Annotated in this window: 107 protein-coding genes (2 of these 107 running past the window's edge); 39 read left to right on the top strand and 68 right to left on the bottom strand. The window is 60.8% G+C overall.

The window, feature by feature from the left end:
- On the top strand, positions 1–403 hold the final stretch of the coding sequence (locus BM408_RS17120; RefSeq protein ID WP_092131287.1) for a phosphodiesterase. 422 nt of this gene lie to the left of the window's left edge; the window shows 403 of its 825 coding nt (coding positions 423–825); the start codon falls outside the window, past its left edge; the stop codon is at positions 401–403.
- 30 nt (positions 404–433) lie between these two features.
- On the opposite strand, the gene BM408_RS17115 is transcribed toward BM408_RS17120, so the two are convergent.
- Complete coding sequence (locus BM408_RS17115; RefSeq protein WP_092131285.1) at positions 434–1,831, bottom strand: methyltransferase regulatory domain-containing protein; 1,398 nt, start codon at positions 1,829–1,831, stop codon at positions 434–436.
- A gap of 193 nt (positions 1,832–2,024) precedes the next feature.
- On the opposite strand from BM408_RS17115, the gene BM408_RS17110 reads away from it, so the two are divergent.
- Genes BM408_RS17110 through BM408_RS17100 form a run of 3 tightly spaced genes read left to right on the top strand, consistent with a single transcriptional unit; the run spans position 2,025 to position 5,120 of the window.
- Complete coding sequence (locus BM408_RS17110; RefSeq protein WP_092131283.1) at positions 2,025–2,678, top strand: GbsR/MarR family transcriptional regulator; 654 nt, start codon at positions 2,025–2,027, stop codon at positions 2,676–2,678.
- Positions 2,679–2,680: 2 nt separating this feature from the next.
- On the top strand, positions 2,681–4,096 hold the full coding sequence (locus BM408_RS17105) for a cytochrome ubiquinol oxidase subunit I (RefSeq protein ID WP_092131281.1): 1,416 nt from the start codon (positions 2,681–2,683) through the stop codon (positions 4,094–4,096).
- Positions 4,089–5,120, top strand: coding sequence for a cytochrome d ubiquinol oxidase subunit II (locus tag BM408_RS17100; RefSeq protein WP_092131279.1), 1,032 nt, complete (start codon positions 4,089–4,091; stop codon positions 5,118–5,120). The genes BM408_RS17105 and BM408_RS17100 overlap by 8 nt, the downstream gene beginning before the upstream one ends.
- A gap of 133 nt (positions 5,121–5,253) precedes the next feature.
- Here the strand turns inward: BM408_RS17100 and BM408_RS17095 are convergent, their stop codons facing one another.
- The 3 genes from BM408_RS17095 to BM408_RS17085 all read right to left on the bottom strand — a co-directional run bounded on the left by BM408_RS17095 (position 5,254) and on the right by BM408_RS17085 (position 10,536).
- Positions 5,254–7,329, bottom strand: coding sequence for a protein kinase domain-containing protein (locus tag BM408_RS17095; RefSeq protein ID WP_092131277.1), 2,076 nt, complete (start codon positions 7,327–7,329; stop codon positions 5,254–5,256).
- Positions 7,330–7,337: 8 nt separating this feature from the next.
- The gene (locus BM408_RS17090; RefSeq protein WP_092131275.1) at positions 7,338–9,347 is read right to left on the bottom strand and encodes a sensor histidine kinase; all 2,010 of its coding nucleotides are present in this window, start codon (positions 9,345–9,347) and stop codon (positions 7,338–7,340) included.
- Between the two features lie 184 nt (positions 9,348–9,531).
- Positions 9,532–10,536, bottom strand: coding sequence for a 23S rRNA (adenine(2030)-N(6))-methyltransferase RlmJ (locus tag BM408_RS17085; RefSeq protein ID WP_092131273.1), 1,005 nt, complete (start codon positions 10,534–10,536; stop codon positions 9,532–9,534).
- Between the two features lie 205 nt (positions 10,537–10,741).
- On the opposite strand from BM408_RS17085, the gene rplM reads away from it, so the two are divergent.
- The 6 genes from rplM to mdtD all read left to right on the top strand — a co-directional run bounded on the left by rplM (position 10,742) and on the right by mdtD (position 15,144).
- Positions 10,742–11,170 carry a 50S ribosomal protein L13 gene (rplM, locus tag BM408_RS17080; RefSeq protein ID WP_007867557.1) on the top strand — a complete coding sequence of 143 codons (429 nt, stop codon included), beginning with the start codon at positions 10,742–10,744 and terminating at the stop codon, positions 11,168–11,170.
- Between the two features lie 10 nt (positions 11,171–11,180).
- Positions 11,181–11,573 carry a 30S ribosomal protein S9 gene (gene rpsI, locus BM408_RS17075; protein ID WP_007867568.1) on the top strand — a complete coding sequence of 131 codons (393 nt, stop codon included), beginning with the start codon at positions 11,181–11,183 and terminating at the stop codon, positions 11,571–11,573.
- Positions 11,574–11,854: 281 nt separating this feature from the next.
- Entirely contained in the window at positions 11,855–12,562 is a 708-nt protein-coding gene (locus BM408_RS17070) for a DUF6776 family protein (protein WP_092131271.1), read from the top strand.
- Positions 12,563–12,629: 67 nt separating this feature from the next.
- Entirely contained in the window at positions 12,630–13,031 is a 402-nt protein-coding gene (locus BM408_RS17065) for a bactofilin family protein (RefSeq protein WP_092131269.1), read from the top strand.
- Between the two features lie 176 nt (positions 13,032–13,207).
- Positions 13,208–13,573: an iron-sulfur cluster insertion protein ErpA gene (gene erpA, locus BM408_RS17060; protein ID WP_092131267.1), complete on the top strand. Its 366-nt coding sequence runs from the start codon at positions 13,208–13,210 to the stop codon at positions 13,571–13,573.
- 149 nt (positions 13,574–13,722) lie between these two features.
- Complete coding sequence (gene mdtD, locus BM408_RS17055; protein WP_092131266.1) at positions 13,723–15,144, top strand: multidrug transporter subunit MdtD; 1,422 nt, start codon at positions 13,723–13,725, stop codon at positions 15,142–15,144.
- 18 nt (positions 15,145–15,162) lie between these two features.
- Here the strand turns inward: mdtD and BM408_RS17050 are convergent, their stop codons facing one another.
- Together BM408_RS17050 and BM408_RS17045 are read right to left on the bottom strand one after the other, a co-directional pair.
- Complete coding sequence (locus BM408_RS17050; RefSeq protein ID WP_092131264.1) at positions 15,163–16,293, bottom strand: anhydro-N-acetylmuramic acid kinase; 1,131 nt, start codon at positions 16,291–16,293, stop codon at positions 15,163–15,165.
- A 113-nt stretch (positions 16,294–16,406) separates the two neighbouring features.
- On the bottom strand, positions 16,407–17,771 hold the full coding sequence (locus BM408_RS17045; protein ID WP_092131262.1) for a M23 family metallopeptidase: 1,365 nt from the start codon (positions 17,769–17,771) through the stop codon (positions 16,407–16,409).
- A gap of 235 nt (positions 17,772–18,006) precedes the next feature.
- On the opposite strand from BM408_RS17045, the gene tyrS reads away from it, so the two are divergent.
- Positions 18,007–19,239 (top strand): tyrosine--tRNA ligase, encoded by a 1,233-nt coding sequence (tyrS, locus tag BM408_RS17040; RefSeq protein ID WP_092131260.1) that lies wholly within the window; start codon positions 18,007–18,009, stop codon positions 19,237–19,239.
- A 98-nt stretch (positions 19,240–19,337) separates the two neighbouring features.
- Here tyrS and BM408_RS17035 read toward each other — a convergent pair whose 3' ends face one another.
- From BM408_RS17035 to BM408_RS17010, 6 genes are all read right to left on the bottom strand, one after another.
- Positions 19,338–19,955, bottom strand: coding sequence for an OmpA family protein (locus BM408_RS17035; protein ID WP_092131259.1), 618 nt, complete (start codon positions 19,953–19,955; stop codon positions 19,338–19,340).
- Positions 19,952–20,482 carry a FecR family protein gene (locus tag BM408_RS17030; RefSeq protein ID WP_092131257.1) on the bottom strand — a complete coding sequence of 177 codons (531 nt, stop codon included), beginning with the start codon at positions 20,480–20,482 and terminating at the stop codon, positions 19,952–19,954. Before BM408_RS17030 ends, BM408_RS17035 begins: the two co-directional genes overlap by 4 nt.
- An 85-nt stretch (positions 20,483–20,567) precedes the next feature.
- Positions 20,568–21,281 carry an ankyrin repeat domain-containing protein gene (locus BM408_RS17025; protein ID WP_092131255.1) on the bottom strand — a complete coding sequence of 238 codons (714 nt, stop codon included), beginning with the start codon at positions 21,279–21,281 and terminating at the stop codon, positions 20,568–20,570.
- Between the two features lie 43 nt (positions 21,282–21,324).
- Positions 21,325–21,831 (bottom strand): GlcG/HbpS family heme-binding protein, encoded by a 507-nt coding sequence (locus tag BM408_RS17020; RefSeq protein WP_371327024.1) that lies wholly within the window; start codon positions 21,829–21,831, stop codon positions 21,325–21,327.
- A 97-nt stretch (positions 21,832–21,928) separates the two neighbouring features.
- Positions 21,929–22,570, bottom strand: a complete 642-nt coding sequence (locus BM408_RS17015) for a response regulator transcription factor (protein WP_092131252.1) — start codon at positions 22,568–22,570, stop codon at positions 21,929–21,931.
- Entirely contained in the window at positions 22,567–24,078 is a 1,512-nt protein-coding gene (locus tag BM408_RS17010) for a sensor histidine kinase (protein WP_254774855.1), read from the bottom strand. The genes BM408_RS17015 and BM408_RS17010 overlap by 4 nt, the downstream gene beginning before the upstream one ends.
- Positions 24,079–24,135: 57 nt before the next feature.
- Here BM408_RS17010 and BM408_RS17005 point away from each other — a divergent pair, with 57 nt between their 5' ends.
- Genes BM408_RS17005 through dtd form a run of 3 tightly spaced genes read left to right on the top strand, consistent with a single transcriptional unit; the run spans position 24,136 to position 26,326 of the window.
- Positions 24,136–25,050: a cation diffusion facilitator family transporter gene (locus tag BM408_RS17005; protein ID WP_092131250.1), complete on the top strand. Its 915-nt coding sequence runs from the start codon at positions 24,136–24,138 to the stop codon at positions 25,048–25,050.
- A gap of 59 nt (positions 25,051–25,109) precedes the next feature.
- On the top strand, positions 25,110–25,877 hold the full coding sequence (locus tag BM408_RS17000; protein WP_092131248.1) for a substrate-binding domain-containing protein: 768 nt from the start codon (positions 25,110–25,112) through the stop codon (positions 25,875–25,877).
- The gene (dtd, locus tag BM408_RS16995; protein ID WP_092131246.1) at positions 25,877–26,326 is read left to right on the top strand and encodes a D-aminoacyl-tRNA deacylase; all 450 of its coding nucleotides are present in this window, start codon (positions 25,877–25,879) and stop codon (positions 26,324–26,326) included. Before BM408_RS17000 ends, dtd begins: the two co-directional genes overlap by 1 nt.
- Positions 26,327–26,384: 58 nt before the next feature.
- Here dtd and ybeY read toward each other — a convergent pair whose 3' ends face one another.
- Both ybeY and BM408_RS16985 read right to left on the bottom strand, forming a co-directional pair.
- Positions 26,385–26,840, bottom strand: a complete 456-nt coding sequence (ybeY, locus tag BM408_RS16990) for an rRNA maturation RNase YbeY (RefSeq protein ID WP_092131244.1) — start codon at positions 26,838–26,840, stop codon at positions 26,385–26,387.
- Entirely contained in the window at positions 26,830–27,846 is a 1,017-nt protein-coding gene (locus tag BM408_RS16985) for a PhoH family protein (protein WP_092131242.1), read from the bottom strand. Before BM408_RS16985 ends, ybeY begins: the two co-directional genes overlap by 11 nt.
- Before the next feature lie 95 nt (positions 27,847–27,941).
- Between BM408_RS16985 and ruvA the strand changes: the two genes are divergently transcribed.
- The 4 genes from ruvA (at position 27,942) to BM408_RS16965 (ending at position 30,957) form a co-directional block, all read left to right on the top strand.
- Complete coding sequence (ruvA, locus tag BM408_RS16980) at positions 27,942–28,514, top strand: Holliday junction branch migration protein RuvA (protein ID WP_092131240.1); 573 nt, start codon at positions 27,942–27,944, stop codon at positions 28,512–28,514.
- A 15-nt stretch (positions 28,515–28,529) separates the two neighbouring features.
- Positions 28,530–29,597, top strand: a complete 1,068-nt coding sequence (ruvB, locus tag BM408_RS16975) for a Holliday junction branch migration DNA helicase RuvB (RefSeq protein ID WP_092131238.1) — start codon at positions 28,530–28,532, stop codon at positions 29,595–29,597.
- Between the two features lie 3 nt (positions 29,598–29,600).
- Positions 29,601–30,428 (top strand): hypothetical protein, encoded by an 828-nt coding sequence (locus BM408_RS16970; RefSeq protein ID WP_092131236.1) that lies wholly within the window; start codon positions 29,601–29,603, stop codon positions 30,426–30,428.
- 82 nt (positions 30,429–30,510) lie between these two features.
- Complete coding sequence (locus tag BM408_RS16965; RefSeq protein ID WP_175541828.1) at positions 30,511–30,957, top strand: energy transducer TonB family protein; 447 nt, start codon at positions 30,511–30,513, stop codon at positions 30,955–30,957.
- A 25-nt stretch (positions 30,958–30,982) separates the two neighbouring features.
- On the opposite strand, the gene BM408_RS16960 is transcribed toward BM408_RS16965, so the two are convergent.
- From BM408_RS16960 to BM408_RS16935, 6 genes are all read right to left on the bottom strand, one after another.
- Entirely contained in the window at positions 30,983–32,167 is a 1,185-nt protein-coding gene (locus BM408_RS16960) for a DSD1 family PLP-dependent enzyme (protein WP_092131232.1), read from the bottom strand.
- 70 nt (positions 32,168–32,237) lie between these two features.
- Positions 32,238–32,915, bottom strand: coding sequence for a histidine phosphatase family protein (locus BM408_RS16955; RefSeq protein ID WP_092131230.1), 678 nt, complete (start codon positions 32,913–32,915; stop codon positions 32,238–32,240).
- A gap of 2 nt (positions 32,916–32,917) precedes the next feature.
- Positions 32,918–33,532, bottom strand: a complete 615-nt coding sequence (locus tag BM408_RS16950; RefSeq protein WP_092131228.1) for a DUF4136 domain-containing protein — start codon at positions 33,530–33,532, stop codon at positions 32,918–32,920.
- Positions 33,533–33,554: 22 nt separating this feature from the next.
- Entirely contained in the window at positions 33,555–34,505 is a 951-nt protein-coding gene (ttcA, locus tag BM408_RS16945; RefSeq protein ID WP_092131226.1) for a tRNA 2-thiocytidine(32) synthetase TtcA, read from the bottom strand.
- Positions 34,506–34,525: 20 nt separating this feature from the next.
- Positions 34,526–34,897, bottom strand: a complete 372-nt coding sequence (locus tag BM408_RS16940) for a dihydroneopterin aldolase (protein WP_092131224.1) — start codon at positions 34,895–34,897, stop codon at positions 34,526–34,528.
- Between the two features lie 54 nt (positions 34,898–34,951).
- The gene (locus tag BM408_RS16935; protein WP_092131222.1) at positions 34,952–35,740 is read right to left on the bottom strand and encodes an SDR family oxidoreductase; all 789 of its coding nucleotides are present in this window, start codon (positions 35,738–35,740) and stop codon (positions 34,952–34,954) included.
- 87 nt (positions 35,741–35,827) lie between these two features.
- On the opposite strand from BM408_RS16935, the gene BM408_RS16930 reads away from it, so the two are divergent.
- Genes BM408_RS16930 through BM408_RS16920 form a run of 3 tightly spaced genes read left to right on the top strand, consistent with a single transcriptional unit; the run spans position 35,828 to position 38,117 of the window.
- Entirely contained in the window at positions 35,828–36,934 is a 1,107-nt protein-coding gene (locus BM408_RS16930; RefSeq protein WP_092131220.1) for a class I SAM-dependent methyltransferase, read from the top strand.
- 9 nt (positions 36,935–36,943) lie between these two features.
- Entirely contained in the window at positions 36,944–37,138 is a 195-nt protein-coding gene (locus BM408_RS16925; protein ID WP_092131218.1) for a DUF2905 domain-containing protein, read from the top strand.
- A gap of 19 nt (positions 37,139–37,157) precedes the next feature.
- Positions 37,158–38,117, top strand: coding sequence for an ROK family protein (locus BM408_RS16920; RefSeq protein ID WP_092131216.1), 960 nt, complete (start codon positions 37,158–37,160; stop codon positions 38,115–38,117).
- A gap of 675 nt (positions 38,118–38,792) precedes the next feature.
- On the opposite strand, the gene BM408_RS16915 is transcribed toward BM408_RS16920, so the two are convergent.
- Together BM408_RS16915 and BM408_RS16910 are read right to left on the bottom strand one after the other, a co-directional pair.
- Positions 38,793–40,679, bottom strand: a complete 1,887-nt coding sequence (locus BM408_RS16915) for a M48 family metallopeptidase (protein WP_092131214.1) — start codon at positions 40,677–40,679, stop codon at positions 38,793–38,795.
- 122 nt (positions 40,680–40,801) lie between these two features.
- Positions 40,802–41,437: a 5-formyltetrahydrofolate cyclo-ligase gene (locus tag BM408_RS16910; RefSeq protein ID WP_092131212.1), complete on the bottom strand. Its 636-nt coding sequence runs from the start codon at positions 41,435–41,437 to the stop codon at positions 40,802–40,804.
- 10 nt (positions 41,438–41,447) lie between these two features.
- On the opposite strand from BM408_RS16910, the gene BM408_RS16905 reads away from it, so the two are divergent.
- The gene (locus BM408_RS16905) at positions 41,448–43,577 is read left to right on the top strand and encodes a lytic transglycosylase domain-containing protein (protein WP_371327027.1); all 2,130 of its coding nucleotides are present in this window, start codon (positions 41,448–41,450) and stop codon (positions 43,575–43,577) included.
- A 114-nt stretch (positions 43,578–43,691) separates the two neighbouring features.
- On the opposite strand, the gene BM408_RS16900 is transcribed toward BM408_RS16905, so the two are convergent.
- The 4 genes from BM408_RS16900 to BM408_RS16885 form a co-directional block, all read right to left on the bottom strand.
- Positions 43,692–44,465 carry a tetratricopeptide repeat protein gene (locus BM408_RS16900; protein WP_092131208.1) on the bottom strand — a complete coding sequence of 258 codons (774 nt, stop codon included), beginning with the start codon at positions 44,463–44,465 and terminating at the stop codon, positions 43,692–43,694.
- A gap of 59 nt (positions 44,466–44,524) precedes the next feature.
- Positions 44,525–45,184, bottom strand: coding sequence for a TetR/AcrR family transcriptional regulator (locus BM408_RS16895; protein ID WP_092131206.1), 660 nt, complete (start codon positions 45,182–45,184; stop codon positions 44,525–44,527).
- 139 nt (positions 45,185–45,323) lie between these two features.
- Positions 45,324–46,616, bottom strand: a complete 1,293-nt coding sequence (locus BM408_RS16890) for a patatin-like phospholipase family protein (protein ID WP_092131204.1) — start codon at positions 46,614–46,616, stop codon at positions 45,324–45,326.
- Positions 46,617–46,743: 127 nt separating this feature from the next.
- Positions 46,744–47,235, bottom strand: a complete 492-nt coding sequence (locus BM408_RS16885) for a phasin family protein (RefSeq protein ID WP_092131202.1) — start codon at positions 47,233–47,235, stop codon at positions 46,744–46,746.
- A gap of 235 nt (positions 47,236–47,470) precedes the next feature.
- Here BM408_RS16885 and BM408_RS16880 point away from each other — a divergent pair, with 235 nt between their 5' ends.
- The 5 genes from BM408_RS16880 (at position 47,471) to rfbC (ending at position 53,012) form a co-directional block, all read left to right on the top strand.
- Positions 47,471–49,456, top strand: a complete 1,986-nt coding sequence (locus BM408_RS16880) for an SDR family oxidoreductase (RefSeq protein ID WP_092131200.1) — start codon at positions 47,471–47,473, stop codon at positions 49,454–49,456.
- 143 nt (positions 49,457–49,599) lie between these two features.
- Complete coding sequence (gene rfbB, locus BM408_RS16875) at positions 49,600–50,664, top strand: dTDP-glucose 4,6-dehydratase (protein WP_092131198.1); 1,065 nt, start codon at positions 49,600–49,602, stop codon at positions 50,662–50,664.
- Positions 50,665–50,672: 8 nt separating this feature from the next.
- Entirely contained in the window at positions 50,673–51,569 is an 897-nt protein-coding gene (gene rfbD, locus BM408_RS16870) for a dTDP-4-dehydrorhamnose reductase (protein WP_092131196.1), read from the top strand.
- A 10-nt stretch (positions 51,570–51,579) separates the two neighbouring features.
- Positions 51,580–52,467 carry a glucose-1-phosphate thymidylyltransferase RfbA gene (gene rfbA / locus BM408_RS16865; RefSeq protein ID WP_092131194.1) on the top strand — a complete coding sequence of 296 codons (888 nt, stop codon included), beginning with the start codon at positions 51,580–51,582 and terminating at the stop codon, positions 52,465–52,467.
- Positions 52,464–53,012 carry a dTDP-4-dehydrorhamnose 3,5-epimerase gene (rfbC, locus tag BM408_RS16860; protein WP_092131192.1) on the top strand — a complete coding sequence of 183 codons (549 nt, stop codon included), beginning with the start codon at positions 52,464–52,466 and terminating at the stop codon, positions 53,010–53,012. The genes rfbA and rfbC overlap by 4 nt, the downstream gene beginning before the upstream one ends.
- 25 nt (positions 53,013–53,037) lie before the next feature.
- Here the strand turns inward: rfbC and BM408_RS16855 are convergent, their stop codons facing one another.
- The 42 genes from BM408_RS16855 to tviB form a co-directional block, all read right to left on the bottom strand.
- A complete protein-coding gene (locus tag BM408_RS16855; protein WP_175541827.1) occupies positions 53,038–54,993 on the bottom strand; it encodes a polysaccharide biosynthesis protein in 1,956 nt (651 codons plus the stop codon).
- A 32-nt stretch (positions 54,994–55,025) separates the two neighbouring features.
- The gene (locus BM408_RS16850) at positions 55,026–55,586 is read right to left on the bottom strand and encodes a sugar transferase (protein WP_092131190.1); all 561 of its coding nucleotides are present in this window, start codon (positions 55,584–55,586) and stop codon (positions 55,026–55,028) included.
- 217 nt (positions 55,587–55,803) lie between these two features.
- Positions 55,804–57,081, bottom strand: a complete 1,278-nt coding sequence (locus BM408_RS16845) for an O-antigen ligase family protein (protein WP_092131189.1) — start codon at positions 57,079–57,081, stop codon at positions 55,804–55,806.
- Positions 57,082–57,218: 137 nt separating this feature from the next.
- Complete coding sequence (locus BM408_RS16840; RefSeq protein ID WP_092131187.1) at positions 57,219–58,685, bottom strand: aminotransferase class I/II-fold pyridoxal phosphate-dependent enzyme; 1,467 nt, start codon at positions 58,683–58,685, stop codon at positions 57,219–57,221.
- Position 58,686: 1 nt separating this feature from the next.
- Entirely contained in the window at positions 58,687–59,307 is a 621-nt protein-coding gene (locus BM408_RS16835; protein ID WP_175541826.1) for a NeuD/PglB/VioB family sugar acetyltransferase, read from the bottom strand.
- 1 nt (position 59,308) lies between these two features.
- Entirely contained in the window at positions 59,309–60,442 is a 1,134-nt protein-coding gene (gene neuC, locus BM408_RS16830; protein WP_092131183.1) for a UDP-N-acetylglucosamine 2-epimerase, read from the bottom strand.
- Positions 60,439–61,470 carry an N-acetylneuraminate synthase gene (gene neuB, locus BM408_RS16825; protein WP_139237371.1) on the bottom strand — a complete coding sequence of 344 codons (1,032 nt, stop codon included), beginning with the start codon at positions 61,468–61,470 and terminating at the stop codon, positions 60,439–60,441. The genes neuC (BM408_RS16830) and neuB overlap by 4 nt, the downstream gene beginning before the upstream one ends.
- A gap of 11 nt (positions 61,471–61,481) precedes the next feature.
- Complete coding sequence (locus BM408_RS16820; protein WP_092131179.1) at positions 61,482–62,300, bottom strand: SDR family oxidoreductase; 819 nt, start codon at positions 62,298–62,300, stop codon at positions 61,482–61,484.
- Positions 62,301–62,303: 3 nt separating this feature from the next.
- Positions 62,304–63,017, bottom strand: a complete 714-nt coding sequence (locus tag BM408_RS16815; protein ID WP_175541825.1) for an acylneuraminate cytidylyltransferase family protein — start codon at positions 63,015–63,017, stop codon at positions 62,304–62,306.
- 1 nt (position 63,018) lies between these two features.
- Positions 63,019–64,113 (bottom strand): Gfo/Idh/MocA family protein, encoded by a 1,095-nt coding sequence (locus BM408_RS16810; RefSeq protein ID WP_175541824.1) that lies wholly within the window; start codon positions 64,111–64,113, stop codon positions 63,019–63,021.
- Positions 64,070–64,717 (bottom strand): imidazole glycerol phosphate synthase subunit HisH, encoded by a 648-nt coding sequence (gene hisH / locus BM408_RS16805; RefSeq protein WP_092131174.1) that lies wholly within the window; start codon positions 64,715–64,717, stop codon positions 64,070–64,072. The genes BM408_RS16810 and hisH overlap by 44 nt, the downstream gene beginning before the upstream one ends.
- Complete coding sequence (hisF, locus tag BM408_RS16800; RefSeq protein ID WP_092131172.1) at positions 64,714–65,481, bottom strand: imidazole glycerol phosphate synthase subunit HisF; 768 nt, start codon at positions 65,479–65,481, stop codon at positions 64,714–64,716. Before hisF ends, hisH begins: the two co-directional genes overlap by 4 nt.
- Positions 65,474–66,793 (bottom strand): N-acetyl sugar amidotransferase, encoded by a 1,320-nt coding sequence (locus BM408_RS16795; RefSeq protein ID WP_092131170.1) that lies wholly within the window; start codon positions 66,791–66,793, stop codon positions 65,474–65,476. Before BM408_RS16795 ends, hisF begins: the two co-directional genes overlap by 8 nt.
- An 82-nt stretch (positions 66,794–66,875) precedes the next feature.
- Positions 66,876–68,000, bottom strand: a complete 1,125-nt coding sequence (gene wecB, locus BM408_RS16790) for a non-hydrolyzing UDP-N-acetylglucosamine 2-epimerase (RefSeq protein ID WP_092131168.1) — start codon at positions 67,998–68,000, stop codon at positions 66,876–66,878.
- Positions 67,993–69,003 (bottom strand): polysaccharide biosynthesis protein, encoded by a 1,011-nt coding sequence (locus tag BM408_RS16785; RefSeq protein WP_092131166.1) that lies wholly within the window; start codon positions 69,001–69,003, stop codon positions 67,993–67,995. The genes wecB and BM408_RS16785 overlap by 8 nt, the downstream gene beginning before the upstream one ends.
- Positions 68,996–69,868, bottom strand: coding sequence for a dTDP-4-dehydrorhamnose reductase family protein (locus BM408_RS16780; RefSeq protein WP_092131164.1), 873 nt, complete (start codon positions 69,866–69,868; stop codon positions 68,996–68,998). Before BM408_RS16780 ends, BM408_RS16785 begins: the two co-directional genes overlap by 8 nt.
- Positions 69,869–70,123: 255 nt before the next feature.
- A complete protein-coding gene (locus tag BM408_RS16775) occupies positions 70,124–71,344 on the bottom strand; it encodes a glycosyltransferase family 4 protein (protein ID WP_092131162.1) in 1,221 nt (406 codons plus the stop codon).
- A complete protein-coding gene (locus BM408_RS16770; protein ID WP_092131160.1) occupies positions 71,341–72,489 on the bottom strand; it encodes a glycosyltransferase in 1,149 nt (382 codons plus the stop codon). The genes BM408_RS16775 and BM408_RS16770 overlap by 4 nt, the downstream gene beginning before the upstream one ends.
- Positions 72,486–73,433, bottom strand: coding sequence for an NAD-dependent epimerase/dehydratase family protein (locus BM408_RS16765; protein ID WP_092131158.1), 948 nt, complete (start codon positions 73,431–73,433; stop codon positions 72,486–72,488). The genes BM408_RS16770 and BM408_RS16765 overlap by 4 nt, the downstream gene beginning before the upstream one ends.
- Positions 73,430–74,851, bottom strand: a complete 1,422-nt coding sequence (locus BM408_RS16760) for a glycosyltransferase family protein (RefSeq protein ID WP_092131156.1) — start codon at positions 74,849–74,851, stop codon at positions 73,430–73,432. The genes BM408_RS16765 and BM408_RS16760 overlap by 4 nt, the downstream gene beginning before the upstream one ends.
- 223 nt (positions 74,852–75,074) lie before the next feature.
- Positions 75,075–76,004, bottom strand: coding sequence for a glycosyltransferase (locus tag BM408_RS16755; protein ID WP_092131154.1), 930 nt, complete (start codon positions 76,002–76,004; stop codon positions 75,075–75,077).
- A gap of 6 nt (positions 76,005–76,010) precedes the next feature.
- Complete coding sequence (locus BM408_RS16750; protein WP_092131152.1) at positions 76,011–77,483, bottom strand: flippase; 1,473 nt, start codon at positions 77,481–77,483, stop codon at positions 76,011–76,013.
- A gap of 11 nt (positions 77,484–77,494) precedes the next feature.
- Positions 77,495–78,229 (bottom strand): acylneuraminate cytidylyltransferase family protein, encoded by a 735-nt coding sequence (locus BM408_RS16745; protein WP_092131150.1) that lies wholly within the window; start codon positions 78,227–78,229, stop codon positions 77,495–77,497.
- Between the two features lie 33 nt (positions 78,230–78,262).
- Positions 78,263–79,414 carry a UDP-N-acetylglucosamine 2-epimerase gene (gene neuC / locus BM408_RS16740; RefSeq protein WP_092131148.1) on the bottom strand — a complete coding sequence of 384 codons (1,152 nt, stop codon included), beginning with the start codon at positions 79,412–79,414 and terminating at the stop codon, positions 78,263–78,265.
- 7 nt (positions 79,415–79,421) lie between these two features.
- On the bottom strand, positions 79,422–80,108 hold the full coding sequence (locus BM408_RS16735) for a glycosyltransferase (protein WP_092131146.1): 687 nt from the start codon (positions 80,106–80,108) through the stop codon (positions 79,422–79,424).
- A gap of 23 nt (positions 80,109–80,131) precedes the next feature.
- On the bottom strand, positions 80,132–81,142 hold the full coding sequence (locus tag BM408_RS16730; protein ID WP_092131144.1) for an N-acetylneuraminate synthase family protein: 1,011 nt from the start codon (positions 81,140–81,142) through the stop codon (positions 80,132–80,134).
- Positions 81,143–81,280: 138 nt separating this feature from the next.
- The gene (locus BM408_RS16725) at positions 81,281–82,618 is read right to left on the bottom strand and encodes a glycosyltransferase family protein (RefSeq protein WP_139237369.1); all 1,338 of its coding nucleotides are present in this window, start codon (positions 82,616–82,618) and stop codon (positions 81,281–81,283) included.
- Positions 82,619–82,647: 29 nt separating this feature from the next.
- Positions 82,648–83,337: an acylneuraminate cytidylyltransferase family protein gene (locus BM408_RS16720; protein WP_092131140.1), complete on the bottom strand. Its 690-nt coding sequence runs from the start codon at positions 83,335–83,337 to the stop codon at positions 82,648–82,650.
- Positions 83,319–84,743, bottom strand: a complete 1,425-nt coding sequence (locus tag BM408_RS16715; RefSeq protein WP_139237368.1) for a hypothetical protein — start codon at positions 84,741–84,743, stop codon at positions 83,319–83,321. The genes BM408_RS16720 and BM408_RS16715 overlap by 19 nt, the downstream gene beginning before the upstream one ends.
- Positions 84,740–86,266, bottom strand: a complete 1,527-nt coding sequence (locus BM408_RS16710) for a capsular polysaccharide export protein, LipB/KpsS family (RefSeq protein ID WP_175541823.1) — start codon at positions 86,264–86,266, stop codon at positions 84,740–84,742. The genes BM408_RS16715 and BM408_RS16710 overlap by 4 nt, the downstream gene beginning before the upstream one ends.
- Complete coding sequence (locus BM408_RS16705; RefSeq protein ID WP_092131134.1) at positions 86,263–87,816, bottom strand: glycosyltransferase family protein; 1,554 nt, start codon at positions 87,814–87,816, stop codon at positions 86,263–86,265. Before BM408_RS16705 ends, BM408_RS16710 begins: the two co-directional genes overlap by 4 nt.
- 19 nt (positions 87,817–87,835) lie before the next feature.
- Positions 87,836–88,558: a methyltransferase domain-containing protein gene (locus tag BM408_RS16700; protein ID WP_092131132.1), complete on the bottom strand. Its 723-nt coding sequence runs from the start codon at positions 88,556–88,558 to the stop codon at positions 87,836–87,838.
- Between the two features lie 48 nt (positions 88,559–88,606).
- The gene (locus BM408_RS16695) at positions 88,607–89,497 is read right to left on the bottom strand and encodes a phytanoyl-CoA dioxygenase family protein (protein ID WP_092131130.1); all 891 of its coding nucleotides are present in this window, start codon (positions 89,495–89,497) and stop codon (positions 88,607–88,609) included.
- Between the two features lie 384 nt (positions 89,498–89,881).
- Positions 89,882–91,168: a hypothetical protein gene (locus tag BM408_RS16690; RefSeq protein WP_092131128.1), complete on the bottom strand. Its 1,287-nt coding sequence runs from the start codon at positions 91,166–91,168 to the stop codon at positions 89,882–89,884.
- Positions 91,165–92,817 (bottom strand): glycosyltransferase, encoded by a 1,653-nt coding sequence (locus tag BM408_RS22800; RefSeq protein WP_139237367.1) that lies wholly within the window; start codon positions 92,815–92,817, stop codon positions 91,165–91,167. The genes BM408_RS16690 and BM408_RS22800 overlap by 4 nt, the downstream gene beginning before the upstream one ends.
- Before the next feature lie 128 nt (positions 92,818–92,945).
- On the bottom strand, positions 92,946–93,857 hold the full coding sequence (locus tag BM408_RS16680) for a class I SAM-dependent methyltransferase (protein WP_092131124.1): 912 nt from the start codon (positions 93,855–93,857) through the stop codon (positions 92,946–92,948).
- Positions 93,858–93,997: 140 nt separating this feature from the next.
- The gene (locus tag BM408_RS23240) at positions 93,998–94,501 is read right to left on the bottom strand and encodes an acyltransferase (RefSeq protein ID WP_092131122.1); all 504 of its coding nucleotides are present in this window, start codon (positions 94,499–94,501) and stop codon (positions 93,998–94,000) included.
- A 104-nt stretch (positions 94,502–94,605) separates the two neighbouring features.
- Entirely contained in the window at positions 94,606–95,826 is a 1,221-nt protein-coding gene (locus tag BM408_RS16670) for an ABC transporter ATP-binding protein (protein ID WP_254774854.1), read from the bottom strand.
- Between the two features lie 9 nt (positions 95,827–95,835).
- The gene (locus BM408_RS16665) at positions 95,836–96,666 is read right to left on the bottom strand and encodes an ABC transporter permease (RefSeq protein WP_092131120.1); all 831 of its coding nucleotides are present in this window, start codon (positions 96,664–96,666) and stop codon (positions 95,836–95,838) included.
- A 189-nt stretch (positions 96,667–96,855) separates the two neighbouring features.
- A complete protein-coding gene (locus BM408_RS16660) occupies positions 96,856–97,980 on the bottom strand; it encodes a putative sugar O-methyltransferase (RefSeq protein ID WP_175541822.1) in 1,125 nt (374 codons plus the stop codon).
- A 32-nt stretch (positions 97,981–98,012) separates the two neighbouring features.
- Entirely contained in the window at positions 98,013–99,044 is a 1,032-nt protein-coding gene (locus tag BM408_RS16655; RefSeq protein WP_092131116.1) for an SDR family oxidoreductase, read from the bottom strand.
- 1 nt (position 99,045) lies between these two features.
- Entirely contained in the window at positions 99,046–100,323 is a 1,278-nt protein-coding gene (gene tviB, locus BM408_RS16650; RefSeq protein ID WP_092131114.1) for a Vi polysaccharide biosynthesis UDP-N-acetylglucosamine C-6 dehydrogenase TviB, read from the bottom strand.
- A 260-nt stretch (positions 100,324–100,583) separates the two neighbouring features.
- Between tviB and BM408_RS16645 the strand changes: the two genes are divergently transcribed.
- From BM408_RS16645 to BM408_RS16590, 12 genes are all read left to right on the top strand, one after another.
- Positions 100,584–101,312, top strand: a complete 729-nt coding sequence (locus BM408_RS16645) for a class I SAM-dependent methyltransferase (protein ID WP_092131112.1) — start codon at positions 100,584–100,586, stop codon at positions 101,310–101,312.
- A 7-nt stretch (positions 101,313–101,319) separates the two neighbouring features.
- Positions 101,320–103,044, top strand: coding sequence for a glycosyltransferase (locus BM408_RS16640; protein WP_092131110.1), 1,725 nt, complete (start codon positions 101,320–101,322; stop codon positions 103,042–103,044).
- Positions 103,041–103,448 carry a GtrA family protein gene (locus BM408_RS16635; RefSeq protein ID WP_092131108.1) on the top strand — a complete coding sequence of 136 codons (408 nt, stop codon included), beginning with the start codon at positions 103,041–103,043 and terminating at the stop codon, positions 103,446–103,448. Before BM408_RS16640 ends, BM408_RS16635 begins: the two co-directional genes overlap by 4 nt.
- A 52-nt stretch (positions 103,449–103,500) precedes the next feature.
- Positions 103,501–104,877: a hypothetical protein gene (locus BM408_RS16630; protein WP_092131106.1), complete on the top strand. Its 1,377-nt coding sequence runs from the start codon at positions 103,501–103,503 to the stop codon at positions 104,875–104,877.
- 340 nt (positions 104,878–105,217) lie between these two features.
- Positions 105,218–106,474, top strand: a complete 1,257-nt coding sequence (locus BM408_RS16625; protein WP_092131104.1) for a hypothetical protein — start codon at positions 105,218–105,220, stop codon at positions 106,472–106,474.
- A gap of 12 nt (positions 106,475–106,486) precedes the next feature.
- Positions 106,487–107,935 (top strand): MATE family efflux transporter, encoded by a 1,449-nt coding sequence (locus BM408_RS16620; protein WP_139237366.1) that lies wholly within the window; start codon positions 106,487–106,489, stop codon positions 107,933–107,935.
- Positions 107,932–108,483, top strand: coding sequence for a serine O-acetyltransferase (locus BM408_RS23235; RefSeq protein ID WP_305790678.1), 552 nt, complete (start codon positions 107,932–107,934; stop codon positions 108,481–108,483). The genes BM408_RS16620 and BM408_RS23235 overlap by 4 nt, the downstream gene beginning before the upstream one ends.
- A 1-nt stretch (position 108,484) precedes the next feature.
- Positions 108,485–110,335, top strand: a complete 1,851-nt coding sequence (locus tag BM408_RS23270; protein WP_371327023.1) for an NAD-dependent epimerase/dehydratase family protein — start codon at positions 108,485–108,487, stop codon at positions 110,333–110,335.
- A gap of 3 nt (positions 110,336–110,338) precedes the next feature.
- Complete coding sequence (locus tag BM408_RS16605; protein ID WP_217649440.1) at positions 110,339–111,220, top strand: NAD-dependent epimerase/dehydratase family protein; 882 nt, start codon at positions 110,339–110,341, stop codon at positions 111,218–111,220.
- Between the two features lie 91 nt (positions 111,221–111,311).
- Positions 111,312–112,208 carry an acetylglutamate kinase gene (gene argB, locus BM408_RS16600; protein ID WP_092131100.1) on the top strand — a complete coding sequence of 299 codons (897 nt, stop codon included), beginning with the start codon at positions 111,312–111,314 and terminating at the stop codon, positions 112,206–112,208.
- Between the two features lie 149 nt (positions 112,209–112,357).
- Positions 112,358–113,059 carry a response regulator gene (locus BM408_RS16595; protein ID WP_092131098.1) on the top strand — a complete coding sequence of 234 codons (702 nt, stop codon included), beginning with the start codon at positions 112,358–112,360 and terminating at the stop codon, positions 113,057–113,059.
- A gap of 107 nt (positions 113,060–113,166) precedes the next feature.
- Positions 113,167–113,911, top strand: partial view of a sensor histidine kinase gene (locus BM408_RS16590; protein ID WP_092131405.1) — the 5' portion only. It continues 695 nt past the right edge of the window; 745 of the gene's 1,440 nt are visible here — the first part of the coding sequence; it begins with the start codon at positions 113,167–113,169; the stop codon falls past the right edge of the window.

Here is a 113,911-nt window from a genome sequence, read left to right as displayed (position 1 = left end):
CGAACTTGAAACGCACCGCGGCCGGCCCATGGTGATCGCCATGCACCATCCGCCATTCAAAACACTCATAGGCCACATGGACGACATCGGCCTGCTCAGCGGGGCGGCCGAACTGGAAGCGCTGGTGAGCCGCTACCCGAACGTCGAGCGCATCATCTGCGGCCATTTGCACCGCGCCATCCAGGTGCGCTTTGGCGGCACCATCGCCGCGACAGTGCCCTCACCGGCCCACCAGGTCTGCCTGGACCTGGCGCCCGACGCCGCCTCAGCCTGGGTGCTGGAGCCGCCCGGATTCGGCTTGCACGTTCTGCCCGAGGGCGGCCGTCTGGTAAGCCACACCGTGGCCAGCGGACAGTACGAAGGGCCGTTTCCTTTTCATGAAGGTTCGGCGCTGATCGATTAGCGTGCCGGCCGGCACTGGCTAGCGCGTGCTTTAGACCAGCAGCCCGAAACGCCGCAGCCGTTCCAGCGAATAGCCGTCTTGCTCAATATCAGCCGCAGCACCGTCTTGCAGGCGCAGCAGCAGCGCGTATTCGGCGGCGCTGAGTTTTACCGGTTGGTGCCAGATGTTGCAGGCAAAGTCCGGCCGCAGCGCAGCGGCGGGGTAAGCGAGCGCCCGGCCGGTCGCCACTTTGGCCGCCGACGCGCAGGCGACCGGTCTGCATGCATAGCGCACACGGCCGGTGATGACCAACTCTTCCACGCAGGCCGTCACTACCGGCAACGGCGCGGCGGCGCACAGCTCAGCAAAAGACAGGGTCGCTGGAAACGCGGCATCCAGCGCGGCATGCACGGCGGCCGCGGCTGAGGGCGGCGCCGCACGGCCGGCGCCCTCCGGTGCTTGCGGGTCTTCACGCCAGGCGTAGTGCAGCTTCTGCAGGCACCCGGGGTCGATGCGGTACTTCACGTCCTTCTTTTGTGCGGCATGCACCAGCAGGCTCTGGCGAAAGCTGCGGTTGGTCAGGAAGTCCAGGTATTGCTCCATCAGCACCTGGTCGCTGCCGGCTTCTTTTAGCAGCGGCTCGGCCACCTGCGGGCCGTGGTTGGTGACGAACATGGTCTGGGGTTCGGCATCGGCCAGGTAATCCAGCCCCTGCATGCGTGCCGAAGCGACGAAGTCGCGGAAATACATGGGCTGGTTGCAGTGCTCCAGAAACTCATGCATCAGGTAGGTCGGCCCGGCCGCTTCGATCGTGGGCAACACCTCATCCAGCGCCTTGCGCAGCAGGCTGCCCTCGGGCGACATCTGCACCAGGAAGTCCGTCATGCCGCGCGCGTAAGCCATCTTGTCGGCGGGCGTGGTGCGCGTTTCGGCGCGAAACAGCATGGCGTCCCGCACGATCTCGCGCGCCTTCCAGCCCGGGTAGGTGTTGAAGCTGATGTATGCGATGCCGGCCGGCGTCAGGTGCGTGCGGCAAATGCGCATGATGGCCTTCTGCACCGAATCCGGCACCCAGCTGTAAACGCCGTGGCAGAGGATGTAGTCAAAGCTGCCCAGCGACGCGTCCACATCCTCCAGGTTCATCTGCCGCAGCTCGAGGTTGGTGATGCCCAGCTGCCGCACCCGCTCCAGCCCCTGCTCAATTTGCACCGCCGACAAATCCAGCCCGACCACATGCGCCTCTGGATGGCGCAGCGCAAACGGAATGATGTTGCCGCCCGAAGCGCAGCCCAGCTCCAGCACACGGGCGGCGGTGGGCGGCGTAGGCGCCAGGCCGAACAACGTCGCGATGCCTTCCAGGCGCTCAGGCGTGGTTTGCGCAAACGGGTGCGAGGCGTAGGGCGTCTCGTCGTAGCTTTGCTGGAGGAGGGCTGTCAGGTGTTGGGACATGGGGCGGTTGGCTCCGTCGCGGCGGGGTCAGATGTGCCTGCATTGTGCCCGGCGCACCCGAGAGCCTCGCAGGGTCAATCAAAACCGCTGGCGCAAAGTGTTTCAATTTATTAGAATTTCAGTAATTCCTGAAAATTCAATAAAGTAAAGACGTCACCAAAACGCCAAAAGACCGATAAAGGACGCCCAAACCATGAACCTGCCCCCCTTAACCCAGCGTTTTGTCCTGCATTTCGGTGAAATGGGCAGCCGCTGGGGCATCAACCGCACCGTGGGGCAGATTTATGCCCTCTTATATGTCTCTCCCCGGGCGCTCAATGCCGACGAAATCGGCGAGGCGCTGGCGTTTTCGCGGTCCAACGTCAGCATGGGTTTGAAGGAGTTGCAGTCCTGGAACCTGGTGCGTTTGCAGCACCTGCCGAACGACAGGCGCGAGTACTTTCAGGCGCCTGAAGATGTTTGGGCCATCTTCCGCACGCTGGCTGAAGAGCGCCGCAAGCGCGAGATCGACCCGACGCTGTCGATGCTGCGGGATGCGCTGATGGAGCAGCCCGCGCATGCGGACGACATCCACGCCCAGGCGCGCATGAAGCAGATGCACGACCTGATCGAGCTGATGACGGGCTGGCTGGCCGATGTGCAAAAAATGGATTCGGCCACGCTGATGAGCCTGATGAAGATGGGCGCGAAAGTGCAGAAGCTGCTGGAGATGAAGGGCAAGGTCGCCAGCACGGTAAAGGCCGGTTTGACAGGCCGCGCGGCATCCCCCACAGTGGCGGCAAAGCTTCCTGAAGCGCCCGAGCCCGCAGCACAGCCTGCCAGCCTTCCCGATGAAAACAGGAGTTGATGATGGACGGACTTGACGCATTCCTGTTGGCCCGCATCCAGTTTGCCGCCAACATCACCTTTCACATCCTGTTCCCGACCATCAGCATCTCGCTGGGCTGGGTGCTGCTGTACTTCAAGCTGAGGTTTGTCAAAAGCCAGGACCAGTTCTGGATGGACGCCTACCAGTTCTGGGTGAAGATTTTTGCGCTGACCTTTGCGCTGGGCGTGGTCAGCGGCATCACCATGAGCTTCCAGTTCGGCACCAACTGGCCGGGCTATATGGAAAAGGTCGGCAACATCGCCGGGCCGCTGCTGGCGTATGAGGTGCTCACCGCTTTCTTCTTGGAGGCCACCATGCTGGGCGTGATGCTGTTTGCGCGTGAACGCGTGAGCGAGACCATGCACACCATCGCCACGCTGCTGGTGGCGGGCGGCACCACGCTGTCGGCTTTCTGGATCCTGGCGCTCAACTCCTGGATGCAGACGCCTGCCGGTTTTGAAATGATCAACGGCCAGGCGCATGTGACGAGCTGGCTGGAGGTGATCTTCAACCCGTCCTTCCCTTATCGCCTCACGCACATGCTGCTGGCCTCGGGGCTGACGGTGGCTTTTCTGGTGGCGGGCATCTCGGCCTACCGCTGGCTGCGCGACGACCGCAGCGCTGAAGTCATCGCCAGCCTGAAGACCGGCATCTACATGGCTGCGATGCTGATTCCGTTGCAGATCATCGCGGGCGACCTGCACGGCCTGAACACGCTGGAACATCAACCGGCCAAGCTGGCGGCGATGGAAGGCATCTGGAAAACCGAGAAAGGCGTGCCGGCCGTGCTGTTTGCCTTGCCGGACGAGAAGGCCAAAGAGAACCGCTACGAGATTGCGATTCCCAAGCTCGCTTCGCTTTACCTCACGCATTCGCTGGACGGCGAAGTCAAAGGCCTGGACCAGTTTGAAGGCAAGCACCCGCCCGTCGCGCCAGTGTTCTGGGCCTTCCGCATCATGGTCGGTGTGGGTGTGTTGATGCTGCTGGTCAGCTGGGCGAGTGTCCTTCAGCTGGCTCCATGGAAGAAAGACTCGTCGCGCGAGCTCACGGTGTGGCACGCGCGCGTGCTGGTGGCCATGACCTTTGCCGGCTGGATCGCGCTGGTCGCCGGCTGGTACGTGACCGAGATAGGCCGGCAGCCCTGGCTGGTGACGGGCGTGCTGACGGCGGCCGACGCGGCCTCCAAGGTGCCGGCGCCGCGCATTGCGCTCACGCTGACGATGTACCTGGTGCTGTATGCGGTGCTGCTGGTGTCTTACATCTCGGTGGTGTTTTACCTGGCGCGCCACAAAAAGCATGCCGACAAACCATTCGGCGACGACAACACCGCGGGCGATACCGAAAAGAACCTCAACGTCGTGAATTACCCCGAGAAGGAAGGAGCCCCCAATGCTTGATCTTGCCCCCGACCTGACGCAAGCCGCCGGCTGGATGCCCATCGTCTTCCTGGTGGTGATGGGGCTGGCGATGCTGGCCTATGTGATCCTGGACGGCTACGACCTCGGTGTGGGCGTGCTGATGCGCCGCGCCGGCGACGACGACAAGGACACCATGATCGCCAGCATAGGCCCCTTCTGGGACGCCAACGAAACCTGGCTGGTGCTGGGCGTGGGCATCTTGCTGACGGTGTTCCCGATGGCGCACGGCGTCATCCTGGGCGCGCTGTATTTGCCAGTGGCCTTTATGCTGATCGGCCTCACGCTGCGCGGTGTGGCCTTTGACTTCCGGGTGAAGGCGCGCGCCAGCCACAAGCCGCTGTGGAACCGCATGTTCTATACCGGCTCGCTGCTGGCGAGCTGGTCGCAGGGCTATATGCTGGGCTCGCTGATCACCGGCTTTGCCTCGGACTGGTGGACCATCTTGTTCAACGCCGTGATCGGCGCCGCGCTGGTGGCGGCCTACTGCCTGCTGGGCGCGGGCTGGCTCATCATCAAATCCGAAGGTGAGCTGCAACTGCGCGCGGTGCACTGGGCGCGCGGCAGCCTGTGGTTCACCATGGCGGGTGTGGCGGCGATCTCGATCGCGACGCCGCTGGTCAGCCCGACGATTTTTGCCAAGTGGTTCTCTTTCCCGAACATCGTGTTGCTGCTGCCGATTCCTGCCGCTACGGCGGTGCTCTTCGGCGTGATCTACCGCAGCCTGCAGCGCCTGCCGGTGCGGCTGGCGCAGGGCAATGAATACGGCGCCTGGGTGCCTTTTGGCGCCACTGTTGGTGTGTTTTTGCTGGCCTTCTACGGCCTGGCGTACAGCCTCTTTCCGTGGCTGGTGATCGACAAGCTCACCATCTGGCAGGCTGCCACGGCGCCGGCTGCGATGGGCGTGATTCTGGTGGGGGCGCTGGTGGTGTTGCCGATGATTATTGGGTACACAGTGTTCGCGTACCGGGTCTTCTGGGGCAAGAGCACGGCGCTGAAATATTGACCCCACAGTCGTTCACTTCGTGTGACTCCTTGCCCCCCCGAGGGGGTCGCCCGCCCTGCGGCCCGGCAAAGCCGGTTCCGCGGCTCATGCTGGGGTTAAGAACATTGGGCACCACCACGGGTGGCTGCGCTGTTTACAGGCTGATCTCAGGTGCGGGTGGCGCCACCAGGTTCAGGTCGTCGAGAAAGGCCGCGGCGGACTCGTAGCGGTGATTCGGATTTTTGGCCATGAGCTTGTTGACGATGCCCTGCATGGCGACATGCTGGGGCGGCAGCGGCGGGGTTTCGGCGTTCAGGTGTTTGGCCAGCAGCAGCTCGAGTGACTCGGCGATGTAGGGCCGCCTGTGGGCGAGCATTTCGAAGAACATCACGCCCAGGCTGTAGAGGTCGGACTGCGCCGTGACTTTGCGGCCGGTGGCCTGTTCGGGGCTCATGTAATAGGGCGTGCCCACCACATCGCCGTGGTGGGTCTGCGTCAGGCCCATGCTGTGGGCCTGCAGCATCGACTTGGCAATGCCGAAGTCGGCCAGCGCCACACTGCCGTCGGCGCGCAGCATGACATTTTCCGGCTTGATGTCGCGGTGGACGATGCCGTGCTCGTGGATCGCGGACAGCGCCTCGGCGATCTGCCGCGCGACCGTGACGGCCTGCTCGCGCGCCAGGTTGGGGCCGAAGAGGCCGCGCAGGTCGCCGCATTCAAAATATTCCATCGCGATGTAGGCGTGCTCGTCGGTGAAGCCCTGGTCATAAATCTTGATGACGTGCGGGTGGTCGATCTTGCAGAGCAGGGCGTATTCCTGGATGAAGCGCACCAGGTGCTCGGAGGCCTCCTGGCCGCGTGAATCGAGCACCTTGAGCACGATGGGCAGGCCGTCGGATTCACGCTCGCTGAGGTAGACCTCGGTCATGCCGCCGGCGCCTATCTTGCGTGTGATGCGGTAGCCCTTCAGGCGCACAGGCTCGGTGTTGGCGTCAAAGCGCAGGCCCTTGAGCGCCGACAGCTTGGAGTCCAGCGCGCTCTTGACGGCCCGCGCGGTGATGTCGGAGTTGGCCCGCACGGCATCGCTGATTTCGCCGGCGCGTTCGGTCAGGCTGGCCATGCCGTGGATCTTGTCTTCCATGGTGGTGACCAGGCCCGTGACTTCCGCCACATCGATGGCGAGGTTCTTGCCGGGCACTACCAGCGAAGTGTGGGTGCCTGTTTCGATGCCGGGGCCGGCCTGGCCCAGCGTGTGCTCGCTGGCCATCACCGTCCAGCCCATTTCCTCAGACGCGCTTTCAAGGCGCGCGGCCAGCGTCACGGTCTCGCCGACGGGCGTGAGCTCGCGGGTTTGCTGCGCACCCAGCTGGCACAGTGTGACTGCCCCGCTGTGAATACCCACACCCATGGCAAAAGGTGGCAGGGCGCGCTCGCCAAAGCGCTGGTTGAGCCAGTCCCGGAACTCGTGCGTGGCCAGCGCCATGGCCAGGGCGGCGGAGATGGCGCGGCGTGACGCCGGCAGGGGCGAGCCGGTGAGGGTGTCGGAGAACACCGCCATCAGGCCGTCGCCGATGAACTTGATGTGCCGCCCGCTGTTTTTCAGCACCGACTCGGAGGTCCGCTCGAAGTACTCGGTCAGCAGCAGGGAGACTTCCGCGGCATTGAGCTTTTCAGCCAGCGACGTGAAGTTGCGGATGCTGGCGACCAGCACGGTGGCGCTGGAGAGTTCTTCGGTCTCCGCGCTGGGCGGGATGTCGATGGGCACCTCGGCGGGCCGCCCGCCGCTGATGCGGCTGGCAAAGGCGGCGCGCAGGCGTTCTTCACCGGCGGCCACACCGGAGTCGATGGCTTCGCGCACCCGCTGCTTTTTCTTGAGCTGCGCGTTGACGGCGTCGAGCAGCTCGGCGCGGTTAAAGGGCTTGGAGAGGTAGTCGTCGGCGCCGGCCGTCATGCCGCGCCGCATGCTTTCGCGGTCGTCCAGCGCGGTCAGCAGCATGAAGGGGGTGTTGACGAGCACCCGGTCGGCGCGCACTGCGTCCAGCAATTCAAAGCCGTTCATGCCGGGCATGCCGACGTCGGAGATGATGAGGTCGGGGCGGCTGCTGCGGGCGAGCTCCAGGCCCTGCCGGCCGTCGGGCGCCGCAGCCGTCTCAAAGCCTTCCAGCTTGAGCAGCCGCACGATGTTGTTGCGGATGGCGTCGTCGTCTTCAACGATCAGGATCAGGGTCATGGAGGTCCTCAGGAAAGCGGCAGGCTGACGGTGAACCGGGTGCCGGCTCCCGGCATGCTGGCCACCTCAATTTTGCCGTGGTGCAGGTCGACAGCGTGCTTCACGATGGCCAGGCCCAGCCCGGAGCCCTGCCGGTTGCCCACATTGGAGCCGCGGTGAAAACTCTCGAAGAGGCGCGGCAGGTCTGCCGTGGGTATGCCTATGCCTTCGTCGCTGACCTGCAGGATCAGGTGGTCGCCGGATTGGCCCGGCAGGCGGTCCAGCGTCAGCACCACCACGCTGCCGGCGGGCGAGTATTTGCAGGCGTTGGCCAGCAGGTTGCTGGCGATGTGCCGGATCAGCCGCTCATCGAGCATGACCAGCTGCGAAAACGCCTTGTGGCCGACGGGCGCTTCAAATTCGATGGCGTGCTGGCCGGCGTCGCTGGTGTGCATCTCGGTCACGAGCTTGCGGCACAGCGCGGCGATGTCCAGCGGCTTGACGTTGAGCCTGAGCTTGCCGGCATCGGCCTGGCCGACGGTGAGCATGTCTTCCAGCATGCCCTGCATGCGTTTAACAGCCACCACCAGGTCGGCCATGATGTCCTGGCGCTCGCTGTGGGTGATCTTCTCTCCGTAGTGCTCTATCAATTCGGCCGACGAAAGAATCGTCGCCAGTGGCGTGCGGAACTCGTGCGAGGCCATCGAGACGAAGCGGGTTTTGAGCTCGCCCAGCTCGCGCTCGCGCACCAGCGCGCGCCGGGTTTCCTCGTCGGCCTCTTTGCGGCGCGTGATATCGACATAGGTCCAGACCGAGCCTTCTTCGGGCTGGCTGCGGTCCAGCGCCGAGCCATCGAGCTGCACCCAGATCAGTTCGCCGTTTTTGCGGCGCATGCGCGCCTCGGCCGAGAAGAGGCCTGTTTGCATGATCTGCGCATAGGCGAGGGCGCCTATGCGCTCGAAGTCTTCGTCGCTGGGGTAATGCACGCGTGTTTCCTGGCCCAGCAACTCGGCCGGGCTGTAGCCCAGCATGGTGGCCAGCGTGCGATTAAGCCACTGGTGGCGCCGGCCCTTGAGGAAGGTGACGCCGACGGCGGTGGTCTCCAGGATGGCTTCGCGCTGCGTCAGCGCGCTCTTGAGTTCTTCGTCCAGGCGGCGGCGTTCGCTGATGTCGGACATCAGCACCAGCAGCGCGGGCTCGCCATCCCATTCGATGCGTGTGCCGTAGATGCTGGCCCAGCCGGTGCGCAAATCCGGCGCCATGGCTTCGGACGGCGGCGTGATGAAGCGTGCCTCATAAGCGCTGACCAGGGTGCCCGACTGCATCAGCTCGCGCTGGCGCTGCACCATGGGCCGGTCGTCGGGGTGGATCAAATGCAGCGAAGGCTGGCCGGTGAGCGTGTGATTGAACATGGCCTGCGCGCTGGCGTTGGAAAAGCGCACGATGCCTTTTTGCACCACCAGGATGACGTCGTTGACGTTTTCCACCACCGCCCGGTAACGCTCGGCGGCGGAGCGGGTCTGCGCCTCGAGCTTTTTGCGCTCGGTGACGTCTTTCAGGAAAAACAGGTCCGCCGGCGCGCCCTCCCAGTCCACCAGTACGCCGGCGATTTCCACCCAGGACACCGTGCCGTCGTCGCGCTGAAAGCGTGCCTCAAAGGCCGGGACGAAGTTGCCGGCGGCACGCAGCTTGTGCTTGCCGGAGACAAACTCGCGGTCTTCCGGGTGGATGAACTCGATCATGGGCCGGCTGGCCATGGTGGCGGCCTGCGTGCCCAGCAAGGCCAGGCAGGGCGGGTTGGCAAAGCGCAGCAGGCCGTCCTGGCCGACGCAGATGTTTTCGGTCGCCAGGTCGACCATGGTCTGGTAGCGCGCCAGCGAGGCGCTGAGCTCGCGGGTGCGCAGCGCGACCTGGCGGGCGATTTCGGCTTCCATTTCTTGCGCCGTCATCGTCTGGCCGGGTGATTTGTCGTTGGCACGCAGCCCCTGGCCCGCCGCGCCGGCGGTGGCTGGAGGGATGGTTTGGGCCTGAGCGGGCATGAGGTCGTGAAACGCCGGTGGAATTGGGAGGGGTGAAGGTGGTGCCGGGCACAAGAAAAGTTACAGGCAACCTTGCCACAACTCACTGCGGCGGTAAAGACATGAAAACACAAGAGCGTGCCGCTGCAAACGTGCTTGGACCCGACGCGCCGGCGTTGGGGCACTGACGGTGAAGCCGCGACGCTCAGCCGCCGTGTTCCAGCGTGAAGCCGGCGTTGCGGTCCTGCCCCAGCAGCGCGACCATTTGCGGCAGGGCTTCCTGCAGGTTGGCTTTGAGCGTGTGGGGCGGATTGATAACAAACATGCCGCTGGCGGGCAGGCCAGGCCGGATCACCTCTCCGCTGGTATCTGTTGTTAACTTGCTCGATTTGACGGTTAAAGCGGCGTTTAACCAACTCCGCCCGCTTTTGACGGCCAGGGTTTTGAGTTTGCGCGGCAAATCATGGGCCTCAGGCCGCGGAATGATGGGGTACCAGACCACATAAGTGCCGGTCGCAAAGCGCTTGAGGGCATCCGCCATGCAGGTGGCCACGCGGCCGTAGTCGCTTTTCATCTCATAGCTGGGGTCGCACAGCACCATGGCGCGGCGGGCCGGCGGGGGGAGAAAGGTTTTCAGGGCCTCAAAGCCGTCTTCACGGGCCACGGCGACCTGGCGGCCGACGCCCAGTTGCTCGATGTTGCCGGAAAGCGACTTGAAGTCGGTCGGGTGCAGCTCAAACAGCTTGAGTTTGTCGCGCCCGCTGAGGAATTGCTGCTCGATAAACGGCGAGCCGGGGTAGATTTTCAGGTGCGCCAGGTCGCCGGTTTCGGCGAACTGGGGGTTCAGGCCGCGCAGCAGGTCGATGTAGTCCTGCAGGGCGGGGGCCCAGGTTGCCGGGGTTTTGGCCGGTTTGGTGGTAGCGGGATTTGCTACGGTTTTAGGAGCTGCTTGCGCACGCTGTGATTGGGCTGGGGCCGGTTTCGAATCGGAAACCGGTGGGGAAAGCAGCCTGAAAATGCCTTCCTGGGCCTCGCCGCTGGTTTCGGTGTAATCGCCGTCAAGGCGGTAGAGGCCTGCACCCGCATGGGTGTCGATCACGGTCAGGGCCGTGTCTTTCTGGGTCAGGTACTTCATCAACGCGATCAGCGTGGTGTGCTTGAGCACATCGGCATGGTTGCCGGCGTGAAAGGCGTGGCGATAGGAAAACATGGGGCTATCCTACCTTCTTGACGGGGGAAAGTGCCCCAAAACAGCCTGAATATTGACGCAAGTCCTTGATTTTTCATATAATCGAGGGCTCTGCAGCGCCTAGTGGTTCCGCGGCAGGGCTAGAAAATACTGCCTAAGAGGTTCTCATCAGAAGAACACCGACCGCAGAAAAGAACCCGACAAACCATTTTTCGAAAGAAAACTCATGAAAACGTTCAGCGCAAAACCCGCTGACGTGACGCACGAGTGGTTTGTGATTGACGCGACCGACAAGGTCCTCGGACGAGTAGCCAGCGAAGTTGCTCTCCGTTTGCGCGGCAAACACAAGGCCATTTATACGCCTCACGTCGATACCGGTGACTTCATCGTCATCATCAATGCAGCCCAGCTGCGCGTCACCGGCGCCAAGTCGACTGACAAAATCTACTATCGCCATTCCGGATATCCAGGCGGCATCACTGCCACCAACTTCCGCGACATGCAAGCCAAGCACCCCGGCCGCGCTTTGGAAAAAGCCGTCAAGGGCATGCTGCCCAAGGGCCCGCTCGGCTACGCCATGATCAAGAAACTCAAGGTGTACGGTGGTGCAGAGCACCCGCATACCGCCCAACAGCCTAAAGTGCTGGACATCTAAGGAGCCATTGATGATTGGTGAATGGAACAATGGCACCGGCCGTCGCAAATCCAGCGTCGCCCGTGTGTTTATCAAAAAAGGCACCGGCAAGATCACGATCAATGACCGTGACATCCAGGTGTTCTTCGGTCGTGAAACCTCGATCATGATCTGCCGCCAACCCCTGTTTCTGACGAACCACGTCGAGACGTTTGACATCATGGTCAACGTCCACGGCGGCGGCGAGTCCGGCCAGGCCGGTGCAGTGCGCCACGGTATCACCCGTGCCCTGATCGATTACGACGCAACGCTCAAGCCGGCCCTGAGCCAGGCTGGCTTTGTGACCCGTGATGCACGTGAAGTCGAACGTAAAAAGGTCGGTTTCCGCTCAGCTCGCCGTCGCAAGCAGTTCAGCAAGCGCTAATTCGACATTTAGCCGCTTCGCTCCCCAAAAAAGCCGCCTGGTTTGTGCCTGGCGGCTTTTTTCATGGGGCTTCTGTTTTCATGCTTTTTCGGGTGTGTTCGGCTCCGTTTGAATCCTTTTCGGGCAGCGGCGCGGTTCAAAGCGGGCGAAAAGCTTTCTTATTGATTACCCGGATGCAAACGCTTACCCGGGCTTTACCGGGCAGGCCGGTTTTTGGGCTTGCATAGACCTTGTCTGCATGCACAATGCACGCTCTCGAACCGAAAACTGCAGGGCCTCTTTTGAAATTTCGCCTGTTTCGCCGCCGCCTGACGATCAGTTCTCCGCGCATGTCAGTGCGCAGCTCGCTCCCCTGGCCCTTGCGCTGGATCGCCGGCGCCCTGATGCTGGGGTTTTCCGGCGCGATTGCCCTCTGGGCTTTTGAATTCGGCAAAGGCATTACCGGCACGGACACCACCAGCAAGGAAGAGCTGGTCATGCTGCGGCAGGAACTGGCCACGCTGCGCGCCGACCGCGACAAGGCCCAGTCGATCGCCAATACCTCGGGCAGCCTGCTGACCGCCGAAAAGGCCGCGCAGGACAAGATGATGAGCCAGATCAGGCAGCTGGAAAGCGACAACCGCAGCCTGCGCGACGACCTGGGCTTTTTTGAGAAGCTGCTGCCGGCCGGCAGCGCCGAAGTGGCCACCATCCGCAGCCTGCAGGCTGAAAAACTGTCGGACACCCAGCTCAAATGGCAGGTTCTGGTGATCCAGGCCGTCAAAGACGCCCCGAATTTCAATGGAAAACTGGACCTGACGCTCCATGGCACGCAAGCCGGGAAGCCCTGGACGTTAACTTTGCCCGGAGGTCCGCAAACTTTACAGTTCAAACAGTACCGGCGCGTGGAAGGTGTCCTCGACTTGCCCCCCCAAGCCGTGGTACAAACTGTTACAGCTAAGGTCATTGAAGGGACGGCAGTCAGGTCAACCCAGACTGTCAAACTCTGATTCCAGCCACCCAATTCCCCGCCCGTCCACCCGCGTTTACCGACGCCCTGCCACAGGAAATCCGTTTATGTTTGGAAAAAAGAAGCAGCCGCCCATCAAAAGCCTGATTGCCCAGGGCAGCTGTATTGAAGGCAACCTGAAGTTCACCGACGGCCTGCGCATCGACGGCGAAGTGGTCGGCGACATCCGCGCCGCCGAAGGCAGCTCCAGCATCCTGGTGATCAGTGAATCCGCCACCGTGACCGGTTATATCCACGCCGACCATGTGATCATCAATGGCCGCGTTCTGGGCCCCGTCCATGCCTCCGAACTGCTCGAGCTGCAGCCCAAGGCCAAGATCGAGGGCGACGTGTCTTACAAGGCGCTTGAAATGCACCAGGGCGCCGTCATCTTTGGACAGTTGCGCCCCACCACCCACCCTGAGCTGGAAGAAAAGCCCACGCTCAAGCTGGCGGCCAACAATATCTGAGTGCACAGGCTCAGTTTGGTGAGTGAGTGCTTACAAAGAGGCGGCGGCGCCTAACACGCATGGGCGTTATGGTTGATCGAACTGCTGTAGTATTCGCCCATACCTGCCGCCAGAGCCTGAAAGCTTCGAATCGCGAAGCCCCAAGCTGCGTGATGCCTTGATTATTGGAGTTCCCCATGAGTGCTGTTGCCGAAGTTATCCCTACCGAAATGCCCGCGCCCTTTGTCTTTACCGACAGCGCCGCGTCCAAAGTGGCTGAGCTGATCGCCGAAGAAGGCAATCCCGACCTGAAGCTGCGCGTGTTTGTGCAGGGTGGCGGCTGCTCCGGCTTCCAGTACGGTTTCACCTTTGACGAAATCACCAACGAAGACGACACCACCATGACCAAAAATGGCGTGTCGCTGCTGATCGACGCCATGAGCTACCAGTACCTGGTGGGCGCCGAGATTGATTACAAGGACGACCTCGAAGGCGCCCAGTTCGTCATCAAGAACCCCAACGCCACCAGCACCTGCGGCTGCGGATCCAGCTTCTCTGCCTGAGGCGCATCCGGTGCCCGATTTAAAAGCCGCCCCTGAGGCGGCTTTTTGCTGTCTGGCCTTCTTCTTTGTCTTTTTTGTCTTCTTCGTCTTCTTTGCTTTTCTTCATTTCAACGCGATGAACCATCGTCGCCCTTTCGCATCATTCATTTATGCAAGCTGAAGAAAAATCATTGCGCATGTTGCTGTGGCTGGTGGCCATCGGCTTTTTCATGCAGACGCTGGACGCCACCATCGTCAACACCACCTTGCCGGCCATGGCGCACAGCTTTGGCGAAAGCCCGCTGCGCATGCAGTCCGTCGTGGTGGCGTACTCGCTCACCATGGCCATGCTGATTCCCGCCTCCGGCTGGATCGCCGACCGCTTCGGCACGCGGCGGGTGTATGTGGGGGCAATTTCGCTCTTTGTCCTCGGCTCAATTGCCTGCGCGATGTCCAGCAACCTGATGCAGCTGGTCGCGGCGCGGGTGGTGCAGGGCATGGGCGGGGCGCTGCTGCTGCCGGTGGGGCGGCTGGCCGTGTTGCGCGCCTTTCCGCGCGAGCGCTTTTTGCAGGCCATGAGTTTTATCGCCATCCCCGGCCTGGTCGGCCCGCTGATCGGCCCCACGCTGGGCGGCTGGCTGGTCCAGGTGGCGACCTGGCATTGGGTCTTCCTGATCAACATCCCGGTCGGCTTGCTGGGCGCTGTGGCCACGGTGTTCTATATGCAGGACAACCCCCGGATGAATGTGCCGCGCTTTGACCTGCCGGGTTACCTCTTCCTGGCCTTCGGCATGGTGGCGGTGTCGCTGGCGGTTGATGGGCTGTCGGGCCTGGGCTTGAAGCAGGCCAGCGTGCTGGTGCTGCTGGTGTTCGGCATGGCCAGCCTCACTGCCTACTGGCTGCACGCAGCCAAGCGGCCCGACCCGCTGTTTTCGCCCAAGCTGTTTTCCATTCCCACGCTCAGCATCGGTTTGCTGGGCAATTTGTTTTCGCGCCTGGGCAGCTCATGCATGCCTTTTCTGGTGCCGCTGGTGCTGCAGGTCAGCCTGGATTATTCGCCGCTTCAGGCCGGGATGATGATGGTGCCGGTCGCCGTGGCCAGCATGCTGACAAAACGCGTGACCACGCCACTCATCACGCGCTACGGCTACCGCAAGGTGCTGGTGACCAACACCGCGCTGGTGGGGCTGACGATGGCAAGCTTTGCCTTCATCACACCGGCCCAGCCGCTGTGGCTGCATATCCTGCAGCTGGCCTGTTTTGGCGCGGTCAATTCAATGCAGTTCACCGCGATGAACACCGTCACCCTGCGCGACCTGGACAGCGGCATGGCCAGCAGCGGCAACAGCCTGCTGTCCATGGTGCAGATGCTGGCGATGAGCATGGGCGTGGCCGCCGCCGGTGCGGTGCTGGCCGCTTTCACCGGCTTCTTCGGCACCGGTGAGGCGGTGCAGACGCTGCATTCCTTCCAGGCAACCTTTGCCGCGATGGGGCTGATCACGCTGGCATCGGCGGGGATTTTCTGGCAACTCTCGCCGGAGGTGAGGGCGGTGAAGAAGGCTGAGGTTACCGAGGCTTCCGGGCAGGGGTAGAGCCTGTCTGCTGCCCGCTCAAGCCGGGTAAACCGCCCCCAACACCCTCAAGCCTTTGGCCCCCGTCACACTCGGCAAATTACCGGGCTTTCGTAAAACCACTTGCTGCGCCAGCCAGGCAAAAGCCGCAGCTTCGACTTGCAGGGGCGGCAAACCATGCGCATCGGAGGTGCTGACACGCACCTGGGGCAAGCCAGCCTGCAGGCGCGCCAGCAGGTGCGTGTTGAACGCACCGCCGCCGCACACAATGAGTGACGTGCTTTCTTTTCCGTAGCGCTTCACGCTGTCCACACAGGCGCTGGCGGTGAATTCGGCCAAAGTGTTCTGCACATCTTCGGGCCGCGCCGCCGCGAAAGGCTTCAGCTTGTTGGCCAGCCAGCTCAGGCTGAAAAGGTCGCGCCCCGTGCTTTTGGGGATGGGCTGCGAAAAATAAGGCTCGTCCAGCAAGCTGGCCAGCAACTCAGGCAATAGCTTGCCGCTGGCCGCCCAGGCGCCACCGGCGTCATAGGGCTGGCCGGTGTGCTGTTCGCACCAGGCGTCCATCAGCGCATTGCCCGGTCCGCAGTCAAAGCCCAGCACCGGTGATGACGCTGCTTGTGGCAACACGCTGAGATTGGAAATGCCCCCGAGGTTGAGCACACACACAGTGGCGTTGGTACTGCCAAACACGCCCTGATGAAATGCCGGCACCAGCGGCGCGCCCTGGCCGCCCGCCGCCACATCGCGGCTGCGGAAGTCGGCCGCCACATCAATGCCTGTGAGCTCGGCCAGCAGGGCGGGGTTGTTGAGCTGGAGTGTGTAGCCCGCGCCTGCGGGCTCACCAGACGTTCTCTGGGGCTGGTGACGCACCGTCTGGCCGTGGGCGCCTATGGCCTGTATCTGCGAGGGCTGGATGCCCGCTTGGGCGAGCAGGGCGTGCACGACCTGGGCATACACCGCGGCGACCTGGTTGCCGGCGACGGCAGCGCGGTGCAGTTCGTTGTGGGTGGGGGAGTTCAGCGCCAGCAGCTCGGCGCGAAAAGGGTTGCTGAAGGGTTCGGCGGCGGCAGCAATCACGCGCAAGGCGCCGCCCGAAAAATCCACCAGCACGCCGTCGGCGCCGTCGAGCGAAGTGCCTGACATCAGGCCAATAAAAAGGTTAGCCCCCACGGTCGCTCACTTCGTGTAGCTCCCTGCCCCCCGAGGGGGCCGCCCGCCGTCCGGCCCGGCAAAGCCGGTTCCGCGGCTCATGCTGGTAGGGGAGGCTCATGGCTAGCGCTGTGTTATTCGGCGCGCGTTTGTGTGATTGTTGCGGCTGCAAGCAGTTGGGTCTTCACGCCTGCGGCAAGTTCACGGAAGAGCGGCATGGACGTGGCCGCAACCGGAATGGTCTCGCTCTGCTTGGCGATCATCATCGGGTCCTGGTGGACGCCGTTGACGCGGAACTCGAAATGCAGGTGGGGGCCGGTGGCCCAGCCGGTGCTGCCGACCAAACCGATGGTCTGGCCCTGGCTGACGCTCTGGCCTTTTTGCACCATGAGTTTGCTCAGGTGGGCGTAGACGGTTTCGTGGCCGTTGCGGTGCTTGACGAAAACCACATTGCCGTAGCCGTTCTGCACGCCGGAAAACTCGACGATGCCGTCGCCCACGGTGCGTGCGGGCGTGCCGGTGGTGGCGGCAAAGTCGGTGCCCAGGTGGGCGCGCCATTTTTGCAGGATGGGGTGAAAGCGCATCGAAAAGCCGCTGCTGATGCGCGAGAACTCGACCGGCGAGCTCAGGTAGGCGCGGCGCAGGCTCTGGCCGTCTAGTGTGTAGTAGCCGCCCTTGTTGGCGGCGCCGGTGGCGTCCACGCCCGGAGGCTGGAACCACATGGCCTGGTAGGCCTTGCCGGCGTTGACGAATTCGGCCGAGAGCACGCGGCCGGTGCGCAGTGGCTCACCGTCGGCTTCCAGGCTTTCATAAACCACGTTGAAGCGGTCGCCCTTGCGCAGTGCGCGGCGGAAGTCGATGTCGCTGGAGAAAATCTCGGCGATCTGCACGGCCACGCCGTCGGGGATGCGGGCGTCGTCGGTGGCGGCGAACAGCGATGTCTGGATGCTGCCGCTGGAGAGGCGTGCGTTGGCGACGTAAGGCGCGGTTTCAATGCGCGAGGTGAAGCCGGCCGCGCCACGTTCAACCACGAGGCGCTTGAACAGGGTTTCATCGTCGGTGGGCCAGCGCATGCTGAGCTTGAGGAGTTGCTGGCTATCGCTGGCTTCCACCGTGACGTTCTTGCCGGCGCGGCCTGCGAGCAGCGTGCGGGCGTTGGCGTCGGTGCGCAGGAAGGCCGCTGCCGCGCTGTCGTCGATGTTCAGGCGCTTGAGCAGGGTGTCGGCGGTGTCGCTGCTGCGGGTGCTTTCGGTGCGCGACAGCTTGAAGCGGAAATCGCTCAGCAGGTCGGCCTGGGCTTGCGTGGGCAGGGTCTCGACGGCTTCGAGCACCTGGCGCACCGGCAGGAGAGCGGCATCAGGGGCGAGCGGCGCGACGCCGAAGGCGGTGACACCTGTGCCCAGCAGCAGGACTGCGAGGGTGGCGGCGACCCGCTTGGGGTGGCGGCGAAGGCTGTCGGCGACGGGGGTGAGGATCTGGGAGGGTTCTGGCAGGCGCAAAGCAAAATTCCCAACAAAAGTGCATCGGGCGCTGCGGGAGCACCGGACTGCTGTATAAAACATGGAGAGCTTTGATGGCCAGCCTTGCCCTGCATAAGGGGTGGGGTGGGGCCGGAGCCATCCAGACGATGTGGTTCCAGATCAGCAATTTGCAGGCCAACTAAAATGGCTCGCCTGATGCAGGAGAGCCGCCAGTATATCTGTCGGACAACCGCCCGACATGTGAAAAACCCTTATGAATCAAGCGCTTGTTACAAAATACCCCGTCACCGACCGTGTAAAGATGGCCCTCGCAACCACCCTGCGGGGCTGCGAAGAGCTGATTCCCCATGACGAATGGTTACAGAAATTGGCCAAATCCGAGGCCACCGGCGTGCCGCTGCGCGTCAAGCTGGGGCTGGATCCGACCGCGCCTGACATTCATGTCGGCCACACCGTGGTGCTGAACAAAATGCGTCAGCTCCAGGATTTGGGCCATACAGTCATTTTTCTTATAGGCGACTTCACCAGCCTGATCGGCGACCCGTCCGGGCGCAACACCACCCGCCCGCCGCTCACACCCGAGCAGATCAAGGTCAATGCAGAGACCTACCGCGCCCAGGCCGACAAGATCCTGGACCCGGCCAAGACCGAGCTGCGCTACAACAGCGAATGGAGCGAGCCGCTGGGCGCTACCGGCATGATCAAGCTGGCTTCGCACTACACCGTGGCCCGCATGATGGAGCGCAACGATTTCAACGACCGCTTCAAGGCCGGCACGCCCATCAGCGTGCACGAGTTTTTGTACCCGCTGATGCAGGGCTACGACTCGGTCGCGCTCAAGAGCGACCTCGAGCTCGGCGGCACCGACCAGAAGTTCAACCTGCTGATGGGCCGTCACCTGCAGCAGGAATACGGCCAGGAGCCGCAGTGCATTTTGACCATGCCACTGCTCGAGGGCCTGGACGGCATCGAGAAGATGTCCAAGAGCAAGAACAACTACATCGGCATCAGTGAGGACGCCAACACCATGTTTGCCAAGGTGCTGTCGATCTCCGACGTGCTGATGTGGAAGTGGTACACCCTGCTGTCCTTCAAGAGCGAAGCCGACATCGCCGCGCTGAAGGCCGAAGTGGAAGGCGGGCGCAACCCCAAGGATGCGAAGGTCGCGCTGGCCAAGGAAATCACCGCGCGCTTTCACTCGGCTGCCGCAGCCGACGCCGCCGAGCAGGACTTCATCAACCGCAGCAAGGGCGGTGTGCCGGACGAGATTCCCGAGGTGTCGCTGACAGGCGCGCCCATGGGTATTGGCGCGCTGCTCAAGGCCGCGGGCCTGGCGCCTTCGGGCAGCGAAGCCACGCGCCTGATCGACGGCGGCGGCGTGCGGGTTGATTCGAGCGTGGTGAGCGACAAGGCGCTCAAGCTGGCGGCCGGCACCTATGTGCTGCAGGTCGGCAAGCGCAAGTTTGCGCGCGTGACGCTGGCCTAAGGCCGGTTTAAAGCTGGTCTGACGCCGGCCGGCCCACGGCCCGCTATCTTTTCAGGAGCTGCTTGCGCTCGCCCTGATTGGGCTAGAGGGCTTTTCGATCAGCGAACTTCAATGGTGACGCGCCGGTTGCGCGGTTCATCGACTTCATCGGCGGTCGGCACCGCCAGTTCACGTTCACCGCGCCCGGCGGCTTCGATGCGCGCCGCAGGAAACTGCCGGTCCGCAAACATCTGCCTAACCTGCTGCGCCCGCTGGGCCGACAAGGTGTCGTTGCTGGCGCCGGAACCCACGCTGTCGGTGTGGCCGGTGATCACCATGTCGCCGCCGCTGCGGGCCAGCGCCGCGGCCAGCACTTCTTCCAGCGTCTGCTGCGACTCGGCGGTCAGCACCGTGCCGCCTGCGTCGAAGTACAGCGTGTAGTGCTGCGCCTTGGGCGGCGCCATCTCAAATAAGGAGCCGTGCTCGGCCTTCACCTTGGCCGGGTCGGCCTGGTCCAGCGCCGGCGCGCGTTCCGCGCCCAGTGCGGCCGTGGCGCGGTGGTAGGGTTGCGACAAGGTGGTCTCTGCACCGGCACCCGCCTTGGCGCGCACCACCACGGCGGACGGCGCACCACCTTCTTGCGGCAGCAGCACTACACGCGTGCTGGGTGTGGAGCATGCCGCCAGCAACAAGGCCAGCGCGGCAACTGAAAGAGGGTAAAAACGGCCGGCGCTCATGGCTGCTCGTCCGCCTGCACGATGAAATCCGTTCCGCGCACGCCGACAAAGGCGAACTGCGTTTCGACACGCACCGCTTCAGGGTGCGACTTGCCCAGCAGCCCGGTGATCATGCGCAGCGAGCCTTTGAGCAGCGAAGCCAGCAGGTTGCCGTCATGCGTGGTGGCGTCAAAGCTGAAGGCCTTGAGGTCCAGCTGTGACGACGGTCCGACCACCAGCGTGGTGCCGTCGCGCAGCACCACGCTGGCGGCGGAGTCGGGTCCGGTCGTGATGCGGCCGCCCGGCAGCAGCAGGTCGCCGGCCTGGGCAGGCCGTGCTACGGCGTTGGCCTCGGGGCCCTGTACTTGCACATTGCCTTTGAGTGTTTTGACAAAGCCGGCCTGCCGGGGGGGCTGCACGGCAGGCGATGCCGGTGTTGGGGCGGTTGCTACAGGTTCCGGCTGAGAGGCTGTTGCGGGGGCTTGCGCCTGTGCGGTGACGGCGGTCAGTGCCAGCACCGAGGCTACGATCAAATGCGGGTAGGTCATGGGTTGTGCTCCGGCGGCCATTGTCGCATCGGGCCTTGAAGCCGCCCGCGTAGACAAGGGAAGCCCACGCGCCCTGACCCCGCCCCTAGCGGGCGCCTGCCTTGGTCAGCATCTGTTCCATCTCACGGTAGCCGCGCGCCTTCGCCAGCTGCAAAGGCGTGTTGCCCTGCCGGTCGCCCAGCTGCAGGTTGGCGCCCGCAGCGATCAGCGCGCGCAGGGTTTCCTGGTGGCGTGGCCCGCCGTCGCCCAGCACCACGGACTCGATCGCGGCTGTCCAGTGCAGGTTGTTCACATGGTCAAGCGGGGCCCCGGCAGCAATCAGCTGCTTCACCACGCCCTCATGGCCCAGGTGCGCCGCCGCAATCAGCGCCGTGCCGTCATAGCGGCTGGTCACCAGCCGGGCGCTGGCGCCCGAGGCGAGCAGCACGCGCAGGGTTTCTTCATCGTCGGCCACCGATGCCATCGTCACGCCGTCGTACCTGTGCTTGTCCAGCAGATTGATGTCGGCGCCGGCCCTGACCAGCGCACGAATCGCCTCGCGCTGTTTGGCAAATACGGCAACGTGCAGCGGCGTGCGGCCGTTGCCGTCGCGCGCGTTGAGGTCGGCTTTGGCTGCGGCAAGCCGCTCGATCTTGGCCACGTCGCCTTTTTGCGCGGCGGCATGCAGGCCGGTATAGGCCGCTGCCTCCGCTGCGCTGGGAGCCGTCTGCGCCATGGCTGGGTGGCTGGCTACAGCGGCAAAACCCAGGGCGGCCGCGGCCACAAGGTTCCGCCATGGATGAAGAGATGTCCTGTTCATGGTGCTCTCCTTGAGTGCGTTGCGTACTTGCTTGTTGACCTGCTTACTTGAGCTGGTCCTTGACCTTGTCGAGCGCAGCCATGGCGCATTGTTCGTCGAGGTGGCCGCCTGGCGCACCACCTATGCCCACAGCGCCAATCACTTCATTGCCCACTTTGACCGGCACACCGCCGCCCAGCAGCAGGTAGCCGGGGATGTTCACCAGGTTGGCTGCGGCCGGGTTCTTTTGCGCACCCTCCATCATGGCCAGCGTGGTGTTTTTGGCGGAGGCGGAGGTAAATGCCTTTTGCTGGCTGGCGGCCAGTGTGTGCGGGCCGGCGTTGTCGGCACGCTGCACGGCGCGCACGGTGCCCGCGCGGTCCACCACCGTGGCGGCGACGGCATAGCCGTTGGCGGCACAGGCGGCCACGCTGGCAGTGGCGATCTGGTTGGCCAGCTCGAGAGACATGTTTTTCTCGATACGCACAGACTGGGCATTGGCAGCCGCAGCCACGAGGGACAGGGCAAGGGCGGAAATCTTGATGGCGTTGCGCATGATGTTGTTCTCCATAAATTCTTTGGGAAACGGTTCAATCAACCGTAGGAGAACTTTAAAAATTCGCGGCCGTCTTGCCCATTCGTAGGGCTACGCCAATCACTCCGTATAACTACGGAGCGGCGTCCACCAGCGCGGCATACTGGCGAATCAGCTGCGCCAGCGACTCGGCTTCAAGCTTGGCAAACAGGTTGGCGCGGTGGGTTTCCACCGTGCGCGGAGAGACATCCAGCGCGCGGCCGATTTCCTTGTTGGTCAGCCCTGAAACGATGAGGCCCAGCACTTCGCGTTCACGCTCGGTCAGCTGTGCAAACCGCTGCTGCGCATCCCTGTCGGCCTTGTTCCGTTCGCGCGACTTGACGTGCTGGCGCACGGCGTTTTGCAAGGCTTCCAGCAGTTGCTCGTCGTTGACGGGCTTTTCCAGAAACTCTGCCGCCCCGGACTTGAAAGCGCGGCGGCACATTTCCACCGTGCCGTGGCCGGTCAGCATGATGATGGGCTGGTCCACACCCTGGCCGATCAGCGTGTCCAGCACCGTCAGGCCGCTCACGCCAGGCATGCGCACATCCAGCACGATCGCGCCTATGGTTTGCCGGTCGAAGCCGTCTACAAAGGCCTGCGGATCGGCCCAGGGCTGCACGCGCAGGCCGACTGTGCCTATGAGCAGGGCCAGGCCGCTGCGCACGGCTTCATCGTCGTCAATCAGGTGGATGAGGGGAGACAGCGTTGCCGCTGCGGGGCTTGCCTGGCTCATGATGCCGCTCCTGTGGACCCTGCGGCAGCGGAGGCCAGCGGCAGGCTCAGCTGAAATTCAGCGCCATGCGGCGGCGCATTGCGCGCCGTCAGCGTGCCGCCCATATTGCCGGCCAGGGTCTCGCACAGGCTGAGGCCCAGGCCGAGACCCTTGTCCCGTGTTGTGAAGAAGGGCTGAAAGATATTCGGCAGCAGTTCGGGCGGTATGCCGGGGCCGCTGTCGCGTACGCTCAACACGCCCTGGCCCTTGTCTTCGCGCAGCGCCAGGGTCAGCTTGCGCTGGGGCGCCGCCACCTGTTCCAGCGCCTGCAATGCGTTCATCAACAGGTTGTGGATGACTTGCTCCAATGCCACCGGGTCCGCCAAAACAGCATGCGGTTGCCCGGCCTGCTCAAGATCGGGTTGTGCAACACCGCGGCGTTTGAATTCCGGCTCCAGCAGGTACAGCGCGTTGCGCACCGCTTGCTGCAGCAGCACCGGCTCGATGGCTCCGGCCGGCCCAGGCCGCTCTATGGCGCGGCGCAGCCGCCCCACCACCTCAGACGCGCGCCGTGCCTGCTCAACCGCCTGCCGCATCGCGTCGCGCGCCGTGGCAAGTTCGGGCGGGTCGTCATCCAGCAGGCGGCCGGCCGCCTGGGTATTGGCCAGCACGGCGGTCAGCGGCTGGTTCAGCTCATGGGCCATACCGGCAGCGAGCTCGCCCAGCGAGTTCAGGCGCGCGACTTGGCCCAGGCGCAGCAATTCCTCCGCCCGCCGGCGCGCCGCGCGCTGACCCAGCACTGTCATCCAGGTTCCCAGCAAGGCGGCAACCAGCACGGCCCAGGCCAGCATTTCGCCCCACGGCAGTTCAGACCAGCCGACCTCGCGCGTAGCCACCACGTCAAAAGGCTGGCTCTCAGAGGCCAGGTGTTTTTGAAAGTCAAAGCGCCAGCCTGAGCCGTCGAGCTTCCCGGGCTGGAGCAGAAAGCTCTGGCCGGCGTAGTCCAGGCTGACGCGCACCGGGCTTTGCTCCGGCGCCATGGGCCAGTCGCTCCAGGGGACGGTGCTGCGCAGATCGATCAGCAAGGCATGGCTGGTGGGGTGGGCGCTCAGCACCAGCTGGTAGCGGCCTTGGCCGAAGTCGACATCGGCCAGCTCGGCATGCCGGCTTTGGCGGGACTTTTCTTCGGCAATGCGCAGGTTGTCCCGCGGCCAGGAGGCGCCGGGATCGCGCCGTTGCGCTTCAAGGATTTGGGGGTAGACCGAGACCAGGCGTTGCTCCGGCTGGGCGGACGGTGAGGCTTCGCGCTGGGGCTGCAGCAGGGCCAGCGTGGCCATCATCGCGTCATGCTGCACCACGCGCTGGCTGAGCAGCCGGTGGGCGATGCGCATGTCGGTGTCAAACGCATCGCGCAGCTGGGTCAGTGCCAGGCGCTCCATCACCACGCAGCCCAGGGCCGTGATGAGGCACCAGGCCAGGAGCCACCACCACCGGTGTTTCAGCGTGTTCAGCATGCCGCATTTTTGCATGGCGGCCTACCGTTCCGGTGTTGCCATCTGAAACCACGCCTCGTTCACAATAGCGCTATGAGCCCTCTTACCCTTCAGGCCCTGACGCCGCAGCGTTTGCTGATGGCCTCCGTGCTTGTCGCGGTGATCACCATTACGCTCAAGACCGCGGCCTGGTACATCACCGGTTCCGTGGGCCTGCTGTCTGACGCAATGGAGTCTTTTGTCAATCTGGCCAGCGCGCTCTTCGGGCTGGCCATGGTCACGATTGCGCAGCGCCCGGCGGATGACGACCACCCCTACGGCCATCACAAGGCCGAGTATTTCTCGTCCGGATTCGAGGGCGCGTTGATCGTTGGCGCGGCGGTGGCCATCATCTGGGCCGCGGGCCACCGCGTGCTGAATCCGCAACCGCTGGAGCAGCTCGGCTGGGGTCTGGTCCTGTCCATGGCCAGTTCGGGGCTCAACGGCCTGCTGGCCTGGGTCATGTTTCGTTCGGCCAAAGTTCACCGCTCGATTGCGCTCGAAGCCGACGCCAGGCACCTGATGACCGATATCTGGACCTCGGCCGGCGTGGTGCTCGGCATTGGCCTGGTCATGCTGACGGGCTGGCTGTGGCTGGACGCTGTTGTGGCGATTGGCGTAGCGCTCAACATCCTGTGGGAAGGCGGCCAGCTGGTGTGGCGTTCCTCGCAGGGTTTAATGGACGAAGCCGTCGAGCCCGAGGTGATGGCCGAGATTCAGAAGACGCTGGAAGGCTTTGCCCACCCCACCATCCGTTTTGACCACCTGAGCACGCGCCGCGCCGGCCAGCGGCGCTTTGTCGATCTGCACATGCACATGCCGGCCAACTGGTCGCTGGGGCGTGCCGCAGCGGTACGGGGCAGCGTTGAGCAGGCCCTGATGAGCGCCGTGCCGGGCCTGCGTGCCACCATCCAGCTGCTGCCCAGCGATGTGGAAGCCCACTTTGACGATGAGGCCGACCTGATCTGACGCCGGATAGATGCCGACGCCCCATAATTTGCCAGCCCCTTGATTACCCAGGAGTTTTCATGAAACGCACCTTGCTTCTCGCCCAGGCCTTTGCCGGCCTCCTGATCGCCGCCACGGCAACCGGCGCTGCCGCGCACGACGCCCACGTCGCCGTGCTCAGCGCCGGCGCCATTGAGCCCGGCCTCAAGGCCGCGGCTGCCGCTTTTGAAAAGCAGAACGGCCACGCCGTGAAGATCACCTTCAACACCGCGCCCGAGCTGAAAAAACGCATGGACAGCAACCCGGCGTTTGACGTGGTGATCGCGCCGCCTGCCGTCATCGGTGAATTCGCCGCCGCCGGCAAGCTGGCCGAAACCCGCGCCAATGTCGGCCGCGTCGGCATGGGCGTGGCGGTGCGTGATGGCGCGCCGGCGCCAGACATTTCCAGCGCGGATGGGTTGAAGCGCTCGGTGCTCGCGGCAGACTCGCTGGTGTTCAACCGCGCCTCTACCGGGCTCTACCTGGAAGGCCTGCTCAAAAAGATGGATGTCTACACGCAGGTGGAAGGCAAGACCACGCGCTACCCCGACGGCGCCGCAGTGATGGAGCATGTCATCAAAGGCAAGGGCAACGAGATCGGCTTCGGCGCCATCACCGAAATCCTGCTGTACCAGGGCAAGGGCCTGAAGTTTGTGGGCCCTGTGCCGGCCGAAGTGCAGAACTACACCTCCTACACCGCCGCCCCGCTGGCGTCAGGCAAACAGCAGGACCTGGCCCAGCAGTTTGTGAGTTTTCTCTCAGGCCCCGTGGGCAAGCCGCTGTTTGTCGCGGCCGGCGTGACTGACTGATGAAGGCGGTGCTGCAACGCGTGGCCGAGGCCCGCGTGGTGATTGCGGGCGAGACTGTGGGCCAGATTGGCGGCGGGCTGCTGGTGCTGGTGTGCGCCGAGCGCGGCGATGCTGAAGCGCAGGCTGACAAGCTGCTGGCCAAGATATTGAAGCTGCGGATCTTCTCGGACGACGCCGGAAAAATGAACCTCTCAGTGCAGGACGTCAAAGGCGGCCTGCTCATCGTGAGCCAGTTCACACTCGCCGCCGACGCGTCCGGCGGCAACCGGCCGAGCTTCACCGGTGCGGCCGCACCTGATGAAGGGCGCAGGCTCTACGACTACTTTGTGGCCCAGGCCCGGGCCTTGCACCCCGAAGTGCAAACCGGGCAGTTTGCCGCCGACATGAAGGTGCACCTGATCAACGACGGGCCGGTGACGATTCCGCTGCAGGTCGCTGCGGGCGCCTGATCAGGTTTTTCTCAAAACAGCCGCGCTGTTGATTCGGGCGCCGCTTGCGCCCGGCGACTCAGCGGTAAGGGTTCTTGAACCCCAGCCCCGCCAGGATGCGGATTTCCTCCGCCTCCATCGCCTCGGCGTCTTCTTCGCCGGTCTCATGGTCCCAGCCCTGCGCATGCAGCGTGCCGTGCACCAGCAAGTGGGCGTAATGGGCCTGTAGCGTCTTTTTGTTCTCTTTCGCCTCTTTGGCCACCACCGGCGCGCACAGCACCAGGTCGGCCGTCACCACAGGCTCAGCGCGATAGTCAAAGGTCAACACATTGGTGGCGTAGTCGCGCTGGCGGTAGTCGCGGTTCAGCGTCTGGCCTTCTTCGGCGTCCACGATGCGCACGGTGATCTCGCCGTCGACCTCAAGCGCATGGCGGATCCAGCGGGCCACGCTGTGGCGCGGCAAGGCGGCGCGGTGCCGCGCGGCGTCTTTCAGCTCACCAAACTGCAGCGACAGGCTGAGCTGCTTAAGAGCCATTGCGGCTCCGGGCGCTGGCGCGGCGCGCCGGGGCGGCCGGCTCGGCGAGGCTGTCATCCGCCGCGGCTGCGGCGGCACCCGGCGACTTGTCATAGGCATCCACAATGCGCGCCACCAGCGGGTGGCGCACCACGTCGGCGCTGGTCAGGCGGGTGATGGCGATGCCTTTGACGCGCTTGAGAACGCGCTCGGCATCCACCAGGCCGCTCAGCTGCGTGCGCGGCAAATCCACCTGGCTCACGTCGCCCGTCACCACCGCCTTGCTGCCAAAGCCGATGCGGGTCAAAAACATCTTCATCTGCTCGGGCGTGGTGTTTTGCGCTTCGTCGAGGATGACAAAAGCATGGTTCAGCGTGCGGCCGCGCATAAAGGCCAGCGGGGCGATCTCGATCTGCTGGCGCTCAAAGGCCTTCTGCACGCGCTCAAAACCCATCAGCTCATGCAGTGCGTCGTACAGCGGGCGCAGGTAAGGGTCTACCTTCTGGCTCAGATCGCCCGGCAAAAAGCCCAGGCGCTCGCCGGCTTCGACCGCCGGGCGCGTCAGCACGATGCGCTGCACCGTGCTTCGCTCCAGCGCGTCGACCGCGCAGGCCACCGCCAGGTAGGTCTTGCCGGTGCCGGCCGGGCCTATGCCGAAAGTGATGTCGTGCGTGGCGATGTTTTCCAGGTAAGTGCCCTGGTTGGTGGTGCGGGCGCGCAGGTCGGCGCGCCGGGTAGAAAGCGCCATGCCGCCGTCCGGCGCGGTGCTGAGCGCCGTGTCGCCGGCCAGCATCAGCTGTACGGTTTCAGGCTCGATGGGCCGCTGGGCGATTTCGTACAGGGCCTGCAGCACCTCCAGCGCCTGGGTGGCCCTCACCTTGGTGCCGTCGATCTTGAACTGCTCAAAGCGGTGCGCGATCGTGACGTCCAGCGCCGCCTCGATGGTGCGGATATGGCTGTCCATGGGGCCGCACAGGTGGCCCATGCGGGTGTTATTGGGCGGCGTGAAGGTATGGCGAAGGATCAAGGCGGTGGGTTTCCTGAAAAATAGGCGGGTGACGGCCGTAAAAACGCAATTGTCCGCCCAAATAGCTGCCTGCGTCTGACTGATAAGATTTGCCCATGATTGGAAGACTCTCTGGCCAGCTGGCCGAAAAAAATCCCCCGGAAATCCTGGTGGACTGCAACGGCGTCGGCTATGAAGTGCTGGTGCCCATGAGCACCTTCTACAACCTGCCCGCTCTGGGCGAAAAAGTCAGCCTGCTGACGCATTTTGTGGTGCGCGAAGACGCGCAAATCCTCTACGGCTTCGGCAGCGCCACCGAACGCGCGGCGTTTCGCCAGCTCATCAAGATTTCCGGCGTGGGCCCGCGCACCGCACTCAGCGTGCTCAGCGGCATGAGCGTTGAGGAACTCTCGCAAGCCGTCACCCAGCAGGAAGCCGGCCGCATCATCAAGGTGCCCGGCATCGGTAAAAAAACCGCCGAGCGCCTGCTGCTCGAACTCAAAGGCAAGCTGGGCGCCGACATCGGCATCCAGGTCAGCGTCGCCAACGACGCCCAGTCCGACATCCTGCAGGCCCTGGTGGCGCTGGGCTACAGCGACCGCGATGCGGCGCTGGCACTAAAGGCACTGCCGAAAGATATTGGTGTGAGCGACGGTATCAAGCTGGCGCTGAAGGCTTTGGCCAAATAATTGCGATAAGTCAGCATGAGCATACAAACGGACGACTTCTCTGCAGGCGACTTCCCGCCCGCCAAGCGCGTGATGTCGGCCGCGCCGGCCTCACCGGGCGAGGAAGCGATCGAGCGCGCCTTGCGCCCCAAACTGTTTGACGAATATGTCGGCCAGACCAAGGTGCGCGACCAGCTCGAAATCTTTATTGGCGCCGCCAAAAAGCGCAGCGAGGCGCTGGACCATGTACTGCTCTTCGGCCCGCCCGGCCTGGGCAAAACCACTTTGTCGCACATCATTGCGCACGAGCTGGGCGTGAACCTGCGGCAGACCTCCGGCCCGGTGCTGGAAAAGCCCAAGGACCTGGCGGCGCTGCTCACCAACCTTGAGAAGAACGACGTTCTTTTCATCGATGAAATCCACCGCCTGAGCCCGGTAGTCGAGGAAATCCTCTACCCCGCGCTCGAGGATTACCAGATCGACATCATGATCGGCGAAGGCCCGGCGGCACGCAGCATCAAGCTCGACTTGCAGCCCTTCACGCTGGTGGGCGCCACCACACGCGCCGGCATGCTGACCAACCCGCTGCGCGACCGTTTTGGCATCGTTGCCCGGCTGGAGTTTTACACGCCCGACGAGCTGGCCCGCATCGTCAGGCGTAGCGCCAAGCTGCTGAATGCGCCCATGGACGAAGAGGGCGGTTTTGAAATCGCCCGCCGTTCACGTGGCACGCCCCGCATCGCCAACCGTCTGCTGCGCCGCGTGCGTGACTATGCCGACGTCAAAGGCAGCGGCCATATCTCCCTCGATATCGCCAACAAGGCGCTGGCCATGCTCGACGTGGACCCGCAGGGCTTTGACGTGATGGACCGCAAACTGCTGGAAGCCGTCATTCACCGCTTTGACGGCGGCCCGGTCGGCCTGGACAACATCGCCGCCAGCATCGGCGAAGAGCGCGACACGATTGAAGACGTGATCGAGCCCTACCTGATCCAGCAGGGTTACCTGCAGCGCACACCGCGCGGGCGCATCGCCACGCTGGCCGCCTATCGCCACCTGGGCGTGGCGCCGCCGGCCAACGGCAACGACATGTTTACACCTTGAGCCATGGGGCAGTGGGTCGCCAAATCGGCCGCGGCTGATCCCGGAGCCGCCTGGACGAACACCAGCGCGGAACAACAGTTTTTCAACTCGGTGCTCCTCGGCGTCACGGTGGCCGTTTTGCTGGCCTATGCATTGAGTACGGTGGTGTTTGGCTACGTGCCCGTCTTGTTGCCGGACGGTTTTGTCACACTGCAGGGGATTCCTGCACGGATCATGGCAACCGGTTCGCTGGCGCTTGCAATGGGCTGGGGCTCCCATCTTGTGCAGCGCCATTGGTCGGGCGCTTCTGCCGTGAATTGCAGTTCGTTTCGCCGCTGGTGTTACATCGCCACGATCCTCTGCTGGGGCGCCGTTTTACCGGCGGGGGAACTTAATCTGGCCACTTCGCCGCGATGGGCGGGCCTGGCGCCGTCGTCTGAGGCGTTGTTCTGGCCCTTACCCCGAGTGTGGCGTGAGCTGCTGCCGTTGGGCTCGAGCCGCGTTACCGGAAGTCTTTTTCCGGCGGGCGCCGCCGCTTTCGCGCTGGCCCTGCTGTTTGTCAAGGTCATCAAATGGCCGCGGGGCTTTCTCTTTTGCGTGGGCGTGACCTTCTGCGTGGTCGGGTTTTATTTTCTGGGGGAAGCGGCGTTTGAGTATGGCGCGGCGCGCGGCCTGCAAGGTGTCATGCCGGATTTCCCCCGGGAATGGAAGGCAAACCCTGGCCATTACAACGCCTGGAATTTTCTGTCGTGGCTGACTGCCCTGACCAGCCTGGCGTACGGCGCCGTATTCATGTCCTGTTCATTCATCATTCAGGCGGATGCTCTTGACGCGATTGCCGCGCGATCATGATGCCCTCCATTCATTGACTTTCAAGGCGGATTCTCAAATGCCCTTTTCACGCCCATTTTCATTACGGTGCCTATTTCTTGTGGTGGTGACCTGTTTTCTGGCCGGCTGCGCCGGGCCGGCGCCGGGGCCGCGTACGCCCAATCCGGCCGTGCCTTTGGCCTCTACTTCCAGCCTGCCGGAATTTCCGGAGCTCTTCCGGCAAATGGGCAAGCTCTATGCCGACCACCCGCAGGCGCCGAAGATGCTGGACGGTGACGGCATGGGGCAAAAAATTTCCGTCGCGCGTGTGCGCAAGCCCGGGGCCCTCGAGGCGCTGCAGGCTTACCGCGCGCAGGGCGTACACGGCCGCGTGGTGGTGATTTCGCTGGTGGATGCCGAGGGCAAGCTGATCGATGCACGCGTGTTGTCATCCACGCATGCCGAGCTCAATGAGGCGGTGCTGCAGTCGGCCCGCGAGGCTGAATACCGCGGCGGGCGCGTTAACGGCACACCGGCGCCCATGTATGCCGTGTACGGCGTGAACTTTTAAGCGCGTTTAGAGCGTCAACAGGTTCTCAGGTCAGCGCGCCGCGCGCATCCACCCGGAAGATGCGCTGCACGGTGCCGGTGCGCAGGCCGCCGGTCACGCCGATCATGGTGTCGTGCAGATTGACGGTGGGGTCGCAGTGGCCGGGAATCAGCCACAGCATGCGGCCCAGGCCGGGCAGGCGGTGGCTGTCGCCGGCGGCGCGCAGGATGCCGTGCTCGTCGCCGCCGTTGAAATATTCGAGTTCGCTTTCGGTGTCAAAGGCATGCACCAGCGGCATGCCTGAATCGATCGCGTGGCTCTTGTGGCCGGCGTCGCACACCGCATGGCCGCTGTGCGTGCTGACGACCTGGGTCTTCACAAACAGCGAGTGCTCAAACTGCGGCTGGGCCGGGTCGCGTTCGTTTTGCGCATAGTCGGCGTCCATGAACATGAAGGAGCCCGCCTGGAGCTCGCCGTACACGCCGCTCGCGGCCTCCAGCATCAGACTGCCGGTGCCGGCGCCGGTGACCAGCTCTACCGTGACGCCCTGGGCTTCGATCAGTTTCTTGGTCAGCACCACGGCCTCGACGGCCTTGGCGATGGCGTCGCGCCTTTCCTGGGCGCTGCGCATGTGCTGGGCCTTGCCGTGATAAGCCTGCAGGCCCGCAAAACGCAGGGCCGGGTGTTTGCGGATTTCCAGCACCAGCGTGACGGCGGCGGCGCCGGGCTCGACCCCACAGCGCCCCTGGCCGACATCGATCTCCACAAACACATCAATCACGGTCGCGCCGGTCTTGTGGGTCAGGCGGGCTTCGGTCATGGCCTGCGCCAGGCGGATCACGCCTTCGGTGCTGTCCACCGCGATGGCCAGCTGGCCGCCCTGGGCCGCGACTTTTTGCGTCAGTTCCGCCACGCGGGCCAGCTTGGCAGGGGCGATCACTTCGTTGCTGATGTAGATGTTGTAGACGCCGCCGGCCACCATGGCTTCGGCTTCGGAGGTTTTTTGCACACACACGCCGACTGCCCCGGCCTTGATCTGCATTTTGGCCAGCGAAGAGCACTTGTGCAGCTTGGCATGCGGACGCCAGCGGATGTTGTGTTTTTTGGCAAATTCGGCCATGCGCGCCAGGTTGCGTTTCATCGCGTCCATGTCGATGACCAGGGCGGGCGTGTCAATGTCGTTGACCGGTTTGCCGATCAGGTTGGCGAGGTGGGGTGGCAGGGTGCTCATGGGTTGCGTGGTGTCTCTTCTGCTATTTATTGTGCGCTTGTTGTTCGTTACCCGGCTGCTTGTCGGCCATTTATCGGGCATTGAGCGGATTGGGGGTGCTACCACCTGCAAATCCGTTGTCGTCGTCCAGTGTGTCGTCTTCCAGGTGCTGGGTGTCGGCCCAGCCCACCAGCGTAAAGCCCTCGGGTGTCCAGAGCAGGCGGTTAATGGCCGCATTGCCCAGCGCCCAGGTGCGTGGCGCCTGGATGTCCAGCCGCGTCGCGGCGCGGTAGAGCACGTCCATCACGCCGCCATGGCCGACCATCGCGATCAGCTCGCCCGGGTGTTCGGCCGCCAGACGCTCGGCAGTGGCCACCACACGGCTGCGCAAGTCGATCAGCGACTCGCCGCCGGCCGGCGCGAACTCCGGGTCCCGCTTGCGCCAGCGCATTGACTGGTCGGGCAGCAGGGCCTCAATCTCGGCAAAGGTCTTGCCTTCAAAGTCACCAAAGCCGCGCTCACGCAGGCCTTCTTCGCGCGTCACTTCAATGCCCTGGATGCGGGCCAGGTACTGCGCTGTTTCCCACGCGCGGGTCAGGTCGCTGGCGTAGATGGCCGAGATGGGTTCGTCCGCCAGCGCCAGCGCCATGCGCTCGGCTTGCTTGCGGCCGGTTTCGTTCAGCGGGATATCGAGATGGCCTTGAATGCGGGTGTCGACATTCCAGGTGGTCTCACCATGGCGAATGGCAATGATGCGCGTCGGTTCCATGCTTACCTTGGTATTTCGACGTTCACGCGGCGCGTGCCGGCGGGCGGCTGCGGAAAGCCGCGCAGGGCCGAGTCCAGCATGGCGGGCAGCACGGCCAGGGTATCGCCCCAGACGCCGTCATGCAGGGCGCGTGTTTCAAATACCACCGTGTTGGTGCCGAGGTCACGCATCAGCAGGGTCAGGTCGCGCTTGTAATACGGCTCCGAGAAGCGCATCGGGAAGGACAGGCCCACCGATGCCCCCCGGCTGCCGCCGCCCAGGAACACGCCCGGCGCGCCAAAGCCGAAACCGTCATAGGGGCTGTCATAGGGGTAGCGCTCCACCACCTGGGTGTTGGCAACCACCTGCACGCTGTAGCGCGCAACCGGCGAGTTGAGCTCCATGCCCACCTTGGCCAGCGCGGTGCGCGTCAGGCCTTCCACCAGGTCCTGCTGGCTGCCCACGGCTTGCTGCGAGGGCAGGCGCTCAAAGCGGTAAGGCGTGCCAGGCGCGGGGGGCGCGGCTTTCCAGCTGTAAAAAGCGGTGACATCGCTGTCGACCATGCGCAGGGAAGAGCAGCCGCCCAAAAAAAGCGCCATGGCCGCCATCGCAAAAACAAGGGCAAATGATCGTTTCATCAGGCCTCCGTGTTGAGTGCAATCAGTGGGGTTTGATGCCGATGACCGACAGGCCCGGCAGCACCGGCTCCTTAAACTCTTCGGCATCAAAAGCCTTGTCGCCATCGGCATCGGCCACACCGGTCGCTTTGATGGCCTTGAAGTCGTGGCGCTTGTTGTCCATCAGGTGCGAAGGCACGATGTTTTGCAGCGAGGCAAACATGTTCTCAAGCCGGCCGGGAAATTTTTTCTCCCATTCGCGCAGCATGTTGCCGACCTGCTTGCGCTGCAGGTTTTCCTGGCTGCCGCACAGCGTGCACGGAATGATGGGAAATTCGCGCACCTGCGCCCAGCGCGTCAGGTCTTTTTCGGTGACGTAGGCCATGGGGCGGATGACGACGTTTTTGCCGTCGTCGCTCACCAGCTTGGGCGGCATGCCTTTGAGCTTGGCCGCAAAAAACATGTTGAGGAAAAAGGTCTGCAGCATGTCGTCGCGGTGATGGCCCAGCGCGACCTTGGTGCAGCCGAGCTCACCCGCCACGCGGTACAAAATGCCGCGGCGCAGGCGCGAGCATAGCGAGCACAGCGTCTTGCCCTCGGGGATCACGCGCTTGACGATGCTGTAGGTGTCCTGGTTCTCGATGTGAAAGGGCACACCCAGCTTGCCCAGGTAGTCGGGCAGGATGTGCTCCGGAAAACCGGGCTGCTTCTGGTCGAGGTTGACGGCCACCAGCTCGAAGTTGATGGGCGCGCGCTTTTGCAGCTTGAGCAAAATGTCGAGCATGGCGTAACTATCTTTGCCGCCCGAGACGCACACCATCACCTTGTCGCCTTCTTCAATCATGTTGAAGTCGACAATCGCGCGGCCGACTTCGCGGCAAAGGCGCTTTTCAAGTTTGTGGTCTTCGCGCTCTATCTTCATGCTGTTTTGCACGCGTGCGGAGCTTTCCTGTTGCTCAAACTCCGCAACGGCTTCTTCCCAGACTGCGCTCATATCGTTGGCTCCCATCATGTTCACCACTGCCCTGTCTCGACGCGAATGGCCACTTCGCAGTCGTCAAAAATTTCAAGTTTGGCGATTTTCACCCGCACGCCCAGCACGCCGGGCAGCTGCATCAGCCGGTGCGCCACCTTGCCGATCAGGCTCTCCAGCAGGTTCAGGTGCTCGGCCGTGCACTCGTTGATGATGATCTGGCGCACCTTGCGGTAGTCCAGCACATGGTTGATGTCGTCGTCGTGGGGCAGCAATGGCTGCGTGCCCAGGTTCAGCTCGGCATCCACCTGGATGGGCTGCGGCTCGGTTTTTTCGTGGTCCAGAATGCCCAGGTTCGCGTCGAAACGCAAGCCGGTGAGATTCAGGATTTGGGTGCCCCGGGTATTGAACATGGCGCCAGTCTGTAATGGGTGAGGTGCAGGGTGGTGTCAGCCGTTGCCGCCGGCTTACATCAGCGAAAAATCGCGTTCGAATTTCATCAGGTGCTGGCCGCCGTCTACCAGCAGCGTGGTGCCGGTGATGGAGCGGTTTTCCAGCGCGAATTTCACGGTGGCCGCCACATCGGCGGGCGTGGACGAGCGGCCCAGCGGCGAGAGCTTGTGCCGCGCTTCGAACTGTGCGTCCGTCAGCAGGTGGCTGGTCAGCGTCAGCCCCGGCGCCACGCCGACCACGCGCACCCGGGGCGCGAGCGCCAGTGCCAGCATGGTACCGGCGGCCTCCAGGGCTGCTTTGGAGAGGGTGTAACTGAAAAAATCGGGGTTCTGGTTCCAGAGCTTCTGGTCCAGCAGGTTGACGACTGCCCCCTGGGCACCGCTTTCGCCGCCTTCAGCGCGCGTGAGGACATGGGCATGCAGCGCCTGGGCCAGCAGCACGGCCGCGCCGGTGTTGGTGTGCAGGTGCTTGTCCAGGGCGGCGAAGCCGAAGCTGGCTGCGCTGTCGTGCTCGAAGGTGGAGGCGTTGTTGACCACCGCATCCACCCGGCCCATACGCGCCACGACGGCCGGCAGCAGGCCGCGCACCGCCGCCTCGTCGCCCAGATCAGCGTGAAAAGCGGCTGAGACCCCCGTCAGTCGGGCGCAAGCAGCTACTGTTTCCATAGCGTCCGCCTCGGAGCCGCGGTAGTGCACCGCCACCTGCCAGCCGCCCGCCGCCAGCGCCAGCGCGATGTCACGCCCCAGCCGCCGCGAGGCGCCGGTCACGAGGACCACGGGAGAGGAAGACGGGACTGCAGGCATGGCTGGGATCAAATGGGCTGAGGTGAAGGGGGGAGGGGGCCGGGGGTATCGCCGACAATTGCAGGCGCTGACACACATGACCCCCAAATGACCACGACGGCCAATCCCCCCATTTTACCGACCGCCCTTGCCGCGCACATTGCCGGGGCCATTGAAGCCGCCGGCGGCTGGCTGGGCTTTGACGCCTTTATGGCGCTGGCCCTCTACACCCCGGGCCTGGGTTACTACGCCAACGACTCGCGCAAATTCGGCCTGATGCCCGGCACGGGCAGCGATTTTGTCACCGCACCCGAGCTCTCGCCCCGCTTCGGCCAGACTCTGGCCCGCCAGGCGGCCCAGGCCCTGGAGGCCACCGGCACAGCCGAGGTCTGGGAGTTCGGCGCCGGCTCCGGCGCGCTGGCGCTGCAGGTGCTGGACACCTTGGGCGACCGGCTGCAGCGTTACACCATCGTCGATTTATCAGGCAGCCTGCAGGCGCGCCAGCGTGAACGCCTGGCCGCTTACGGCGACAAGGTGCAGTGGGCGACTGAGCTGCCGCCCAAAATGCGCGGCGTGGTGCTGGGCAACGAGGTGCTGGACGCGATGCCGGTGAAGCTGCTGTCGCGCCTGGGCGGCATTTGGCATGAACGCGGCGTGGTGGTGCATGAGGGCGGTTTTCTCTACGCTGACCAGCGCACCGATCTGCGGCCGCCCTTCGAGGTGGAAGGCGCGCGCGACTACCTCACCGAAATCCACCCTCAAGCCGAAGGTTTTGTCGCCACGCTGGCTGACCGGCTGGAGGCCGGGGCGGTCTTTCTGCTCGACTACGGCTTCCCCGAGCACGAGTACTACCACCCCCAGCGCAGCATGGGCACGGTCATGTGCCACCGAGGCCACCTGGCCGACGCCGACCCGCTGGCCGATGTGGGCAGCAAGGACATCACGGCACACGTCAACTTCACCGGCATTGCCCTGGCCGGCCAGGAGGCCGGGCTGCAAGTGCTGGGCTACACCAGCCAGGGGCGGTTTTTGCTCAATTGCGGGTTGGTAGATGGCATGGAAGGCGCCAGCCTGGAGCAGCGTGTGATGGTGCAAAAGCTCATTGCCGAGCATGAGATGGGCGAATTGTTCAAGGTAATCGCTTTTGGTGCCAAAGGCACTGCGATATGGGAGCCTATGGGCTTTGCCGCTGGCGACCGCATGCATACGCTCTAAACTGCTTCAATGATCCGCTGGTTCATCGTCATCTTCCTGGCCCTGATGCTCATCAGCTGGTTCACCCCGCTGCTGCACAAGCTGGGTTTTGGCAAATTGCCCGGTGACCTGCGTTTCCGCTTGTTCGGGCGCGACTGGTTCATACCCCTCACCACCACGATCCTGCTGAGCTTTATCGCCAGCCTGATCTCCCACCTGATCTGAGAAAAAAGGTGCCTTCACGATGAAAGCTTGCGTCGACCTGGGAGGCACCAAAATCGCCGTCAGCCTGGTGGACGCCAGCCCGCAGATGAGCCTGGACGAGGCCTTGTCGGCCCTGCAATCGCGCCGCATGGAGCCCACTGAAAAAGCCGGCCCACCCGACACCGTGGCACGCCAGGTGCTGCGCATGCTGGGCCAGGCTTGCGAGGCCGCCGGCATCCGCGAGCAAGACATAGCGGCGGTGGGCGTGTCGTCCTGCGGCCCCTTTGTGGTGGCCGGCGGCATGATTGAAGTGTCCAACCCCAATATTTGCGGCGGCATGGCTGGCCCGGCGCGCGGCCTGCCCAACGACTGGGTCAGCGTGCCGCTGGAGGCCCCGTTGCGCCAGCGCTTTGCCGGTGTCCGCATCGAAAACGACGGCGTGGGCGCCCTGCAGGCTGAGCGCCGCTGGGGTGCTTTGCAGGGCGTGGACAGCTGCGCCTACGTGACCTGGAGCACCGGCATCGGCTTTGGCCTGTGCGTGGACGGCAATATCCTGCGCGGCAAACACGGCAACGCCGGCCATGCGGGCCATACCTTTGTCAGCGACAGCGACGACACGCTTTGCGGCTGCGGCAATGTGGGCGACCTGGAGGCGCTGGTCGCCGGCAACGCGATCGAGCGGCGCTTTGCCGGCCAGGGCTATGCCGGCGCCACAGCGCTCTTTACCGCCGCACGCGCCGGCGAGACCGCTGCGCTGGCCATCGTCGACGAGCTCTGCCGGGTCATGGGGCGCGGCCTCTACAACCTGGTCGCCACGCTGGACCTGCAGCGCATCAGCCTGGGCGGTGGTGTGTTCTGGAACAACCGTGACTTCTTGCTGCCTCGCTTGCAGGCGCAGTTGCGTGGGAAGTTGCCGGCGCTTACCGGCGGGGTTGAGGTGGTGGCGGCGGGGCTTGGGGAGAGGGTTGGGGATTTTGGGGCTTTGGCGTTGGTTAGTTAAGGGTTCTTGGTGTTTTTTTGGCTTCCGCCGGGGGCGCTGATTTGGTTTTGCCGTTGTGCTCTCTGCTGAGGGCGGCTGGCCGGGGTCGCCCGGCATGCGACTCACTTTTCTTTGCTTCGCCAAAGAAAAGTAAGCAAAAGAAAGGCGACCCTACTGTCTGCGTCCCTTCGCTGCGCTACGGGCAACCTGCGGTGCTCGGTCCAGACGGGGTCAAAAACAACTCGCCTTCGGCTCAAACAAGTTTTTGCCCTTATCCGTCTGGACCTCCGCTCCTCGGCGCATACAGAAGGGGTGGGGGACGGGATACCAAATACCGAACAGCCGAATACCAATACCTGAAGAAACAAGGACTCGCCATGGCGAGTCCTTGTTGGTATTTGTCTTTGGTATTTGGTCCCCGCTCCCGTTCCCGATTGCCCCGTCCTGGCTGGGCCGAGGAGCGCAGAGACAAGCGGATCAGGGCAAAAACTTGTCTGAGCGCAGCGAGTTGTTTTTGACCCCGCTTGGCTCGAGCACCGCAGGTTGCCCGAAGCGAAGCGTAGGGACCCAGACTGCGGGTCGCCTTTTCTTTGGTGACTTTCTTTTGGCGAAGCAAAAGAAAGTTACTGGCCGCCGGGCCACTCCCGGCCAGCAGGAGTCAGAGGAGGGCACACCGCCGGAGCAAGACCGGCGCAGTTACCCAGCCAACTGCGCCCTCATAACCTCATGCCGATGCCGATAAACCCCAAGCGCCGCCTTGAACGGCTCCCGCTGCGCCCCAATGCCAGGCAGCTTCACCTTGGTGCTCTTGGCGCCCAGCAAGCCTTTTTCATGCAGGGTGATGGTCAGCACATCGCCGCCAAAACCGTTCTCATACGCGAGGTTTTTGACCTCATCCCAGGAGAGTTCATCGGGCTTGCCGGGCAGTTGCAGGCCACTGTAGGTCACGCCGATTGCCAGCGTGCCCTTGAGTGGGAATTGCACAGGGGGAAAGTAACGCAGTACCAGCGCGCGCTCCATGTCGTTGTCGGGCAGGTAGCGGTAGGCCAGGGTGCGTTCATGGTCGGCGGCAAAGCCCTGCTCGTAAGTGGCCCACAGGCGCTGCTCGATTTGCGGCGCGGTCTGTATGTCGTCGGCCCAGGTGCGGGTTACCGGCTCGGTCACGACGGCGGCAAAGGCTTCGGGCTTGACGAAGTGGCGCACGTTTTTCATGCGGTCCAGCATGGCCGGGTGTGAGTCGAAGGGGTGCGGCACGCTGGCCGAGCCCATGGCTTTGACGAATTTTGCCGATGCGGCATACGGCGCCAGGCCCGAGGCCACAAACTGCGCGATGCCCAACTGCTCGCTGTGCTGGCGGTCATGCTCGAACAGCTCGCGCTCTATCTCCGAGCGGTAGCTGTCGTAGGCCGCGATCTTGATCAGCGACTGCACGATGGCCTGCGGCGAGACCAGCTTGGCGGCGGTGCGGTCGGCCTTGAACTCGCGTTCGCGGCTGTCGCGCATCAGCGCGAACTCGAAGATCACCCGGTACAGGTACATCAGGTGATAGACCACCACCGTCAGGCCGCCGCCGCGCATCATCGCCAGGTAGTGGTCGTACTGCACCAGCTTGGGCCCCAGGCGCGCGCTGCTGGCGGCGTCGCCGCCGCGAAAGTGGGCCAGCTCGTGCCCCAGCACGGCGTCGGCCTGTGCGCGGTCCAGCAGGCGCAGCAGCGGCAGGCTGACAAACAGCGTGCGGCCGCTGAGGGTTTTTCCGGCCACGGTGAGCGGCGCCTCGGTGACAAAAAAGTTGGTGTCTATGCCCGCCACGATCTGTTTGGGCGGCGCGGTTTTCAGGCGCGCGGCCAGCGCGCGGGTGTTGGCCCACAGCCCCGGCGCATCGCCGTCGCTGACCAGCTCGCCCGCGATGCTGTTGCCCGGCGCCGGGCGGCGCAGCAGCCCCGTGATGGCGAAGAACACCGCAACCACCACCACCAGGCCGATCACCGCGATCAGCTTGATGGAGTAGGAATGAAAGAAAAAGGCCGTGATCCAGAACGACAGCCAGACCAGCATGGCGCCCTGCACCAGAATCTCCAGCGCGCTGGCCAGGCTTAGCATGCGCCAGCCCAGCACAAAGCTCAGGTACTGCGCCTTGCGGTTCCAGAACGCCACCGCGCCCAGCAGCAGCTCGGCCAGTAATACCGCCACACCGGCCAGGATGGTCCACCAGGCGATCTCGTGCGCGGCGTAAAACTGCCAGACGTCGGTATAGCGTTCGCAGAGCGAGTCTTTGTCCCGCTGCAGTTCCGGGTCGGTGGTTGCGCACAGGCTGGAGGCAGGGTGGTCACGGTAGAACGATTTGATCTGCGCCTTGTCTTCAGGCGCAAGGCGCTTGTCCTGGTCCACCTGCCGCGTTATCGACTGGGTAATCGAGCTGTCCAGCCGGGGCTGGGCGTGGTTGACGAACAGCAGCGTGGCCACAGGCACCAGAAAAAGCGAAACCAGCGCCAGCGCCAGAACCTTGAACAGGTCTTTTCGGACCCTGCTGCCGACGCTGTCCCTGCTGCTTTCAGCCGCGCCGGCTGTATTGCTTGCCGCCATACCTGCTCCCTGCACTGTTTTGCTTGTTTTGGTAATTTTTACCGAAATGCCTTGACCGATATGCCTGTTTCAGCCTTTGCCGCCTTTGCCGCCTCTGCGCGTGGCTGCCGCGCGTCCGGCGTTCAAACCGGCCAGACCACGCCCTTGTCGTTGAGGATGGCGTCCAGCGGAATGTCGTGCGGCTCGGGCTCCATGTCCGGCAGCCAGCCATGGGTGTATCCAAGGCCCACGGTAAAGGGCCGCGGCTGCAGGGTGGCAAGCGTGCGGTCATAAAAGCCGCCGCCGTAGCCCAGCCGGTAACCGCCTGGCCCGTAACCCACACAGGGCACAAACAGGAGCGTCGGGACAATCACTTCCGTGTCCTTGGGCTTGGGGATGCCGTAGGCGTCTTCCTCCATGGGGCAGCCGGGGTACCAGGCGTGAAAGGTGAGAGTCTTGTGCAGCTTGTTGACCACCGGCAAGCCGATCTTGCGCGGTGACCGGGCGGCGATGCTTTCCGTCGCCAGCTGCGCGGATTCGACCTGGGCCAGCGCTGGGTTGGAGGAGCCCTGGCTGAGGATGGCATCTTCCTGCCAGCGGTACAGCGCCGGCAGCGGGTCGAACTCGCCCTTGATGGGCCAGTAGGCGCCAATCACCTCGTGGGTGGAACCTACCAGCCAGATGCGCATCACACGTTGCAACAAATCGGCCCGCTCCAGGCGGTCGGGCATGTTCAAACGGGCTTCAACCAGTGCCTTGCGGGTGCTTAATTTGTCCATAATGTCCCAGATGCTATACAAATTTCTTAACAACCCGTTGCGCACGGCAGCCCTGCCCGCTTTTTTGGCCGCAGTGATTTCGCTGGCCTTGCCTGCCTCTGCGGCTGCGCAGACCGCCATTCCCTCCGGAACCAGCGCCGGCGACAGCGTGATTGTCGAGATGAACAAGGCCTTCAAGCGCGGCGACAGGGGCCGCATGGCGCAACTGCTGCCGCAAGCCAGGGGCCATGCGCTGGAGCCATGGGCCGCCTACTGGGAACTCAAAACCCGCCTGGGCGAAGCCGGCCCGCAAGAGGTGCAGGATTTTTTCAGCCGCTACGCCGGCACCTACCAGGAAGACCGCCTGCGCAATGACTGGCTGCTGCTGCTGGGCCAGCGCCGCGACTGGGCCGGCTTTGCCGCCGAGTACCCCAACTACCGCATGAACGACGACAAGGAAGTGCGCTGCTACGCCATCCTGGTCGAGCACCTCAAGAACCCGGCCATTGATGCGCGCCTGGCCGATGAGGTGAAGAAGAACTGGTATGCGCAGCGCGAGGCCGACGACGGCTGCACCTCGGCTGCCGAGCGGCTGGTCGGCGCCAAAAACCTCACGCCGCAGGACGTCTGGGTCAAAGCCCGCCTGGCCACCGAAGCCAACCGTCCGCGCGCCGCGCGCGACGCGGTGCAGATCGTCGCGCCCGACGCCGTGGGCATGGTGAACGACCTGAACGCCAGCCCGATCAAGTTCCTGGCCGGCAAGCAATTGGCGATCAGCAAGGCGCGGCGCGAAATCATCACGCTGGCGCTGATCAAGATGGCGATCTCCGACACCGAAGGCGCGGCCTTCCAGGTGGAAAACAAATGGGGCATGCAGCTGAACACCGAAGAGCGTAACTGGGTCTGGGGCGCGATAGGCCGGCAGGCCGCCACCAAGCTGGGCACGGTGCCCGCGAGCGACGCGCTGCAGTACTTTGCCAAGGTCACCAAAGACACCGACCTCAGCGACGACATGCTGGGCTGGAAGGCCCGCGCCGCACTGCGCGCGGGCGCCCAGCCCAACTGGGCGCTGGTGCTGGCCGCCGTCAACGCGATGAGCGAAGACGCACGCAAAGATCCGACCTGGAGCTACTGGAAAGGCCGCGCTCTGCTGGCCACCGCGCCGCCCGACGCCGCGCCCAAGGCCCCGGTCGCCGTGGCCACCACGCCTGGCGTGACGCAGACCATCAGCACCGGCATCACCATCGCGCCGCAGCGCGCCGAGGCCCTGGCGCTGATGCAGTCGATTGCCTCGCCGCGCGGCTTTTACGAGCAGCTGGCGCTGGAGGAAACCGGCCAGAAGATCACCGTGCCGGCCAAGCCCGCGCCGCTCACGCCGGAAGAAAAAGAAGTGGCCCGGCTTAACCCGGGCCTGAACCGCGCTGCCTACGCCATCGCCATTGGCCTGCGCCCCGAAGGCACGCGCGAGTGGAACTACACCACCAACCTGCACAAGCGCGGCGGCATGGCCGACCGCGAGCTGCTGGCCGCCGCCCAGTTCGCCTGCGACCGCCAGATCTGGGACCGCTGCATCAACACCAGCGAACGCACCAAGGCCGAGGTGGATTTCGACCAGCGCTTTCCGATGCCGTTTCGCGATGCCGTCACCCAGCGCAGCAAAACGATTAACCTGGACGCGGCCTATGTGTACGGCCTGATCCGCCAGGAAAGCCGCTTCATCATGGACGCCCGCTCCGGCGTGGGCGCGTCGGGCCTGATGCAGGTCATGCCCGCCACGGCCCGCTGGACGGCCAAAAAAATCGGCCTCGAAGGTTTCACGCAAGACCAGCTCAACGACCGCGATACCAACATCGCCATCGGCACGGCCTACCTCAAGCTCGCGCTGGACGACCTCAACGGCTCCATGCCCATGGCCGCAGCCGCCTACAACGCCGGCCCTGGCCGCCCGCGCACCTGGCGCAACGGCCCGGTGCTGGACGCCGCTATCTGGGCCGAGAACGTGCCTTTCAGCGAAACGCGCGACTATGTGAAGAAGGTGTTGTCCAACACGACCAACTATGCGGCGATCCTGACGGGGCAACCGCAGTCGCTGAAGGCCCGGCTGGGCACGGTCGGGCCGCGGGATGCTTCGCAGCCTGAGCCGTATAAGGATCTGCCTTAATTTGCCTTGAGCGCCGTAGGGCGGCGCCTCGAATAAAACAAGGCCCGCGTACCTTGCAGTGCGCGGGCTCTTGATCCTGCAACAGCAGGCGTCAAAAAAGCTTAGGTAAAAAGCTCAGTCTTCCAGTTCAGCCTTGGCCATCTCCACATCCAGCCGCTCGGTCGCGTCCAGCGGCTTGCTGGCCGCGGCCTGCTCATACAGCTTGGTGGCTTCTTTCATCTTTTTGTCACCTTCGAGCATCACCATGCCGTTGGCGTACTCGATCATGCCGATGGCGGAGCCGGGGTGCAGTTTGAGCGCGTCTTTGTAGAGTCCCAGTCCGACGTCCTTCTTGGCGCCGTAGGTCATGCCGCCTATGAGGGAGCCCACCTTGTCGATCACCTCGGCGTGGAAGGCCGCCAGCGCGATGTGCGCATCGGCGTGTTTGGGTGACAGCTTGATGGCTTGCTCCAGCGAGTTCTTCACCTTGGTGCCCAGGCCCTGTGCGAGCGCCTTGGCCACGCTGATGCCCTGGCTGTAGCGGCCCAGGGCATAAGCCTGCCAGTACCAGGCGTTGGCGTTCTTGGGGTCGTCCTTTTGCTGGGCCTCGGCGCGGGCCGCGACTTCCATAAAGAGGTCGAGCTTGGTCTTTTCCTTGGTTTCCAGGTAGGTGGCGTACATGCTGGCGGCTTTGTTGGCCGCCGTGATGCCGTCGCCGCCGGCCTTGATGCCGGCGTCAAAGGCCTTCTGGAAGTCGCCGTTGTGAAACAGAACCCAGGCCTGCAGCACGTCCGCGTCTTTGGGCAGGGGCTCGCAGTCGCCCTGGTGCAGGCGGGCCCAGCTTTTTTTCAGGCTGGCGGCATCAAATGTGTAGTCGCCGGCGTGGGGGAAGGCAGTCCATTTGGCCATGTGTGTTGTCTCCTAGGTAAAAATTGTTGGTGTTATGAATGAGGGCGGTTTGGCGTAACTCAAGCCGGGTTGCTGTAAGCGCCCACCAGCGCCTGCAAATGGGCGCGCTGGCCTTGCTCCAGGTAGGGAATCAGCAGGTTCAGCACGTGGTGTGCGCCGCGCAGCAGCGCGGCCTGCGCATTGGCCGGTTCCAGCGCGTTGCGCGGGTCGCGCACGTACTCAAAGCTGAGCCAGTAAGTGAGCACCACCACCATGCTGGTGGCCGTGGCTTCGACTTCGCGTGAATCAATCGTCATGGCGCCGGCGCGGCTCATGCCGTCGAGCAGGCCCTTCACGGCGCGCGTCTTGTTTTTCAGCACCCACTGGAAATGGGTTTCCAGCCGGCGGTTTTTGCTCAACAGGTCGTTGAGGTCGCGGTAAAGGAAGCGGTATTGCCAGATCAGCTCGAACAGCGTGTGCATGAAAAACCAGGCGTCTTCCACATCGCGCACGCCGTCGCTGGCGTTGAGCAGCTCACTCAGGGATTTTTCGTAACGATCGAACAACGAGTTGATGAGCTCGTCTTTGGCGGGGTAGTGGTAATAGAGGTTGCCGGGGCTGATGCTGAGCTCGGCCGAGATCAGCGTGGTCGACACATTGGGCTCGCCAAAGCGGTTGAAGAGGTCCAGGGTGACCTCCAGGATCCGCTCTGCTGTACGGCGCGGCGCTTTTTTCGCCATAAGTTGTCTACCTTGTATTGCTCTTTACTCTAACCCAGCCCCTGCGGGCATGGAACTAGGGAAGTCCATCAAGTCCATCTATCGGCAGGTGCCGGGCAGCTTCGCGCATGGCCTCGAAGCCATCAGGAGAACCTTTGGTTTAAGTCGCTGCGGTGGCCGGCTTCGCGCGGGCCGCCAGCTTCACGGCGTGGCTCAAATCCTCCATCACGTCTTCCAGCGATGCAATCGCGCGCCCTACGCGGGTGGCGGCCGGCCTCTTGGCCACCAGGTGGCGTTTGGGGTCTTCCAGCATGTCCAGATTCAGCGACACGCCGTGCCGCGCCAGCTTGGCCGACAGCGTGGTCTTGCGCGAGCGCAGCATCTGCCGGGTTTTTTGATAAGCGTGCTCGGCCAGTTCGCGGCGCTGGCTGTAGCTGAAGGTGTTAGCCAGAAACATCTCGGCGTCCCGGTGGTCGGGCTCCAGCAGCACGATGTCGGTGTCGGGATAGGCGTGCTCATAGTGCTTCATACCCAGCTCCAGCCGCGAATGGATCATGGAGCGGAAGGTCTGGCTCAGCACGGCGGGTAGGCCGCCGCTCACGATGCGCGGGATGGATTGCCTTTCCGCCGGCAGGCCGCGGCGCATGACGCGCTGATCCATGGCCAGCTCGGGCGAGCGTGTGGAATTGAAAGGCACCAGCGGGTTCAGGCAGAACATCAGATCTATGCCGTCGTCCATGGCCACGCCGGCGTGCATGGTTTTCTTGAGGGCGCCGTCGACGTAGTAGTGCCTGTCGATCTCGACCGGCGGAAAGAGGCCGGGCAGGGCGGAGCTGGCCTGCACGGCCCTGGAGATGGGAACGTGGTCCCAGCCCGGGCGGCCGAAAGGGGCGGCGTCGCCGCTGTCGAGGTTGGTCGCGACCAGCGTGAGCCGCGTGCGGAGCTTGCGGAAGTCGTTGGTGCGGCCGGGTTTGGAAAAGAGCTTTTCCAGCTGCGTGTGGACTTCGTCGTTGGAAAAGATGCCCGTGGGCAAGGCCGGCCCCAGTGCTTCCAGTGCGTTGACGACGGATTTGCGCCCGAGGGTGGCGCGCCATAGCGCCGATGCCGCCAGGCCCGGGAACATGATGCCGCGCCGCAGGAATTCGCCATAGGCCGGCACCATCAGCCAGGCTGGGTCAAACACCTCGGAAGCGGTGTCGCCGTTTTCAATAAAGGCTGCGCACAACTCGCGCGGCGTCATGCCGTTGGCCAGGCCCGCGGCGATAAAGCCGCCGGCCGATACGCCGACATAGTGGTGCAGGTCGGTGAACGAGAGGCCTTGCAGGCTTTCATCGAGTGCGCACAGGGCGCCGATTTCGTAAATCGCTCCCAGGGGACCACCGCCGGCGAGCGCCAGGGCAATGCGCGGCTTGTGAGCGGCGGACTTGTTTTTCGAACGCTTGGCTGGAGTCATGGCAAGAAAGTGTAGACGGCGGCCAGAGGGGGAATTGCTGCTTTGCAGCAATTGCGAGAAGGGAAACTGCGACGTTCAGGCGTAAAAAAAGGGACGGCGTGTCCCTTTTTCTTGACCCTGGCGGCGATCAGGCCGACTTGCGCGCCGCAGGCCGTTTGGCGGGGGCTTTCTTGACAGCGGGCTTGGCTGCGGTTTTGGCCGGTGCCTTGCCGCTCAGTTGCTGCACGTTGCGATTGAGCTCGTCGATGCGGGCGATCAGGGCGTCCACGTCTTTGGCCGAAGGCACGCCGAGCTTGTTCAGGGCTTTGGCAACGCGTTCTTCAAAGATGTTTTCGAGCTTGTCCCACTGATGGCCGGCCTTGGACTGGATGTCGGTGGCCATGTTGGCCATCTTGCTGGTGGCTTCGGAGATTTTTTCTTCGGCGACAGCCTGGGTCTTGCGCTGGATGGACAGGCCTTCTTTGACCAGGGTCTCAAACACTTTGCCGCCTTCTTCCTGTGCCTTGGAGAAAGCGCCCAGGCCGGCCAGCCAGATTTGCTGGGCCGATTCCTTGACGGCGCCCGACAGCTGGGGCCCCGTCTTTTTGGCGGCGCTCATTTTTTGCAGTTTCTTGACCATGGTGTGCTCCAGACTGTGTGTGGTTGTGGATCGTTGCGCAATATACCGCGCAGAACGGAAAATAATAAGCCCTCTATGCGGCGGCGTTTAGGTGCCGCGTTCTAGAACGTTAGAGACACGGCTCTATGGAAAAACGCCCCGCAGGCCGTTGAGCGCGGGTTTCTGCTGAATAGAGAGTCATGCGGTTTAAGCAAGAATCAGTTTTTGATTGGCAGTTCAGCGGAGAAAACACAACATGCATTATTTCGTCACCGGGGCCACAGGCTTCATCGGTAAACGCCTGGTCAAAAAACTTCTGGAACGAAAAGGCACGACCGTTCATTTCCTGATTCGCAAAGAGAGCGCCGGTAAAGTCGCTGCGCTGAGGGAGTTCTGGGGTGTCAGCGCCGCGCGCGCCGTGGCCGTGCATGGCGACCTCACCAGCAAGAAGCTGGGCGTCAGCAGCGAAGACATCAAGAAGCTCAAGGGCCAGGTCGGGCATTTTTACCATCTGGCCGCCGTCTACGACCTGGGCGCCGACGAAGAAAACCAGATCGCCGTCAACATCGAAGGCACGCGCAACACGGTTGAGTTCGCCAAGGCCATCGATGCGGGGCACTTTCACCATGTGAGCTCCATCGCCGCGGCCGGCCTCTATGAAGGCGTGTTCCGCGAAGACATGTTCGATGAGGCCGAGAACTACGAGCACCCTTACTTCATGACCAAGCACGAGAGCGAAAAAATCGTGCGCAAGGAATGCAAGGTGCCGTGGACGGTGTTCCGCCCCGCCATGGTGGTGGGCGACAGCAAGACCGGCGAGATGGACAAGATCGACGGCCCCTACTATTTCTTCAAGCTGATCCAGCGCATGCGCCAGCTGCTGCCGCCCTGGATGCCGGCGGTGGGCCTTGAAGGCGGGCGCATCAACATCGTCCCGGTTGACTTTGTCGTCGACGCGCTGGACCACATCAGCCACAAGACGGCGATTGCCAAGAAATGCTTCCACCTGGTGGACCCGGTGGGTTACCGCGTGGGCGATGTGCTGGACATCTTCAGCCGTGCGGCGCATGCACCCAAGATGAACCTCTTTGTGAATGCGGCCTTGCTCGGCTTCATTCCGAAAGGCGTCAAAAAGAGCCTGATGGCGCTGGCGCCCGTACGGCGTGTGCGCAACGCGGTGCTGGCCGACCTGGGCCTGCCCGAAGACATGCTGACTTTTGTCAACTACCCGACGCGCTTTGATTGCCGCGACACCATGGCCGCGCTCAAGGGCGCCGACATCGAGTGCCCCAACCTCAAGGATTACGCCTGGCGCCTGTGGGACTACTGGGAGCGCCACCTGGACCCGGACCTGCACATCGACCGATCGCTCAGGGGTACGGTCAATGGCAAGGTGGTGCTGGTCACCGGCGGCTCGTCCGGCATCGGCCTGGCGGCCGCGCACAAGTTTGCGGAAGCCGGCGCGATCACCGTCATCTGCGGCCGCGACCAGGACAAGCTCGATGAAGCCTGCAAGGAGGCCAAGGCCAAGGGTTACCACTTCGTGGCCTACCCGGCCGACATCGCCGACATGGCCGATTGCGACCGTTTCATCCAGTTGCTGATCGCCAACCACGGCGGCGTCGACTTCCTCATCAACAACGCGGGCCGGTCCATCCGCCGCGCGATCGAAGCCAGTTACGACCGCTTCCACGACTACGAGCGCACCATGCAGCTCAACTACTTCGGCTGCCTGCGCGTGACCATGGGGCTTTTGCCAGGCATGGCCGCCAAACGCAAGGGCCATGTGGTCAACATCAGCTCCATCGGCGTGCTGACCAATGCGCCGCGCTTTTCAGCCTATGTGGCGTCCAAGGCCGCGCTGGATGCATGGACGCGTTGCGCTTCTAGCGAGTTTGCCGACGTGGGCATCAGCTTCACCACCATCAACATGCCGCTGGTGCGCACGCCCATGATTGCGCCGACCAACCTGTACAACAACGTGCCGACGCTGTCTCCTGAAGAAGCCGCCGACATGATTGCGCAGGCCTGCATCTTCAAGCCGGTGCGTGTGGCCACCCGCCTGGGTATCACCGGCCAGCTGTTGCATGCCCTGGTGCCGCGCGTCGCGCAGATTGCCATGAACACCAGCTTCCGCATGTTCCCGGATTCGTCGGCCGCCAAGGGCGAAAAAGCCGCGAAACCGCATCTCTCGGCTGAGGCCGTGGCCATGCAGCAGATGATGCGCGGGATTCACTTCTGACCAGGGCTGCGGCGGCCTGCGGCCGCCGCGCTCCCTCGAAAACGGCTCCTTTTTCTGCCTGCTTCCCAGCCGTTCCCGGTGTGGGGCCAAGGGCATAATGTGAGCCGGTGCCGCACTGCATCGGCACATAGAAGGGTGAGCTCATGATTTTGGTTACAGGTGGCGCCGGGTTTATCGGCGCCAATTTTGTCCTTGACTGGCTGGCAAGCAGTGACGAGCCGGTTATCAACCTGGACAAACTCACCTATGCCGGCAATATGGAAACCCTGGCGCCCCTGAAGGGCGACCCTCGGCATATTTTTGTGCAGGGCGACATCGGCGACAGCGCACTGGTCGTTGACCTGCTGGCCAGGCACAAACCGCGGGCGGTTCTTCATTTCGCGGCCGAGTCGCATGTGGACCGCTCCATCGCCGACCCCGAAGCCTTCATACAGACCAACATCGTCGGCACCTTTCGCCTGCTGGAAGCCGCACGCAAGTTCTGGTCTGAGCTACCCGCCGGCGAGAAAGCCGCATTCCGCTTTCTCCAGGTTTCCACGGACGAGGTGTATGGGTCGCTCAAGCCGGCCGACCCGGCCTTCAGCGAAACCAACCGCTATGAGCCGAACAGCCCCTATTCAGCCAGCAAGGCGGCGAGCGACCACCTGACCCGGGCCTATCACCACACCTACGGCCTGCCGGTGCTCACCACCAATTGCTCCAACAATTACGGCCCCTACCATTTCCCCGAAAAGCTGATCCCGCTCATGATTGTCAACGCCCTGGCCGGTAAGCCCTTGCCGGTGTACGGCGACGGCCAGCAGGTGCGCGACTGGCTGTATGTCAAGGACCACTGCAGCGGCATACGCCGCGTGCTGGAGGCCGGCAAACCCGGCGAGACCTACAACATAGGCGGCAACAACGAGAAGCCGAATATCGACATCGTCCACTCGGTGTGCGCCTTGCTCGACGAGCTGCGTCCGCGCGCCGGCGGCAGCTATCGCGAGCAGATCAGCTTCGTCAAAGACAGGCCCGGCCATGACCGCCGCTATGCGATCGATGCGAGCAAGATGATGCAGGAGCTGGGATGGAAGCCCGCTGAAACTTTTGAGACGGGTATCCGCAAGACCGTGCAGTGGTACCTGGACAATCCCGACTGGGTCACCCACGTGCAAAGCGGCGCCTACCGCGACTGGGTCAAGGCCCAGTACGCGACGGCCGCAGCCTGAGCGCGCGCATGAAGATACTGCTTTTCGGCAAGAACGGGCAGGTGGGCTGGGAGCTGCAGCGCAGCCTGGCGCCGCTCGGCGAACTGGTCGCGCTGGATCGACACAGCACGGACTTTTGCGGCGACCTCGCCAATTTGGACGGAATCCGCGAGACGGTGCAAAAAGTCCGCCCTGACGCCATCGTCAATGCCGCCGCCTACACCGCGGTGGACAAAGCCGAAAGCGATGCCGGGACTGCGCACACCATCAATGCCGAAGTGCCCGGCGTGCTTGCGGAGGCGGCCAGTGCCGTTGGGGCGTGGCTGGTTCACTATTCCACAGACTATGTGTTTAACGGCAGCGGCAGCAAACCCTGGCAAGAAACTGATCCGACCGGCCCGCTCAGCGTGTACGGCCGGACCAAGCTGGAGGGCGAGCAGCGCATCGTGGCCCAGTGCGCCAGGCACCTGATCTTGCGCACCAGCTGGGTTTATGCGGCCCGGGGCGGCAATTTCGCCAAGACGATGCTCCGCCTGGCTGCGGAGCGTGACCGCCTGACGGTGATCAACGACCAATTCGGTGCGCCGACGGGAGCCGACCTTCTCGCCGACATCACCGGCCACGTGTTGCGCAGCGCGCTTGCGGGGCCAGCGGCAGATTTTGCAGGGATCTACCACGTGGCGGCTGCGGGCGAGACTTCATGGCATGGTTATGCGCAGTTTGTTCTCGATTGCGCGGTGAAGAACGGCAGGGCGCTCAAGGCCTCACCAGGCACGGTGGACCCTGTTGCCACGTCGGCCTTTCCGACGCCGGCGGTGCGCCCGCATAATTCGCGTTTGAACACCGGCAAACTCCGTGGCGCCTTTGGCTTGCAGCTTCCGGCATGGCAGCAAGGCGTGGCCCGCATGCTGGCAGAAATTAACTGATTAACCACACATGACCCAACGCAAAGGCATTATCCTGGCCGGGGGCTCCGGCACCCGCCTGCACCCGGCCACATTGGCGATCAGCAAACAGCTGCTGCCGGTGTACGACAAGCCCATGGTGTATTACCCGCTGAGCACGCTCATGATCGCCGGCATCCGCGAAGTGCTGATCATCAGCACACCGCAGGACACGCCGCGCTTTGAGCAGCTTCTGGGAGACGGCTCGCAGTGGGGCATGAGTCTTCAATACGCTGTGCAGCCCAGTCCCGACGGCCTGGCTCAAGCTTTCATCATCGGCGAGAAATTTCTCAATGGTGCGCCCAGCGCCCTGGTGCTGGGCGACAACATCTTTTACGGCCACGACTTGCACAGGCTGCTCAGCGAAGCGGATGCCGAAGCGTCGGGTGCAACAGTGTTTGCCTATCACGTGAAGGACCCTGAGCGCTACGGCGTAGTGGCGTTTGATGCCGCCGGCCGGGCTCGCAGCATTGAAGAAAAACCAGCTGTGCCCAAAAGCAATTACGCCGTCACGGGCCTGTATTTTTATGACGCGCAGGTCGTTGAGATCGCCAAGTCGATCAAGCCAAGCGCCCGCGGCGAGCTTGAAATCACCACCGTCAACCAGCGCTACCTTGAGCAGGACCAATTGAAGGTGCAAATCATGCAGCGTGGCTATGCCTGGCTCGATACCGGCACCCATGACAGCTTGCTGGATGCCAGCCAGTTCATTGCAACGCTGGAGCATCGCCAGGGCCTCAAGATCGCCTGCCCCGAGGAGATTTCCTGGCGCAACGGATTCATTGACGACGCCCAGCTTCAGAAGCTGGCTGCGCCGCTCGCCAAAAGCGGCTACGGCCAGTACCTGCAAAACCTGTTGAAAGAGAATCGCCGGCCATGAAAGTCACCCCCACGCCTATCGCCGATGTGCTGATCATCGAGCCCCGGGTTTTCGGTGATCAACGGGGCTTTTTTCTGGAGAGTTTCAACCAGCATCATTTTAATGACGCGACCGGCACCGATTTCATTTTTGTGCAGGACAACCATAGCCGGTCGGCAAAAAACGTGCTTCGTGGCCTGCACTATCAGGTAGGGCGGCCGCAAGGCAAGCTGGTGCGTGTTGTGCGGGGCGCCGTCTTCGATGTGGTTGTTGACATTCGCCCGGCCTCATCGACTTTTGGCAAATGGTTTGGCCTGGAGCTGACAGAGGAAAATCATCGCCAGCTCTGGATGCCGCCGAGTCTTGCGCATGGTTTCCTGGTGTTGAGCGACAGTGCGGACTTTTTATACAAGACGACTGACTACTACGCACCGGCGCAGGAGCGCTGCATCGCGTGGAACGATCCATCGCTGGATATTGCCTGGCCGCTGGATGGCGGTCAGCCCCAGCTCTCAGGCAAGGATGCTGCAGGCCTGAGCTTTAAGGCCGCCATATCAATGCCTTAGAAGGGCTCGAACCCCTAACTGCTTCTTAGGTGTTGGTCAGGCCGACAAGGTCGCTGTCCTGGGTGTCGGGCGTAAACCCGCTGACATGTTTGAGCAACAGTGTTCGCAAGGTGGCGGTATCGTTGGCCATCACGGCGCGCTGCAGCAACGCCAGGTCCGCCTGGAAATCCGCCCATGGTACGAATTCTTCGTGGGCCTTCAGGATGCGGGGGTGCAGTGTTTCGACGGGGTTGTCGCCGATCAGCAATTCTTCGTACAACTTTTCACCGGGGCGCAAACCGGTGACCTCGATGGCGATGTCACCATCTGGCCGGTGTTCGTCGCGCACCGTGAAGCCAGAGAGCTTCACCATGCGGCGGGCCAGGTCAATGATGCGCACCGGTTGGCCCATGTCCAGCACATAGACTTCGCCGCCTTCTGCCATGGCACCTGCCTGCAACACAAGCTGGGCGGCTTCGGGGATAGTCATGAAGTAGCGCGTCACGTCGGCGTGCGTCAGGGTAATAGGGCCGCCGGTTTCAATTTGGCGCCGAAAGAGCGGCACGACGCTGCCGCTGCTGCCCAGGACGTTGCCGAAGCGGACCATGGCAAACCGCGTGAGATTTTTGGCGGCAGGGGCTCCAGGGTCGAAACCCGGCGCCGGCGTTGCCGAGAGGGCCTGCAGCACCATCTCGGCAAGGCGTTTGCTGGCGCCCATGACGTTGGTGGGCCGCACGGCCTTGTCGGTAGACACCAGCACGAAATGGCTCACACCGGTTTCGATGGCGGCGCGTGCCGTGTTGAGCGTACCGAGCACGTTGTTGGCGATCCCCTCGGCGGGGTTGTGTTCGACAAGCGGCACATGCTTGTAGGCCGCCGCATGGTAGAGCGTGTCTGGCTGGTAGGCCCGGCAGATTTCCAGCATGCGGCCGTAGTCGCGCACATTGGCCAGTAGCGGTATCAGTTCTACGGAGGCTCCCTCGCGGTCCGCGATGCGCTGGCACAGGTGCTGGAGCTCCTGGTGGATGCTGTAGAGCCCGAACTCGCTGTGCTCGACCAGAACCAGCCGGGCGGGCTTTTCCTGCAGGATCTGGCGGCACAACTCACTGCCGATGCTGCCGGCGGCGCCGGTAACCAGTACTACTTTGCCTAGAAGATTGCGAGCCAGCAAGGCGCGATCGGGCGGCACCGCATCCCGCCCCAGCAAATCCTCAACGTCGAGATCCTTGATGTCGGCCAACGCTACGCGGCCGTGGGCCAGATCGGTCAGGCCTGGGAGGGAGCGAACGTGCACCGGCAGTGGCTGCAGTTCATTGAGTATCTCGTTGCGCCGTGTGCGGGTAATGGACGGCAGGGCGAGCAGTATGTCGGTAATGCCGTGTTCATTCACGATGGCGTTCAGATTGGCCGGCGCATAGACCGGAACGCGATTGATGGTCAGCCCCTGCAACGAGGGGCTGTCATCAACAAACCCTCGCAGTTTGAATTCATGCGATGTGGCGATGGCATTGGCAATTTGAACACCGGCGGATCCTGCGCCGTAGATAAGCAGGTGGCTGACCGGCGTGCTGCGGCGCTGGCCGGGGGAAAGGCTGCTCAGCCATTGCCGCGCTGCGGCGCGGCTTCCGCCCACCATGAGCATCAGGATCAGCGGCTGCAGGAGGCCAATGGAGCGCGGTACATCCGGCCATCCTGCAATGATCAACACGCCGAAGAACAGGACGGCGTACAGCGACACGGCGACGGCAAGCGCGCGCATGGCAGCCATATCGCTATGGCGGAACACGGCCCGGTAAAGGCCATTGCGCCAGAAAATCGGCGCAGCCAGGACCGGTGCCAGCACATAAGGCCACCATTGGTGCACGCTGTAAGGCCAGTGCCAGGAGTCGAGTCGCAGGGAGTAAGCGCACCATACGGCCACAACACCCATCGCTGCGTCGGCCAGTAGCACAACGAGTTGCTTGACGCGCCGCGGCTGGCTCAGAAGTTTATTTCTTATCATGAGGTCTGGTGCAAAACATGGAGATGGCGCCGTCAGTGCGAAACACCTTCACGGCGAAGCACTTTCACAGCTGTTAACCACAATATGCGAATGTCGAGCTGCAGCGACCGGCGGCGCAGATATTCGGCATCCAGTGCGACTTTGTCGGGTATTGGCAGCTCGTCACGCCCGTTAATCTGCGCCCAGCCCGTAAGCCCTGGCACCAGCGCGTCAATGCCTTGCGCCGTGCGCAGGGCGATCAGGTCTGTTTGATTGAACAGGGCCGGTCTTGGCCCGACGAAGCTCATTTCGCCCGTAAGAATGCTCCATAACTGGGGCAATTCATCGAGACTGCTCTTGCGTAAAAAAGGCCCAATCGGTGTTAAGTGCGCTTCAGGATTGGCCAATAAATGTGTAGCAACGGCGGGTGTGCCTACGCGCATGCTCCGGAATTTTGGCATCCGGAATATTTTGTTGTAACGGCCTACACGATCAGACCAGTAGAGGGCGGGGCCGGGCGATGTCAGGCGAACGAGCACTGCCACTGCCAGAATTGGCAAAGCCAGAATACAAGCCAGAAATATGGCAAACGCCAGGTCAAACGCTCGCTTCAAAGAAGTATCCAAAAAGTTCTATACGAAGTTGGGTTTTCAACGAGTGCGTATTGCCTCGCCCTGGGGTCATTAGTTCATCTCTTACGTCCCGAGAATTCCGTTGGGTGATACGGTACGCTGGTACTACGAAGCGCCTCAAGGATTATCAGTGAAAAGGCTGTCACTATCCACGTGTTGCCGCGGCGGTGTGGGATTCGCCTGCGGCAGCGACATACTTTCAGGCGCTGCCGGAACCGACACTTTCATGGTTCTCTGTTCGTGATTGAGTCGAGAGCCCGTATAAAAGGGACAGCAGTATCTCAAAAGCCGGTGTCAAAACGATGATTTCCAGCATGCTCCAGGCAAGAGCGACGCAAATGCCGGCAAGAATACCAAGCCACATAGGTGATTGGGCTGCTCTGCTATAGAAGTTCCGCAGGGCAGCTGAAATATAAGCTACGTAGCAGGCCAGCCCCCAAACGCCAAAAAGCGCCGTTATCCAGAGCAGGGAGTTGTGAGGATTCCAGATGAGGGGATAGCCGTATCTATCAAGTATTGCGGAGCGGGGGCTACCCACGAATGGGTGATCCATTATCGGCGGCAGGCCACTTTGCCAAAACTGCATCCTGGCGTTGATGCTCTGCGCTCCGGGAATCTTTGCAAGTATCTCAGGCCAGGAAAATGTAATTACCGCGGCTGACAACAAGCTCACAGCTAACACGGCAATGATTTTGGTGTAGCGGATACGCGCAAAGTGGGACAGCCATACCAGCAACACCAAAAAGAGAAAAATCATCCCCAGTCGCGAAAGAGTGGCGACCGTTAATAGAGCAAACAGAACGGCCATAGCGCGTTCACGGCGAAACAGGGCAATGCTGAAAAGGAAAACGCAGAAAACTGCCAGGTAGTTCGATCTGCCCAGGGGGCTACGGATATTGTTCTTGATGTCATAAAAGGGTCTGGCGCTTTTGTCATCTGTATTTCCGACCTCAGAGGCGGCTGTCGCGGCAAATTTTGTGATATCTCCCCCTGGAGATCTTGATTGCCTGTCTTCAAGATCTGTCTCCGTGTAATTCTGTCCGGGTATGGGAAATTTTCCTTCCGGAAACACGGCGATGGTTGCCAGCACGATAACGGCAGCCAGAAGTCCGCCGAATGTGAGCGAGCGCCACAAGGCCGTGTCCGAAACGCGCACGAGTGAAAACGTGAATGCTGTGGCAGCCGCATAGATCAATGGACCATATAGCCCCCAGTCTGCTCGTACAGGTGCTGCAATCCCTGCAAATTTTTGAAGAGCTAGTGCAAAAAGAACGCCAAGAAGAAGGGCCAAGCCTGGAGTGGCCCCACGCGGTATCGTTCGTCGCCTGGCAAGAGCAAATCCCAGCAGTACCGGCAACACGGCCATGCTGAGTGGAAAAACGACGCCAAAATGAACGTCTCCGTAAAAGAGGGCCAGAACAAAGACCGTCGCGAGCAGGCTCTCTATTCTGCTTGGCAATGTATTTTTAGAATTCATATGGAAGAGACACGTTCTTGCGGTTAAGGGCGTCGACAGACCTGCCAGGAGCCACGGATCGAAATTTATGTGGACGTTACCCCCCGAATATCTGACCGCGTTCGTGTTGGCAAACCGGCTTGCTGAAGGTCGGTCGGTCAGCGCAAAATTTTTCGAACTGTCTCGACAATGCGCGCAATCTGCGATTCACTCATGTTTGAGCCGGAAGGCAGGCATATGCCGTGTTCAAACAGGCGGTCCGAAACGGATTTTCCCGGCTCCGGGAAGTAGCGGCAATGAGAAAAAACCGGCTGCAGGTGCATGGGCTTCCACAGCGGACGCGCTTCGATCAATTCACCGGCAAGGCGTTTGGTGAGCTCCTGGCTGTTGATGCCGACGGAGGGATCAATGACACAGGCGGTCAACCAGTGGGTCGAGTAGCTCCATTCCGGCTCGGGCATCCACTGAATTTCGGAAACGCCCGCAAAAGCGCTCTTGTAGGCGTCGAACACCGCGCGGCGCGCCGCAACACGTTCGCCCAACACCTTGAGCTGCCCACGCCCGACGCCCGCAAGAATGTTGCTCATGCGGTAGTTGTAGCCGATCTGGCTGTGTTGATAGTGCGGCGCAGGGTCACGGGCCTGTGTGGCAAGGAAGCGGGCTTTCGCTATGAGGTCCTTGTCGTCGGAGACCAGCATGCCGCCCCCCGAGGTGGTGATGATCTTGTTCCCGTTGAATGAATAGACGCCGAGCTTGCCAAAACTGCCGCTGGCCTTTCCCTTGTAGCGCGCGCCCAGCGATTCTGCCGCGTCCTCCAGTACGGGCACGTTGTACGCGTTGCAGATATCGATCAAGCGATCCATGTCGGCGCTTTGGCCGTACAGATTCACGATGATGACGGCCTTCGGCATCCAGCCTTCCTGTTTGGCTGCACTGAAGGCGCTTTCAAGCGCCGCGGGAGACATGTTCCAGCTTTCCTCATCGGAGTCGATGAAGATCGGTTCCGCACCCAGGTAAACGATGGGATTGGCGCTGGCCGAGAAGGTCAGCGTGGAGCAAAAAACCTTGTCGCCCTTCTGCACGTTCAGCAGGATGAGACCGAGATGGATCGCTGCAGTCCCTGAGGACAGCGCCGCTCCGTACTTGACGCCAACCAGTTCGGCCAGTTCTTGCTCGAACCCGTCGACATTGGGCCCCAGCGGTGCAATCCAGTTGGTGCGGAAGGCTTCCTCCACAAACTCCCTTTCAGCGCTTCCCATGTGGGGTGTTGAAAGCAGGATCTGTTCGTCGATCACTTTGCGATCCAGGATTTCAACGACCCGACCTGAATCATCCACGACAGGCAGGTGGTTGATGGCGTGGCGGTTCATCAAGTCGAGTGCTTCGCGCCTCGAGGCCCGCGTATTGATGACTTGTGACTGGATGGATGGCAGCGAGGCTATGGTGTCCTCCAGCTGTGCACCGGCAAGCACCAGGCGGCGCAAGTCGCCGTCGGTGACGGTTCGCTCAAACAGGCCGTTCTTGTCGATCAATAGCAATATGCCCAGGCCGGCCTGGTCGAGTATGGACAGGGCTTGACGCAGCTTGGCATCACGCGTGATTGATACATTCTGGATATTGGTCACCTCAGCTCCTAGCTGTATTCCGGGCCGGAACTCCGACCCATGTTTCATCCTTGCCAACATTCGCGATGACAACCGCGCCGGCGCCGATCACTGCGCCGTCGCCAATGGAGATGCCTGGCAGAATTTTTGCGCCCGCACCAATCAATACGCCGGAGCCCACAACGACGCCGCCACCGAGGGTTGCGTTCGGCGCGATATGCGAGAAGCCGCCCACAACGCAGTCATGGTCGACGATTGCGCCGTGGTTAATAATAACGCTGTGCCCAATTGAGGCGGCTGCCGCGACCACGGATTGCGCCGCCATGAATGATCCGTCTCCGATGCGCGCGAAGCGCGAGACGCTGGCCGCGGCATGAGCGATGGATAGTGGCCGCGCGCCCATGTTGAGCAGCGTAGCGAAGAGCCGCCGGCGCGCCTGGCCGTTTCCGATGGCGAGATGAAAGAGCTCGTTCTTCATCTCAACGGCGATCGCCGGCCCCTCAATCGGGTAGTCCAAAAGGCGCTGCCCTTGCAGTTGTTGCGCTTCGTCTCGCACGCGGACGTCGCATGCCGGCGCGTCGGATGACAGCAGCGCATCCAGTACGACTTTGCCGTGCCCGCCAGCGCCTATGAGGTAGAGCAATTTAGTAGGCATTCGATTTCATCATGACGGATGGGTCGAGTGGGAGAGTCTCAATCAGTCTGGCAATGCGGTCAACGCTGTGGCCGTCTCCGTACAGGTTGAGACGTTCATACCTGCCATGCCCCAAGGCTTTCTGCACAGCTTTTTCAATGGCCGCCGTATCGACGGCAACATCTGTGACGTTGGCATTGCGTTCGCGCAGGTTTTGCCTTGACCCGATGTTGATGACGGGCGTGCCAAAAGAAGCCGCCTCGATAATGCCCGCGCTCGAGTTGCCGATCATGAGATCGGCCGCAGCCATCCATGAAACGAACAACTCCCGGGGGAAATGCGTGACGATACGGACGTCATCGTGGCCCGAGTGTTCTTCAAGGGCTGCGCGGATCTGGTCACTGCCGGCATCCGAGTTCGGTTTCAAGGCGACCAACTGGAGCCCGCCCGTCAGCAAGGTGTCTATGATTCCGGCCGTCCCGGCGCCGGCATTTTCCGTTTCCTGGACAACGGGGTGGTACACCATCAGGGCCACCGGTCGGGTCGGGTCAAGCCCTGTGGTCCGCAAAAGCTCTTCCCGGCTGCGAACCGCCAACGCTTCTATTCCATCCAATCCGGGTGCGCCGGTCAGGTACACATTGGCGGCTTGCTCTCCCATTCGCACAAGCCGGTCGCGCGATTCGCTGGTCGACACAAAGTGGAAGTGCGAGAGCTTGGAAATCGCGTGGCGTATGGACTCGTCGATGGTGCCGGATCGCTCGCCGCCGTGAATGTGGACGACGGGAATGTTCAGGTGGACCGCCGAGAGGGCGCCTGCGAGCATTTCACCCCGGTCTCCCAGAACCATAACCAGGTCCGGCTTGATGTCCAGGAAGGCATCAACAAAGCCGGACACCATTTTCCCGAGGTTTCGAGCCATCTCCGCGCCGGTCGCGCTGGCAAAGTCGACGTCGACAACGGCGTTGACAGGCAACCCCGCAGCCTTGATGTCGTCGGCGGTTTTGCCATATTTGTCCGAGAGATGCATTCCAGTGACAACGATCGAAAGTTCCAGAGCTTGTGAATCCTGAAGCGCCGTCAAAGTGCTGCGCATCAGGCCAAAGTCGGCCCTTGTACCTGTGATGTAGCAAACCTTGCGTTTCATTGCAGGTCTGGCCAGTGAAGGGTCGTCCCCTCATCGATGTCATGCGCGGCGTGCTTGCCGAGCACCTTTGAAAGTTCGCCTGGCTGAATACCGGTGCCGGGCCGCAGCAAGACCACATCATCAGCGGTGATCGCCTGGCCGGCCCGGATGGGTTTGGCCGCAGTAACGCTGCGCCGCACCAGCGCGCGAACCGGCAGTTCCGAGGCGGTAGGCTGTTTGACCGGGGAGCCCAGGGCTGCTTCGACATCCCGGATTTGCCTGATCAGATGACTCAACTCCTCGGGCGAGAGGGAGGCCTTATGGTCAGGCCCAGGCATGGAACGGTCCAGCGTAAAGTGCTTTTCAATGACTGTTGCACCCATGGCTACCGCCGCCGTGGAGACCGCTAATCCAAGGGTATGGTCGGAATAACCGACAGGCACCGCCATATCGCGGGCGATGCTTTGCATGGCACGCAGATTCACATCGCTGCATTCGGCCGGATAGTTGGACGTGCAGTGCAATATCGTCAGCATGCTGGCCAGGGGTTCCTTGAACCCGGCGTTCTTGCGCGTTGCTTCGATCACCTCAACGGCACGCCGGATTTCATCCATGGACGCCATGCCGGTGGAGACAATCAGCGGAACGCCCTTGGCGGCTAAAAAGGCCAGGAAAGGCTCGTTGGTGATCTCGCCGGAAGGCACCTTGATACGCTTCATACCCAGGGCCAGCAGGAAGTCAGCGGCTACTTCATCAAAAGGCGTGGACATGAATTCGATGCCCATCTCAGCGCACCGCGAGAAAAGTTGACGATGCAACTCCTCCGACATTTCCAGCGCTTTGAGCATGGCGTGCTGGTTGCCGTCCCCGGTCTCCCGTTTCTGGTATTCGGCCTTTTCAGCGCCGGGCGCGACGAGTTTGTCTGCCGAGAAACTCTGGAACTTGACGGCGTCCGCTCCACAGCGTGCGGCGGTATCCACCAGTTCCATCGCCAGTTTGGGGTCGCCGTTGTGGTTGACGCCTGCTTCCGCAATGATGAAGGTTTTCATGGGGACGGTATTCACCATGCTGTCCACCCGCCGTCGACCATCAGGTTTTGGCCGGTCACCCACGCCGAAAGGTCGCTGGCGAAATAAGCGGCGGCTCCCTTGAAGTCTTCTTCGCGGCCCATGCGGCGCATTGGCGTTCGCTCGATATAGCGCTCCTGGAATGGTTCTGGCTGGTTTCTCGCGATTCCGCCGGGACTGATGCAGTTCACCCGGATATCCGGGGCCAGAACGGTGGAAAGCCAGCGAGTGATCTGGATCAGCCCTCCTTTGCTAGCTGCATAAGCCGCAGGGTTGCCCATCGCTGTCCCTTGGTAAAGCGCCAGGTCGGGACCTACAACCCCGTAGATGGAACTTACATTGATGATGGAGCCTTTGCTGTTGATCCTCAGCAAAGGAGAAAGCACTTGTGAAAGGTGGAATGCGGCCGTGAGATTGACTTCCACCGCACGCCGCCATGTGCCGATTTCCTGCTCTTCAAAGGGCACGACCCACCCGGTCAATGCGCTGTCGCCGACAAAACCGGCGTTGTTGACCAGAATGTCGGCGCGCCCGAATTTCTGCGTGACCCATGCCAAAACGTTTTTCCGCTCGTCTTCCGATTCAAGATCGATCAGCAACTGTTCAACGGGCTTGTTCCATTTTGTGCGCAGCTGGTTCGCGGATTTTTCAAGCGCCTCGGCATTGCGGTCCAGCAGGCATACCGAGCAGCCTAGTTCGGACAAGGTGGATGCCATAGCCTGCCCCAGGTGTCCCGCGGCGCCGGTGATGACGGCGACGCGGCCCGACAGGTCCATCAGACTTGATATTGGGCGTGGTTCTTCTGCTGCCATGGTCTATGCATTCCCGGTTTGCGAAGCCCTGATCCCGGCAATAGCTTCGGCCAGCATGAAATCGTAAGGCGTGTCGATGTCCAATGCCCGTTCGGGCGGTACTTTCACTGTTTTGATCCGGCCCTCAAAAATCCCGTTTGCTTTCAGGATGAATGAAGGCTTTGCGGCATAGGCGACGGTCGTGATGTCATAAACCACCGGCGCATCCTGCCTGCGGGTAATGCTTGCCGTGGGCTTGATCACCAGGCCGGCGTAGCCTTCAGGGTCGAGCGCGACCATATTGAAGTAAGGGCTGCGGTCGGCGTTCTTGACCGTGATCACGATATCGGCGGCTGGGTCTTCCACCAGCGTCTGGATGCAGGATTCAACGTCTTGCCGGTTGCGAAAGGGGGAGGTGGGCGGCAGGCTGACGAACAGGTCAAAAGCGCCTCTTTCCTTTTGCACCCATTCAATCGCATGGCGCCAGGCCAGCCATTCCGGGCTGGAATCTGCCGCCAGTTCCGCCGGCCTGATGAAGGGCACTTCGGCCCCGTGTTCACGGGCAGCCGCGGCAATGGCCGCATCGTCGGTGGAGACGATCACTGTCTCTATGCTCGCGCATGATCGCGCAACTGCAATCGAATGAGCGATCAGGGGTTTTCCGTCGAGCATTTTGATGTTCTTGCCGGGAACACCCTTGGAGCCGCCGCGTGCGAAGATGAAAGCTATTGTGCGCAATTCAGGTTCCTGTGTAGCCATGGACAGGTACAGCCGCGCCATGTTGCATGGACGCCTTGGCCGCTTCCACAATTGCGAGTACATCATATCCCTGTACGCCATCGCACAGGGCCGGCTCCTGCCGGCGCGAGCAGTTCAGAAAGTGGCGCAGTTCATCAAGGTACATGCCGTTGCGATCCGCCTGTGCGTGCTTGTCGACGTGTTTCCAGGTGCCTTCGGCGGCAGAAAATAAATCAATCCGGTCGGTGATGCCGTTCCAGACTAGAGTCCCCTGGTCACCGATGAATTTGCAGCTACGGGAGGGTGATCGCTGCAGGAAATCCAGGTGAACATTGACCAAACGCGCGGGATTTTCGTATTCCAGGCAAAGCTCGACCATGTCCTCAACGTCGATTTCCAGTTCACTGTAACGGCCGCCGCGGGCGCTGACGCGCGCCGGCATGCCGAACATCCAGTACAGGTAGTCGATTTCGTGGCTGAGCTCCAGCAGCGCGCCGCCCCCAAGCTCCCGCCTGGCGGAAACATTCTCCTGGTAGCGCGTTCCCGGCCGCCAGTCCGGAAGGTACTGCCCGACTTCCGCGCGAACGCCGCGGATCCGGCCGATCGCGCCGGTGTCGAGCAGTCTTTTGCATTCCACCAAAGAGGGCAGAAAGCGCAGGTTGTAGCCAACCATCAGCGGTATGTCCGCGTGGGCGCAAGTGCGCAGCAAGGAAGCCAGGCCTGTGCTTGTGTCTGCAATCGGTTTTTCAACCAGTAGCGCGATTCCGGCATTCGCCAGTGCCGTCGCGACATCCAGGTGGGTTGATGCGGGTCCCGCAACGATGGCCGCCGAGGGGGCGAATGCCAAGGCTTGCGCAAGAGAGAAGAACTGGAGATCGGCGCCTGCCGGGGTTGCGGCGCCACTGTCAGTGGCATGCAGCCGCAGCACGCCAATTTGGGCGTCCGGGCAAAGGGTTCTTAAGTTGGCCAGGTGCCGTCGGCCTATGCTGCCAAGGCTGACGATCAGGTATTTCTCGGGAGCACTGGCGAGTGATGAGCGCGCCGCGGGCATATCAAAGGGCAAGAAAGCTGCGCACCATGGCCAGTCCGATTTCACCGCTGCGCTCAGGATGAAACTGGGTGGCAACGATGTTGTCGCGTTTGACCGCCGCGCAGATGCGGTGCCCGCCATACAGGCAGTCAGCGAGCCGATCGGCGTCGCGTTCTGGATAAGCCGCAAAGGAGTGAACAAAGTACACGGCGGGTCTGGCGCTCTCGAACGACTGAAGAAATGTGCCTTGCCAGGTTCGGCCGGTTTCGGGGTGGAGCAGATGTCCCCAGCCGATATGCGGAACGCGTTGCATCTGGCCGGACGTTGTGGTGTTGGGCACGGCCTTGACTCTGCCGGGCAATATGCCCAGCCCTTTATGCTCGCCGAACTCTTCGCTGACGTCAAACAGCATCTGCATGCCGACACAAATTCCGAACAGCGGGCGCGCCGATTCCGCATAGCGTTTGATTTCGTCGGCGAAGCCACGTCGGGTTAATTCGTTGATACTGTCCTCGAACGCGCCCACTCCCGGCACCACCAAGCGCTCTGCTTCGGCAATTTCGCTGGGGTTTTCGGTGACATGCACGTCGGCACCGCAGTGCTGAAATGCCCGGGCCACGTTGAGCAAATTGCCCACGCCATAGTCCGCGATGGTGATTTTTTGGGTCATGCTTGAACATCCCGTACGTTCAGGCCCGCCTTCAGCGCCGCGGCCCGGATGTCCGGCAGCGCCAGCCGCTTGTAGTGCAACACGTCGGCCATGGCCACCGCATCCGCTCCTCCCGATTTGGCCGCATCGATCAGATGCTCGACGCTGCCCATTCCGCCGCTGGCGATCACGGGGATAGGGACGGCCTCGCTGATCTGGCGTATCAAGTCGACTTCGAAGCCTTTGCGCGTTCCTTCCCGATCGACAGAGGTCAGGAGAATCTCGCCGGCGCCTAGCTCCACGCCTTTGCGCGCCCATTCGATCACGTCGAGACCGGTACGCTCCCGGCCGTTGTCGGTATAGGCTTCCCACTTGCCGGGGGCAGTCAGCTTCGCCTCGATCGAAAGCACCATGGCCTGCGAGCCGAAGCGGCGCGATACCTTGGTGATCAAGCTGGGATCGGCTATGGCGGCGGTATTGATGGCGACCTTGTCGGCGCCCGAGCGTAGGATGTGGCGGGCGTCGTCAACGGAGCGAATGCCGCCACCGACCGTGATCGGAATATAGACCTGATCCGCGGCGCGGCGAATGATGTCGCTGAGGTTGTTGCGCCCATACAGGCTGGCCACGATGTCCATATAGACGAGCTCGTCGGCGCCGGCTTCGTAGTAACGCAATGCGAATTCCTGCGGATCGCCCATCACCCGCAGGCCTTCCAGCCTGATCCCTTTGATCAGGTTGGGCCCTTTGATGTCCAGGCGGGGAATCAGGCGGACATTACCCATGCCACACCGCATGCCGTAATTTCCACTGCCCGTCTTCCCACTTCCACAGGTGGGGCGATCGGAAGGTGTCCGCCAGTTTCATGAAGTACTCCCTGTCCAGCACGGGCTGCTCGAACATCGCGCTGGCAGCTTCCCCAAACTCCTTGGCTGGGATACTCAGATAGCGGAATATCTCATCGGCAAAGCGTTCAGGGAACTCGTGGTCGAATCGCTTGACCAGCGCCACGCCTTCTTCGCGTGTGATGTCGCCCGAACGAATCTCCTGGGCGGCATCATAGGTGGCGCGGCCCAGGCCGAACTTCACGCCGGTCGTGTAATAGTGGAAGTCGTCGATGCGGTCGTCAATGCTGTTGTATTTGCTGTAGGTGCCGGGAGTGCGCTCGGGGGAAGCCTCGAAGCCGCCATGCTCAACGGCATAGTAATAGCAGCTCTGTGGGTGCCATTTGAGGTAGTAGCCCAGATAGTGCACTTCGACTTTCTGCTCTTCGATCTGGTTCGGATCGGCCGGCAGGTAGGGCAGCAAGTCTTGATGCTCTACTCCGAAGTGCTGCTTCAGGTCCGGTACGCTGACGCCGCCCAGACTGACTTTTGATTGGTCCGCGGCGGTGAAGTACGACCAGTCGCGCTTGGCTGTTTCGGTGTCGCCGATCGGATTGCCGTACTCTGCTTCATTCTCACCGTAAAACACTAGCGGGATCTTGTGCAGCAAGGCCATTTTCGGTGCGAGCGCCTTCTGGCCGAACATGAATGCCTGAAAGGGGTGGAACAGGTTGTCCACCGCCAGGCGCGTCAATAGCCGGTGTACGCGGCCATTGGGCGTCATCAGCAGGTTGTCATGACCTGCGTGGATCCAGCTCTGGAAGTTTTTCCACCCCCAATCGGTGTAAACGTGCGGTGCCCAGGTGACCGTCAGCGGATGCATGCCGTATTTGGTGCGCAGGATGTGCGAGGCGTAAAAGCTGTCCTTGCCGCCGGAGCCCGGTACGATGCAGTCATAGCTGCCATCGGTGCTGCGATGACGGTTGCACAACTCAATCAGATTGCGCTCCCGCTCTTCCCAGTCAATGGTGGCCTTCTTTTTCTCCGCGAAGTTGCACGCATCGCAAACACCATGCTCGTCAAAGTGAATGGTTTTTTTCTTGGAGTCCTTGGTATGCGTGTACTCGACTGCCGAATTGGGCCGCTGGTTGGAGATCACGCATTTCACGCAAAACTCGACATCCTCCGGCAGCCCGTATTTCGTCTTGAGGTGACCATCTTCACCGGTAAAGTCAGATTTGACGATGTCTTTGGGGTAAGGAATCTTTTCCATGGTGCTCTCGATTTGAATATTTGATTCTTGTTGCGCTTGCTTCATTGGTGCAGACGGGGGAGGTTGCTCCAAAGGTGTGTATCTATCGGGACCACACCGTCCGATTCACATAATCGGTATAGCTGAGCACAATCCTGACAACCTGCTTGGACACCGCTCCACCTTGATAGTCAGGAACCACAGCCATTGCGCGGCTTTCCCGGTTGTGCTGGTTCGTCACAACGCGGATTGCGTCCAGCACACGATCCTTTTTCAGGCCGCTCATGATCAGGGTGCCCTCATCCATGCCCTCTGGCCGCTCGTGGGCGTTCCGGATTGTAATTGCCGGCAGATTCAGCAACGATGCCTCTTCAGTGATCGTGCCGCTGTCCGAGAGGACGCAGAAAGCCGACATCTGCAGGTGGATGTAGTCGAGCAAGCCGAAGGGCTTGGAAAACCTGATCAGGGGGTGCTCCAGAGATTTGCCCAGGGCTTCAAGCCGTTTGCGCGTGCGCGGATGGGTTGAGACGATAACCGGGTACTGGTAGGTATCCGCGAGGGCGTGCAGGGTATCCAGAAAATCGACGAGGTTCTCCGCCGTGTCGACATTCTCCTCGCGGTGCGCACTCACAATGAAAAACTGGTTCTTAGTGAGGTTTTCGCGGGCCAGTATGGTAGATGCCGATATTCCGGGCATGTAGTGCGCCAGCACCTCCTCCATATGGGAGCCGGTCTTGATGATGGTTTCAGGACGAATGCCCTCCGCCAGCAAGTACCTGCGAGCGTGTTCGGTCAACACCAGATTGATATCACTCAGATGATCGAGCACCTTGCGATTGAGCTCCTCCGGCACTCGCTGATCGAAACAGCGATTTCCGGCTTCCATGTGGAACACGGGAATTTTTCGGCGCTTGGCGGCGATCACCGCAAGGCAGGTATTGGTGTCGCCATACAAAAGCAGCGCGTCGGGCTTTTCCGCAGCGAAGACGGCGTCTGCCTTGGCGATGATTTCCGAGATCATCTGCGCTGGTGTCTCACCGCTCGCCTCGAGAAAGTGGTCGGGCTTGCGGATGCCCAGTTCATCGAAAAAGACCTGGTTCAATTCGTAATCGTAGTTCTGCCCCGAATGCACCAGGACATGGGCGACCTGCTTGTCGAGCTCCGCAATGACCCGGCTCATCTTGATCAGTTCAGGCCGGGTGCCGACCAGCGTCATGACTTTAAGCACCAAGCATCTCCTGGATGTAGCTGAGCTTCAGAAGCACAGATTTGATCTGCGGCACGTCAAGCCGCTGAGTGTTGTGCGAGGTGTAGTCGTCCAGGTCCGAGATGTTTTGCTCTCCCTCGACAAAGTATTTTTTGTAGTTGAGATCGCGGTTGTCGGCCGGAATGCGGTAATAGCGGCCCATGTCTTCGGCCTTCGCCATTTCCTCTCTGGAAATCAGGGATTCATAAAGTTTTTCGCCATGGCGTGTACCGATGATGTTCACAGGCGCTTCCCGGCCAAAAAGCTCCTGCAGTGCCTGGGCAAGGTCTGCGACCGTGGATGCGGGGGACTTCTGTATGAATATGTCCCCTTGCTGGGCGTGCTCAAATGCGTGCAGGACAAGATCGACGGAGTCCTCAAGCGACATCAGGAAGCGGGTCATCTTCGGATCGGTCAAGGTCAGTGGCTGGCCCGCGCGGAGCTGGTTCACGAACAGGGGTATGACCGAACCCCTGGATGCCATCACATTGCCGTAGCGGGTGGCGCAAATAACCGGCCCCGATTCGGGAATCATGCGGGAGCGTGCCACCATGAGTTTTTCCGCCATGGCTTTGGAGATGCCCATTGCATTGATGGGGTATACCGCCTTGTCGGTGCTCAGCACTACTACCCGTTTCACGCCTGAAGCGATAGCGGCGTTCAGGACGTTTTCGGTGCCCAGAACGTTGGTTCGCACGGCCTCCATGGGATAAAACTCGCACGACGGTACCTGTTTCAGCGCTGCAGCGTGAAATACATAGTCGACGCCGACCATCGCTTGCGCAAGGCTTTCGCATGAGCGCACGTCGCCGATGTAGAACTTCACCTTGTCGTTGCCAAGCTCAATCCGCATGTCCTCCTGTTTTTTCTCGTCGCGGCTGAAAACCCGGATTTCCTTCACGTCCGTGGCGAGAAAACGCTTCAACACCGTATTGCCGAACGACCCGGTTCCACCCGTGATCAAGAGGACTTTGTTGTCAAACATGGCGGGATACCTCGTAGCGATGCATTGTCTCAACGAGATCGGGCCATGCTGGCGGGGTATAGCCTGTTGCGGCGTTGAAACGCTGCGCATTCAATGAGCGATCAATCACCAGCTGGGAGTCAGGGGTGATCTCGATTCTTTTCCCGTAGGCAGTGGCGACCATGGTGAGGAGTTCATATTTGTTGATGGGGGACGACGCCACGTGGTAGAGGCCGTGGAGGTCGGCTCTCGGCAGAACGACGTCCCGGATAAGGCGCGCCAGCTCTACGGTGGGCAGACCCGAGAAAATCGCCTTGTTGTAGCCCTTGCATGTGCCCTGTTGCTGCAGGAACCAGCCGATCAGCCCATTGGCACCGGCCAGTTCATGCCCGATGATGGAGGTTCTCAATGTGATCGCGTGCGGATAGTCCACTTCTCCCAGCAGCTTGGAGCGACCGTACAGATCCTCCGCGTCGGGTGCATCGCTCTCAAAGTAGCCGCCTTTTCTCCCAGAAAAAACGCAATCCGTACTGATATGGACCAGCCGCGCTCCGGTCAGGCTACACAGGCGAGCAATGCGATGCGGCAGCAGGGAATTGACCGGAATGGCGCTCAGCGCATCACCGGCATGTGACAACTGTTTGATGAGGCCGATGCAGTTGATCACGACCTGCGGCTGCACAGTCTGGAACAGCTGAATCAGCGAGTCGGGGTTTTCGACGTCCCCTCCTACGATCAGGTGATTACGCAGGTGGGAGGGAAACAAGGCCTTGCTGGCATTGGACCGGATCGCGCCGACAGCTTGATGCGCATTGGATTCTGCGAAGACCTGCAAGGTGGCGCTGCCCAGCATTCCGCTTGCACCAAGAATTAGTACTGTGCTCATCGATTGATGGGGTGTTTCCGCCTCAAAAAATGAGGAAGGCGGTGAATATGATCTGTCATGTGAGACGGAAGTCCAAATGAGGCGCCAGAAGGTTTAATTACAGCCTTGAACTGAACGCGCGATTGAAGATTAGGTTCTCTCGGTACGCGTTCAGCTGAATTCAAATATGGGCTCGGTGGCGCTGTCGCAGTCCAGATGACGCAAGCAAACAGTGCGCCGTGTTGGCCGTCCGCGATCAGTCGCACATGCCGACAGTCAATTCTTTTTTACTTCAGACAGCCACTCGTCCAATTTGTCAAGAAGCTTTTCACGGTCAAAGTGCTTTTCGTAGTACTTCCGGCCATTGTCTCCTAATACTTTGCGTCCGGAAGGGTCCATTTTATAGATTTTCAGCACAGCCTCGGCCAGTGCCTGGGCGTCTTCGGCGGGCACGGCCAGGCCTGCGCCGGAGATGTGGATGACGCGGGCGCCTTCGCCATCCAGGGCGGCCACGATGGGTTTTGCGCAAGCGAGGTAGGACTGTACTTTTGAGGGGATGGTCAGCGCAAAGACCGGATCCCGGCGCAGGCTTGCAAACATCAAGTCAGCCTGTGCAAACCACTGCGGCATCGCAGCCAGCGGAAAGTGCCCCACCAGATGAATGTGGGCGCCTAGCCCGCGCCTGGCCACTTCTTCTTTGAGCCATGGCGCCTGGCGGCCGTCTCCGACAACGATCCAGTGGATATCCGGGTGACTTCGGAGGATTTCAGCGGCTGCCAGCATCGTCTCGAGGGATTGCGCCGCTCCGATATTCCCCGCAAACATCACACGAAAGCCGGTGGGCAGGGCGGGGGCGGTCCATACCTGCCCATCGGGCGGGGCCTGGTAAATCGCCTCCGCGCTGTTGGGGAAATACCGGATTTTCCCCCTCTCTACGCCGAGATCAAGAAGCGGCTGGACAAAGGCTTCGGATTGAACGAGCACTTTTGCGCAGCCTCGGTAGATCCAGCGCACCAGGCTGGCAACCGTATTCAGGGCCCGCTGCGATTTGACTGCTCCGGTGGCGGAAAGGCTTTCTGGCCACAAATCCTGTACCCAAAACAGGATGGGCACACCTTTTAAACTGGAAATGACCCGGGCTGGTATACCGACTGTTACCGGTGATGGTTCAAAAACCAGAATGGCATCGTAGGGCCCTTTGCAGCGCCAGCCGCCCAGGACGCTTGCAGCCAAGGCAAACGAAAAGTAATTGAGGACGAGCCGGATCGCGCGGCCGCTGCCCCGGGGTACCAGCGGCACGCGAATGACTTGCGCGCCGCCAAACCGGCCTTTGTAAGGGCCTCCAAAGCCAAAACCCGGGAACAACTTGCCGGAAGGGTAGTTGGGAAGACCTGTGAGCACGGTCACTTCGTGCGAGCGCTCAAGCAATCCTTCAACGAGATCGTTGATTCTGAAGTTTTCCGGCCAGAAATATTGGCTGATGACGAGCACCCTCATGCGTGCGCTTTGCCCAGAATTTGTTCATACAGGGTCACATAGCTTGCCGCCTGCATGGCCCACTGGTATTTTTCGCGCACCAAGGCTTCCAGGCGAACAGCTGCCGCGCGCGTGGATGTTGGGTCGGCCAGCAAAGCAGTGAGGCCGGTAGCCAGCGCCTCAGCAGAGGGCTCCACCATGGTTCCGGCGCCCAGCGCCGAAATCCCTTCCAGGCCGCAGGCGTTGGTAAACAGGGTCGGGGTACCCGATATGCCGGCCTCAAGCACAACAATGGACATAGCTTCACGGCGCGACGGAATGACCAGCAGCGTTGCGGCCTTGAGGGCGGCCGCTTTATCCGCCCCGGCCAGGTAGCCGGGGAAATGTACTCTTTCTTTTTGGGGGCTTTGCCCCGCGTTTTCCATCAAGGATGCCTGCAAGCCTCCATCCGGGCCGACAAAAACCAGGTGGAACTCAGGAAACCGGCTTGCGACCCTCAAAAATGCTTCTAGCAACAGGTCCGGCCCCTTGATCGCATTTAATCGACCCAGAAACAAGATATAGGGTGCAGGCCCGATCTGGAGGTGTTCGCGAATTTCGCGTTCCGCAGCCGGGCCGGTGGCGTACTGGCCTGGATCGATTCCATTGGGAATCACCGTCACACGTTCGGCCGATACTCCATACGCGGCGAAGTCTGCGCGCTCCTGATGGGTAATAGCCACGCATGCAGTTGCGGACTGGGCTAGTTCCCGGCCAATCCATGCATCGTAGGTGCGTTTGAGCCGGAGCGATCGGCCGAAGGTTGCAAGCGCTCCGGCCGGGCAGAAAACAAAAGGCTTGCCTTGGCGGCGGCAGGACTTGTACACAAGTGCATTGAGTATTGTCCAATGTCCCGAGAGATGAACCACGTCCGCATCTGCAACCAATTTGTGGATAACGCCCTGTGATGGCCACGGTACAAAATACCGCCGGTTCAGGCAAGGCAGCGTTACCACTTTCACGCCTTCGAATTTCTCCCGCCGCGTCTGGCTCAGGCCAATGTCAAGTGCCAGAATGCTTGTCTGAATACCCGCTCTTTGCAGGAAACGGCTGATCTGAAGGGTTCGCTCGGCGGTCCCCCCACCCGTTTCCGGGTCCAGGAGGTGATTAACGTTTAGGACCTTCATGGCGTGTTGTTGTCATGCAGGGCTTTGTGCGTGGCCGCAAATTGTTGCAGCGCGGCTTTCAGTGTCACGGGCTTGACGAATCCGCAGCTTGATAATTTGTCACAGCGGTATTCTGTTCGGGTATTGACGTTCGCGCGGCCCATGATGCGCATCAATGTTTCAAGCAGGAAGCGGGGGAGCGGTAGACGAGGGATACGGTAATGCGGCAATTTCAGCTCGTCCATGAGCACTCGCTCGACATCCCGAAAATTGTTGAAGGGATCGTCGTCATCGGACACGATGAACATTTCAATGCCATCCGGCCCTGGCTTGGCGCCGATAAATTTGAGCGCGGCGACCACGGTTTCTACGGGAACAAGGTGTGTCTTGCGCCGGCCGAACATCGAGGACCGCAGGTAGTTAACGGTTCTGCTTCCCTCGATCAATTCATCCAGTAGCTTGATCAGTGCTTCGCCGCCTTTGCCGAATACCGCAGAGGGGCGGATGATGGTGACAGGGAATCTTCCTTTGACCTTGTCGGCAAGCACCTGTTCCACACGAAGCTTCACCTGGCCGTACGCGTCCAGAGGGGTGCAGCGTGAGTTCTCGGTCAAAATGGTCTCATCCGCTCGTCCGTAAACAGACACGGTGCTGCAATGGATCAGATGCGCGATCCCGGCGTTGGCACAGACTTCGACCATCTCGGCCGTTGCTTCCACGGCCGCCGCGCTTGCCCTGGTGTTTGAGAAGGCAAGGTTGATCACGATGCAATCTTTCTCCACCAGCCTTTCCCAGGTCTCGCGGTCGGCGGTATCGCCGACAATCCATGCGACGCCGGGGATCATGTCTTTGGCGTCGGGTTGCTTTCGGGTCAAGGCCCGAACCTCCACGCCATCCGAAACCAGGCTGGCGACCAAATGGCGGCCGATAAAACCGTTTGCCCCGGTGATGACAAAAAGAGTCATTCCAGCATCTCCTTGACCTCGTTAGCCAGACGCGCCGCTGCGCCGCCATCAAGGCGATACAAGTATCGGTGCCTTATTTGCGCTCTTCCTTCGGCGTCGGCATGCTGCTCGGCAAGATAGCGTGTGCAGGCTGCAAGCAGTTCAGGAAGGTCGCGGGCAAACATCATTCCCGATTCAGTACGCAGCACGCGCAAATGCTCAAGATCATAAGCGCGCGCCGGCCGGTCCCAATAAGGCAGATCGGGGTCTTCCCAGGCAAGGCCGATGGTTGGCGTATCCAGCGCCACAGCGTCCAGGTTAATGGACCCCGCGGATGCGATGACCACGCCAGCATGGCGCACCATTGCGGCCAGATGATCCAGTGGGCCCAGATCAGGCGGGTCGACCACAACGCGCTCCATGGCCAATGCTGAACCCCAACGCGCGCGCCAATCGCGGTCCTGGGGATGGCAGCGGCAGACGAGAGTGACGTCTGTGCCAAATGTATTGGCCTGAACCTGGATGGCCAGTTGTTTGAACACTTCCGGCTCATGGAGACCCAGTCTGGGCGCATTGGCCGCGAACAGTATGTAGCGATGTGTGAGGGGTATACCCACGCGCCGCAGCACATCTTCGCGCGCCACCTCCCGCTGATGGAAATATGCATCCATCTGTAGCCAGCCTATGGGTTTTACTCTCTCAGGGGCGATGTGGTGGTATCGAATCAATTCGTCCCGAACGATATCGTTTTGCACCGCAATGCGCTCAATGCCGGGGCACACCGGCCCCTTGGTGGTGGGTTGGTCCCAGCTGCCGTTGATGCCCAGTATCTTCACCTTGAGATGGTGTGCCGCCAGTGCATAGGGCGTGACCATGTGCGTCTGCACCATGGACAAAATCATGAGGTCAGGTTTGACTTGCGTTATGAGTTTCTCGACAGGCCCAAAGCTCTGCCAACGCTGGTAGTAACACGTATATAGAAATCGGTACAACCGCCAGCTTTTTGGGAAAGGGAGCCCAAACAGACGGGACATGGGTAAACCTTCCCGCAGGTAGATTTTGCGCAGACCGAAGGATTGCCGCAGGCGTGCCGAGAACCCCTTAAAACCGGACAGCGTGTTGATGCGGTATGTCAGTCCCATGTGTAGAAACAAGCCGGCCAGGTAGCGTGCATACCGACCCACTCTCAATAGCCTCCCCCCGAAGCCATTCTCGCCGGCAACCTTTGAGCGCCGGGGATGAAAGTAGGGATGCCATGCTGCCCCGTTTTTTTCAACCAGTTCGCGATCATCGGGATTGGGGGAGACCACGGTAATTTCGGTGTCTTCGCCGGACCCCAGGAGGTGCAGGATATCCGTGCGCAGAAAATTGCGCGCCATGAGCGGTGAGGGCAGTATGACCAGCACCTTCTTGTTGCTTTTCGTCTCGGTGTTTCTCATGACTGCTTGCGGTCAAGAAATTGTGCGGTCACGTACCAAATCGCAATGACGCCCGCCGCGACGACTGTGTGGATCAGGGAAATAAAGGTGGCAAAAAGACTAGGGGTAGAGCCCGCGCGAAGCCATGAAAAAAAATCCTGTATCAGAACAGTAACCGGTCCCGAAAAATAAGTTGCGAGGACGAGAGGAAACAGTTGACCTGGATAACTCTCAGTGACTTTTATCATGTATGCCACCTCACCCAGGTGGACCGGAGCCGATGAAGAAAACGGCCAATCAACGCGCTGAGCAGCAGATGCGCGGCGCGCGCGGAGAGTAGCGTTGCAGTGCTTGCGCGCATGGCGGAACAAATTCTCTGGAAGGCCATGACAGGGCGGCCAGCGCGCAGATGCAACTGCGCGCTGGCAACATAACCAGTTGCGACCACCCGATGGTTGGCTGCAGTTATCCAGTCAGGCAAACCTGAAATGGCAATGAAGCGCCGGGTCATCAGGACGGGCTCGTCCGCTCTGGCAATATTGGTGGACTGGTAGGTAGCAGAGCCTTCGTGGACACGAAACCCTGCCAGTACCTTGGGTATTCGCAGAAAACCTCCAACCAGGCAAAGTCTCAACCAGAAATCCAGGTCTGGATTCTGGCGTAACTCCGGATTCCAGGGCCCGGCCCGTAAAAAAGCTTCACGCCGGAAAAAGGCCCCGGGCCCGGGCTGGCAGACCAGATCCAACACAAGGTCTCGGGCGTCAAAGTCGCGTGTAGCGACCGTTCTAACGGATCGCGAGTGTTCATCGATCAAATCGAAATCGCTATAGGTCGCGACAAGCTCTGGCCGTGAATTCAACGCGGCAACGGCTTCGGACACTGCTTGTGGCCGAAGGACATCGTCGGCACTGAGGTAGCCCAGGATATCCCCCCTGGCCATCCCCCAGCCCTTGTTGAGGGTTGCCGATTGCCCCATGTTGGTCTGGCTTTCCCAGCGGAAGCGCCCTCCATAAGCGCGCAGCGTATCGGGTGTCGCATCGGTCGAGCCATCATCCAGCACGATCAATTCCACCCGGGGATAGTCCTGGGCGAGGATGCTCTCTATGCATTCCTTCAGATAGTCTGCGTGGTTATAGGCCGGGACAACGAGTGAAACAAGGGGCGTGCTGTTCATGGCGAATTACTTTGTGGCCGTTTGCCGCGAGATGCGCGCCAGGAGCTTGCCGCGCTCCTGGGCGGTCAACAGGTAGCGCCACTGCCAGGCTGCCTGGCCAGCAATCAGAACCAGAGCGAGCAGGCACTTGACGGCAAATGGCGTTGCGTAGGCGGCCAAACCGCCTGCCATTATCGTTGCAGACAGCAGAATGAAGCGAGGCACTGAAATACCCGGCCATCGGCCCGGGTGAGCCTCGGTCCTGTGGAGTGAAAAGCTCAAAACCGCCCATTCGATCGTCGCCCTGATCGTCCAGGCTGCCGCGGCACCAGCAGCGCCGTGGCGCAGGATCAGGCACCAAGCCAGTACGGCATAAAAAGGCAGCTCAAGCAGCTGGACGCTGCCGACGATATTTGCACGGCCTGAAGCTTGCAATGCCGTTAGTGGAACCTGCGCGAGTATGTTGATCCAGACCCCAATCGCAAGCCACTGCATGACCGCAGCGCCGTGTGCCGCAATATGAGGGCCAACCCACAGGCGCAGCAAGTCATCGGCAAATATCACAACTGTCAATGTCGCTGGCGTTGCAGTGACCAGCAGCCAGCGCAGGGCCTGGTCGCAAAGCTGGCGCAGGTCTTGCCCCTTGCTGGCGCTCATCAGAGGGTAGGCAGCTCCCAGCAAGCTTGCGGAAAGTATCCACATTTTTGTGACCACTTCGTAGGGCACCACATAGTAGGTGACCGCTTCCAGAGACACCAGCCGCGCGATCAGGCTGCGATCGAGCATCATGATGACAGGAACGGCGATGCTGGTGACGGTGAGCCAGCCCCCGTCCTTCAGCAGATCCGTGATCGTGCTCCAGCGCGGCGCGCGATGGCCTGGTTGCAGGCGGACCGCCCGGCGGCACAGCTCGCCGTAGGCCAGCGTCGCCAGCCAGCGGGACAAGGCGATTACGGCAATGACGGCGTCGATCCGATGCGTAAATTGCAATGCCAGCAGGGGCGCAAGGTAGTTCAGCGCGCTGATCGGCATTTTCACTGCATTGACCAGATCGAACCGCTGTTCCGCCTCCAGCGGGCCGCGCAGGGCCGAAGCCAATACCAGCGCCGGCACCGAAAACGCCAGCCAGTAGAAGGCCGCATAGGCCTCGTCCCGCAGCGCCGGCGGAATGGCGAATGCGATGTCGACTAACCAGGGTACCGCGGCGGCAAAAATCACGCCCCCCAAGGATGCCAGGGCCGCATGCACATAAAGGGAGTTCCAGAAGACACTGGCGTGGTCGCCCTCGGCTGCGGTATTGCGCAAGGCTGCCATGCTGCGCGTGGTGGCTCGGCCAACTCCGAAATCGAATAAGGCGAAGTAACCCGTGACCATCCAGCCGAGTGCGAGTATGCCGAATCGAGCATCACCCAATTGGCTGATCAGCAAGGGCATGGCCACGACCGCCGCAAGGATGGGCGCGCCCAGCCCCGCCAGGTTCCAGGCCGTATTGGTCAGCATGCGGGAGCTACTCACAAGGTGGTGCCGGATGAGTATTGCAGCAGCGGAAGCAGGTGCCTTGCCATCTCCAGGTCAATCGGATCGTCGATGTCCAGCGATGACAAGCGGTCCATTTCAAAGCCCAGCACACGCTCCCCATACAGTCGGCCGCGCAACTGGACGTCGGCGGCGGAAACAATCAGGATCGCCGGGCCGTTTCGGGCGAACAGTTTTTCTTTTTCCTGGCGCCGCAGTTTTTGCCCAGCCGGCGATTGGAGCATCAGCGGCACCGAAGGTGCTACTGGATGCATAAGCGACGAGGGGACCATATTGTGCGGCACCGCCGTTACGCTGACCAGCGTGTCCGGATGCTCTTGGCCGAACAAGGCGACGGCGTCGGTGAGCTGGGCGGTGCTGCGAAACGGCGAAGTGGGCTGCAGGTAGGCCACCGCATCGTACGGCGCGCCGTCCTGCGACCGGAGTTCCCTCAGTGCATGTGCAATGACGTCGAGAGCTGGCGCGCCATCACCGGAGAACTCCGCTGGCCGGAGGAAGGGCACGTCCGCGCCATGTTCCCTCGCGGCTGCCGCGATGTTCTCATCGTCGGTCGAAACGACGACCCGGTCCAGCCCATGCGCGGCTTTCGCTGCGGCGATTGTCCAGGCAATCAGCGGCCGCCCGCCCAGAGGGGCGAGATTCTTGAACGGTATCCCTTTGGATCCGCCGCGCGCCGGGATGACTGCCAGGATCCGGTTTTGCGATTTCATGACAGAGCAGGGCGTCGTTCTGGCTACGTGCAATTAATACGTGATGACTTTATTGATATTGAATGTTGCGGTCGCCAGAATTTCGGCGATACGCGGCCCGGCATGGCCGTCGCCGTAGATGGGGTTCGAGGGCAAACGTCCCGTCTTCAGGCGGTCCCGGATGGCCGCCAGGATTTCGACCTGCGTGTAGCCGGAGTCGACCACATTCTGTCCGCGTTCCCGCGCCGTCTGACGCGAGCCGATGTTGACGGCAGGCGTCCCGATGAAGGCGCCCTCGCGAATTGCACTGGACGAATTTCCGATCAGGCAGCGTGTGCGAGCCATGAGTGGCATGTAGATTTCCGGCGGAAGGTTTTTCACGTACCGGAAAGGCGCATCCGGGTGTTGCTCGCGGAACTTACGAATGCCGCGCGAGACATCCTCGGAGCCGGCGTCAGCGTTGGGCCAAAGCACCAAGGTCTGCATGCCGAGCTCGAGGCAGGCACCCAGGGTCGCCGCCACTTGCCGCTCGCCGCTGCCATATTCGCCGGTGACAGGATGCTGCGAGACCAGCAGGAAATCGCCTTTGACGTCGAAACTGCTGCCGACGCCTTCGCTCAGCAGCTGGCTGCTGACCTCGGTTTCGTCCTGGAGAAAGCTCGCCACCAGATCCATGCGTGGGCAGCCGACGTTGTGAACGGTGTCCGGCTGCTCTCCCAGCTTGATGATGCGATTGCGGGCGTCTTCCGAGGCGGGGAAATGAATGGTTGCGAATTTGGTGATGGCGTGACGAATGTTCTCGTCGATATTGCCCGACACCTCACCACCCATGGTGTGGGCGAGCGGAATATTCATGTAGGCCGCAGCCAGCGTGGTCGCCATGGTCTCAAAACGGTCGCCGACGGTCAGCACGACGTCCGGTTGCAGCCTCTCGAAGATGGTCGGCAGCTCGATCAGGCCCAGCCCGGTGGACTTGGCCATGGTGGCCGGCGTCTCGCCTTCGACCAGCATGAAGAGGCGGGCATCGATGTTGAAACCGTCCTTTTCCATGATGTCGACGACCGCGCCGTAGCGGTCCAGAAGGGCGGAGGCCCCGGCGACCACCTGGAGTTCCAGCGCGGGATGCGCGGCGACCGCGCGCATCACGGCCTTGATGCTGCTGTAATTGGCCCGCGAGCCGACGACGACACAAATTTTTCTTTTCATGATTGAGTTACGGTTGCGGGGTAATGCGTTGAAGTGAATAGTCCATCAACATTCTTTCCCTGTGCCATTCGTCCGCCATGGGTGTCGTGGCGAATTCGTGAAAGCAGGGGGTGCCCAGGGTGAAGTGAAGGAGCTTTGCCTCCGGATTTGCGCCAAATTCGTCGGGGAGCCAGTTCCAGACTTTGGGCAGTTCGCCGATCAGCTCGTCTTCGAGCCAGGTGAAGCGATGCAGTTGGGCGCCGGTCGCGCCTTGAACGAATTCCGGCGTGAGAGCGCGGTTGGCCGGGTGCTCGCAGTTCCACAGCACCACGCTCGACCAATTCTTGCGCGGGTAGTTTTCATTCTTTGAACCCAGGTACTTCTCGCTCATGCGGGTCTTGTAGTCGTGCTTGACCACCATCACGGCCTTGGTCGGGTCGCGAAGCTCCCACAAGCGGGTGATGTCGTCGCGCAGCAGCATGTCGCCGTCCATGAAGATGGCCCAGCCGCGGTGTTCCATCAGGTGCGGGACCAGGAAGCGGCTGTAGATGAAGTGATTGCTGCCGTCGGTATGTTTTTCGACGTAAAAGCCCAGGTTGCGCAGGGCCAGCGGATTCAAAGACACTGGCTGCGAGACCTGGCGCACGATGCTGTTGCTGCAGACGTGATACGCAACCGCCTCCCGGGGGTCGTATCCAATAAAAATTGGAATCATTTGATATTCCTTGTATTGAACATTCAGGCTTGGCGCGATACCAAATCGGTCTCACGAATCAGGCTGTCACTTAGAATGTCCACTTTCGCCACACTGCCGACAACATCGTTCAAGCGGGCGGCAGGTATGCCGGAACCGGGCTTCTTGATGCCCAGCATGGCGGATGTAATCACGCTTCCGGCCGCGATGTTACACGTCGAAACCACGCTTTTCTCGAAAATTTCCTTCATTTCACGGAAAGCGTTCAAGTCATTCTTGTCCACGGGGCTGGCCAGCATGGCATCGATTTCACGAATCCCCTGCACCAGTGCGGAGAACTGCGCCGGCTCTGCTGAGTGTTTGGCGTCCGAGCCGTACATTGCGCGGCTGAACGTCAGGTGCTTCTCCACGGCCGTCGCGCCGAGCGCTACTGCCGCGAGGCAAGCGTTGTTTTCCATGGAATGATCGGAGTATCCAACGGGTGTGTTCCATCGCGATTTCATTTCACCCAGTACGTTCAAGCCCACGCGTTCGGGAGGACACGGGTAAGAAGAGGTGCATTGCATGACCAGAAGCTGATTGTGATAACGGCGTATCGTTGCCACGGCCGCATCCAGTTCGGCCCAGGAACTCATACCGGAGGACAGCAGGACAGGCTTGTTCGTCCGGGCAATGGTTTCCAGCATTGGCAGGTTGGATACTTCGCCGGAGGGAATCTTGTAACGGCTGATGCCGATGTCTTCGAGCATTGCGACCGCTTCGGCGGAGAAAGGGGACGACATGAACTCGATGCCGGAACTGGTCGCGTGTTGAGCCAGTTTTTTCCATTGTTCCAGCGTAAAGCCGGTGCGCGCGAAATACTCGAAGCGAGGCTCCCCTTTGAAATAGGACGGCATTGGCGCGTCTTTCAAGGTCTCGGCGGCCGGCAAATGGGTCTGAAATTTGACGGCATCGGCGCCACAGGCGACAGCTACATCAATGAGGCGCTGCGCATTGCCAAAGCTTCCATCATGGACGGAGCCCACTTCTGCGATGATAAAAGTACTTCTGTTCATATCTGCCTCTTGATCTTGAGCTAGTTTAGATGGCTGGGACTGCCAACGGTTTGCATGTCAATGCATTCTTGCAACGGGTCGTTGAAATTCTCCCGGCGGCAGGCAACGGCCATGATCCGCCACCGATGCTTTGAAATATTATCCATGGCCGCCTCCGGCCAGGTTTTCAATCAAAGAGAGGATTCTCTGTCCCGATTGTCCGTCTATCGCCCCGTAGGGGAAAGATTCTTCACGCAATTGCGCGCCAAGCCTGGTTCGGTGCCCGGGATCGTCTGCCAGGTTCGCCAGCAGCGGGGCAAGGTCGACCGGCTGATTCGACACCGGAAGCGACCCAAGCTCCGAAAATAGCGTATAGCCTTGTCCCGCCCAATCGAGATTTACGGAAGCAATACCCAGCATCGCGGCCCAGCGCAATGTAGAGGACCAGGACGCCACAAAAAGGTCCGCTCCGGGTAGGATTGCGGAAAGCGGCAGATCGGAGATGTGCAACTGGTGAAGATCTGCGATTGGCTGATAGCGGTCGCGTTGTGTTTTGGGATGCAAAGACAGCACCACTTCACATCCTGTATTGCCCAGAATGGCACATAGTTGAGCTATCTTTTCGATGTGTTGCGGCCAAGGCATCTGCAGGTGTTCGCCCCATTGCGGCAATGCGCAGACCAGTCGCGGCGGTTGCGGGCCCGGGGCGCCGTGAGCTACGAGGGGGGAACTGGTTTGCCGCTTCTCGGCGCGAGCCATCAAATCCCAGGATGGTTGGCCTGTGATGCGAAAACGTTCGGGGGTTTGCGTGAGTTTTACGGCCTCCTCAAAGTCCGTCGGGCCTTGAATCGCCGCGACGGCAACGCGGCCGCCGCCAACGACCCAGGGCTGGGTTCCCGCCATTCCGGACACGGCCAGCGCAAGGCTGTCCCACAGGGAGTAAAAGATTTGAGGGCCCATGCCAAGATCAAGCGCATGTGCGGGGTAAGCACGTGCAAACAGGCGTCGCGCCCATGCCAACGCGCCGCGATCAAGGGAGTAGGCCGTTTTGTCCCGGCGGGTCCACGCGTCGCTTTCCGATGATGAGGAGGCATAGCGAACCAGCATGGCCGGAATATCCAGTCTTGCCGCCTCCTCGAGCCAGACCATCTCGGGATCGGGGATCCGGTCCTCAAATACGACGATGACTTTGGGTTGCTCTCGCGTGAGAACGGCCCTGGCTTGGCCCCTGCGCCGGGCCATTTCGAACGGAGTCCACAAAACGCGCAATGGTCCCGCTCTCATCAAGCGCCGCCACACAGGCGGCTTTGAGTGGACTGCGGGTACGGCCTCATCAACGACGATCCTGAACGCCCGGGAAGCGGTGGCGACGGCCGGGATGTCCCGCAAGAGTTCGCCGCAGGCAAGCAGCGCCGCACTTCCGGCACGGCGCTGTTCTATCGCGCCGCACAAAATCAAGGCCTCCTCGAGCATGGCTTGCCGGGAGGCGAGGACCAAGCAGCTGGGGAAGAATGGTCCCTTCGTCACTACTTTTGTCGCAACAGAAGATCGGCAATCAACGCGTCTGTCGGCGTATCAATGTCCATGGATCTTTCCTCGGGCATTACATAGCCATACGTGCGCTCAGTGAAGTAGGTTTTCTTTTCGCGAAGTACGTCCGAACGAAGAACGTAAATCGCCCCGTTCAGGGCATATGCCGGCGGCAGCACCTGCCGGCGCATGTAGCCGCTTTGCTCGGGCCACTTCATGAAGTCCATGAGATGGCTTTCTTCATCCAGGCGGCGCACCCAGAAGGGATGGACGGGCGCCGGGTAGACGCTGATCACGCTGTCTGCATTTCGTTCAATCGCCATGCGGATTGCGCCGTTGATGTCTTCGCCGTTCCTGAGAGGTGATGTGGGTTGAAGAAGAACAATGTATTCCGGTAATCCTGAATCGGCCTCAAGCCAGTCCAGGGCGTGCAGCATCACATCGATGTGGGGGGTGTCGTCAAGCGCGAGAGCTTCCGGCCTGAGGAAAGGAACTTCGGCGCCGGCCGCTCTGCAGACTGAGGCAATTTCAGGCGAATCCGTAGAGACGATATAGCGGTCAAGACAGGATTGCTGTGCGGCAAGAATGGTCCAATCCATGAGCGGACGACCTCCCACAAGCGAAATATTTTTTCGGGGAAGGCCTTTGGAGCCTCCACGTGCGGTGATCAGACCAACGAAACGCATGAAGGGCCTTTCTGGGATGGTGCGCGGATTTCGGCAATCAAGCGCTCGCGAACGCGCCCGTCAAACGGAACATTCTCCGACGCCGCTTTGAGTTGGGCGACAAGCGACGACCGGAATTCGCCGCTTTCCAGGGTGCTGGCACACATATCACCGAGCACCTCACGTGTGGACGCTACGGCAACCCCTGGTTGATTCGCAAACAATGCATAGCCAAGTTCGTAATACTCGATCGCAACGCAGGGAATTCCCAGCAGTTGAGCCCAACTGATCGTGCTGGAGTACGCCACAAACAGATCGGCGGCGGCCAATATGTCCCGCAGAGGACTGCCCGCTATCTTCACGCCCTGCGCGGAAGCAAGCTTTTCATAGTGCACGCGATTTTGCCGGGGGTGCAATGATATCAACACGTTCGGCCCGGCCACTCTTCTCATGGTCTGGAATAGCCATGAAGCTTCTGCAAGCTGTGTCTGCGTGCTCGACATCCCGTGCTCGCCCAGAACGGGAAGCGCGAGTATGACCAGGGGCTTGGCGGGGTCGAAGCCGAATTCAGTATTGAGCCCTGTCCGGATTGAGGCCCGCTGCGTTGACAGCAACCAAAGCACATCATGGCTGCATTGGCCCGCGACCCGTACCTTTTCGGCTGAAACTCCAAGCTTGTGCAGCATTGAAGCTGCTTCACGATCGATAACGCTCACCCGATCCGCCGTGCCGCCGCCATAGGACCAGGGGGCGGCGAACAGCGATCCGTGTGCGCGCAGTGCCAGGTACTCGCCGGGCCTGAAAAAGAGCTGTTCGCCTCCATCGGTATTTTTGCGGACACCTTGAGGGTAGGCCTGCGCGATCTTCGACTTGATCCAGCGCCAGGGGGCGGAATTTACGCCGTATTCCGAAGACGCCCGGCGAAATGCGTCCGTCGTCGGATCTGATTTCCCGAACGAGACGGCGAGGGTGAAAACGCCGAGGCGGCGCGCTGCGGCAATCACTCCCTGGTCGGATCGTATGTCGCGATCATCGGCGGTAAGCACCGCAGCACTCCGGACTCCCAGGTGCAGAACATGTCGCGCCAGCGACCTCCCGCGGGCGATCGCCTCCCATGTTTCAAGAAAATCAGTTGCCAGCCTCATCCTGCAGGCCCGCAGCAGCATTACCAATCGCCGCAAGCAGGCGAACACGAGGTACATGCACCAGGCCCTCGGGCCTGCCGTCCGCCAGGTTTTCATTCCTGTCGAGATACCCCGGCATCCGGCGGGCAGGGGCGACGGAATCAACGCCGACAAGCCAGGCGGAAACACCAGGACAGGTTCAAGGTCACCGGTATCTGCCAGCGCTTGAGCCAGCAAGACGAATTCGTCAACAATCGGGCGCCGGCTGCACAGCAAGTAGACGTGACGGCGTTCCTGGCTCACTGCATATCCTCCTCAAGCGAATCGAGGTTGATCAGGGCCGCAGCCATGGCGGATGCCGCGTCCTCGTGAGACAAATGTTCGGTCCGCTCCAGTTCCGGTTCCAGAACACCCGGGACGCACACGCCGGACAATGCGGCGCAAAATGCCGCAAGCCCCTCTCGTTCGGGCTTGTGCCCTGCGCCGATTTGCCCCAGTGCTTCGCACAGGCCGGCGTAGCTTGTGATTTGGTGTGCTCCCGGGCAATCTCGATACCATGCGGCGCCAAAGAGCAGTACCGGCACCCCTGCGCACAACGCATCCCAGCCTACGCTGCCGGTTACCGTGGCAACCGCCTGGGCGCCTCGGACCAGTGCCGCCGTCGATGCCCCGCGCGGAAGCAAAATCACGTTGGGGTGCGCTGCAATTTCCGCGTAGAAGGCCTCCGTCCGCTGAACCTCTCCGCGGCCAAATGACTGCAACTGCCACGGATGCTCTTTCACATACAGCTTCCATCCTGCGGGCAACGCTTTCGCCAGTAAATCGACGATAAGCAATTGGTCGCCGAACTGCGCACCCATGGGAACGGTTGCCCGCTCCGGCTGGTAATGCAGGGCAAGGAGCGCGTACTTTTCGGCACCGTCGGCCTTTGTGAGCGCGTCATGAAAGCGCATCAGTCGGCGTTTGGCCAGTACGCCCTTGAGCCTTGATGCCAAGGTTTCCATCGGGCCGCATCGCCCGTGTGGATACCGCAGCGAACGAAGATAGGAGTTTGGCGCGGGACTGAGCCCGTTTTTGCGCAGCAGCGCAGCCGCACGCTTGAACTCGTGAGCCAGGGCGCGCAGCATCGAAGGCATCTCTGCGTTGCTCGCCAGCTTGTAGCGCTCCAGCTTCTTCTGGAAATTCGCAGGAACTGCAGATTGACCGTCGATCGAGGCAAGCAGCCATGTACGAAATGCTTCAGGAACGCGCTCAACAGGCAATAGCGGTTGGCTGCTCAGCGCTGAACGCAGCTGAGGAGAGCCGTGCTCGAAGTCGCGCATCGGAAAAACCCAGCCCGGCATGCCAATGCGCTCGAACATGATGGTCGGTATGCCGCGGTGGCGCGCCAAAGCCATAAGAATGTAGTCAAAGACGATGTGCGGGGAAATGGAGAAAATGATGAGATCCGGGTTCAATGCATTCAGCGCACCCATCCAGTAGCGCAGCAGGTGATGATAGTGGCGCCTTCTCGCATCATGGGGAAAGCCCGATCCGCACGCGGGGTCCATCCGGTCCATCATGTGCAGGGCGATGCTTTCCGCTGGGGCGAGGTCGGCCAGCAAGCGTGCATCCAGCGCAGGCAGGGGCCAGGAGGGCACGTGCAAGCCCAGGGCGGCGTCCGGGCCCGTCAGGAATATTGCCTCCGGACATAACTCAGCGACCGGTTTGGCATCGCCGCCGGCTGCCGTCCACAGCACGGGCTGCCACTGGGCCTCGGCCATACAACGTTCGGCGACAGTTCGCCAGACCGGGCCCGCGCATTCCATGAAAAAAACGCGCTTCATGGTTGAGCTCCTGCGGCCAGTTGGCGCACCAGGGCGGCAAGCCGGGTGCCGGCGTGACCATCCAGATTTCCCCATTGCCCCGCCACCTCGCGCTGATGTGCTGCCAGCGCTGCGCGGGCTTCGCCGTTGCGGGACAGATCGCGTAACGCCGCACGAAACGCGGCCTCGGTTTCGACGTTCAGGCAACCGGGAACCGACAGGAAATCATGGTAACGGGTGAGGAAGCAGTCAAATAAAACCACGGGTACTCCGCAGGCGATGGCCCATGCAGTAATCGACGAACCGTTGAGAGTGGTGAACAAGTCCGCCGCAGCGATCAGCTCGTCAGCCCCGGTACCCCTGCAGGGAAGGCCGACCCTTTCGGCTTCCGCTATTTCCGACGGCAGTGTTTTTGGATGCACGCTGACGATCACATTGACCCCATGCTGGTCACGGACCTCGGCGAGCGCTTGAGCCCAGGCGGTGGCGACGGACGGGTAGTCGGCGTAGTCCACGGGGCGGCCAGCCAGCCACGCAAACATGTTGACGGGCCAGCCACAGACGATGAGCGGCTTTTCCGGGTCAAGGCCAAATTCGTGGCCCAGACGTGAACGCAAGGCGGCACGGTTTGCCAGCATATTCGCAAGCCGGTCTTGAATGGGCGAGCCGATAACCCGTAGCGCACTTCGCTGGCTTCCCAGAGCTATCAGCGCCTCAACGGCGACTTCGGACCCGGCGGCAATAGCCTCGACCGGCTCGGATAGCGCGGACCAAGGCAAACCTTCAATCAGCCCGGTCATTTCTAGCGCGAGCGCGCGATAGCCTGGCAGGCGAAGCAGGTTCTTGCCGCCGTAGCTCAGAACCCAGTGCGGAAAGGTATTGGCCACCAGCTTGTTCACGGCCCCGGCGGTGGCGTCATGCGCCGCGTTGGCACCTGCATATTCGGCGGTTTCCTGAAGCGAGAACATCGCAAAAGGCGTAACCAGCCGGGGAATGCCAAGCCGCCCGGCTGCGATCAACAGAAAGGACAGCTCCCCGCCCAAGGAGTCTTGTCCAACGATGAGCAGGCGAGGCTGAATCTCGGCAAGCACGGCATGCAGTTCCCGGTATCGTTGCCGAAAGCGGACCATGTCGCGGCGGCAGTTGGCCAGGTCTCTGGCGAGCTGCCGCAGTGCCACGGCACAGGATCTGGCAAGGGATCCAAGAGAGAATAGGGGCAGCAATATCACCGCCGCCGAACGTCCCAAGACGCTCCGGCCAGCGGTTTTGGCTGGAAGCACGGAAGTCAGGTCGCTGCCGGCGTGATCGACGGGGCGCAAGGGGGCTTCTGGCTCTTGCCGGGGCGGCGCGGCGACATCGTGGAGTCGACCTTCAGCATCCATCCAGAGAAAACCGGCCGCTGTCACGGCGGCAGTGTCTTGCGCCAGTCTGCGATACCCGCGCTTGACGAAAAAGAAGGCCGCCCGGCATTGCAGTGCGGCGCCGGCTGTTTCTGCGACGCGCAACAACTCGGGTAACTCGCCGTATTCCAGCACGGCCAGCACAATGACCTGGTTCGGTTCCGTCAACATCGCATATCCAGCGGCTTGATCATCTGCGGCGCAAGATGATGATTTGGCGTTGCCAGAACAGGGGGGCGGTCAGTCGTTCAAGGCTGAGCAGCGCGCCATCCGAAATCACGGAACCGCGGGGGCCTGTCAAAAAACGGAAAATCCGTGCGTGAATTTTTGCGCGCGTCAGCGCGGCGTCGACATAGACGCGTTCCACTTCCACGGCGTCCAGTGTTTTGAGTACTCCCTCAAGATCGTCACCATCCAGCACGGTCTGCTGGCCCTTGACATGGCTGATCGTTTGTTTGCGCCCATAGTCGAAAACCAGCAGCCCGCCCGGTTTTACCACCCGGAGCATTTCCGGCAGGATGGAGGCCAGTTGCCCGATGCCGGAGAGACTGCGCAGGCACAACACGTTGTCGTAGCTGGCAGACTCCAGCGGGATGGGCTGGGTCAGGTCTGCCGTGAACAGCCGGCCCTGAGGGTGCAGTTGCCTGACGTATTCAACAAATTCGGCAGACAGATCCATGCCGTCATAGCCGGTGACTTTCGGAAGGCGATTGATGAAACGGCCGACGCCGACCGTGCAGTCAAATACGCTGCCCTGCAGTACACGCGCCAGGATCTGCAGTTCAATTTCGTCGCGCAGGACATCAATGCGATTGCCCAGCTTTCTCAAGTACCTTGCAACAGCTTCGCTGCCCTGGAATAGCTGTGCGTAACGCGCAACTTCAGGTGCGGATTGTTGGTTTTCGGTCGTCATAGGGGAAGGTTTCTCTTTTTGCCGGCAATTCTTACGAACCGGTCTTTGTCAGTATGCAATCTGGCGGTGATGGCGTTGCTGGCCAACGGCTTCGCCCGCCGCAACGGCCGCGCGCATCCGTTCGGGCATGTCCAGTACCTTGAGTCCTGCGGCATTGCATTTGTCGATGACCGACTGGGGGTAATGTGCGTTGGACCACATGGTCAAGCGCTCCGAGCGCGTCAGCAGGTATTGGCAGTGGCGCTCGAGGTGATGGTCGTCCAGTGCGTAGGAAATCCAGAAGCCGGTTCGTTCCACAGGCGGGAACGGGGCCTGCAGGAACTCGGGAAGCCTTGCCTGCAGATACGGGCCCAAGGCGAAGTTGGGAAAGCCCCTGAGGCAGCGCCCCAGCCCGGCGTGCTGGATTCGCATGCTCCAGACACCGACGTCGCCTATCCCGGTATTCAGGTAGCGATCGTGAAGATGCGCCCTCCAGCCGCGCAGAATGCGGTTGTGCGATTCGCGCCGGACAATCAGGCCGCCGGAACTGGCTGAGTGGTCTTGCAGGTAGAAACCGAAACGTACAAGAGAATAGCGACCCTGCCAGTCAGGCGCGTCCAGGTTCGAACGGTCTGTGTTGTCCCTGTGCCATCCGCCAACATCCTTGCCGGGCGTATAGCCGTGGCCGACGACCGCATAGCTGCCGTCGCCGTAATAGGCCAGGTTGTCGCCTCCCAGGAGTGTTTTTGCCACCTTGATCAGGCGTTCGTCGTGAACCCAGTGCTGCAGGTGCCGGTCGGCGAGCGCGTCCACCACCGGCTCGCCGCCCTGTTCCCGGCCCTTGAGGGAGGCAAACACGTCCTCCCGCATAGCGGCAATTTCCGCGTGAGAGAACATGTTTTTGAGGATCAAGTAGCCATCACGCCAGAATTTGTCGTTATCTACATTGAATTTCAACATCGCAGGCGGCTTTCAGGTAACGCTGGAACGGAGGGTGGAGGGAGTGTGTATTTTAAAGCTCACCGCCTGGGTCTCAATGAACCGTCGAAGTTCAGGAGGCCGTCCAGTATCCCTCATTACCCCCGGCCGACTCCCCCGCGCTGGCGGCGGCGTTTGAGCTCAATATGGGGTCCCCGGAGTTCACTTGGGAGTTTTGCCCTGCGGCCAGAACCTGCCGCAACGGATTGAATCCGGCCGGTACCTCAAGTTGCTACAAATTAAATAGCAAACTATTTAATTTTCACGTGGGTTGAAGGCCTTTTTATTCGGAAAACGGGAAATTTCGGTCGTAATGACCGGAAGTGTCAAGTTCTCTTTACATCCCGGCGTTCCCGGATGTCGCGATTAAACAGGGTTAAAACAAAAAACCTTCGCAGCCCCGCGATGCCCCGCGGTGGATGCATACAGCCTCTGCCCATCGGTGCACAGCCGGTAAACCCACCAGCCACCATCGCCGGGTCCGGGCTTGCCCAGCTCGGGCGGCCCCACCGCCTGCCAGCGTTGTGCGCCGTCCAGCATCCACAGTTGCGCGGGGCGGCGTGTGCCGTGCCCCGTCGCCACCACAAGGCGCCCCTGGTAAACAATGGCGTCGTTCATGATGAGCGATTCGGCCATCAGGGCAGGCGTTGCGCCCACCGCCAGCGGTCCCCAACGGTCGCCGTCGAACACCCACACGCTGGAGGCGCCATTCGGCGTATTGTCGGGACGTGACACCGTGGCGACCAGGCACTCGCCGAACACGGTCAAGCTAAGCACAAAAGGCAGGCCCTCGCGCGCCCAGCTGCCGCGAATCCCGGCGCCCCCCACTTTTTCCCAGGACGTCCCGTCATAGCGCCAGACCGCGCTCGCCGGGCCCGTGAGCTTGCCAGTGCCGGTGCCGGCATACAGCATGCCCTTGAAGGCAATCAGGCAGTAAATGGTGCGGACACCGGGGCCCCAACCACCCTCGGGGTCCGGCAGGTAAGTCCATTGATGGTTCTCTCCCAGCTGGGCAACGCGCGGACGTCCCCACTGGCCCATCACAACCCGCCCGTTCCAGGATGCAAAGCTGTAGGGCCCGCACTTCTCGTCCAGGGTCAGGCCTTCGCTGATGTGCGCCCACTGGCCGCCGGACAGGCGCCAGACACCGGTTTTCTCGGCGGCCAGCAGTGTGTTGTCATCCACGCTGAACAGATGGTCGACGAAGGAGTCGTCGGCCCGCCAGGACCCGGCCTGGTCGCCGCCTACCTGCGTGCAGGCTTCATCGGAGAGGCGCCAGACCTGGCCGCCGGGGCCGTCGGCTTTGGGGCCGGTCAGGCTCGCATGCAGGGCGCCCTGGTGCATGGCGAGGCCGCGCACTTTGTAGAAGGTATCCGCCGGCCAGTCGTGGTCGCCGCCGCCAGCGAGCACGGTCCAGCGGCCGTTGTCAAATGGCGAGGCGCCAGAAAGGGCGGGCAATGCGGGGGTCTGGCCCGCCATCTGCACCTGATAGCCGAGTTCCCGCTCCATGGCCATAGCCTCCACGGCACGCGCGGCGGCACGCAGTTGCCTGAATTCGGCGCGCAGGCGAGGTAGCCAGCGGCGCAACAGGAAGGTGGCCAGCAGAACGAAGACCGCGGCGGTCAGGCCGAGCAGGAGTAACGGGATGGTCATGGATATACCGCTTCCGTCAAAGTGGTGGGATGAACCAGGAATGATGCGAGCTGATCCACGCTGGGAGCGCCCACCTCAAGAGAATACGCCGCTTCGGGCCCAGCGCTCTGGCCGGCGGCGCGCGTGGCGTCGCGAATGGCTCCCAACATGGCGGGAAGCGCGCTTGCGTGGCGAACGATGTAAACACTGTCGTTCAGCCTTCCTGTTGGAGGGATGTCTTGACCGGGGAACTGCTGATAGCGGGCCGTACTTCCCCATAACAGGACTGGTTTTCCCATCTGCAGGGCCTGCTCCACTGTGGTGGAAAAATGGGCCACCAGCACGTCGCTTTCGGCCAGCTGTTCCAGGAAATCCTGTTCGATGCCGCAAACGGTGACGTTGCGCCTGTGCCCGAGCCTGGTTTCGACCGTTTGTGCGTCGACTTCCCGTTTCGGGCGCACACGGACAATCAGCTCAATCCCGTCCATGTGTTCAACGGCGGTCGCCAGCGCTTCGACGCCGTTGAGATATTCATCTGCCGTTTCTGCAACCCAAGGAAAAAAATCCGACCAGTTCTGATAGTTGCCCGCGTGCAGAACGCGCAAGGGGCGCGTCTTTTCTGTAGTTACAGTGTTGGCTGGATATTGCAGGCGTACGGGAATGACTCGACAAACTGGCTTGTTTTGTTGGATACCACGCATTGCCTTTATCGAAAAAGGCGACCAGACAGCCGCCACATCTGTCAATTCGTTGTAAGTTCTCTGCCGAAGCAGCGTGAGCAATACCGAATTTGCAATGGGTGAATTTGACGGTGGCTGGGAGTTGTGATTGAAAACCACTCGTTTGATACCGGCCGCACCGGCGGCCTCCATAAGCGGTGCGGTTAGCCATGAGTTCGCTTCATACGTGACAGCCGTCCGGGCTTCCAGAATGCGCAGGAGCGCCGAGCCTTCAGCGACAATTCCCAGCATTGCCGGGACCGTCTTGGCAAAGTACGGTGCGTAAAGCGCCCAAGCGCAACGGACCCGCGGATCGGAGAACGTTTCTCCAATCAGGCGTAAGGTTTCCAGTGTGGTTCTCACGCTTGCGGCATTCTCAACCAGAGGCGATATCCGAAAAGTTTGTGAGATTTTCGAGCTTTGCAGGTCGTTCAGGAGAGCCTTGTAGTCCTGCCATCCACCGCTGGTCGGTTGGAATACGGCAAGATGGCCTCCGGCCCCGGACACCGATTCGTGGAGCCCATTTTTCAGCTTTCGCGACGATGAGGCAACCCATTGCTTTGACCGAAACCGTGCCAAGTGCGCTGCGAGGTAGGTGAAGCGCTTAAAAATAGCAGGAAAGAGGGGACGAGCACAGGATATGCGGTGGGCCAGGCCATAGTCCCAAATTCGGGGCAGCAGCAAAGTCTGCAAGGCGTGCCAGTCTTCCGCGCCAGTCCAGACCCCATTCCGATCCCGCACGATCCAAGGCCCTGGTGGAAGTGATTGGCGCAATCGATGCACGAGACTGGCATGTGACCATGCTGATTGCCTTGCCATCAGAGCGACCGATGCGGGAAGCTTCAGGCCCTTGCTGGATTGATCGAATTCGCGCAGTGCGCGCCGCGCGGCAGCTGCGCAACGTGCATGATCTTTGTCAGAAAAAAGGGATGCCCCCTCAAGGAGGGTCAAGCCTGCGTTCTGAGCCGCTACGCGGGCTGAGGGCGAGAGTGTGAAAGCGCTTGAGTCCCGACGTTCCTTCAGAGAGCTGAGAACGTCGTCCCGATCAAAGAAAATGACCGTCGCCATCTCTCTCTCGTTCATCGGATGCGGCGTGCCAAGACCAAAGCAGTACCCAATATCGATTTGTGCGGCATGTCGAGGCAGACTTGTTCAACCTTAAGGCCGTATCTTGCCAACTCGGCAATGGAGCCCTGAAAGTAATCGTAGGTGCGCACATAGGCGCGTCGCTGCCCCGACTGGTTTACATCCCGAAAAGGCTCCAGCATGACGACCCAGTCTTTTGCGACCCTTGCAATTTCGCTGAGTGCCTCGTGCCGAATTTCTTCCATCTGTTCAAGAGCCAGTGATGTCATCACTACATCCACGCTGGCATCTGCGTAAGGCAAATGCTCGGCGGAGCCTTGTTCCATTCGTATGCGGGCAGGCGCGCTGACATCCGATAGCGGAAATGGTGAAAAACTCACCAAGGCATCGGGAAGCTCTCCATCTTCAATAACAAGCTTGGCCGTTTCGACGCCGCCGGACGTCGGCTCAATGCCGGAAAACTTGATGAGAGGAAACCGGGCCGCCAGAACCAGCAAGTTAATGCCGTTGCCGGCGCCAACTTCGAGCACTGAACTGGGATTGAGCTGATTTAAGGCCTCTTCAAGAAACAAAAGCCTGACTGCCGCGCCTGCTTCATTGGACATGACCCATTTCAGGTCGCCCCACTGCCATGGGGCGCCACCTTGGTCGACTTGGGGTAGATAGCGAGAGAACGCCTTCTTCTTCCACTGCCCATCGTATGCCTTCAATATCTGCTGTTGCCCATTTTTTGGATGGCGACCGGCCATCCACGCGAGCGTCTTCTTCACGATTGCTTTGGCAAGGCTCCATCGCTGGGCACTCGAAGCTCTTTCCCATTGCGCCGAAGGATTTTTGCCCGGTGTGATGCCGTAACGCTTCAGCAGGCTATCGAAGTGAGCGGGTGATAAGGTGAATCTATCCATGATCTATTGGCGGCGGCAAGCGCGGTTTTGCTGGTATCGGACTACTGATTTCGCATGATAAGACCTGCAATCAGCATGCGGCTTTGCTCTCGACGCATTATCGAGACGGTCTACTTCAATTGTAGAGTTGCTCTCGATGCCTATCGGCTGGAAATGGGGTGCGCGGGCACTCCCACAGAGATCGATCTTGCGGGGAGTGATTTATTGACGAGAGAGCCGGCGCCCACAACAGCGCCAGTGCCGATCGTAACGCCATCAAGAATCATGCAGCCTGTGCCAATCCAGACATCGTCTTCGATGGTAATACCCTGCTTGGTAAGCCCTTGCTCTCTGATAGCGCGAGTATCGTCGTCAAATCGATGGGTTGCAGGAATAATCACGGTATGGGAAGCGATCCTGACGCCATTGCCAATCTTGCAGGAACCGTGACCGTGCACGATGCTGAACGCTTGCACGGTGCAATCCGTCCCTATCTCGACGCGGCCTCCTTTTTTCCCCGTGTGAACAATGGCACTCTCTCCAATGTATGAGTTATCGCCTATCTCGATGCTTCCCACTTTGTGGCAGTAGATACGGGCGTAAGCGTCGATGACTACACCCTTGCCCAGCGTAACGTTCTCCGGAAAACCTTCAAATGTCGCCATGGGATGAATTCGCACGCTTGGATCACACTTTGGCAAACGAGGCAGGCGAAATAACCATGCCACGCGTCGTATCAGAAATCCCCACCTTGAATTTCCCTGCGCGATCAACTTGCACTCCAATCCTGATCCAGATGAAACAAGCCGACCTGATAATCTTTCCCTGATTCGGAGTAGTTCCCAGCCATCACCGTAAACGCGATTGCGCGGTTGATTTTGTCCTGCAGATAGCCGTTTTGCCAAAGGGATACGTCGGCGCTGTAGTCCCCGGGCATCAAAGGTAGTTTGGGAATGGTGCAGTTTGCAACGCCATGCGTTCCTTCGAACATCAATTCGTGCTTGGCTGATTCGCTTGTCAGCAGAGTGATCACTCTGTCCATGTTGTCGCGGATGGCAAATCGCGCGATGATGCCCCCTTTTATAGGCTTATCAGATGCAAGCGAGAATTTGACTATTGCCGCACGTCCTGTGGAAAGCGGCCTGTCTGACTCATCAGACAAAGTCAAACCGACAATTCTTACTTTACCCTCGCCACTTCGATCTTGCCTGTCTGCGATTTCAGAGACTGCAGCGTTCGTGGCCGAGGAAAGATAAGACGGCACAACATCTTCAGCCAGGCCGTCCAGCTTCATTCTTCCGGACTCCAGCCATATCGCTCTTGTGCAAAGCGAAAGGATGGCATCCATTTGGTGACTGACAAACAGCACGGTTCGCCCTTCCGAGGCCACCGTATTCATCCGGCCCAGGCACTTGCGCTGAAACTCGGCGTCTCCGACCGCAAGCACTTCATCAATCACCAGAATTTCGGGGTCCAGGTGTGCCGCTACGGCAAAACCCAGCCGGACGCGCATTCCGCTCGAGTACCGCTTGACTGGTGTGTCCAGAAATTCTTCGACGCCCGAAAAAGCCACGATCTCATCAAATTTTCGGGCGACTTCACGGTGTGTCATCCCGAGCAAAATCCCGTTCATGAACACATTCTCGCGGCCGGTCAACTCGGGGTGAAAACCGGTGCCGACCTCCAGCAATGAGCCTATCCGGCCGCGCACACTGATCCGCCCTTCGTCAGGCGTGGTGATCCGGCTCAAGAGCTTGAGGAGAGTACTCTTGCCGGCGCCGTTGCGCCCTACGATGCCCAGAACCTCACCTTCCTTCAACCCAAAGGAGATATCGCGAAGCGCCCAAAATCCCTTGTCTTTTTCCGAGGCCGGGCCGCGCTGCCGCGAAAACATTCCAGCCAGGTTGTCACGCAAGGTCTGGTAAGGCTGTATACCTCCCAGTCGGTAATATTTGCCAACACCTTCAAGGCTTAAAACTGAATCTGTCATGAGTGGTTGTTAGAGGCGGTCAACAAAGTCTTTTTCGAAGTGGGAAAAATAAACCAGTCCGCTGACGGCAAGAACCAGAATCGAGAGCGACGAAACCACGAGACTGGTCATATCCGGCGGGCGCACGCCCAGCAATGACCAGCGAAATCCGTCAATCACACTGACCATGGGATTCAGCATGAAAAGCCATTTCCAGCCTTCCGGAATCATGGAGGTTGGATAAATCACCGGAGTGATGAACATCCAGATCTGCGTCAAGAAAGGCATGGCCTGCTGAACGTCGCGGTATTTCGCATTGACGGCGCTAAGCCAAAGGGCGACCGCCATTGCCGACAGAAGCGCCAGCAGAATGAATACGGGCGCCAACAGAACTTCCCAGCGGGGCCACACACCGTACCATGCCATCAGCGATACAAGAATGGCCAGGGAGATCACGAAATCCACCAGTCCAGAGAGGATGGAAGAGAGCGGGGCGATCAACCGGGGAAAGTAAATCTTTCCCATCATGCCGCCCATGGTGACCATACTGGTGCTGCCTTGTGTCAATGCCTTGGCAAAAAGCTGCCATGGCAGCAGAGCGGTCATCACGAACACGGGGTATGGGAGGTTGTCCGAGGGCAAGCCGCCGAGTTTTCCAAAGATGACGGTGAACACAACCATCGTCAGCAACGGCTGGAGCAAGGCCCACATCACCCCTATGGCGGTTTGTTTGTAGCGGATCTTGATATCGCGGGTAACCAGGATCCAGATAAGCTCGCGAAAACTCCACAATTCACGAAGATTGGGAAGCCCCCAACCTTTATGGCTGGTGATAGTTATGGTAGTGAGATTTTTTTGCATAACATGTAGGCGCGGGGTGCGGCAACGACGCGCTCCTTAACCGCTCGGCAATAAGATCCGGCAGATTCGATGGTCTGGTGTGCCGGCCGCATCCAAGGAGGCGACGTTGCCGTACAGTTGTGGCATCCTCAGCTCCTCCATATTGACTTTTTAGATGCGCTTTTTTCAGCTGCGGGAACGTCAGCGTTCTTACACCCGGCGCTGGAACAGCATGTGGTGGTCTTGGAGCGGCTTGCCATTGATGCGCTCCACAGGAGTCTGGTCGATCAGGTCAAGGCTAGGCAGGCCTGATTTGTAGTGATCCAGGGTTGTGACCTGCAGAATCCCCAAGTCACCAGGTGCTTTTGCGCGCTTTCCGCCTTTGAGGTTTTCCGCCAGATACGCCCACTCGCAGGTCGCATCCACATATTGCAGGTAGTTTTGAACAACAGACGGCTCCATCTCGTGGAAGCTCGCGGAATTCCAGAAGAGACTGACCGGGCTGGTTGCAAGCAGCGGCATTTTGAAGTTGCCCAGTATGTGAATATGACCGGGTTTGATGGACTTCAAATCAGTCCAATGCTGGGTCTCGCGATAGGACACGACTTTTCCCGGAAAGACGGTTTGCAGGTACTGTTCAGCCACATACAGTTGCGGCGGAATGTCAAAAAGCAGGTAGGCACTCTCGGGGTGCAATTTGAAGAAAATCTCCGTCTGCCGGCCCATTCCGCTCCCAAGTTCCGCGATCACGGGCAGATCGTTGAAATTCACAAAGCGGCTGATATAGGCATACTGAAGATAGTATTGAATCATCTGCCTGCTGTATAGCCGGCCTTCTATCTCCACAACCCCTTCTGGATTGCCGGCCACTGACATGGAAAATTCGGAAAGGGGGCGGGCATTGCTTCCTCGGGCGTATTCGTTCGCATAGGCATAACCGAGCCGGACGTACGTTTCAAAATCGAGAGCATCGACGGTCTTTATATAGCGCGACAGATATTTATCAATGCGTTCAGCCAGTTTGGTGATGGGCTGGGTGTTAAATGGCCATTGCTTGAAAAGCCGGTGGTTTCGCAGCATGAGTTCCGCGACCGGATGAACGAAATCCACCGCGCCGAACGAGCGGAATACCAGGTTCTTCTGGCGCCTCATATCCGTGAGGCCATGCGCCTTGAGCTCGCCCATGAAGCGTGGTTCGTACGCTGCCCAGTAATTGGTCGGCTGAAAAGACGGATCCGCCTGCTTGAGTCCGGACATCATCAAGCTCAGCAGGGCTTCATCGCTTGGCACTTGCAAGGGGGCGGAGGTGTTCGGCGTTTGAATGTCGTTTTTCATGGCGTTAATGTTTTTGTGTATTGAGGGCGGCTTCATTCGCAGTGGCGGACATACCAATCAATTGCGTCTTTCATTCCCCTGCGAATGTCATAGCTCGGGGTGTATCCCAGCAGCGTTGCGGCCTTGCTGATATCTGCCAGCGAGTGTCTCACATCGCCTTGACGGAAATCTCGGTACACAGGACCGGCCTGAGCGAGATGGGGAAACCGGGGAAGCAGGTTTAGCCGGATGCATTCATACAGCTCGTTAAGGGACGTACGATCACCCACCGCGACGTTGTAGACCTGATTGGCCGCGTCGGGAGCCGATGTGGCGGCCAGTAGGTTGGCCTGGACGACATTTGCGATATAGCAAAAGTCCCGGCTGGTCTGCCCATCCCCGTTGATAAAGACTTCGGTTCCCTTGACCATGGATGCGGCCCATTTGGGGATAACTGCGGCATATGCGCCATCGGGATCCTGGCGTGGCCCGAAAACGTTGAAATACCGCAGGCCAATCGTCTGTAGCCCGTATGTCTTATTAAAGACATCAGCATAAAGCTCATTGACGTACTTGGTGACGGCATACGGCGACAGGGGTTTGCCGATCGTGTCTTCAACCTTGGGCAGCGCGAGATGGTCGCCGTAGGTCGAACTCGATGCCGCATACACAAAACGCCGGGTACCGGCGTCCCGTGCCGCGACCAGCATATTGAGGAAACCCGTGACGTTAACGCTGTTGGTGGTGATGGGGTCGTTGATAGAGCGCGGAACGCTTCCCAGCGCGGCTTGGTGCAGAACATAGTCGACACCGGAGCACGCGGCGCCGCAGTCTTCAGGGTTGCGGATATCGCCCTCCATGAACCGAAAGTTGGCCCATTGCGCGGGCGAGACAAGCGATTCCACTTCTTCGAGGTTGCGTCGGTGGCCCGTCGCAAAGTTGTCCAGTCCGATAACGCGCTGATCGAGCTTGAGAAGGTGTTCAAGCAAATTGCTGCCGATAAAGCCAGCCACCCCCGTCACCAGCCAGGTGGCCGGGTGAGAGGCAAGGTGGGCTTGCAGTTGTTGGTACTTGCTGGCCGACATGTTAAAGCCGTAGGTCCGATGCCTGTGCCGGAAGCAGGTATTTCAGGTCGTAGAGGACGTGGGTGGCGGCCCCCAGTTTTCGTATGGCGGCTTCGCCCATTTCCTTGAATTGATGGTGGGCCACGGCCAGAATGATGGCGTCATAGGTGCCGGTTTCCGGCTCTGCCACCAGCGAGATGCCGTATTCGTGCTGTGCTTCATCGGCGGCGGCCCAAGGGTCGCAGACGTCGACGACGCAGTTGTAGTCCTTGAGCTCTGCCACCACGTCGATGACCCGGGTGTTGCGCAGGTCGGGGCAGTTTTCCTTGAAGGTCAGGCCCATGACCAGTACTTTTGCGCCGTCAACGTGGATACGCCGCTTGGTCATCGCCTTCACGAGTTGGGCCACCACATAGGCGCCCATGCCGTCGTTGAGCCGTCTGCCGGCGAGAATGATTTCCGGGTGGTAGCCGATGGACTGGGCCTTGTGGGTGAGGTAGTACGGATCCACGCCGATGCAGTGACCTCCCACCAGGCCGGGGCGAAACGGAAGAAAATTCCACTTGCTGCCGGCTGCCTGCAACACAGCTTCGGTATCGATGCCCATGCGGTTGAAAATGATAGCCAGTTCATTGATCAGCGCGATGTTGAGGTCGCGCTGGGTGTTCTCGATGACCTTGGCGGCTTCGGCGACCTTGATGCTGCTGGCCTTGTGCGTTCCCGCCACGATGATTTCGTTATAGAGGCGGTCGACAAGGTCGGCGGTTTCAGGTGTCGATCCGGAAGTGACCTTTTTGATGTTGACCAGGCGATGCTGCTTGTCGCCCGGGTTGATGCGTTCGGGGGAGTAGCCGGCAAAAAAATCCCGATTGAAAACGAGGCCTGAAAACTTCTCGAGGACAGGAACGCAATCTTCTTCGGTTGCACCTGGATAAACGGTGGATTCGTAAATAACGATATCCCCGGGCTTTAAGACTTTTCCTATCAGTTCGCTTGCCCGCAAAAGGGGCGTCAGGTCAGGCCGCTTGTGTTCGTCTATCGGGGTGGGTACGGTCACAATGAAGCAGTTTGCTTCTTCCAGGGCCGAAACCTCCGTCGTGAACGAAAGGAAGCTGGCTGATCGCAGTTCTTCAGGTTCAGTCTCGAGCGTGCAATCCAATCCGCGCAATAGCTGATCAATGCGGGCTTGGCTTATATCAAAGCCGATGACTGGTCGCTTCTTGCCGAACTCCACTGCCAAAGGGAGTCCGACATAACCCAATCCCACGACGGCTATTTTTATGTTTGATAGATCGGTCACAGCAAGGCAACTTGTCCTTTGAATATCGATCCGAAGGATTGTACGAGAATGAAAACTTGCATCAATTTGGATGCGGTATGCTTACCATTTCCTCTCCGTACTGGAAGCTGATCTTCCTTCGTACTCAAGTACCGTCACTTTTTGACTGATGTTCACTTTGGCGGCGAATTCTGGGTGCCATATTTTGGTTACGGCGGCACCGGAGTTTGCTGGCCGTGGCCGGGTGAGTGGGTTTGTTAACTGCTGAGTTGGTTTGAAGTATGGATAAAAATTTCTATCGAATTTTTTTTGAGGTTCAAAAGCGCCATTGGTGGTTTGTTGGCAAGAAGAACGTCGTCCTCGATCTTATCTCGCGCCTGGTGCCGAAGACGGAACACCCAACAATACTTGATATTGGCTGTGGCAGCGGGTTAATGCTCGGTGCTTTGGAGCAGATCGGCGAAACGAGTGGCATGGACATGTCTGACGACGCCATAAACTTCAGCCGCGAGATCTTTAGCGGGCTGGTGAAAAAAGGAATGCTGCCGGACGCCGTGCCTTATCCGGACAAATACTTTTCTCTTGTGACTGCTTTGGATGTCATTGAACATGTAGAAGACGACCGGGCAGCACTAAGTGCCATCTACGCAAAAATGGCGCCGAATGGCCGCGGCGTCATCACGGTTCCTGCCTTTATGTTTCTTTGGTCAGAGCATGATGTGCTCAATGAGCACAAGCGCCGCTACAGGCTGGACGACCTCAGAACCAAGCTGCTTGATGCAGGCTTTACTATTGAGAAGCTGTCTTACTTCAACACTTTTCTCTTTCCGCTGATTAGCTTGGTGCGGATCGCCAACAACTTGCTGAGGCGTAAAGGAGGTTCGGATGTTGAGCTCCCCCCCTCCTTCATTAACTACACACTAAAAAAGATCTTTGGCGCGGAGAAATATTTTCTGAGATTTTTGAATTTTCCGTTTGGCGTCTCTTTGTTAGCCGTAGTGCGCAAGTAGAGGGCAGATGAATATGGTTATAGGACAAGGTGCCATCGCCGACAGGTTCGCGTACTATGCGCTGCAATCCGCATATTTGATCTTTGCCGGGACCGTTCATAACTCCCAGAGCATTGACGATGCCGCGATCGACGCGGAAGAAGCCTTGATGGCAGAGGCCCTGGCGACCATTAAAGCGCCGACTGTTCTCGTTTATTTCAGTTCTTGCAGTATCGAAGAGCTGGCAGCCTCTCAGTCTCCTTATGTAGCACATAAGCAGCGCATGGAGCGGCTCATTCTTTCGTCAGGGGTTCGCCACCTGATATTTCGCTTGCCGCAGCTGATAGCTCCCTCAGGGCAAGGCGGTCTGGTGGACGTTTTCGCCGATGCAATTCAAAGTGGTGCGCGACTTGACGTATGGAAAGGTGCCACAAGAAATTTCATCGACATTGATGATGTCTACAGAATTGTGCATAAGCTTCTTGCCGATGGACGGCATGTCAACCAGCTTATCAATGTTGCCAGCTCTCGCCCAACGGAGGTCTCGGAGTTGATCGGTGTGCTGGAACACTACTTCGGCAGAGCCGGCAATTACAACTATGTAGAACGAGGAACTCACTCGGTCATAGACGTAAATGCGATTGCAGCCACCGTCAATGAACTCGGCATCGATTTTGATTCTGAATACTTATGGAAAGGCGTGAATAAATATTACGCCCATCGCATTACGTCTCCTCTATTGCTGTCAGTGATCATTCCGACTTATAACCAGAGTGCTGGCATTGATGAGTTTTACAGGCGAACCAAAGCAGTGCTCACGCGTCTCGCTCCGCGCTTCGCGCATGAGCTGATTTTTGTGAACGACTTCAGTGCAGACGATACCTACCTTAAGCTGAAAAAGCTCGCAATGCTGGATCCCGCCGTGAAGGTGGTGAATTTCGCCCGAAATTTTGGCAATCAGATTGCTATCACGGCGGGTGTCGATTATTGCCGGGGCGACCTGGCCGTGATCATTGATGACGACCTTCAGGATCCTCCGGAAATAATATTGGACTTTATAGCCAAGTGGTCGGAAGGCTTTAAGGTGGTTTATGGGGTGCGGCCAAAGCGGCAGGGCACTAACTTTTTCTTTCGCCTCCTTGCAAAGACCTTCTACAGGTTAATACGGCGTCTGAGCGATACCAATATTCCGAACGACACGGGCGATTTCAGATTGATAGACAAGGTGGTTATCGATCAGTTGAGGCTTATGAAGGAAGAAAATCGCTACTACCGCGGCATGGTTGCGTGGGTTGGGTTTCCGCAGACGGGATATGTTTATGAGCGTGACAGGCGTTATGCCGGTACGTCCAATTTTTCGCCACAAAAATACATAAGTTTTGCGCTCAACGGACTTACATCATTTACAGATAAGCCTCTGTACTTTTCCAGTTTGTTTGGATTTGTGATGACTGGGGCGGCGTTTGTGTTGGCGCTGTACCTGACGATAGCCAAATTGTTGAACCCGGAAATGTCGATACAAGGCTGGACTTCCATGGTCGTTGTGATGATGTTTTTTGGGGGGATACAGCTTTTTTCCATTGGTGTCTTGGGGATTTACATCAGCAAAATATATAGAGAGGTGAAGCAGCGCCCACTTTTCATTGTGCAAGAACTCCTGAACATTGATGAAAATCAACCACCCATGGACCCAAAAATACTCCATGGCAAGCCGGACAAGGTTGCCGGTGCAACTGCTACGTTGCCCGAATGAACCGCATCTTCGCAGTGCCTCAAATCGTCCGGTTTCTTTTGGTCGGGGTTTTGAATACTGCCATGGGTTTTGCTGTATTTGCGGTGGCAGCTTTTTTAACGCAAGGAAATATCGCGATCAGCCTGGCATCAAACATAGTTGTTGGAATCTTTTTCAATTTTCTTACTTACGGTTTGGGCGTTTTCAATAGCCTGGGAAAAGTTCAATTCCTGAAATTTGTGCTGGCTTATCTAAGCCTCTATTTCATAAATTACACAGCGCTGAGCTTTTTGAGGGGGCATGGACTGAATATCTATCTGGCCCAACTCATCAACATTGTGTATCTGGCCCCGCTCTCCTATTTAATTTTCAACCGACTGGTATTCGTGCGCAGAGCTGGAAATGTCCACGTATCCCGTTCATAGGTCGGCCCAAAAAATTTGATACCGGCATTGTTGACTATCACTTGATCGAATAATGAAAACAGCCAATTCAGCGGGGCGCCACGCGTTTGCCCTTGTAGACCTGGGCTTCCTGATTGTCTTTGTGGCGTGGATTCCGGTCTTTTTAGCCAAGACCTATGTCATCGATGATCTTGTCGCATTTAGTGCCGATGGGCAAAGAAGCTATTTCCAGATATTGACGGAAAGCCACGGATGGGCTGGCACCGCTTTCTATCGCCCGGTCATTGATCTATTAACCAAATTTTTACTCCAGGTCTCGGGGGGAGATTTCTATTGGTTCAAGTTAGCGCAGATGGCCTTTTTTGCGACTGCATTGGGCATGCTGAGAGGCACTTTGCGTCGATTGCAGTTTGGCCCCGCGATCACGCTAGGCAGCCTTTGTTTGGTGGTGGGTTCGATCGCGGTTCAAGATGCATTCCTGTGGTGGGTGAACATAGGTATGGCGCTGGTATTGATTTCGTTCCTGGCGGCTCTTAACCTCCTGATCGATGTCGAGAATGACGAAAAAACGCTAGCCAGAGGGTTGAGCTACAAAACCATGATGAGCTTGGGCTGCATATCGGCCGTTGCTATATTTTCCAAGGAAGTCGGGTTGATTGTGCTTTTCATGGGCTTGGTGGCTGCGTATCGTTACAAAGCGTGGACACTTGCGGGTGGACTGTTTTTGCTGTTTGCGGCGTTTGTCGCTGCCCGAATCTTTTTTATAGGCAGTGTCGGCAGCCCGGATGGATTTATTGCGTCGGGAGGACTTGGAACGCGGTTTCTGGAGAGCAGTGCGTTGCGCGAGATATTTGATGGTAATAAGTACCTCTATTACATGCACAACGTCGTTGTTCAAACTGTCTATATTTTCTTTAAACAACCCATCAACGGGCAATTTTTAATCCACCGCGGATTGTTGGGATTCTGGACGGTGGCATATGTTCTTTCGTGCCTGGTGATGATCGTTTACACGCTACGCGCGAAGCCGTTGCTGCGCTCTTACTTTTTCTTGATTTTGTTTGCAGCGATTCTTCTTAATGGGACTTTGAGTTTTCCATACCCTCGGCAACGAATAATGATAGTGGGCGATATTTCGTTTTGCTTGTTGATTGGAATGGCCGCGCTGGCATGGATGCAAGACGCCAGTCGTCATAGTGGGAAATCGGCCTCGCAAGTATTCCGTGCCGTTGTGCCTTTAGCCCTTGTTGTCATATATGGGGTCTCTCTGATGACGGGCTATAGAACGCTTTCGGCGACTTACAGTTCGGGTCTGAATGAAATGCATGCCTTCCTCGCTGGTGATCACACCACGCTATTTGAGGGGGCCAAGAAGGTAGACGGAATAGACGAACGGGTCTATTCTCTTGCAGCGTCCCATTACCGCGATATGCTGGCGTTACTTCGTTAGGCGGTGGTCCTTTACGAATCGCCTTGAAATTTGAGAGGGCGCGTGCGTCTTGCAACTGATGTCTATGTTCATCGGATACCGTGCCGGCGACGGAGCAGGTACATGCAAACAGACTTTGTTGTGACGCGCTGCAGCCTGCCTTGCCGCCATTTAAGTTAACCAGTCCAGGCTCGAACCGCATAGGCCGAGTTAGAAGCCACGGGACATGGCTACATGCTCATACCCTTATGCGGCACAATCTCACTCTTGGTTTCAAGTCGTAGCAAGCACCTGAAAAGGCCGACGCGGCCCAATGAAGAATGCAGAGGTGCCGTCACGGGCGGCTGATGAAGAAAGAAGCATGGAACCCCGAACCAGTAAATTGATCGTTGCGCTGCTCGCCGTTGCGCTGCTTTTCCCGCTGTTCTTCCAGCTTTCCGGCGGTATCTACAACAGCCTGAAATTCGTCACCGATTCCGGAGGCGTGCTCGGTACATTGCCTTTGCCGCTGTCGATAGGCGCATGTGTTTTAGGTGTGTTCGCGCTCCGCAGGAACTTCCGTCAAGCCGTGCCAGCGGCGGTTTTTATCGCGGCGTTTGCCGCGGGCATGCTGTTGTCACTGGTATTTGCCACGCAAGGTCTGCATATTGAAAAACGCAAGCTTCTGCTGGCGGCGCAATTCCTGCTTCCTACCATGGGGCTAGTGCTCGGGCAACTGGTCCGCGATGAGGACAATGTGATTGCACGGGCCTTTATGTGGGTTCTGATCCTGCTGGTGCCTTTTCAGCTGGTGGCGGGATGGTTGCAGAACACGTTGACATTGACGCACTACCTGTATTTCTTCAGTATTTACCAGCATTTCCAGTTCGTGCCGGTTATTTTTGTGGTGGCTTTCGGCTTCGCCATGGTGCATCTTTGGGATCAAAATAAGGCTTTGCTGCGTTGCCTGACTGCGGTCATGGGTGTCTATGCGATCGCCAGCGCGTCTTTCCTGGCGATCGGCTTCTACGTCGGCTCCGTCCTGGTCTTCTTTGCACGAAAAATGATGCGGCTCAAGACCGAACGGCTGGGGAGTTTTGTGGCGTTTGGGCTGAGCATCGTCGCGGGGGTTCTGGTCGTTGGCATGTATTACGGTATCGCCAAAACGAATACCAGCATTGTTGATGACAACGGGCAGTATGTCGGCAAGTTCCAGACGCTGGTGGAAGGCAAGATACCGGTGAACATCCGAGACCGTTTTGGCGACTGGGCGCTGTTTCTGAATGGAATCACCGAGAACACCCGCACCGTGGTGTTCGGGCACGTGGAGCCTTTTTCACGCGAAGTCAAAACAAGTGCCCACAATTGGTACCTCGACTTCACGTATAGCTTCGGTCTGATTTCGCTGCTGCCAATGCTCGGGCTGATCGCCTTTACCGCGCACCTGGTTTGGCGCCGCCGCATATCCATCCCGGACCGGACTTGGTGGCTTGTGGCAATGGTGGCTTTCCTGGTGTTGGTCGATAGCAACTTCAAGGTCACGCTGAGGCAGCCTTATCCGGGCATATTTGCCTATTTCCTGTGGGGCTTGCTCCTGTCGCGCCTGCAGGCGGCACCGGCCGCCAGGCTGGACGCATAGCAGCGCCATCGCATGCGCTCACTCCTGGCAAGCCTTCGCGGCGGGGTTTTGGCAAGCACGGCAGGTGTGTTCGGCTCGGCCTTCTTGTGGTTGCTTAGTTTCAAGGCCATTGCCTTCTGGATGGGGCCGGAGGGCGTGGGCTTGTTTTCCCAGCTACGGCAGATGGCGCAGGCCGCCACGGTGGGCGCTACGTTCGGCGGCACGAATGCCGTGGTGCAGGGGCTCGCCGAACGCGAGGGCGAAGCCGAGCGCAGGCAGCTTCGCGCGACGGCCTCACGCCTGATCGGCGCCTCGGGTTTGGTGGTGGCCCTGGTGATCGCCGCCGCGGCGCCCTTCCTGACTCAATTTTTCCTGGCCTCAAGTGCGCCGGATCTTGTGGCAACCGTGCGCTGGATCGCGCTGGCGGTCCTGCTCAACGTGGGTGGAACCTACGCCCTCGCCGTGCTCAATGGCTATCGCTCCTATCTCTATCTGGCGCTGGCGCAGGTCGCCGGCCCGGCCGCGCTGGTCATGGTCCTGGCTATCGCCGGATGGTGGCGCCTGCCGCATGACCCCCTGATTCTTGCCACCGCATTTGTGGTGTGCTTCGGCGTGACTTTTCTGGCGGGCGCTCTCGGCGTATCGCGTTTGCCGGGGCTCTCGGCAGCCTTGCGGCCCGGGGCCCTACCCAAGGCGCAAAGCCGGGCCTTTATCCGGTTTGCTGTCTCTAACCTCGTGGCCGCGCTATCAACCACCGTGGCCCTGCTCCTGGTCCGCTCGTGGGTGATCGAAGCAAAAGGGCTGGCTTTCGCCGGCCTGTTCGACGCTGGCTGGACCCTGACTTTTAACTACACCACCCTATTTCTGACGGCCTGCAGCGCCATATACCTTCCCCGGTTGACGGCAGCCGTGCGTCCCGAAGACCGCAGGGCCTGCATGCTCAGAACGGCCTACCTTGTGCTGGGTGTCGGCATTCTTGCCTGCCATGCGATAGTGTTGCTCAAGGAGCCGCTGATCAGCCTGCTTTACAGCCCGGCATTTCAGGCCTCGGGCGAGGTCCTCACGGTGCTGGTCATTGCAGTCATGTTCCGCGGCGTGTCCTGGGTTTATGGAGCGCTGATATTGGCGACTCGAAGCTCGCGGGTTCTTGTGGTTTCAGATGTGGCCCTGAATTTGCTGCTGCTTGCGTCAACGCGCTACGCGCTCGACCGCTTCGGGTCACTGGAGGCCTTGAGCTGGGCTTTCGTGCTGCCGAATTTTCTTTACCTGGTATTCGTGGTGGAATATGCGTGTCGCCACAACCGGCTGATGCGCCGCCTTGATGTCTGGCCTCTTTTGCTGGTCGGTACCTTGCCACTGTTCTACGTGGCCCTGTCCGGTTCGCAATGGGCTCATTCCGGGCCGGTGAGGTGGGTGAGCATGGCGGTCGGCCTGGGCGCGGCGGGTGCCGCGCTTCTTGCCTACAAGAAGGTGATTCAGTGAAAAAACTGCGGTTGGATATCGAGCGTTATTACGGCATGCGGGGCCACGTGGGCACCGTGTCCACTTCCATGCTGCTGCGCGGTTGTCTCAATCCTCGCATGGCGCCGGTTGTCCTGCTTCGCCTCGCGGAATTTTTTCATACACGTGGCTTCGGCCTTTTGGCGAAACTGTTCTCGACGCTGAACGTCCTTGTGTTTGGTATCGAGGTTTCCCCGCAGGTACAAATAGGCGGTGGCCTGTTTCTGCCGCATACCGTGGGGACCGTCATAGGCGCGGAACGCATCGGTGAAAACTGCACCATCATGCAGGGGGTGACCCTGGGTACCAGTGAGCCGGACATGGGCTTTACCGTGGACAGGCGACCTGTCGTCGGCAGCCATGTGCTTATCGGCTCGGGCGCCAAGATTATTGGACGCATTGTGATTGGCGACTACGCCAGGATAGGCGCCAATGCCGTGGTGTTGCGCGACGTGCCGGACCACGCGCTGGCTGTGGGAGTTCCCGCCAAAGTTGTGGACCTCCCAACCGAGAAAATCGAAAACCTTTGACATGAATCCGATACGTATCAGTGCCTCGCTGGTCCTTTTTAAGCCGGACCTGGCGACGGTGGAGCGCACCTTGCGCGCCTTGCAGGAAGCGGGGCGGCTTGCCGGCACGCATTATTCGCTTCAGCTGGGCTTGACCTTCGTCGACAATTCGGCCGACGACGCGGAATACAGTCGTATTGCAAGCTGGCTGGAGGGTGTTCAGGCGGCGATCCCGGACTGGACGCTGCAATTGCAACGTTCGGAAGGCAACGTCGGCTACGGCCGGGGCAACAACCTCGTTATTGCGAACGCCCGCTCCGATTACCACCTGGTCGTCAACCCCGACCTCTTTGTGAACGTCACGGCTCTGCTGGAAGCCCTGCGCTTCATGGAGGAGCACAGGGATGTCGGGCTGCTGACGCCTGCTGTTTTCGGTGAAGAGGGCGAACGCCACTACCTATGCAAACGCAACCCGACCTTGTTCGTCATGTTCCTGCGCAGCTTTGCGCCGGTGTGGCTGCAAAAGAAGCTGGAATTTCTGATTCACGAATTCGAGATGCGGGATTGCGATTATGAAAAACCCATTCATCCCGTCGAGTACCCCACCGGTTGCTTCATGTTTTTCCGCACCGCGCCCTTGCAGAAAATCGGTGGCTTTGACCCCGATTTCTTCTTGCACTATGAAGACGCCGATATCGGCCGGCGCATGCTGCGGGTCGCGCGGATTGTTTACGTGCCCGCCGTGCGGGTCGTTCACCAGTGGGCCCGGGATACGCACCGCTCCCTGGGGGCCAAACTAGGCACCGTCAAGTCGGGCTGGCTTTACTGGCGCAAATGGGGTGGGTTTTTCAGAAACAAGCCGTCGGCAGAGCTCAAGCCGCCCGCCGCCATCGGGCAGCCGGAGCTAGCGCCGGCAGGGCAGCGGATTCTGGTGACAGGCGCCAATGGCTTCATCGGCCAGGCCCTGTGTACGGCCTTGTCGTCACAGGGGTACAGCGTGCGCGGGGTCGTCCGGAAAAAAAAGGCGAACGGACAGCCCGGCGTGTCGGAGCACTGGGTGCTCGACGAGGTGGACGAGCACACCGATTGGGCGGCCGCGCTTTCCGGAGTTGACAGCGTCGTCCATCTCGCCGCCCGTGTTCACCAGATGCGCGACACAGCCGCCGACCCCATGGCTGAATTTCGCCGGGTGAATGTGGCACTCGCCCTTAACCTGGCGCGCCAGGCCGCCAAAGCGGGCGTGCGGCGGTTTGTTTTCATGAGCTCGGTGAAGGTCAACGGAGAGACAACGGTGGTCGGTCAGCCTTTTACGGCCGACGATGAGCCCAAGCCGATGGACCCATACGGCGTGTCCAAGTTCGAGGCGGAGCAGGCCCTGATCCAGTTGGCTGCTGAGACCGGCCTGGAGCTTGTGATCGTGCGCCCCGTTCTGGTGTACGGCCCTGGTGTCAAGGCGAACTTTCATGAAATGATGCGCTGGGTGTTCAAAGGGGTCCCCTTGCCGCTGGGGGCGCTGGATAACCGGCGCAGCTTTGTCGCCATCGACAATGTGGTTGACCTGATCTCCGTCTGCCTGCACCACCCGCAAGCGGCCAACCAGGTGTTCCTGGTCAGCGACGGGGAAGATCTGACCGTGTCGGACTTGCTGCGGCGCACGGCCGCAGCGTTGGCCAGGCCGGCAAGGCTGCTGCCTGTGCCCATATTTGTGCTGAGAATGGGCGGACGATTGTTGGGCAAGGAGCTGGTCGTTCAGCGGCTTTGCGACACACTGCAGGTCGACATCGAAAAAACGCAACGCCTGCTCGGCTGGAACCCGCCTCTTTCCGTGGATGCGGCTCTCAAAAAAACCGCGCAGCAACTGCGAGATGAATAAGCTATGAGCGAAAGCCTGAAGACGGTTTTTGTCACCGGAGCCACCAGCACGATAGGCTCTCTGCTGATGCCCATGCTGGCCGAGCGCGGTGTTTCGGCCGTAGCGCTGGGCAGAAAGCGCCCTGCGGACCAGTCTGGGGACGCCTGGCATCCTCTTGACCTTACCGACACCGCCGCCGGCTTGCCCGGTATCCAAGCCGGCACTCTCATTCACACCGCCAGCCTGTGGCTGCTGCCCGGCTGGCTCGAAAAATTCCACGCCCGTGGCGTGCGGCGTGTCATTGCGTTCAGCTCGACCAGCCGGTTCACCAAGCAGGCATCGGCCAGCCCCTACGAGCTGGAAGTGGTCAACAAACTCATCGCGGCTGAAGACCACCTGGTGGCCGAGTGCGAGCGCCTGGGCATGGCCTGGACGATTTTCCGGCCCACGCTGATTTACGGCGGCGCTGGCGGGGACCGCAATGTCGCCGACATCGCGCGGCTGATTCGCCGCTTCGGCTTCTTCCCGCGCTTTGGCCAGGCCATAGGCCGCCGCCAGCCGGTGAATGCGCGCGACCTGGCCCTGGCCTGTGTGCAAAGCCTGGACGCGCCCGCAAGCTACAACAAGGCCTACAACCTCAGCGGTGGCGAAACACTGGCGTATGTCGACATGGTGCGGCGTATCTTTGAAACCATAGGCCACAAGCCGGTTTTTATCCCCGTCCCGATCTGGGCCTTCCGCCTCGCTGTGCGGCTGGCCCGCCTGCATCCTCGCTTTGCGCACCTGACGGCCGACATGGCCTTGCGCATGCAGGCCGACCTGGTGTTCGACCACCAGGACGCCTCGCGTGACTTTGGCTACCAGCCGGGCCGGTTCGACCCGGCCTACCTGAACAGCTTGCGCTGACCGCCCACGATCAACATCGCGCTGCCCCGGCAATGCTGCACAATTGCGCCATCTTCCCTTTTTAAGCCTCTTGGCCATGAGCGACACCCCCATGACTGATCCCGATCTCTCCCACGTCGGCCCGCGCGACAAGGCCGAAATTCTGGCCCAGGCGCTGCCCTACATCCGCAAATTCCACGGCAAGACCCTGGTCATCAAATATGGCGGCAATGCCATGACGGACCCGGCCCTGCAGGCCGACTTTGCCGAAGACGTGGTGCTGCTCAAGCTGGTGGGCATGAACCCGGTTGTGGTGCACGGCGGCGGCCCGCAGATTGAAGCGGCGCTTAACCGCCTGGGCAAAAAAGGCCACTTCATCCAGGGCATGCGCGTCACCGACGAGGAAACCATGGAGGTTGTCGAGTGGGTGCTGGCCGGCCAGGTGCAGCAGGACATCGTCGGCCTGATCAACCAGGCCGGCGGCAAGGCCGTGGGCCTGACCGGGCGCGACGGCGGCATGATCCGGGCGCAAAAGCTCAAGATGCTGGACAAGGACGACGCCAGCAAGGAGCACGACATCGGCTTTGTCGGCGACATCGTCAGCATTGACCCCAGCGTGGTCAAAGCCCTGCAGGACGACGCTTTCATCCCGGTGATCAGCCCGATCGGCTTCGGCGAAGCCAACGAAAGCTACAACATCAATGCCGACGTCGTGGCCGGCAAGCTGGCCACGGTGCTCAAGGCCGAAAAGCTGGTGCTGCTCACCAACACCCCCGGCGTGCTGAACAAGGCGGGCGAGTTGCTCACCGACCTGAGCGCCCGCGAGATCGACGAGCTGTTTGCCGACGGCACGATTTCCGGCGGCATGCTGCCCAAGATCGAAGGCGCGCTGGACGCGGCCAAAAGCGGCGTGAACGCGGTCCACATCATTGACGGCCGTGTGCCGCACGCCATGCTGCTGGAAATCCTGACCGACCAGGCCTACGGGACCATGATCCGCTCGCACTGAAGCCATAGCGGGATGCGGGCTGGCCCGCCGTCAGCCTGGTGAAAGTGCGACTCTGTCAGACTGCGGGCTGGCTTAGTGGCGCGGGGCTCCCAAAAAGGACAGGCTGCGGCACTTTCTCTCGGCATTGGCGGCGAACCGGACAATTCGTGATGCGCTTACTTCTGGTTGAAGACGACGTGATGGTGGCCAGCGGCATCAAGCTGGGGCTCAGCGACGCCGGTTACGCGGTCGACTGGGTCGGCAGCGCCGAGCGGGCCGAGGAAGTCCTGCAAGGCGAAACCTTTGACGCCGCCATCATCGACATCGGCCTGCCGCGCATCGACGGGCTCGAACTCACACGGCGCCTGCGGCGCGGCGGCCTGGCCATGCCGGTGCTCATCCTCACCGCGCGCGACGCCCTGCAAGACCGCGTCCAGGGGCTGGACCTGGGCGCCGACGACTACATGGTCAAACCCTTTGAGCTGCCCGAGTTGCTGGCGCGCCTGCGCGCGCTGCTGCGCCGCTCGCAGGCCGCCACCAGCGCTACCTTGAGCTTCGGCGCGCTGGAACTCGACACCGCCAACCGCGAAGCCCGCGCCAACGGCCAGTTGATAGAGCTCGGCCCGCGCGAATGGACAGTGATGGAGTATTTGCTGATCCACGCCCCCAAGCCCGCCAGCAAAGACAAGCTTCTGCAGGCCATGACCGGTTGGGACAAGGAAATCACGCCCAACGCCATCGAGGTCTATATCTCGCGCCTGCGCGGCAAGCTGGAGCCGCACGGCATCGCCGTGCGCTCGATCCGCGGTTTTGGCTACCGCCTTGAACTGGTGGAAGCCGCGCCCGGCCTGCCCGGCGCAGGCGCCGAATAAGCAGGCAGCGCATGAACGCCCCCGGCCGCTCCTGGGCCGCCCGCCTGAGGGCCCGACTGGGCGCCCTGGCCGGCCGCAGCGGCAACAGCCGCCTTGTGCCCGCCGCCATGAAGTCCGGCCTGCAGCGCCGCTTGCTGTTGCTGCTGCTGATCCCGCTGGGCATCTTTGCGCTGGTGAGCATTTACTTTGATTACCAGACCGCCGGCAACGTGGCCTTGCAAAAAGACCAGCAGCTCGCGCGCCTGATTCCCTTGCTGGCCGATTCGGTCGTGGCGCCCGGCATTACGTCGGGGCGTGAACCCCTGCTGCTGCTGGCGCCCGCCGTGGAAGATTTCCTCAAGGGCCGCACCGGCTCCGTCGGTTTTCGTTTGTCGGATGCAGAGGGCGAATTCCTGGCAGGCGAAGCCTGGATGCCCGAACTGCTGCCGGCCACGCACGACATCGAGTTCCACAGCCTGGAGCATCAGGGTGTGATTTACCGCATCGCGGTCCAGCGCACCCGCACCGCCGCCGGCGAGCTGATCGTGCAGCTGGCCGACGGTTCCGACCCGCGCCAGCAGTGGGTGCGCTCGGTGCTGCTCAAGGTGCTGCTGCCCAACTTCATCCTGGTGGTGGTGGCGGGCTTTGCCCTCAACTGGGCGGTGACGCGCGCGCTCAAGCCGCTGATCGAGCTCAAGGACGCGGTGGAGCGCCGCAGCCCACGCGACCTGAGCGCGATTGACCCGCTCACCACACCGGCCGAGGTGCGGCCCCTGGTCAGCGCCCTGAACCGCCTGTTCGGCCTGGTCAACGACCAGGCCGAGGGTCAGCGCCGATTTGTGGCCGACGCGGCGCACCAGCTGCGCACGCCGC

It is taken from the genome of Polaromonas sp. YR568, from assembly GCF_900116715.1.
Classification (GTDB): domain Bacteria; phylum Pseudomonadota; class Gammaproteobacteria; order Burkholderiales; family Burkholderiaceae_C; genus Polaromonas.
This window is presented reverse-complemented; position numbering and strand designations above follow the sequence as displayed.

What these genes read in the sequence shown, in the direction of transcription:
- BM408_RS17115 (WP_092131285.1), bottom strand. Translation starts at nt 1,831, where the DNA reads ATGTCCCAACACCTGACAGCCCTCCTCCAGCAAAGCTACGACGAGACG.
- BM408_RS17110 (WP_092131283.1), top strand. Translation starts at nt 2,025, where the DNA reads ATGAACCTGCCCCCCTTAACCCAGCGTTTTGTCCTGCATTTCGGTGAA.
- BM408_RS17105 (WP_092131281.1), top strand. Translation starts at nt 2,681, where the DNA reads ATGGACGGACTTGACGCATTCCTGTTGGCCCGCATCCAGTTTGCCGCC.
- BM408_RS17100 (WP_092131279.1), top strand. Translation starts at nt 4,089, where the DNA reads ATGCTTGATCTTGCCCCCGACCTGACGCAAGCCGCCGGCTGGATGCCC.
- BM408_RS17095 (WP_092131277.1), bottom strand. Translation starts at nt 7,329, where the DNA reads ATGACCCTGATCCTGATCGTTGAAGACGACGACGCCATCCGCAACAAC.
- BM408_RS17090 (WP_092131275.1), bottom strand. Translation starts at nt 9,347, where the DNA reads ATGCCCGCTCAGGCCCAAACCATCCCTCCAGCCACCGCCGGCGCGGCG.
- BM408_RS17085 (WP_092131273.1), bottom strand. Translation starts at nt 10,536, where the DNA reads ATGTTTTCCTATCGCCACGCCTTTCACGCCGGCAACCATGCCGATGTG.
- rplM (WP_007867557.1), top strand. Translation starts at nt 10,742, where the DNA reads ATGAAAACGTTCAGCGCAAAACCCGCTGACGTGACGCACGAGTGGTTT.
- rpsI (WP_007867568.1), top strand. Translation starts at nt 11,181, where the DNA reads ATGATTGGTGAATGGAACAATGGCACCGGCCGTCGCAAATCCAGCGTC.
- BM408_RS17065 (WP_092131269.1), top strand. Translation starts at nt 12,630, where the DNA reads ATGTTTGGAAAAAAGAAGCAGCCGCCCATCAAAAGCCTGATTGCCCAG.
- erpA (WP_092131267.1), top strand. Translation starts at nt 13,208, where the DNA reads ATGAGTGCTGTTGCCGAAGTTATCCCTACCGAAATGCCCGCGCCCTTT.
- mdtD (WP_092131266.1), top strand. Translation starts at nt 13,723, where the DNA reads ATGCAAGCTGAAGAAAAATCATTGCGCATGTTGCTGTGGCTGGTGGCC.
- tyrS (WP_092131260.1), top strand. Translation starts at nt 18,007, where the DNA reads ATGAATCAAGCGCTTGTTACAAAATACCCCGTCACCGACCGTGTAAAG.
- BM408_RS17035 (WP_092131259.1), bottom strand. Translation starts at nt 19,955, where the DNA reads ATGAGCGCCGGCCGTTTTTACCCTCTTTCAGTTGCCGCGCTGGCCTTG.
- BM408_RS17030 (WP_092131257.1), bottom strand. Translation starts at nt 20,482, where the DNA reads ATGACCTACCCGCATTTGATCGTAGCCTCGGTGCTGGCACTGACCGCC.
- BM408_RS17025 (WP_092131255.1), bottom strand. Translation starts at nt 21,281, where the DNA reads ATGAACAGGACATCTCTTCATCCATGGCGGAACCTTGTGGCCGCGGCC.
- BM408_RS17020 (WP_371327024.1), bottom strand. Translation starts at nt 21,831, where the DNA reads ATGGAGAACAACATCATGCGCAACGCCATCAAGATTTCCGCCCTTGCC.
- BM408_RS17015 (WP_092131252.1), bottom strand. Translation starts at nt 22,570, where the DNA reads ATGAGCCAGGCAAGCCCCGCAGCGGCAACGCTGTCTCCCCTCATCCAC.
- BM408_RS17010 (WP_254774855.1), bottom strand. Translation starts at nt 24,078, where the DNA reads ATGCAAAAATGCGGCATGCTGAACACGCTGAAACACCGGTGGTGGTGG.
- BM408_RS17005 (WP_092131250.1), top strand. Translation starts at nt 24,136, where the DNA reads ATGAGCCCTCTTACCCTTCAGGCCCTGACGCCGCAGCGTTTGCTGATG.
- BM408_RS17000 (WP_092131248.1), top strand. Translation starts at nt 25,110, where the DNA reads ATGAAACGCACCTTGCTTCTCGCCCAGGCCTTTGCCGGCCTCCTGATC.
- dtd (WP_092131246.1), top strand. Translation starts at nt 25,877, where the DNA reads ATGAAGGCGGTGCTGCAACGCGTGGCCGAGGCCCGCGTGGTGATTGCG.
- ybeY (WP_092131244.1), bottom strand. Translation starts at nt 26,840, where the DNA reads ATGGCTCTTAAGCAGCTCAGCCTGTCGCTGCAGTTTGGTGAGCTGAAA.
- ruvA (WP_092131240.1), top strand. Translation starts at nt 27,942, where the DNA reads ATGATTGGAAGACTCTCTGGCCAGCTGGCCGAAAAAAATCCCCCGGAA.
- ruvB (WP_092131238.1), top strand. Translation starts at nt 28,530, where the DNA reads ATGAGCATACAAACGGACGACTTCTCTGCAGGCGACTTCCCGCCCGCC.
- BM408_RS16970 (WP_092131236.1), top strand. Translation starts at nt 29,601, where the DNA reads ATGGGGCAGTGGGTCGCCAAATCGGCCGCGGCTGATCCCGGAGCCGCC.
- BM408_RS16960 (WP_092131232.1), bottom strand. Translation starts at nt 32,167, where the DNA reads ATGAGCACCCTGCCACCCCACCTCGCCAACCTGATCGGCAAACCGGTC.
- BM408_RS16955 (WP_092131230.1), bottom strand. Translation starts at nt 32,915, where the DNA reads ATGGAACCGACGCGCATCATTGCCATTCGCCATGGTGAGACCACCTGG.
- BM408_RS16950 (WP_092131228.1), bottom strand. Translation starts at nt 33,532, where the DNA reads ATGAAACGATCATTTGCCCTTGTTTTTGCGATGGCGGCCATGGCGCTT.
- ttcA (WP_092131226.1), bottom strand. Translation starts at nt 34,505, where the DNA reads ATGAGCGCAGTCTGGGAAGAAGCCGTTGCGGAGTTTGAGCAACAGGAA.
- BM408_RS16940 (WP_092131224.1), bottom strand. Translation starts at nt 34,897, where the DNA reads ATGTTCAATACCCGGGGCACCCAAATCCTGAATCTCACCGGCTTGCGT.
- BM408_RS16935 (WP_092131222.1), bottom strand. Translation starts at nt 35,740, where the DNA reads ATGCCTGCAGTCCCGTCTTCCTCTCCCGTGGTCCTCGTGACCGGCGCC.
- BM408_RS16930 (WP_092131220.1), top strand. Translation starts at nt 35,828, where the DNA reads ATGACCACGACGGCCAATCCCCCCATTTTACCGACCGCCCTTGCCGCG.
- BM408_RS16925 (WP_092131218.1), top strand. Translation starts at nt 36,944, where the DNA reads ATGATCCGCTGGTTCATCGTCATCTTCCTGGCCCTGATGCTCATCAGC.
- BM408_RS16920 (WP_092131216.1), top strand. Translation starts at nt 37,158, where the DNA reads ATGAAAGCTTGCGTCGACCTGGGAGGCACCAAAATCGCCGTCAGCCTG.
- BM408_RS16915 (WP_092131214.1), bottom strand. Translation starts at nt 40,679, where the DNA reads ATGGCGGCAAGCAATACAGCCGGCGCGGCTGAAAGCAGCAGGGACAGC.
- BM408_RS16910 (WP_092131212.1), bottom strand. Translation starts at nt 41,437, where the DNA reads ATGGACAAATTAAGCACCCGCAAGGCACTGGTTGAAGCCCGTTTGAAC.
- BM408_RS16905 (WP_371327027.1), top strand. Translation starts at nt 41,448, where the DNA reads ATGCTATACAAATTTCTTAACAACCCGTTGCGCACGGCAGCCCTGCCC.
- BM408_RS16900 (WP_092131208.1), bottom strand. Translation starts at nt 44,465, where the DNA reads ATGGCCAAATGGACTGCCTTCCCCCACGCCGGCGACTACACATTTGAT.
- BM408_RS16895 (WP_092131206.1), bottom strand. Translation starts at nt 45,184, where the DNA reads ATGGCGAAAAAAGCGCCGCGCCGTACAGCAGAGCGGATCCTGGAGGTC.
- BM408_RS16890 (WP_092131204.1), bottom strand. Translation starts at nt 46,616, where the DNA reads ATGACTCCAGCCAAGCGTTCGAAAAACAAGTCCGCCGCTCACAAGCCG.
- BM408_RS16885 (WP_092131202.1), bottom strand. Translation starts at nt 47,235, where the DNA reads ATGGTCAAGAAACTGCAAAAAATGAGCGCCGCCAAAAAGACGGGGCCC.
- BM408_RS16880 (WP_092131200.1), top strand. Translation starts at nt 47,471, where the DNA reads ATGCATTATTTCGTCACCGGGGCCACAGGCTTCATCGGTAAACGCCTG.
- rfbB (WP_092131198.1), top strand. Translation starts at nt 49,600, where the DNA reads ATGATTTTGGTTACAGGTGGCGCCGGGTTTATCGGCGCCAATTTTGTC.
- rfbD (WP_092131196.1), top strand. Translation starts at nt 50,673, where the DNA reads ATGAAGATACTGCTTTTCGGCAAGAACGGGCAGGTGGGCTGGGAGCTG.
- rfbA (WP_092131194.1), top strand. Translation starts at nt 51,580, where the DNA reads ATGACCCAACGCAAAGGCATTATCCTGGCCGGGGGCTCCGGCACCCGC.
- rfbC (WP_092131192.1), top strand. Translation starts at nt 52,464, where the DNA reads ATGAAAGTCACCCCCACGCCTATCGCCGATGTGCTGATCATCGAGCCC.
- BM408_RS16855 (WP_175541827.1), bottom strand. Translation starts at nt 54,993, where the DNA reads ATGATAAGAAATAAACTTCTGAGCCAGCCGCGGCGCGTCAAGCAACTC.
- BM408_RS16845 (WP_092131189.1), bottom strand. Translation starts at nt 57,081, where the DNA reads ATGAATTCTAAAAATACATTGCCAAGCAGAATAGAGAGCCTGCTCGCG.
- neuC (WP_092131183.1), bottom strand. Translation starts at nt 60,442, where the DNA reads ATGAAACGCAAGGTTTGCTACATCACAGGTACAAGGGCCGACTTTGGC.
- neuB (WP_139237371.1), bottom strand. Translation starts at nt 61,470, where the DNA reads ATGAAAACCTTCATCATTGCGGAAGCAGGCGTCAACCACAACGGCGAC.
- BM408_RS16820 (WP_092131179.1), bottom strand. Translation starts at nt 62,300, where the DNA reads ATGGCAGCAGAAGAACCACGCCCAATATCAAGTCTGATGGACCTGTCG.
- hisH (WP_092131174.1), bottom strand. Translation starts at nt 64,717, where the DNA reads ATGACCCAAAAAATCACCATCGCGGACTATGGCGTGGGCAATTTGCTC.
- hisF (WP_092131172.1), bottom strand. Translation starts at nt 65,481, where the DNA reads ATGGGTAATGTCCGCCTGATTCCCCGCCTGGACATCAAAGGGCCCAAC.
- BM408_RS16795 (WP_092131170.1), bottom strand. Translation starts at nt 66,793, where the DNA reads ATGGAAAAGATTCCTTACCCCAAAGACATCGTCAAATCTGACTTTACC.
- BM408_RS16785 (WP_092131166.1), bottom strand. Translation starts at nt 69,003, where the DNA reads ATGTTTGACAACAAAGTCCTCTTGATCACGGGTGGAACCGGGTCGTTC.
- BM408_RS16780 (WP_092131164.1), bottom strand. Translation starts at nt 69,868, where the DNA reads ATGAGCACAGTACTAATTCTTGGTGCAAGCGGAATGCTGGGCAGCGCC.
- BM408_RS16775 (WP_092131162.1), bottom strand. Translation starts at nt 71,344, where the DNA reads ATGAGGGTGCTCGTCATCAGCCAATATTTCTGGCCGGAAAACTTCAGA.
- BM408_RS16770 (WP_092131160.1), bottom strand. Translation starts at nt 72,489, where the DNA reads ATGAAGGTCCTAAACGTTAATCACCTCCTGGACCCGGAAACGGGTGGG.
- BM408_RS16765 (WP_092131158.1), bottom strand. Translation starts at nt 73,433, where the DNA reads ATGACTCTTTTTGTCATCACCGGGGCAAACGGTTTTATCGGCCGCCAT.
- BM408_RS16760 (WP_092131156.1), bottom strand. Translation starts at nt 74,851, where the DNA reads ATGAGAAACACCGAGACGAAAAGCAACAAGAAGGTGCTGGTCATACTG.
- BM408_RS16755 (WP_092131154.1), bottom strand. Translation starts at nt 76,004, where the DNA reads ATGAACAGCACGCCCCTTGTTTCACTCGTTGTCCCGGCCTATAACCAC.
- BM408_RS16750 (WP_092131152.1), bottom strand. Translation starts at nt 77,483, where the DNA reads ATGCTGACCAATACGGCCTGGAACCTGGCGGGGCTGGGCGCGCCCATC.
- BM408_RS16745 (WP_092131150.1), bottom strand. Translation starts at nt 78,229, where the DNA reads ATGAAATCGCAAAACCGGATCCTGGCAGTCATCCCGGCGCGCGGCGGA.
- neuC (WP_092131148.1), bottom strand. Translation starts at nt 79,414, where the DNA reads ATGAAAAGAAAAATTTGTGTCGTCGTCGGCTCGCGGGCCAATTACAGC.
- BM408_RS16735 (WP_092131146.1), bottom strand. Translation starts at nt 80,108, where the DNA reads ATGATTCCAATTTTTATTGGATACGACCCCCGGGAGGCGGTTGCGTAT.
- BM408_RS16730 (WP_092131144.1), bottom strand. Translation starts at nt 81,142, where the DNA reads ATGAACAGAAGTACTTTTATCATCGCAGAAGTGGGCTCCGTCCATGAT.
- BM408_RS16720 (WP_092131140.1), bottom strand. Translation starts at nt 83,337, where the DNA reads ATGCGTTTCGTTGGTCTGATCACCGCACGTGGAGGCTCCAAAGGCCTT.
- BM408_RS16710 (WP_175541823.1), bottom strand. Translation starts at nt 86,266, where the DNA reads ATGAAGCGCGTTTTTTTCATGGAATGCGCGGGCCCGGTCTGGCGAACT.
- BM408_RS16705 (WP_092131134.1), bottom strand. Translation starts at nt 87,816, where the DNA reads ATGTTGACGGAACCGAACCAGGTCATTGTGCTGGCCGTGCTGGAATAC.
- BM408_RS16700 (WP_092131132.1), bottom strand. Translation starts at nt 88,558, where the DNA reads ATGACGACCGAAAACCAACAATCCGCACCTGAAGTTGCGCGTTACGCA.
- BM408_RS16695 (WP_092131130.1), bottom strand. Translation starts at nt 89,497, where the DNA reads ATGTTGAAATTCAATGTAGATAACGACAAATTCTGGCGTGATGGCTAC.
- BM408_RS16690 (WP_092131128.1), bottom strand. Translation starts at nt 91,168, where the DNA reads ATGACCATCCCGTTACTCCTGCTCGGCCTGACCGCCGCGGTCTTCGTT.
- BM408_RS16680 (WP_092131124.1), bottom strand. Translation starts at nt 93,857, where the DNA reads ATGGATAGATTCACCTTATCACCCGCTCACTTCGATAGCCTGCTGAAG.
- BM408_RS23240 (WP_092131122.1), bottom strand. Translation starts at nt 94,501, where the DNA reads ATGGCGACATTTGAAGGTTTTCCGGAGAACGTTACGCTGGGCAAGGGT.
- BM408_RS16670 (WP_254774854.1), bottom strand. Translation starts at nt 95,826, where the DNA reads ATGACAGATTCAGTTTTAAGCCTTGAAGGTGTTGGCAAATATTACCGA.
- BM408_RS16665 (WP_092131120.1), bottom strand. Translation starts at nt 96,666, where the DNA reads ATGCAAAAAAATCTCACTACCATAACTATCACCAGCCATAAAGGTTGG.
- BM408_RS16660 (WP_175541822.1), bottom strand. Translation starts at nt 97,980, where the DNA reads ATGAAAAACGACATTCAAACGCCGAACACCTCCGCCCCCTTGCAAGTG.
- BM408_RS16655 (WP_092131116.1), bottom strand. Translation starts at nt 99,044, where the DNA reads ATGTCGGCCAGCAAGTACCAACAACTGCAAGCCCACCTTGCCTCTCAC.
- BM408_RS16645 (WP_092131112.1), top strand. Translation starts at nt 100,584, where the DNA reads ATGGATAAAAATTTCTATCGAATTTTTTTTGAGGTTCAAAAGCGCCAT.
- BM408_RS16640 (WP_092131110.1), top strand. Translation starts at nt 101,320, where the DNA reads ATGAATATGGTTATAGGACAAGGTGCCATCGCCGACAGGTTCGCGTAC.
- BM408_RS16635 (WP_092131108.1), top strand. Translation starts at nt 103,041, where the DNA reads ATGAACCGCATCTTCGCAGTGCCTCAAATCGTCCGGTTTCTTTTGGTC.
- BM408_RS16630 (WP_092131106.1), top strand. Translation starts at nt 103,501, where the DNA reads ATGAAAACAGCCAATTCAGCGGGGCGCCACGCGTTTGCCCTTGTAGAC.
- BM408_RS16625 (WP_092131104.1), top strand. Translation starts at nt 105,218, where the DNA reads ATGGAACCCCGAACCAGTAAATTGATCGTTGCGCTGCTCGCCGTTGCG.
- BM408_RS16620 (WP_139237366.1), top strand. Translation starts at nt 106,487, where the DNA reads ATGCGCTCACTCCTGGCAAGCCTTCGCGGCGGGGTTTTGGCAAGCACG.
- BM408_RS23270 (WP_371327023.1), top strand. Translation starts at nt 108,485, where the DNA reads ATGAATCCGATACGTATCAGTGCCTCGCTGGTCCTTTTTAAGCCGGAC.
- BM408_RS16605 (WP_217649440.1), top strand. Translation starts at nt 110,339, where the DNA reads ATGAGCGAAAGCCTGAAGACGGTTTTTGTCACCGGAGCCACCAGCACG.
- argB (WP_092131100.1), top strand. Translation starts at nt 111,312, where the DNA reads ATGACTGATCCCGATCTCTCCCACGTCGGCCCGCGCGACAAGGCCGAA.
- BM408_RS16595 (WP_092131098.1), top strand. Translation starts at nt 112,358, where the DNA reads ATGCGCTTACTTCTGGTTGAAGACGACGTGATGGTGGCCAGCGGCATC.